Annotated in this window: 108 protein-coding genes, 2 tRNA genes, 1 other RNA gene and 1 pseudogene (2 of these 112 only partly in view); 48 read left to right on the top strand and 64 right to left on the bottom strand. The window is 65.8% G+C overall.

Translation table 11 applies throughout. The features are described 5' to 3' along the window. From EBMC1_RS10195 to EBMC1_RS10180, 3 genes are all read left to right on the top strand, one after another. On the top strand, window positions 1–212 hold the 3' end of the coding sequence (locus EBMC1_RS10195) for a gamma-glutamyl-gamma-aminobutyrate hydrolase family protein (RefSeq protein WP_003044627.1). 529 nt of this gene lie to the left of the window's left edge; the window shows 212 of its 741 coding nt (coding positions 530–741); the start codon falls outside the window, past its left edge; it ends in the stop codon at window positions 210–212. Between the two features lie 181 nt (window positions 213–393). After that, on the top strand, window positions 394–1,767 hold the full coding sequence (locus EBMC1_RS10185; RefSeq protein WP_003044626.1) for an aspartate aminotransferase family protein: 1,374 nt from the start codon (window positions 394–396) through the stop codon (window positions 1,765–1,767). A gap of 138 nt (window positions 1,768–1,905) precedes the next feature. Next, on the top strand, window positions 1,906–2,841 hold the full coding sequence (locus EBMC1_RS10180) for a DUF808 domain-containing protein (protein WP_003044625.1): 936 nt from the start codon (window positions 1,906–1,908) through the stop codon (window positions 2,839–2,841). Between the two features lie 95 nt (window positions 2,842–2,936). Here EBMC1_RS10180 and EBMC1_RS10175 read toward each other — a convergent pair whose 3' ends face one another. The 8 genes from EBMC1_RS10175 to EBMC1_RS10140 form a co-directional block, all read right to left on the bottom strand. Further along, entirely contained in the window at window positions 2,937–4,067 is a 1,131-nt protein-coding gene (locus EBMC1_RS10175; RefSeq protein WP_003044622.1) for an ABC transporter ATP-binding protein, read from the bottom strand. A 2-nt stretch (window positions 4,068–4,069) separates the two neighbouring features. Further along, window positions 4,070–4,915, bottom strand: a complete 846-nt coding sequence (locus tag EBMC1_RS10170) for an ABC transporter permease (protein WP_003044619.1) — start codon at window positions 4,913–4,915, stop codon at window positions 4,070–4,072. Beyond that, window positions 4,915–5,820, bottom strand: coding sequence for an ABC transporter permease (locus EBMC1_RS10165; protein ID WP_003044616.1), 906 nt, complete (start codon window positions 5,818–5,820; stop codon window positions 4,915–4,917). The genes EBMC1_RS10170 and EBMC1_RS10165 overlap by 1 nt, the downstream gene beginning before the upstream one ends. Window positions 5,821–5,844: 24 nt before the next feature. Continuing rightward, window positions 5,845–6,951, bottom strand: coding sequence for an ABC transporter substrate-binding protein (locus tag EBMC1_RS10160; RefSeq protein WP_003044614.1), 1,107 nt, complete (start codon window positions 6,949–6,951; stop codon window positions 5,845–5,847). Window positions 6,952–7,069: 118 nt separating this feature from the next. Then, complete coding sequence (locus EBMC1_RS10155) at window positions 7,070–8,461, bottom strand: glutamine synthetase family protein (protein ID WP_003044612.1); 1,392 nt, start codon at window positions 8,459–8,461, stop codon at window positions 7,070–7,072. Window positions 8,462–8,468: 7 nt separating this feature from the next. Then, window positions 8,469–9,812 (bottom strand): aspartate aminotransferase family protein, encoded by a 1,344-nt coding sequence (locus EBMC1_RS10150; protein WP_003044610.1) that lies wholly within the window; start codon window positions 9,810–9,812, stop codon window positions 8,469–8,471. Then, window positions 9,809–11,074: an NAD(P)/FAD-dependent oxidoreductase gene (locus EBMC1_RS10145; RefSeq protein ID WP_003044607.1), complete on the bottom strand. Its 1,266-nt coding sequence runs from the start codon at window positions 11,072–11,074 to the stop codon at window positions 9,809–9,811. The genes EBMC1_RS10150 and EBMC1_RS10145 overlap by 4 nt, the downstream gene beginning before the upstream one ends. A gap of 13 nt (window positions 11,075–11,087) precedes the next feature. Beyond that, window positions 11,088–12,434 (bottom strand): glutamine synthetase family protein, encoded by a 1,347-nt coding sequence (locus tag EBMC1_RS10140; RefSeq protein ID WP_003044604.1) that lies wholly within the window; start codon window positions 12,432–12,434, stop codon window positions 11,088–11,090. A gap of 215 nt (window positions 12,435–12,649) precedes the next feature. Here EBMC1_RS10140 and EBMC1_RS10135 point away from each other — a divergent pair, with 215 nt between their 5' ends. Then, window positions 12,650–13,969 carry an aspartate aminotransferase family protein gene (locus tag EBMC1_RS10135; RefSeq protein ID WP_003044601.1) on the top strand — a complete coding sequence of 440 codons (1,320 nt, stop codon included), beginning with the start codon at window positions 12,650–12,652 and terminating at the stop codon, window positions 13,967–13,969. Window positions 13,970–14,062: 93 nt separating this feature from the next. Here EBMC1_RS10135 and EBMC1_RS10130 read toward each other — a convergent pair whose 3' ends face one another. After that, window positions 14,063–15,349, bottom strand: coding sequence for a citrate synthase (locus EBMC1_RS10130; protein WP_003044597.1), 1,287 nt, complete (start codon window positions 15,347–15,349; stop codon window positions 14,063–14,065). Window positions 15,350–15,386: 37 nt separating this feature from the next. Further along, the gene (gene gltX / locus EBMC1_RS10125) at window positions 15,387–16,853 is read right to left on the bottom strand and encodes a glutamate--tRNA ligase (RefSeq protein WP_003044594.1); all 1,467 of its coding nucleotides are present in this window, start codon (window positions 16,851–16,853) and stop codon (window positions 15,387–15,389) included. A 70-nt stretch (window positions 16,854–16,923) separates the two neighbouring features. Between gltX and EBMC1_RS10120 the strand changes: the two genes are divergently transcribed. After that, entirely contained in the window at window positions 16,924–19,083 is a 2,160-nt protein-coding gene (locus EBMC1_RS10120; RefSeq protein ID WP_003044591.1) for a ComEC/Rec2 family competence protein, read from the top strand. Here the strand turns inward: EBMC1_RS10120 and lexA are convergent. The 4 genes from lexA to EBMC1_RS10100 form a co-directional block, all read right to left on the bottom strand. Beyond that, window positions 19,037–19,720 (bottom strand): transcriptional repressor LexA, encoded by a 684-nt coding sequence (lexA, locus tag EBMC1_RS10115; protein WP_003044588.1) that lies wholly within the window; start codon window positions 19,718–19,720, stop codon window positions 19,037–19,039. The genes EBMC1_RS10120 and lexA overlap by 47 nt on opposite strands. Before the next feature lie 65 nt (window positions 19,721–19,785). After that, window positions 19,786–20,976, bottom strand: coding sequence for a molybdopterin molybdotransferase MoeA (locus EBMC1_RS10110; protein WP_003044584.1), 1,191 nt, complete (start codon window positions 20,974–20,976; stop codon window positions 19,786–19,788). Further along, the gene (moaC, locus tag EBMC1_RS10105; RefSeq protein WP_003044581.1) at window positions 20,973–21,446 is read right to left on the bottom strand and encodes a cyclic pyranopterin monophosphate synthase MoaC; all 474 of its coding nucleotides are present in this window, start codon (window positions 21,444–21,446) and stop codon (window positions 20,973–20,975) included. Before moaC ends, EBMC1_RS10110 begins: the two co-directional genes overlap by 4 nt. A gap of 16 nt (window positions 21,447–21,462) precedes the next feature. After that, window positions 21,463–22,692: a sensor histidine kinase gene (locus EBMC1_RS10100; RefSeq protein WP_003044578.1), complete on the bottom strand. Its 1,230-nt coding sequence runs from the start codon at window positions 22,690–22,692 to the stop codon at window positions 21,463–21,465. Between the two features lie 160 nt (window positions 22,693–22,852). On the opposite strand from EBMC1_RS10100, the gene EBMC1_RS10095 reads away from it, so the two are divergent. Both EBMC1_RS10095 and EBMC1_RS10090 read left to right on the top strand, forming a co-directional pair. Further along, window positions 22,853–23,266 (top strand): hypothetical protein, encoded by a 414-nt coding sequence (locus tag EBMC1_RS10095; RefSeq protein WP_003044574.1) that lies wholly within the window; start codon window positions 22,853–22,855, stop codon window positions 23,264–23,266. Window positions 23,267–23,323: 57 nt separating this feature from the next. Next, a complete protein-coding gene (locus EBMC1_RS10090; protein WP_003044572.1) occupies window positions 23,324–24,325 on the top strand; it encodes a fumarylacetoacetate hydrolase family protein in 1,002 nt (333 codons plus the stop codon). A 73-nt stretch (window positions 24,326–24,398) separates the two neighbouring features. Here EBMC1_RS10090 and EBMC1_RS10085 read toward each other — a convergent pair whose 3' ends face one another. The 7 genes from EBMC1_RS10085 to EBMC1_RS10055 form a co-directional block, all read right to left on the bottom strand. Then, the gene (locus EBMC1_RS10085) at window positions 24,399–25,445 is read right to left on the bottom strand and encodes a type II secretion system F family protein (protein WP_003044570.1); all 1,047 of its coding nucleotides are present in this window, start codon (window positions 25,443–25,445) and stop codon (window positions 24,399–24,401) included. Between the two features lie 13 nt (window positions 25,446–25,458). Then, complete coding sequence (locus EBMC1_RS10080; protein WP_003044568.1) at window positions 25,459–26,430, bottom strand: type II secretion system F family protein; 972 nt, start codon at window positions 26,428–26,430, stop codon at window positions 25,459–25,461. Between the two features lie 69 nt (window positions 26,431–26,499). Next, complete coding sequence (locus EBMC1_RS10075) at window positions 26,500–27,771, bottom strand: hypothetical protein (protein WP_003044564.1); 1,272 nt, start codon at window positions 27,769–27,771, stop codon at window positions 26,500–26,502. After that, window positions 27,768–28,415 carry a CpaD family pilus assembly protein gene (locus tag EBMC1_RS10070; protein ID WP_040590037.1) on the bottom strand — a complete coding sequence of 216 codons (648 nt, stop codon included), beginning with the start codon at window positions 28,413–28,415 and terminating at the stop codon, window positions 27,768–27,770. Before EBMC1_RS10070 ends, EBMC1_RS10075 begins: the two co-directional genes overlap by 4 nt. Before the next feature lie 23 nt (window positions 28,416–28,438). Next, the gene (locus tag EBMC1_RS10065; protein WP_003044558.1) at window positions 28,439–29,944 is read right to left on the bottom strand and encodes a type II and III secretion system protein family protein; all 1,506 of its coding nucleotides are present in this window, start codon (window positions 29,942–29,944) and stop codon (window positions 28,439–28,441) included. 1 nt (window position 29,945) lies between these two features. After that, window positions 29,946–30,968 (bottom strand): Flp pilus assembly protein CpaB, encoded by a 1,023-nt coding sequence (gene cpaB / locus EBMC1_RS10060; RefSeq protein WP_003044555.1) that lies wholly within the window; start codon window positions 30,966–30,968, stop codon window positions 29,946–29,948. A gap of 47 nt (window positions 30,969–31,015) precedes the next feature. Continuing rightward, entirely contained in the window at window positions 31,016–31,474 is a 459-nt protein-coding gene (locus EBMC1_RS10055; protein ID WP_231292891.1) for an A24 family peptidase, read from the bottom strand. Between the two features lie 124 nt (window positions 31,475–31,598). Between EBMC1_RS10055 and EBMC1_RS10050 the strand changes: the two genes are divergently transcribed. Then, the gene (locus EBMC1_RS10050; protein WP_003044550.1) at window positions 31,599–32,738 is read left to right on the top strand and encodes an NAD(P)/FAD-dependent oxidoreductase; all 1,140 of its coding nucleotides are present in this window, start codon (window positions 31,599–31,601) and stop codon (window positions 32,736–32,738) included. Window positions 32,739–32,822: 84 nt separating this feature from the next. Then, a complete protein-coding gene (locus EBMC1_RS18110; protein ID WP_003044547.1) occupies window positions 32,823–32,999 on the top strand; it encodes a YegP family protein in 177 nt (58 codons plus the stop codon). 54 nt (window positions 33,000–33,053) lie between these two features. Here EBMC1_RS18110 and dcd read toward each other — a convergent pair whose 3' ends face one another. Next, window positions 33,054–33,608, bottom strand: coding sequence for a dCTP deaminase (gene dcd / locus EBMC1_RS10045; protein WP_003044544.1), 555 nt, complete (start codon window positions 33,606–33,608; stop codon window positions 33,054–33,056). 38 nt (window positions 33,609–33,646) lie between these two features. On the opposite strand from dcd, the gene EBMC1_RS10040 reads away from it, so the two are divergent. Further along, entirely contained in the window at window positions 33,647–34,018 is a 372-nt protein-coding gene (locus EBMC1_RS10040; protein ID WP_156001127.1) for a hypothetical protein, read from the top strand. Here EBMC1_RS10040 and EBMC1_RS10035 read toward each other — a convergent pair. The 3 genes from EBMC1_RS10035 to EBMC1_RS10025 are packed head-to-tail and all read right to left on the bottom strand — an operon-like array spanning window position 34,011 to window position 35,712. Further along, on the bottom strand, window positions 34,011–34,457 hold the full coding sequence (locus EBMC1_RS10035; protein ID WP_003044538.1) for a cytidine deaminase: 447 nt from the start codon (window positions 34,455–34,457) through the stop codon (window positions 34,011–34,013). The genes EBMC1_RS10040 and EBMC1_RS10035 overlap by 8 nt on opposite strands. Next, window positions 34,457–35,194, bottom strand: coding sequence for a glycoside hydrolase family 25 protein (locus tag EBMC1_RS10030; protein WP_231292890.1), 738 nt, complete (start codon window positions 35,192–35,194; stop codon window positions 34,457–34,459). Before EBMC1_RS10030 ends, EBMC1_RS10035 begins: the two co-directional genes overlap by 1 nt. 20 nt (window positions 35,195–35,214) lie before the next feature. Then, window positions 35,215–35,712 carry a UPF0262 family protein gene (locus EBMC1_RS10025; RefSeq protein WP_003044535.1) on the bottom strand — a complete coding sequence of 166 codons (498 nt, stop codon included), beginning with the start codon at window positions 35,710–35,712 and terminating at the stop codon, window positions 35,215–35,217. A 128-nt stretch (window positions 35,713–35,840) separates the two neighbouring features. Here EBMC1_RS10025 and EBMC1_RS10020 point away from each other — a divergent pair, with 128 nt between their 5' ends. Beyond that, window positions 35,841–37,352, top strand: coding sequence for a replicative DNA helicase (locus EBMC1_RS10020; protein ID WP_003044533.1), 1,512 nt, complete (start codon window positions 35,841–35,843; stop codon window positions 37,350–37,352). Between the two features lie 124 nt (window positions 37,353–37,476). Here EBMC1_RS10020 and EBMC1_RS10015 read toward each other — a convergent pair whose 3' ends face one another. From EBMC1_RS10015 to astD, 6 genes are all read right to left on the bottom strand, one after another. Further along, complete coding sequence (locus EBMC1_RS10015; protein WP_003044531.1) at window positions 37,477–38,265, bottom strand: phosphoadenylyl-sulfate reductase; 789 nt, start codon at window positions 38,263–38,265, stop codon at window positions 37,477–37,479. Beyond that, window positions 38,258–38,683, bottom strand: a complete 426-nt coding sequence (locus EBMC1_RS10010) for a DUF934 domain-containing protein (RefSeq protein WP_003044529.1) — start codon at window positions 38,681–38,683, stop codon at window positions 38,258–38,260. Before EBMC1_RS10010 ends, EBMC1_RS10015 begins: the two co-directional genes overlap by 8 nt. Further along, on the bottom strand, window positions 38,676–40,310 hold the full coding sequence (locus EBMC1_RS10005) for a nitrite/sulfite reductase (protein ID WP_003044528.1): 1,635 nt from the start codon (window positions 40,308–40,310) through the stop codon (window positions 38,676–38,678). Before EBMC1_RS10005 ends, EBMC1_RS10010 begins: the two co-directional genes overlap by 8 nt. Before the next feature lies 1 nt (window position 40,311). Beyond that, a complete protein-coding gene (locus tag EBMC1_RS10000) occupies window positions 40,312–40,608 on the bottom strand; it encodes a DUF2849 domain-containing protein (RefSeq protein WP_003044526.1) in 297 nt (98 codons plus the stop codon). Next, on the bottom strand, window positions 40,596–41,393 hold the full coding sequence (gene cobA / locus EBMC1_RS09995) for a uroporphyrinogen-III C-methyltransferase (protein ID WP_040590035.1): 798 nt from the start codon (window positions 41,391–41,393) through the stop codon (window positions 40,596–40,598). Before cobA ends, EBMC1_RS10000 begins: the two co-directional genes overlap by 13 nt. Window positions 41,394–41,479: 86 nt before the next feature. Next, a complete protein-coding gene (gene astD, locus EBMC1_RS09990) occupies window positions 41,480–42,925 on the bottom strand; it encodes a succinylglutamate-semialdehyde dehydrogenase (RefSeq protein ID WP_003044522.1) in 1,446 nt (481 codons plus the stop codon). Between the two features lie 229 nt (window positions 42,926–43,154). On the opposite strand from astD, the gene EBMC1_RS09985 reads away from it, so the two are divergent. The 3 genes from EBMC1_RS09985 (at window position 43,155) to EBMC1_RS09975 (ending at window position 46,733) form a co-directional block, all read left to right on the top strand. After that, window positions 43,155–44,045: an alpha/beta fold hydrolase gene (locus tag EBMC1_RS09985; protein ID WP_003044520.1), complete on the top strand. Its 891-nt coding sequence runs from the start codon at window positions 43,155–43,157 to the stop codon at window positions 44,043–44,045. After that, window positions 44,042–45,244 (top strand): glycosyltransferase, encoded by a 1,203-nt coding sequence (locus EBMC1_RS09980; RefSeq protein WP_003044518.1) that lies wholly within the window; start codon window positions 44,042–44,044, stop codon window positions 45,242–45,244. Before EBMC1_RS09985 ends, EBMC1_RS09980 begins: the two co-directional genes overlap by 4 nt. A gap of 85 nt (window positions 45,245–45,329) precedes the next feature. After that, window positions 45,330–46,733, top strand: coding sequence for an NAD(P)H-dependent flavin oxidoreductase (locus EBMC1_RS09975; protein ID WP_003044516.1), 1,404 nt, complete (start codon window positions 45,330–45,332; stop codon window positions 46,731–46,733). Between the two features lie 75 nt (window positions 46,734–46,808). On the opposite strand, the gene EBMC1_RS09970 is transcribed toward EBMC1_RS09975, so the two are convergent. After that, window positions 46,809–47,807, bottom strand: coding sequence for a 2-hydroxyacid dehydrogenase (locus EBMC1_RS09970; protein ID WP_003044514.1), 999 nt, complete (start codon window positions 47,805–47,807; stop codon window positions 46,809–46,811). Window positions 47,808–47,943: 136 nt separating this feature from the next. Between EBMC1_RS09970 and EBMC1_RS09965 the strand changes: the two genes are divergently transcribed. Then, a complete protein-coding gene (locus EBMC1_RS09965; RefSeq protein WP_003044512.1) occupies window positions 47,944–48,402 on the top strand; it encodes an SH3 domain-containing protein in 459 nt (152 codons plus the stop codon). A gap of 84 nt (window positions 48,403–48,486) precedes the next feature. Here the strand turns inward: EBMC1_RS09965 and EBMC1_RS09960 are convergent, their stop codons facing one another. Further along, complete coding sequence (locus EBMC1_RS09960) at window positions 48,487–48,951, bottom strand: RcnB family protein (RefSeq protein ID WP_003044510.1); 465 nt, start codon at window positions 48,949–48,951, stop codon at window positions 48,487–48,489. 278 nt (window positions 48,952–49,229) lie between these two features. Next, a complete protein-coding gene (locus EBMC1_RS09955) occupies window positions 49,230–50,417 on the bottom strand; it encodes a thiolase family protein (protein ID WP_003044507.1) in 1,188 nt (395 codons plus the stop codon). 166 nt (window positions 50,418–50,583) lie between these two features. Here EBMC1_RS09955 and EBMC1_RS09950 point away from each other — a divergent pair, with 166 nt between their 5' ends. From EBMC1_RS09950 to EBMC1_RS09930, 5 genes are all read left to right on the top strand, one after another. Then, window positions 50,584–52,038, top strand: coding sequence for a coniferyl aldehyde dehydrogenase (locus tag EBMC1_RS09950; RefSeq protein WP_003044505.1), 1,455 nt, complete (start codon window positions 50,584–50,586; stop codon window positions 52,036–52,038). A 66-nt stretch (window positions 52,039–52,104) separates the two neighbouring features. Next, window positions 52,105–52,189, top strand: a tRNA-Leu gene (locus tag EBMC1_RS09945). A gap of 95 nt (window positions 52,190–52,284) precedes the next feature. Next, entirely contained in the window at window positions 52,285–53,145 is an 861-nt protein-coding gene (gene ku, locus EBMC1_RS09940) for a non-homologous end joining protein Ku (RefSeq protein WP_003044503.1), read from the top strand. 156 nt (window positions 53,146–53,301) lie between these two features. Next, the gene (gene ligD / locus EBMC1_RS09935; RefSeq protein WP_003044501.1) at window positions 53,302–55,809 is read left to right on the top strand and encodes a DNA ligase D; all 2,508 of its coding nucleotides are present in this window, start codon (window positions 53,302–53,304) and stop codon (window positions 55,807–55,809) included. Between the two features lie 297 nt (window positions 55,810–56,106). After that, entirely contained in the window at window positions 56,107–56,727 is a 621-nt protein-coding gene (locus EBMC1_RS09930; RefSeq protein WP_003044499.1) for a PilZ domain-containing protein, read from the top strand. 5 nt (window positions 56,728–56,732) lie between these two features. Here the strand turns inward: EBMC1_RS09930 and EBMC1_RS09925 are convergent, their stop codons facing one another. From EBMC1_RS09925 to rpsD, 5 genes are all read right to left on the bottom strand, one after another. Beyond that, complete coding sequence (locus EBMC1_RS09925) at window positions 56,733–57,392, bottom strand: FABP family protein (protein WP_003044497.1); 660 nt, start codon at window positions 57,390–57,392, stop codon at window positions 56,733–56,735. Between the two features lie 23 nt (window positions 57,393–57,415). Next, complete coding sequence (aguB, locus tag EBMC1_RS09920) at window positions 57,416–58,267, bottom strand: N-carbamoylputrescine amidase (RefSeq protein ID WP_040590111.1); 852 nt, start codon at window positions 58,265–58,267, stop codon at window positions 57,416–57,418. Window positions 58,268–58,645: 378 nt separating this feature from the next. Further along, window positions 58,646–59,629: an agmatine deiminase family protein gene (locus EBMC1_RS09915; RefSeq protein WP_003044494.1), complete on the bottom strand. Its 984-nt coding sequence runs from the start codon at window positions 59,627–59,629 to the stop codon at window positions 58,646–58,648. Between the two features lie 14 nt (window positions 59,630–59,643). Further along, complete coding sequence (locus EBMC1_RS09910) at window positions 59,644–61,341, bottom strand: M28 family metallopeptidase (protein ID WP_003044492.1); 1,698 nt, start codon at window positions 61,339–61,341, stop codon at window positions 59,644–59,646. Window positions 61,342–61,457: 116 nt separating this feature from the next. Continuing rightward, window positions 61,458–62,069, bottom strand: coding sequence for a 30S ribosomal protein S4 (gene rpsD, locus EBMC1_RS09905; RefSeq protein WP_003044490.1), 612 nt, complete (start codon window positions 62,067–62,069; stop codon window positions 61,458–61,460). A gap of 198 nt (window positions 62,070–62,267) precedes the next feature. Between rpsD and EBMC1_RS09900 the strand changes: the two genes are divergently transcribed. Then, a complete protein-coding gene (locus tag EBMC1_RS09900) occupies window positions 62,268–62,576 on the top strand; it encodes a chorismate mutase (RefSeq protein WP_003044487.1) in 309 nt (102 codons plus the stop codon). A 150-nt stretch (window positions 62,577–62,726) separates the two neighbouring features. On the opposite strand, the gene EBMC1_RS18795 is transcribed toward EBMC1_RS09900, so the two are convergent. The 6 genes and pseudogenes from EBMC1_RS18795 to rpiB all read right to left on the bottom strand — a co-directional run bounded on the left by EBMC1_RS18795 (window position 62,727) and on the right by rpiB (window position 66,437). Beyond that, window positions 62,727–63,437, bottom strand: coding sequence for an RNA methyltransferase (locus tag EBMC1_RS18795; protein WP_231292895.1), 711 nt, complete (start codon window positions 63,435–63,437; stop codon window positions 62,727–62,729). 270 nt (window positions 63,438–63,707) lie between these two features. After that, window positions 63,708–63,851: pseudogene (locus tag EBMC1_RS18790) on the bottom strand (GIY-YIG nuclease family protein); the annotation flags it as partial. A 137-nt stretch (window positions 63,852–63,988) separates the two neighbouring features. Then, window positions 63,989–64,453, bottom strand: a complete 465-nt coding sequence (gene nrdR / locus EBMC1_RS09890; protein ID WP_003044482.1) for a transcriptional regulator NrdR — start codon at window positions 64,451–64,453, stop codon at window positions 63,989–63,991. A gap of 3 nt (window positions 64,454–64,456) precedes the next feature. Next, window positions 64,457–64,675, bottom strand: coding sequence for a hypothetical protein (locus EBMC1_RS09885; RefSeq protein WP_003044479.1), 219 nt, complete (start codon window positions 64,673–64,675; stop codon window positions 64,457–64,459). A 5-nt stretch (window positions 64,676–64,680) separates the two neighbouring features. Further along, window positions 64,681–65,988 carry a serine hydroxymethyltransferase gene (gene glyA / locus EBMC1_RS09880; protein ID WP_003044476.1) on the bottom strand — a complete coding sequence of 436 codons (1,308 nt, stop codon included), beginning with the start codon at window positions 65,986–65,988 and terminating at the stop codon, window positions 64,681–64,683. Beyond that, entirely contained in the window at window positions 65,985–66,437 is a 453-nt protein-coding gene (rpiB, locus tag EBMC1_RS09875; protein WP_003044473.1) for a ribose 5-phosphate isomerase B, read from the bottom strand. The genes glyA and rpiB overlap by 4 nt, the downstream gene beginning before the upstream one ends. 152 nt (window positions 66,438–66,589) lie before the next feature. Between rpiB and EBMC1_RS18650 the strand changes: the two genes are divergently transcribed. Further along, on the top strand, window positions 66,590–66,754 hold the full coding sequence (locus EBMC1_RS18650; RefSeq protein WP_003044469.1) for a hypothetical protein: 165 nt from the start codon (window positions 66,590–66,592) through the stop codon (window positions 66,752–66,754). Window positions 66,755–66,902: 148 nt separating this feature from the next. Here the strand turns inward: EBMC1_RS18650 and EBMC1_RS09870 are convergent, their stop codons facing one another. Further along, complete coding sequence (locus EBMC1_RS09870; RefSeq protein ID WP_003044467.1) at window positions 66,903–67,559, bottom strand: alpha/beta hydrolase; 657 nt, start codon at window positions 67,557–67,559, stop codon at window positions 66,903–66,905. Between the two features lie 211 nt (window positions 67,560–67,770). On the opposite strand from EBMC1_RS09870, the gene EBMC1_RS09865 reads away from it, so the two are divergent. The 13 genes from EBMC1_RS09865 (at window position 67,771) to EBMC1_RS09810 (ending at window position 79,416) form a co-directional block, all read left to right on the top strand. Beyond that, on the top strand, window positions 67,771–68,856 hold the full coding sequence (locus tag EBMC1_RS09865) for a cysteine desulfurase family protein (RefSeq protein WP_040590034.1): 1,086 nt from the start codon (window positions 67,771–67,773) through the stop codon (window positions 68,854–68,856). Continuing rightward, entirely contained in the window at window positions 68,853–69,191 is a 339-nt protein-coding gene (locus EBMC1_RS09860; RefSeq protein WP_156001119.1) for a 2Fe-2S iron-sulfur cluster-binding protein, read from the top strand. The genes EBMC1_RS09865 and EBMC1_RS09860 overlap by 4 nt, the downstream gene beginning before the upstream one ends. Further along, window positions 69,191–70,099 carry a class A beta-lactamase gene (bla, locus tag EBMC1_RS09855; RefSeq protein ID WP_003044459.1) on the top strand — a complete coding sequence of 303 codons (909 nt, stop codon included), beginning with the start codon at window positions 69,191–69,193 and terminating at the stop codon, window positions 70,097–70,099. Before EBMC1_RS09860 ends, bla begins: the two co-directional genes overlap by 1 nt. A 41-nt stretch (window positions 70,100–70,140) precedes the next feature. Then, window positions 70,141–70,238: signal recognition particle sRNA small type (gene ffs / locus EBMC1_RS18105), an RNA gene on the top strand. Between the two features lie 82 nt (window positions 70,239–70,320). Beyond that, on the top strand, window positions 70,321–71,367 hold the full coding sequence (locus EBMC1_RS09850; RefSeq protein WP_156001117.1) for a hypothetical protein: 1,047 nt from the start codon (window positions 70,321–70,323) through the stop codon (window positions 71,365–71,367). A 59-nt stretch (window positions 71,368–71,426) separates the two neighbouring features. After that, the gene (locus tag EBMC1_RS09845) at window positions 71,427–73,160 is read left to right on the top strand and encodes a DNA polymerase III subunit gamma/tau (protein WP_003044453.1); all 1,734 of its coding nucleotides are present in this window, start codon (window positions 71,427–71,429) and stop codon (window positions 73,158–73,160) included. After that, entirely contained in the window at window positions 73,157–73,492 is a 336-nt protein-coding gene (locus EBMC1_RS09840) for a YbaB/EbfC family nucleoid-associated protein (RefSeq protein ID WP_003044450.1), read from the top strand. Before EBMC1_RS09845 ends, EBMC1_RS09840 begins: the two co-directional genes overlap by 4 nt. 258 nt (window positions 73,493–73,750) lie before the next feature. Then, on the top strand, window positions 73,751–76,147 hold the full coding sequence (lon, locus tag EBMC1_RS09835; RefSeq protein ID WP_003044448.1) for an endopeptidase La: 2,397 nt from the start codon (window positions 73,751–73,753) through the stop codon (window positions 76,145–76,147). A 171-nt stretch (window positions 76,148–76,318) separates the two neighbouring features. Continuing rightward, window positions 76,319–76,591, top strand: coding sequence for an HU family DNA-binding protein (locus EBMC1_RS09830; RefSeq protein ID WP_003044445.1), 273 nt, complete (start codon window positions 76,319–76,321; stop codon window positions 76,589–76,591). 163 nt (window positions 76,592–76,754) lie between these two features. Then, window positions 76,755–76,829, top strand: a tRNA-Val gene (locus EBMC1_RS09825). Between the two features lie 97 nt (window positions 76,830–76,926). Beyond that, window positions 76,927–77,241, top strand: a complete 315-nt coding sequence (locus tag EBMC1_RS09820) for a PepSY domain-containing protein (protein ID WP_003044443.1) — start codon at window positions 76,927–76,929, stop codon at window positions 77,239–77,241. Window positions 77,242–77,341: 100 nt separating this feature from the next. Continuing rightward, window positions 77,342–78,007 (top strand): response regulator transcription factor, encoded by a 666-nt coding sequence (locus tag EBMC1_RS09815; protein ID WP_003044440.1) that lies wholly within the window; start codon window positions 77,342–77,344, stop codon window positions 78,005–78,007. A gap of 104 nt (window positions 78,008–78,111) precedes the next feature. Next, entirely contained in the window at window positions 78,112–79,416 is a 1,305-nt protein-coding gene (locus tag EBMC1_RS09810) for a sensor histidine kinase (RefSeq protein WP_040590107.1), read from the top strand. Window positions 79,417–79,524: 108 nt separating this feature from the next. Here EBMC1_RS09810 and EBMC1_RS09805 read toward each other — a convergent pair whose 3' ends face one another. Together EBMC1_RS09805 and EBMC1_RS18935 are read right to left on the bottom strand one after the other, a co-directional pair. Beyond that, window positions 79,525–79,704 (bottom strand): PspC domain-containing protein, encoded by a 180-nt coding sequence (locus EBMC1_RS09805; RefSeq protein ID WP_003044434.1) that lies wholly within the window; start codon window positions 79,702–79,704, stop codon window positions 79,525–79,527. A 61-nt stretch (window positions 79,705–79,765) separates the two neighbouring features. Then, window positions 79,766–79,894, bottom strand: coding sequence for a hypothetical protein (locus EBMC1_RS18935; protein WP_255265911.1), 129 nt, complete (start codon window positions 79,892–79,894; stop codon window positions 79,766–79,768). 250 nt (window positions 79,895–80,144) lie between these two features. On the opposite strand from EBMC1_RS18935, the gene recF reads away from it, so the two are divergent. The 3 genes from recF to EBMC1_RS09790 all read left to right on the top strand — a co-directional run bounded on the left by recF (window position 80,145) and on the right by EBMC1_RS09790 (window position 83,937). Continuing rightward, window positions 80,145–81,254 (top strand): DNA replication/repair protein RecF, encoded by a 1,110-nt coding sequence (recF, locus tag EBMC1_RS09800; RefSeq protein WP_003044430.1) that lies wholly within the window; start codon window positions 80,145–80,147, stop codon window positions 81,252–81,254. Between the two features lie 120 nt (window positions 81,255–81,374). Then, a complete protein-coding gene (locus EBMC1_RS09795; RefSeq protein ID WP_003044427.1) occupies window positions 81,375–83,129 on the top strand; it encodes a class I adenylate-forming enzyme family protein in 1,755 nt (584 codons plus the stop codon). A gap of 124 nt (window positions 83,130–83,253) precedes the next feature. Beyond that, window positions 83,254–83,937 (top strand): hypothetical protein, encoded by a 684-nt coding sequence (locus tag EBMC1_RS09790; protein ID WP_156001115.1) that lies wholly within the window; start codon window positions 83,254–83,256, stop codon window positions 83,935–83,937. Here EBMC1_RS09790 and EBMC1_RS09785 read toward each other — a convergent pair. After that, window positions 83,919–84,983, bottom strand: coding sequence for an endonuclease/exonuclease/phosphatase family protein (locus tag EBMC1_RS09785; RefSeq protein ID WP_003044420.1), 1,065 nt, complete (start codon window positions 84,981–84,983; stop codon window positions 83,919–83,921). The genes EBMC1_RS09790 and EBMC1_RS09785 overlap by 19 nt on opposite strands. Before the next feature lie 156 nt (window positions 84,984–85,139). Between EBMC1_RS09785 and EBMC1_RS09780 the strand changes: the two genes are divergently transcribed. The 3 genes from EBMC1_RS09780 to EBMC1_RS09770 are packed head-to-tail and all read left to right on the top strand — an operon-like array spanning window position 85,140 to window position 89,005. After that, window positions 85,140–85,661 (top strand): RNA polymerase sigma factor, encoded by a 522-nt coding sequence (locus EBMC1_RS09780; protein WP_156001113.1) that lies wholly within the window; start codon window positions 85,140–85,142, stop codon window positions 85,659–85,661. Window positions 85,662–85,709: 48 nt separating this feature from the next. Further along, a complete protein-coding gene (locus tag EBMC1_RS09775) occupies window positions 85,710–86,633 on the top strand; it encodes a FecR family protein (protein ID WP_040590033.1) in 924 nt (307 codons plus the stop codon). Then, entirely contained in the window at window positions 86,612–89,005 is a 2,394-nt protein-coding gene (locus EBMC1_RS09770; protein WP_051066395.1) for a TonB-dependent receptor domain-containing protein, read from the top strand. Before EBMC1_RS09775 ends, EBMC1_RS09770 begins: the two co-directional genes overlap by 22 nt. Here the strand turns inward: EBMC1_RS09770 and EBMC1_RS18395 are convergent. Next, window positions 88,977–89,135 carry a hypothetical protein gene (locus EBMC1_RS18395; RefSeq protein WP_156001111.1) on the bottom strand — a complete coding sequence of 53 codons (159 nt, stop codon included), beginning with the start codon at window positions 89,133–89,135 and terminating at the stop codon, window positions 88,977–88,979. The genes EBMC1_RS09770 and EBMC1_RS18395 overlap by 29 nt on opposite strands. Between EBMC1_RS18395 and EBMC1_RS09765 the strand changes: the two genes are divergently transcribed. Further along, on the top strand, window positions 89,134–89,934 hold the full coding sequence (locus EBMC1_RS09765) for a DUF2334 domain-containing protein (protein ID WP_003044410.1): 801 nt from the start codon (window positions 89,134–89,136) through the stop codon (window positions 89,932–89,934). The genes EBMC1_RS18395 and EBMC1_RS09765 overlap by 2 nt on opposite strands. Here the strand turns inward: EBMC1_RS09765 and EBMC1_RS09760 are convergent. Genes EBMC1_RS09760 through EBMC1_RS09750 form a run of 3 tightly spaced genes read right to left on the bottom strand, consistent with a single transcriptional unit; the run spans window position 89,889 to window position 92,525 of the window. Continuing rightward, a complete protein-coding gene (locus tag EBMC1_RS09760; RefSeq protein WP_003044406.1) occupies window positions 89,889–91,070 on the bottom strand; it encodes a glycosyltransferase in 1,182 nt (393 codons plus the stop codon). The two genes, EBMC1_RS09765 and EBMC1_RS09760, sit on opposite strands and share 46 nt — an antisense overlap. A 4-nt stretch (window positions 91,071–91,074) precedes the next feature. Then, complete coding sequence (locus tag EBMC1_RS09755) at window positions 91,075–91,605, bottom strand: DUF2141 domain-containing protein (protein ID WP_003044403.1); 531 nt, start codon at window positions 91,603–91,605, stop codon at window positions 91,075–91,077. Next, window positions 91,602–92,525: a hypothetical protein gene (locus EBMC1_RS09750; protein WP_156001109.1), complete on the bottom strand. Its 924-nt coding sequence runs from the start codon at window positions 92,523–92,525 to the stop codon at window positions 91,602–91,604. The genes EBMC1_RS09755 and EBMC1_RS09750 overlap by 4 nt, the downstream gene beginning before the upstream one ends. A 170-nt stretch (window positions 92,526–92,695) precedes the next feature. On the opposite strand from EBMC1_RS09750, the gene EBMC1_RS09745 reads away from it, so the two are divergent. Continuing rightward, complete coding sequence (locus EBMC1_RS09745; protein WP_003044396.1) at window positions 92,696–93,910, top strand: glycosyltransferase; 1,215 nt, start codon at window positions 92,696–92,698, stop codon at window positions 93,908–93,910. Here the strand turns inward: EBMC1_RS09745 and EBMC1_RS09740 are convergent. Further along, complete coding sequence (locus tag EBMC1_RS09740; protein ID WP_003044394.1) at window positions 93,816–94,400, bottom strand: TetR/AcrR family transcriptional regulator; 585 nt, start codon at window positions 94,398–94,400, stop codon at window positions 93,816–93,818. The two genes, EBMC1_RS09745 and EBMC1_RS09740, sit on opposite strands and share 95 nt — an antisense overlap. A gap of 146 nt (window positions 94,401–94,546) precedes the next feature. Here EBMC1_RS09740 and EBMC1_RS09735 point away from each other — a divergent pair, with 146 nt between their 5' ends. The 3 genes from EBMC1_RS09735 to EBMC1_RS09725 are packed head-to-tail and all read left to right on the top strand — an operon-like array spanning window position 94,547 to window position 100,343. Continuing rightward, on the top strand, window positions 94,547–95,737 hold the full coding sequence (locus tag EBMC1_RS09735; RefSeq protein ID WP_196795407.1) for an efflux RND transporter periplasmic adaptor subunit: 1,191 nt from the start codon (window positions 94,547–94,549) through the stop codon (window positions 95,735–95,737). Beyond that, window positions 95,734–98,931, top strand: coding sequence for an efflux RND transporter permease subunit (locus EBMC1_RS09730; RefSeq protein WP_003044389.1), 3,198 nt, complete (start codon window positions 95,734–95,736; stop codon window positions 98,929–98,931). The genes EBMC1_RS09735 and EBMC1_RS09730 overlap by 4 nt, the downstream gene beginning before the upstream one ends. Then, window positions 98,928–100,343 (top strand): efflux transporter outer membrane subunit, encoded by a 1,416-nt coding sequence (locus EBMC1_RS09725; protein ID WP_156001107.1) that lies wholly within the window; start codon window positions 98,928–98,930, stop codon window positions 100,341–100,343. The genes EBMC1_RS09730 and EBMC1_RS09725 overlap by 4 nt, the downstream gene beginning before the upstream one ends. Before the next feature lie 75 nt (window positions 100,344–100,418). Here the strand turns inward: EBMC1_RS09725 and cydX are convergent, their stop codons facing one another. Genes cydX through EBMC1_RS09710 form a run of 3 tightly spaced genes read right to left on the bottom strand, consistent with a single transcriptional unit; the run spans window position 100,419 to window position 103,287 of the window. After that, window positions 100,419–100,529 carry a cytochrome bd-I oxidase subunit CydX gene (gene cydX, locus EBMC1_RS18100; protein ID WP_003044383.1) on the bottom strand — a complete coding sequence of 37 codons (111 nt, stop codon included), beginning with the start codon at window positions 100,527–100,529 and terminating at the stop codon, window positions 100,419–100,421. Window positions 100,530–100,544: 15 nt separating this feature from the next. Next, window positions 100,545–101,693, bottom strand: coding sequence for a cytochrome d ubiquinol oxidase subunit II (cydB, locus tag EBMC1_RS09715; RefSeq protein ID WP_003044379.1), 1,149 nt, complete (start codon window positions 101,691–101,693; stop codon window positions 100,545–100,547). Between the two features lie 13 nt (window positions 101,694–101,706). Next, complete coding sequence (locus tag EBMC1_RS09710) at window positions 101,707–103,287, bottom strand: cytochrome ubiquinol oxidase subunit I (protein WP_003044376.1); 1,581 nt, start codon at window positions 103,285–103,287, stop codon at window positions 101,707–101,709. A gap of 91 nt (window positions 103,288–103,378) precedes the next feature. Between EBMC1_RS09710 and EBMC1_RS09705 the strand changes: the two genes are divergently transcribed. After that, window positions 103,379–105,025 (top strand): ATP-binding cassette domain-containing protein, encoded by a 1,647-nt coding sequence (locus EBMC1_RS09705; protein WP_040590032.1) that lies wholly within the window; start codon window positions 103,379–103,381, stop codon window positions 105,023–105,025. After that, entirely contained in the window at window positions 105,022–106,617 is a 1,596-nt protein-coding gene (locus tag EBMC1_RS09700) for an ATP-binding cassette domain-containing protein (protein WP_003044371.1), read from the top strand. The genes EBMC1_RS09705 and EBMC1_RS09700 overlap by 4 nt, the downstream gene beginning before the upstream one ends. Here EBMC1_RS09700 and EBMC1_RS09695 read toward each other — a convergent pair. The 7 genes from EBMC1_RS09695 to EBMC1_RS09665 all read right to left on the bottom strand — a co-directional run. After that, on the bottom strand, window positions 106,614–106,967 hold the full coding sequence (locus EBMC1_RS09695) for an ArsR/SmtB family transcription factor (RefSeq protein WP_003044368.1): 354 nt from the start codon (window positions 106,965–106,967) through the stop codon (window positions 106,614–106,616). The genes EBMC1_RS09700 and EBMC1_RS09695 overlap by 4 nt on opposite strands. Next, entirely contained in the window at window positions 106,964–107,620 is a 657-nt protein-coding gene (locus tag EBMC1_RS09690) for a peroxiredoxin (RefSeq protein ID WP_003044365.1), read from the bottom strand. Before EBMC1_RS09690 ends, EBMC1_RS09695 begins: the two co-directional genes overlap by 4 nt. A gap of 78 nt (window positions 107,621–107,698) precedes the next feature. Continuing rightward, window positions 107,699–108,499: a sulfite exporter TauE/SafE family protein gene (locus EBMC1_RS09685; protein ID WP_003044361.1), complete on the bottom strand. Its 801-nt coding sequence runs from the start codon at window positions 108,497–108,499 to the stop codon at window positions 107,699–107,701. 13 nt (window positions 108,500–108,512) lie between these two features. Further along, a complete protein-coding gene (locus EBMC1_RS09680; protein ID WP_003044358.1) occupies window positions 108,513–109,436 on the bottom strand; it encodes an MBL fold metallo-hydrolase in 924 nt (307 codons plus the stop codon). Window positions 109,437–109,514: 78 nt separating this feature from the next. After that, on the bottom strand, window positions 109,515–110,780 hold the full coding sequence (locus EBMC1_RS09675) for a TolC family protein (RefSeq protein ID WP_003044355.1): 1,266 nt from the start codon (window positions 110,778–110,780) through the stop codon (window positions 109,515–109,517). Next, window positions 110,777–110,980 carry a YgaP family membrane protein gene (locus EBMC1_RS09670; RefSeq protein ID WP_003044352.1) on the bottom strand — a complete coding sequence of 68 codons (204 nt, stop codon included), beginning with the start codon at window positions 110,978–110,980 and terminating at the stop codon, window positions 110,777–110,779. Before EBMC1_RS09670 ends, EBMC1_RS09675 begins: the two co-directional genes overlap by 4 nt. A gap of 14 nt (window positions 110,981–110,994) precedes the next feature. Then, window positions 110,995–111,755: the 3' portion of an NAD(P)/FAD-dependent oxidoreductase gene (locus tag EBMC1_RS09665; protein WP_003044349.1), read on the bottom strand. It continues 517 nt past the right edge of the window; the window shows 761 of its 1,278 coding nt (coding positions 518–1,278); the start codon falls outside the window, past its right edge — the gene reads right to left on this strand; it ends in the stop codon at window positions 110,995–110,997.

Genomic DNA, 111,755 nt, shown 5'->3' with positions numbered 1-111,755 from the left:
ATTCGGTTCATTATCAAGGCATCGGCGCGCTTGCCGACAGCCTGGCGGTCGAAGCGCGTGCACCCGACGGGCTGGTCGAGGCCTATAGCGCGCGGCCGAACGGAGCGCCGCTGCTTGCGGTGCAATGGCACCCCGAATGGGCGACCGACGTCAATGATCAGAGCCAGACCTATTTCCACCTTCTCGGCCGCGCGCTAAGAGGCGAACTATGAACCGCCGCGTCACCCGATATGATCGCTATCTCGCGCGGATCAGCTTTTCGCCCTGATTGAACCCGAATCCCTCGTCTCCGCTCGTGTCGAGCGAAGTCGAGACACCTATCGTCGCAGCGCAAGGCAGAGAGGCATCTCGACTTCGCTCGATGCGAACGGACTTCTGGATCAGGATGATATTATGCCCCGTAATCACGACATCGCCGAACTGCGCCGCCTCGACGTCGCGCATCATCTTCCCGCGCAGGCCGACTGGGCCGAAATCGAAAAACTCGGCGGCAGCCGCATCATCACCCATGCCGAAGGCTGCACGATCGTCGACGGCGACGGCCACCGTATCCTCGATGGCATGGCGGGCCTCTGGTGCGTCAATGTCGGCTATGGCCGCGAGGAACTGGTCGAGGCCGCGGCTGCGCAGATGCGCGAACTGCCCTTCTATAATACTTTCTTCAAGACCGCGACGCCGCCGACGGTGACGCTCGCGGCCAAGATCGCCGAGCTCACCGGCGGGCGCCTGCCGCATATCTTTTTCAATGCCTCGGGCAGCGAGGCGAACGACACGGTGTTCCGTATGGTGCGCCATTATTGGAAACTGAAGGGCGAGCCCAAACGGACCGTCTTCATCAGCCGCTGGAATGCCTATCACGGTTCGACCGTGGCGGGCGTATCGCTCGGCGGGATGAAGGCCATGCATGCGCAGGGCGACCTGCCTATTCCCGGCGTCGAACATGTCCGCCAGCCCTATTTCTACGGCGAAGGGCAGGGGATGACCGAGGAAGAATTCTGCGATGCCTGCGTGGCTGCGATCGAGGACAAGATCCTGGAAGTCGGTCCCGAAAATTGCGCCGCCTTCATCGGCGAGCCGGTTCAGGGCGCCGGTGGGGTCATCATCCCGCCCAAGGGCTATTGGCCGAAGGTCGAGGCGGTGGTGCGCAAATATGGCCTGCTGCTCGTGGCCGACGAAGTCATCTGCGGCTTCGGGCGCACCGGCAAGATGTGGGGGCATGAAACCATGGGTTTCACCCCCGACCTGATGCCGATGGCGAAGGGGCTTTCGTCGGGCTACCTTCCGATCTCGGCGACGGCGGTGGCGAGCCATGTCGTCGATGTGCTCAAGACCGGCGGCGATTTCGTCCACGGCTTTACCTATTCGGGCCATCCGGTCGCTGCGGCAGTCGCGCTCAAGAATATCGAGATCATCGAACGCGAAGGGCTGGTCGAACGCACCGGCAGCGTTACGGGGCCGCATCTGGCGAAAGCGCTTGCAACGCTGGACGATCATCCGCTCGTCGGTGAAACGCGCTCGATCGGCCTGCTCGGCGCGGTCGAGATCGTCGCCGACAAGGAAACGCGCGCGCGGTTTGGCGGTGCCGAAGGGACCGCCGGCCCGATGGCGCGCGACGCGTGCATTGCAAACGGACTGATGGTCCGCGGTATCCGCGACAGCCTCGTCATGTGCCCGCCGCTGGTCATCACCACCGAACAGATCGACGAGATGGTGGCGATCATCCGCAAATCGCTCGACAAGGTGATGCCGAAGCTGCGGGCGCTCTAGCGATTTCTTGCCATTCCCGTTCGTGCTGAGCTTGTCGAAGCACTGTTTTCTTCTTTAGACGTGAAGAGAAGAACGGTCCTTCGACACGCTCAGGACGAGCGGGTTGAGGGCCTATATCCAGTAAAAGGATCGACCTCCATGCCATCCGGCCTTTTTGCGCTGCTCGATGACGTTGCCACTATCGCCAAGGTTGCGGCGGCGAGCATAGACGACGTCGGCGCCGCGGCGTCGAAGGCCGGCGCCAAGGCCGCAGGGGTAGTGGTCGACGATACCGCGGTGACGCCGCGCTACGTCACCGGCTTCACGCCCGATCGCGAATTGCCGATCATCTGGCGGATCACCAAGGGGTCGCTGTTCAACAAGCTGGTGCTGATCCTGCCGGCGCTGCTGCTGCTGTCGACGTTCCTGCCCTGGGCGATCACGCCGCTGTTGATGATGGGCGGCGCCTATCTCAGCTTCGAGGGTGCGGAGAAGGTCATCCACGCACTGCAGAAGGACAAGACGAACCTTGCCGAGGACGCCGAGATCGTGGCCGACAAGGATCATGAAGAGACGATGGTGAAGGGGGCGGTGCGCACCGACCTCATCCTGTCGGCCGAAATCATGGTGATCGCGCTCAACGAAGTGCTGGACGAACATCTCCTGATGCGCGGCGCCACGCTTGCGCTGGTTGCGGTGCTGATTACCATCGCGGTCTATGGCGTGGTCGGGTTGATCGTGAAAATGGACGACATCGGCCTGCACATGGCCAAGCGCGGATCGGCGGCGCGGCAGGCGATCGGGCGCGCGCTGGTCAACCTCATGCCCAGTCTGCTGGCGGCGCTCGCGACCATCGGCACCGCAGCAATGCTGTGGGTCGGCGGGCAGATCGTGCTGCACGGCCTGCACGAATATCATATCGGCGGCATCGCCGAAGCGCTCGAGTCGCTGGCTCATTCGGTCGCGGGCGGACTGCCGCTCGAAGGGCTTTGGACGTGGCTCATCAAGGCGACCGGCGACGGCATCTTCGGATTGCTGCTCGGCAGCGTGATCGCCGGCGTGTTGCACTTTGTGCCGGGCAAGAAAGCCCATTGATTTCGTCATCCCGGACTTGATCCGGGATCCACCGCGGCGCCGGAAGTCATGAACCCCGGATCAAGTCCGGGGTGACGATGGTGCAAGGGTTGCCGTCAGCCCAGCAACACCACCGGGCTGTCGGCGCGCCAGTGCATGCTGACCTTGTCGTCCCAGGTGAAATCCTCCTGGTCGTGGCGCGATAGATTGGGGCGCGACACGCGTAGCCGCGCGCCCGATTCGAGTTCGATATCGTACAGGGTGATATCGCCGAGATAGCTCATGCCCTTGATCGTGCCGCGCGCAAAATTATGCCCCTCGGGGGCGTCCTGCGCCGCGGCGCGCACCGCTTTGCCTTCGCCCGGAACGTGCAGATAGATTTTCTCGGGCCGCAGCGCGACCCAGACGTCGGCGCCATGCGGGCCGGTCACGCCATGGTTCAGATAGACGCGCCCCAATCCGGGGCAATCGACCGCGGCGCGATCGGGTTCGTCGAGCGTCAGCTTGCCTTCGAAGATGTTCACCGAACCGACGAAATCGGCAACGAAGCGATTGGCGGGATATTCGTACAGGTCCGAAGGCCCGGCGAGCTGCGCCACGTCGCCCTTGTTGATCACCGCGATGCGGCTCGCCATCGACAGCGCCTCATCCTGGTCGTGCGTCACGGTGACGAAGGTGATGCCGACCTGGTCCTGCAGGTCGGCGAGCTCGAACTGCATCTGCGCGCGCAATTTGGCGTCGAGCGCCGACAGCGGTTCGTCGAGGAGCAGCACCTTCGGCCGCATGATGAGGCTGCGCGCCAGCGCGACGCGCTGCCGCTGGCCGCCCGACATCTGGTCGGGCATCCGGTCTTCGAAGCCGCCGAGCTTTACCAGCTCGAGCGCTTCGGCAACGCGGTCCTTGATTTCGCCGCCGCGCACGCCAGCGATCTTGAGGCCGTAGGCGACATTGTCGGTGACGCTCATGTGCGGAAAGACGGCATAGCTCTGGAACACCATGTTCACCGGCCGCTTGTTCGGCGGGATACCGGCCATGTCCTGCCCGTCGATCAGGATATGGCCTTCGGTCGGCAATTCGAAGCCGGCGATCATGCGCAGCAGCGTCGTCTTGCCGCAGCCCGACGGGCCGAGCAGCACGAAGAACTCGCCCGCCATGATGTCGAGGCTGACGTTATCGACCGCGGTCACCTTGCCGAAGCGTTTGGAGACATTCTGGATCTGGATGATCGGCCTGGGCGCGTCGGTCATGGTCAGTGGGTTTCCGCAATGGCTTTGACGCCCTGAAGTTTCAGCGCGACGGCGGTGAGCAGGATGGTGAGGAGGATGAGCAGCGTCGATGCCGCATTGACTTCGGGCGTCACCGAGAAGCGGACCATCGAATAGACCTTCACCGGGAAGGTGATCGTGTCGGGGCCGCTGGTGAAATAGGTGATGACGAAATCGTCGAGGCTGAGCGTGAAGGACAGCAGCGCGCCCGCGATCAGCGCCGGGCGCATGTGCGGGATCAGCACATCGCGGAACACCGCCCATTCGCCGGCGCCGAGATCCTTTGCCGCTTCCTCCTGCTCGCGGTTGAAGCTGGCGAGGCGCGATCGCACGACCATCGTCACGAACGGAAAGCAGAAGGTGATGTGGGCAATGATGATCGCGCCGAGATTGAAGGGCCAGATCAGGTCGGTCGGCCATTCGAGCCATTTGGCAAAGAAGATCAGGAAGGCGACGCCCATGCAGATTTCGGGAACGATGATCGGCAGCGAAATCGTTCCGTCGACCGCGCCCTTCAACGGGAAGCGGAAACGCCAGAGCATCACCGCCGCGACCGCGCCGAGGATCAGGCTGATAAGCGTCGCGAGCGCCGCGATGGTGAGCGAGTTGACGAGCGCTTCGACCAGCACGTCGTTGCCGAGCGCCTTGTCATAATATTTGAGCGTGAAGCCGCGCCAGACGACGTTGCGCTTGCTGTCGTTGAAGCTGAAGATCATCAGCACGACCAGCGGAGCGTAGAGAAAGACCATGACTGCGCCGACCCACAGCCGCATCCACAGGGTGCGGCTATATTCCAGCGGCGCGCGCGGGGTGCGGGAAAAGATCGCCATCAGCGCGCCTCCGGCACCTTGCGCCGCATCGATTGCAGCGCGATCAGGATGAACATGGCATAGATGAGGATGAAAGAGAGCGCCGCGCCGAATGGCCAGTCGTTCGCCTTCTTGAACTGGCGTTCGATGACGTTCGCGATCATCTGGCTGTCGGTCCCGCCCATCAGGTCCGGCGTGAGATAGGCGCCGAGCGCGGGGATCAGCGTGATCATTACGCCGGCGACGATGCCCGGCGCGGCCAGCGGCACGACGATGCGCATGATCGTGCGGAAATGCCCCGCGCCAAGGTCGAGGCTCGCCTCAATCAGGCTGCGGTCGAGCCGGTCAAGCGCCGCATAGAGCGGCAGCACCATGAAGGGCAGGTGGACGTAGACGAGTCCGAAGACGACCGCGAAATTGTTGAAGAGCAGTTGCACCGGCTCCCATGTCGGAAGCGGCTGCATCCCGACGAGCGTCTTGAGCCAGCTCGCGCCGTCCCACAGCGCGCCCAGCCCTTTGTTGGCAAAGCCCTGGGTGCCGAGCAGCATCATCAGCGCATAGGTGCGGATCAGCAAATTGGTCCAGAAGGGCAGCATGATGCCGAGCAGCAGCCACGGCCGCCATTTCTCGCTCGCGAAGGTGATCGCCATCGCCACGGGAAAGCCCACGATCAGGCAGATCAGCGTAACGAGTGCTGCAACCGCGAAGCTTTTGCCGAAGATCGACAGATAGAGAATTTCGGTCGCGCGCTTGTAATTTTCGAGCGTTCCCGAAAATTCGATCTCGGTCAGGCCGCGGTTCTCGCCGAAGCTGTAGAACCAGACGATCGCCATCGGGATGACGAAGAACAGGAGGGTCCATAGCAGGGTCGGAACCGACACCGCCGCGAAGACCCGCTTGTTCGCTTTCCAGTCCTGCTCGGCCATCCCCCCGATGCCCCTTTCAGACCGTTACGACGCCCGCACCTTCGTAAAGGCTTCCTCGTAGAGCGGCTGAAGCTTTTCGTTGAACTTCGCATATTCGCACTTGGCGAGCACGTCCGCGGGCGGGAAGATGACCGGATTGTTCTTGTAGCTGTCGGGCATCAGCGCCTTCGCGGCGGCATTTGGGGTCGGGTAGAGGATCGTTTCGGTGATCTTCTTGTCGACCTCGGCATCGAGCATATAGTTGATGAAGGCGTGGGCGTTCTTCGGGTGCGGCGCGCCCTTCGGAATGCACAGCGTATCCGAATTGAGCTGGCTGCCTTCCTTCGGCACGACGAAATCGAGATCGGGATCCTCGGTCATCGCCTGCGCGATGTCGCCATTATATTCGAGCACGACATCGACGTCGCCCTTGAGCAGCAGATCCTGCCCGTCATCCTCGTGGAATTTCTTCACATAGGGCTTTTGTTTGATCATCATCGCCGAAATGGTCTGAATATCCTCCGGCGTCAGCGAATTGACCGATTTGCCGAGATATTTGCCATAGAGGCGGAACATGTCGCCGGCCTCCGACAGCCAGGCCATGCGGCCCTTATATTCGTCGCTGTCGAACAGGACCTTCCAGCTGTCGGGCGCGGTCTTCACCTTCGACTTGCGATAGCCGATACCCAGAACCAGCCAGGTGTAAGGCATCGAGAATTTGCGGCCCGGATCATAATCGACGTTCAGGAAGCTGGGGTCGATATTCTTCATGTTCGGGATCTGCGCATGATCGAGCGGCATCAGCATGTCGGCGCGCGCCATGCGTTCGACAAAGTCGTTCGACGGCACGATGACGTCATAGCCGGGATTGCCCGCCTTGAACTTCGCGAACAGCGTGTCGTTGCTGTCGAACAGGTCCATCGTGACATCGACGCCGGTCGACGCCTTGAAATCGTCGAGCGTCGTTTCGCCGATATAGGTGTCCCAGTTGTAGAAGTTGAGCTTGGCCTCTTCGCCGTTGGCAAGCTTCTTGTCGCTGCCCTTGCTGCACGCGGCGAGGCCGCCGAAGCTGATCCCGATTGCGGCGACGCCCATCGCCTGAAGCAGCGAGCGGCGATTGCGGCCCTGCGCGAGCAGTTCGTTCAAATCCATGGCTGGCCTCCCTGATTGTGACCGCAAGCTGACTCATTAATGTCGGCTTGAAAAGAGGCTTTTTTGCACCGCAACACGAATCCGTGACATTTTCGTGCGTCGTGGCCCAGGCAGGTCGCTATGCGTTGCGCAGATACCAGTCGTAGTCGATCGTCGGCACCGTCCCGAAATAGCGATCCTGTTCGACCCGCTTCACGATGCTGAACATGTCGACGAAGCGGTCGCCGAGATAATCGCGCATCAGCGCCGAGGCGTGGAAGCGGTCGACCGCCGCGAACCAGTTCGACGGCGGCTTGTCGTCGCCCGAGGCGTCGCGATCATAGCCGTTGCCGACGACCGCCGGACCCGGGTCGGTCCGGCTTGTCATTCCGTGATGCATGCCGGCGAGCACGGCGGCTACCGCGAGATAGGGATTGGCATCGGCGCCGCAAGCGCGATGCTCGACATGCCGGCTTGGCGGCGGCCCGGCCGGGATGCGGAAGGACACGGTGCGATTGTTGACCCCCCACGTCGGCGCTACGGGGGCGTAGCTGTTCGCCTTGAACCGGCGATAGCTGTTGGCGTGCGGGGCAAAGAGCGCAAAGCCGTCGCCGACGCTGCCGATCATGCCGCCGATCGCGTGGCGCAGCGCATCGGTGCCCTCGGGATCGTCGCTCGCAAAGATATTGCCGCCCGCGCCATCGTTGACCGAGACGTGGATGTGCATCCCGCTCCCCGCCTGTTCGGCGAAAGGCTTGGCCATGAAGGTCGCCTCGAGCCCATGTTGCTGGGCGATCGCCTTGACCAGCCTTTTGTACATGATCGCGTCGTCGCAGGCGCGCAGCGCGTCGGGCTTGTGGCGCAGCGTCAGCTCGAACTGGCCGGGCGCAAATTCGCTGATCGCACTTTCGAGCGGCAGGCCCTGGACGTCGGTCGCCGCATAGAGGGCGTCGAAGAAGGGACGAAAGTCGTCGAGTTCACGCAGGCCATAGACTTCGACATTGCGCGGCGTGTCGCGGCTGTAGCCGGGGCGGGCGGGGCGCACCGACCCGTCGCGCGCGCGGCGCGGGTCGAGCAGGTAGAATTCCAGCTCGACTGCAAGCACCGGGGTCAGGCCGTCGGCGGTGTAGCGGTCGATCACGCTGCCGAGCACATGGCGGGGATCGAGGTCGTGCGGCGTGCCGTCGAGTTCATAAAAATCGACGAGGAACTGCGCGGCCCGATCGCCGCCCCACGGCGTGCGGACGAGGGTGCCGGGGATCGGCTTCATCGATCGGTCGGCGTCGCCATCTTCCCAGACCAAGCCCGTTTCGACGGTGTCCTGCCCAGTGATGTCGACGACAGTGATCGAGCCGGGGAACATGCGTCCGCTTTCATAGACAGCGAGCACTTCATGTTGGCGCAGCCGCTTGCCGCGCGGGACGCCGCCCATGTCGGTATAGATCATCTCGATCGAATCGACGTCGGGATTGGCCCGGAAGAATTCCTCGGCCTCCGACCGCGGCGCGATCACGCCCGACGACTTCGCCATTGCCCCACTACTCCTTCAGCGCCTTGATGCAGTCGGCGAAGCCGCCGACCAGCCGGTCGATCTGGTCGTCGCCGGTCACCGGGCTCACCAACATCATATTGTGAAATGGCGCCAGCAAAATTCCCCGATTGGCGAGGAAAATGTGGATCGCGGCCTCCAGCGCGGGATGCATCGCCGCCTTCGCCTCGCCGCCGCTGCGGGGCGGGACGGGGCAGGTGAGGAATTCGACCCGCGCGCCGACCTGCGTGACGTGCCAGTCGAGCGACGCAGCGGCGATTTCGCGCTCCAGCCCCGTGACGAGCCGCGCGGCGCCGCGCAGCATGGCGTCATAGGCGGTGGGGGTGATGACCTCGCCGAGCATGACGTCCATCGCAGTGATCGCAAGCGCGTTGGCGGAGAGCGTCGTGCCGATGCCGCTATGCCCCGGCGGGCGCCTCCTGTTGAGCGCCGCCATGCGCTCCGCGACCGCGGCGCTGAAACCATAGACGGCGCACGGCACGCCGCCGCCGATCGACTTTCCGACGACCATCAGATCGGCCATCGGGCCGTGGGTGCGGGCATGGCCGCCATAGCCCGACGAGATGCTGTGCGTTTCGTCGAAAACCAGCAGCGTGCCCGTCTCGTCGCACAGGCTGCGCAGCGTTTCGAGGAAGCCCGGCGCGTCCTGCACCATGCCGACATTGGTCATGACGGGTTCGGCGAGGACGCAGGCGATATCGCCGCCGCGCAGCGCGGCGGCAAGCGTGCCTGCGTCGTTGAATTCGATCACCGTCGTCGTGCCGCGAAGATCGTGGATCTGGCCGATCAGGCTGGCGCGCATCACCGGCGCGCCGTCTTTCAGATCGACGAACGCATCGTCGACCGCGCCATGATAGGCGCCGTTGAAGATAAGGATTTTCGGCCGGCCGCTGATCCCGCGACACCAGCGGATGACGGCGCGATTGGCTTCGCTTGCCGTCGTCGTCACCTGCCATTGCGGAAAGCCGAACATGACCGACAGCTTCGCCGACAGCGCGGCGCCGCGGTTCGTGGGCAGCATATAGCTCAGCCCCTCGGCCGCCTGCCGTGCGAGCGCGGCGGCGAGCGCGGGCGGCGAATGTCCGAAAAGGCTGGCCGTGTCGCCAAGGCAGAAATCGTCATAGGTCCGCCCGTCGATACTCGTCAGCGTCGCATCCTTGGCCGACGCGGCGACGATCGGCACCGGGCTGGGCCAATCTTTCATCCAGTGGAAGGGCACCGACTGGAACCAGCCGGTCGCCGCGGCCTGATGCGCGAAAGCGCGCGGGTTGTCGGCGCGGAAGCGTTCGGCCTCGCGCGCGGCGACGCGGGCGATGGAGGCGTCGGCGATCATCCCAGCCTGTCTTTCAGTGCGTAATAGAGAAGGCCCAGCGTCGCGAGCGGGCGGCGCAGCCATTTGCCGCCGGGAAAGGGGTGCGAGGGCAGGCTCGCGAGCACGTCGAAGCGTTCGGCGGTCCCCGCCAGCGCCTCGGCGATCAACTCGCCGGCGGTCGTCGTGATCAGCGCGCCATGCCCCGAAAATCCGTGCGCGAAAAAGACATTTCCGCGCCGGCCGATATGCGGCAGCCGGTTCATCGTCACCGCGACCGTACCGCCCCAGCCATAGTCGATTTCGGCATTGGCGACCTGCGGAAACACCTCGGCCATGAACGGACGCACGAACGCTGCGATGTCGCGCGGCGGCGTCTGCGAATAACGCTCGCCGCCGCCGAAGATCAGGCGCTTGTCGGCCGACAGGCGAAAATAGTTGAGCACGAAACGGCTGTCGGCGACTGCGGCGTCGGTAGGGAGCAGGTCATCGGCGTTCGGCAGCGGCGCCGTCGCGATGTTGTAGTTCATGATCGGCACCGTGTAACGCCCGAGATCGGGCTCGACCTCGCCGATCCAGCTATCGGTGGCGTCGATGAAATAGCGCGCCTCTATCGTCGATCGGTCGAGAAACAGTTCGCCGCCGTTGCCGTCGAGAATCCAGTTTGCACGCTGTCCCTGAAGTATCCGGACGCCGGCCGCTTCGGCGGCTTTCGCCAAACCGATCGCGTAATTGAGTGGATGGAAATGCCCGCCCTGCGGATCGTAGACACCGCCATGATAGAGCGGGCTTGCTATATGGGCGTCCATGTCGGCCTTGGCGACCACATCGGTTTCATAGCCGTGGCGTTGGCCCAGATAGTCGGCCTCGCGCCGCATCGCATCGAAATCTTTCGGTGTCCACGCGGCCTCGACATGCCCTGCCTTGAGATCGCAGTCGATGCCATGTGTCGCGATCCGGTGCTTTACGCGGTTGTCGCGCCAGCAAAGATCGAACAAGGCATCGGCGCGTTCGCGGCCGAATTCGGCTTCGAGTTCGGACGCCGACCAGCGAAGACCGGGGATCAACTGCCCGCCATTGCGTCCCGATGCGCCGAAGCCAACCCGTTCCGCTTCGACGAGAATGACCGAAAAGCCTCTCTCGGCGCAGGCAAGGGCGGCCGACAAGCCGGTAAAGCCGCCGCCGATTACGGCAACGTCGCAGGCGTATGCGCCCGCGATGTCCGCATCCACGAGGCAATCGTGCGCGGTCGCCGAATAATAGCTGTTGTTCAGCGGGTCGGTCATGGCGTCGCGCGCGTCAAACGCGCATCAGCAGATGTTCGCGCTCCCAGCTCGACACCACCGACTGATAGTTGAACAGCTCATAATCCTTCACGGCGTAGAAGATTTCGAAAAAATCGTCGCCGAGCAGGTTGCGGACCTTCTTGCACGAGCTGAACCGGTCGAGCGCGGCTTCCAGCGTGCGCGGCAGGGTGCGGGCGCGGTTATAGGCGCTGCCGGTGATCGGCTTGGGCGGAACCATGCGGTCGATCATGCCGATATAGCCGCAGACGAGCGAGGCCGCGATCGCAAGATAGGGATTGCTGTCGGCGCCGGGCAGACGGTTTTCGACGCGGCGGTTGTTCTTGTCCGACACCGGGATGCGAAAACCGCATGACCGGTTGTCGACGCCCCACTGGACGTTGATCGGCGCTGCGCTGTCGGGACGCATCCGGCGAAAGCTGTTCACATTGGGCGCCCACATGGGCGAGATTTGCGGCATGAAGCGGATCAGCCCCGCGACATAGGATCGAAAGGCCGCGCTGTCGCGGCCGTTGGCGGTCGCGAACAGGTTGCGCCCCGTCTCGGCATCGACGACCGATTGGTGAATGTGCATCGCGCTTCCCGGCTGACCGGCCATCGGGTTCGCCATGAAGGTCGCATAGACGCTGTGCTGTTTCGCGACGTTGCGGACGACGCGCTTGAAGAGAAACACCTCGTCGGCGAGCCGCAGCGGATCGCCGTGCATGAAATTCACCTCGAGCTGTGCGGCGCCCATTTCGTGGATCATCGTGTCGATATCGAGCCCCATCAGCTCGCAATCGTCATAGATATGATCGATGATATCCTCATATTCGTTCATGGCTTCAAGGCCATAGGGCTGGCTCGCGGTTTCCGCCCGGCCCGACTGGCCGGTCGGCGGCGTCAACGGAAAGTCGGGGTCGGTGTTCTGCGAGACGAGATAGAATTCGACCTCGGGTGCGATGATCGGCTTCCAACCCTTGTCCTGGTAAAGGCCCAGCACCTTTTTCAGGATCGTCCGCGGCGCGATGTCGACCTCGGTGCCGTCGCCATTATAGGCATCGGCAATCACGAAGGCCGTCGGCGAGGTGAAGCCCGGCGCGACGCAGATGGTATCGGGGTCGGCAAGCAGGATCTTATCGGGATCCTTGTCCCAGACATCGTCGATATCCTCGGGATAATGGCCGTCGATCGTGCAGATGAAGACGCTGCCGGGGATCCGCAGCGACTTGTCCTTGACCGAAGCGAGGAATTTCTTGGCGGGCAGAACCTTGCCGCGCTGCACCCCGTTGATGTCGGGAACGATACATTCGACTTCGTCGATATTATGGTCGCTGATCCATTGTTCCAGATTGACTGACATGCGCCCCCGATTGGGCCGAGGAGCCGGCCCGTTTGTGGAACATGCAGCGTATAGCGAAGTCCGCCGGAGCGCCAGAGGGGCCGTTGTCGGTCATTTCGGGCATTGCCAGTCGCATGGTAGCTCGCCAGATTGCGCCCAGATTACGCATCGTCATTGCGAACGGATTGCCGCGTCGCCTTCGGCTCCTCGCGATGACGATTCTTGGGAAGAGGAACATGACGATGCAGGGTGACAACGACCAGCTGGTAAGTTTCTGGATGCCCTTCACCGCGAACCGTTCCTACAAGGCCCATCCGCGTCAGCTCGTCGCGGCGAGCGGGATGTATTATCAGTCGGGCGACGGACGCCGGATCCTCGACGGCACCTCGGGCCTGTGGTGCAGCAATGCCGGCCACTGCCGCCCCGAAATTGCAGAAGCCATCGCCAAGGCGGCGACAACGCTCGATTTCGCGCCGACGTTTCAGCTTGGCCATCCGCTGCCCTTCGAGCTGGCGCAGCGTCTCGCGGCGCTGATGCCCGAAGGGCTCGACCGGATATTCTTTACCAACAGCGGCTCTGAATCGGTCGATACCGCGCTCAAAATCGCACTGGCGGTGCAGCGCGCGAAGGGGCAGGGGACGCGCACCCGGCTGATCGGGCGCGAGCGCGGCTATCATGGCGTCGGTTTCGGCGGAATCAGCGTCGGCGGGATCGTCAGCAATCGCCGCACCTGGCCGGGGCTGCCCGGAACCGATCATCTGCGGCACACGCACGATCTGGCCCGCAACGCCTTCACGCGCGGTTTCCCGGCGCACGGCGCCGAACTCGCCGACGACCTTCAGCGGCTCGTCGACCTGCATGGCGCCGAAACGATCGCGGCGGTGATCGTCGAGCCGATGGCGGGCTCGACCGGCGTGCTGATTCCCCCGGCCGGTTATCTCCAGCGGCTGCGCGAAATTTGTGACCGGCATGGCATCATCCTGATCTTCGACGAGGTGATTACCGCCTTCGGCCGCGTCGGCGCGGCGACCGCTGCCGAGGCCTGGGGGGTGACCCCCGACATCATCACCATGGCGAAAGGGCTGACCAACGCGGCGGTGCCGATGGGCGCGGTCGCGGTGAAGCGCGACCTCCACGACGCCGTGATCGAAAGCGTGCCGGGCGGGATCGAGCTGTTCCACGGTTATACCTATTCGGGCCACCCGCTCGCGAGCGCGGCGGGGCTGGCGACGCTCGATATTTATGCGCGCGAAGCGCTGTTCGACCGGGCGAACGAACTCGCCGGCTATTGGGAGGATGCGGCGCACAGCCTGAAGGGGCGGCGCCACATCATCGATATTCGCACGATCGGGCTTGTCGCCGGCATCGAACTCGAACCACGACCTGGCGCTCCGACGGCGCGGGCGATGGAGTTGTTCCATGCTGCCTTCGACAGCGGCCTGCTGGTGCGCGCAACGGGCGACATCATCGCGCTGTCGCCGCCGCTGATCGTTGAAAAGACAGAGATAGACGCGATGTTCGGCAAGCTTGCCGAGCTTCTGGACCGCATCGATTGACGGCTCCGCTCGGGTGGGCGCACAAAAAAGGGGCCGCATATGCGGCCCCTTTCTGCAAGCGGTTCTGAACCGGGATAGATTCCCGGTACCGCCTCAGCGCTTGTCGACGGGGACGTAGGCGCGCTGCGTCGGGCCGGTGTAGAGCTGGCGCGGGCGGCCGATCTTCTGCGCGGGGTCCGAGATCATCTCGTTCCACTGCGCGACCCAGCCGACGGTACGGGCGAGCGCGAAGAGGGCGGTGAACATCGTGGTCGGGAAGCCGATCGCCGACAGGATGACGCCCGAATAGAAGTCGACATTGGGGAAGAGCTTCTTTTCGACGAAATAATCGTCGTTGAGCGCCATTTCCTCAAGCTGCAGCGCGACGTCGAAGACCGGGTCGTTGACCTTGAGCGCGGTGAACACCTCGCGCACGGTTTTCTGCATCACCGTCGCACGCGGGTCGTAATTCTTGTAAACGCGGTGGCCGAAGCCCATCAGGCGGAACGGATCATCCTTGTCCTTCGCGCGCGCGATATATTCGGGGATGCGTTCGGGACGGCCGATTTCGCGCAGCATGTTGAGCGCGGCTTCGTTGGCCCCGCCATGCGCCGGACCCCACAGGCAGGCGATGCCCGCCGCAATGCACGCGAAGGGATTGGCGCCCGACGAACCCGCAAGGCGAACGGTCGAGGTCGATGCATTCTGCTCATGGTCGGCATGCAGGATGAAGATGCGGTCGAGCGCGCGGACGACCGCCGGATCAACCTCATATTCCTCGGCCGGAACGCCGAAGGTCATGCGCAGGAAATTATGCGTGTAGCTGAGGTCGTTCTGCGGATAGATGAAGGGCTGACCCACCGAATATTTATACGCCATCGCCGCGATCGTCGGCATCTTGGCGATCAGGCGGTGGCTCGCGATCATGCGCTGGTGCGGATCGTGGATTTCGGTCGAATCATGATAAAAGGCGGACAGCGCGCCAACCACGCCGCACATGATCGCCATCGGGTGCGCGTCACGGCGGAAGCCGCGATAGAAGGTCGCAAGCTGTTCATGCAGCATCGTGTGGCGCGTGATCGTGGTATCGAACTTCGCCAGCTCGTCGCCGCTCGGCAATTCGCCGTTCAGGAGCAGATAGGCGACCTCCATGAAGGTCGAATGTTCGGCAAGATCGCCGATCGCATAACCGCGGTGGAGCAGGACGCCTTCGTCGCCGTCGATATAGGTCAGCTTCGACTCGCAGCTCGCGGTCGAGGTGAAGCCCGGATCATAGGTGAAGGCGCCGGTCTGGCCGTAGAATTTGCGGATGTCGACGACGTCGGGGCCGACGGTGCCCTTCAGCACCGGACTCTCGACAGTCTTGTCGCCCAGGGTGATTTTCGCGGTCTGGTCGGTCATATTTTTTCCCCTGATCTACGGGCGGGAGAGTGAGTGGCTACGCCCCTGCCGGATAATTGTGCGCTGCGTCAAGTCGCGCCAGGCTCTCGTCGCGTCCCAATAGCAGCAAGACGTCGAAAATGCCCGGAGAAACGGTGCGGCCGGTCAAGGCGGCGCGCAGCGGCTGAGCGAGCTTGCCGAGGCCGACACCGGCCGACTCGCTCGTTTCGCGCACCGACGTCTCGATGGCATCGTGCGACCAGTCGTCCAGCGCGCGCAGGCGGTCGGTAACATTCGCCAGCAAGCCTTCCGGCGCTTCGGCGATCAGCGCGGCGGCTTTCTCTTCGATCGTCAGCGGACGCACCGCAAACAGGAAGACGGCGCCCTCGGCAATCTCGTCCAATGTCTTCGCGCGCGGCTTGAGCACGTCCATCGCGCGCGCGAGCAAGGCGCGGTCGTCGCTGTCGAGTGCGCGCCCGACGAGCGTCTCGACCCGCGGCGCCACCAGGCCGGCGAGCCGGGCATCGTCGGCCTCGCGGATATAATGGCCGTTCAGATTTTCGAGCTTCTTGAAATCGAAGCGCGACGGCGAGCGGCCGACGTTGGCGAGATCGAACCATTCGACCGCCTGCTCGCGGCTGATGATTTCGGCATCGCCATGCCCCCAGCCAAGGCGAAGCAGATAATTGTTCACCGCCTCGGGCAGATAGCCAAGCTCGTCGCGATAGGCATCGACGCCGAGCGCGCCGTGCCGTTTCGACAGCTTTGCGCCATCGGCGCCGTGGATCAGCGGGACGTGCGCATAAACCGGCTCGCGCCACGCCATCGCGCGGATCAGCGCGAGCTGGCGGAAGGCGTTGTTCAGGTGATCGTCACCACGGATGACATGGGTGATCCCCATGTCGTTATCGTCGACGACGACGCTGAGCATATAGGTCGGGGTGCCGTCGCTGCGCAGCAGGATGAAATCGTCGAGCTCGGCATTCTGGACCGTCACCTCGCCCTGCACGCGATCGTGGATCGTCACCGCGCCATCTTGCGGCGCGCGCAAGCGGATGACGTGCGGGGCGGCGGGATCGCCGTCGTCACGGTCGCGCCACGGGCTGCGGACGCGGAAGGGGATGCGCTTTTCCTGTGCTTCGGCACGCATAGCGGCCAGTTCATCCTGCGTCAGATAGCAGCGATAGGCCGCGCCCTTGGCGAGCAGTTCGTGCGCAACCTCGGCATGGCGCGCCGCGCGCGCGAACTGATAGACGGTCTCGCCGTCCCAATCGAGGTCGAGCCACTGCATCCCGTCGAGGATCGCGTCGATGGCGGCGTCGGTTGAGCGTGCGCGGTCGGTATCCTCGATCCGCAGCAGGAACTTGCCGCCGTGATGGCGCGCGAAAAGCCAGTTGAACAGCGCGGTCCGCGCGCCGCCGATGTGCAGATATCCCGTGGGGGAGGGGGCGAAGCGGGTGACGACGGCGGCGCCCGTCGCTTCGGGGGTCGCTTCTGCCAATTCGGTTTTGTTTTCGGTTGCCACTCTGGCCTCTTTCACTCAGGCTGCCGGCCGCGGAACAGGGACCGCGGCGGATTTCGGGGCTGCCCCTAGCATGGCGACAAGCACGCTTCAAACGCCCATTGCCGCGCGGACGCTTTCATGGTTCGGCGCCTTGCCGGCGGCGATCGAGAGTCGGCTGGAGACCGAGCGCGAGCGGCTGCCGCTCTGGTTTCCTGTGGCCTTCGGCGCGGGGATCGCGCTGTGGTTCGCCTTGCCGACCGCGGCGCAATGGATCGGGCTTCTTTGCGCCTTGACGGGGGGCATGGCCTTCGGCCTGGCAATCGGCTGGCAGACCCGCGTTGGCCGCGCCCTGACGATCGGTTGCGGGGTTGCCGCGGCAGGGCTGCTGCTGATCTGGGGCCGCGCGCTGTGGGTCGAGGCGCCGGTGCTCGCGCGGCCGGTGACGACCGAATTTTCGGCGCGGGTCGAAGCGGCCGAGCCTTTGCCGGCGCGCGCGCAATTGCGGCTTGTCGTGCGGCCGCTCGCGCGCCCCGATCTGCCGCCGCGCCTGCGGCTCACGCTGCGCGGCGACCAGCGGCGCCCAATTGTGCCGGGGACGATGATCGGCGTGCGCGCGCGGCTGATGCCGCCGCCAACCGCGAGCCTGCCCGGCGGCTATGATTTTGCGCAGCGCGCCTGGTTCGACCGCATCGGCGCGGTCGGAACAGTGCTTGGCGATGTCATACTGCCGCCGGGCGCCGAGCACGCACGCCAGCCGCTGCGCACGCGGCTGAGCGAGCATATCCATCGCCAGGTTGCGGGATCGCCGGGCGGTGTCGCGTCGGCGCTGGTAACGGGCGATCGCGGCGCGATCACGCCCGAGGATGAGGAGGCGATGCGGCGCAGCGGACTGGCGCACCTCCTGTCGATCAGCGGGCTGCACGTCACCGCCGTGGTCGGCTTCGCGATGCTGCTCGCCATGCGATTGCTGGCGCTCAGCCCAAGGCTCGCGCTTGCGGGCTATGTGTTGCCGCTCGCCGCTGCCGCCGGGGCGCTCGCGGGCGGCGGCTATACGTGGTTGGCTGGCGCCGAGGTGCCGACGCTGCGGTCGTTGATCGCGGCGTTGTTGGTGCTGGCGGCGATCCTGCTGGGGCGCGAGGCGATTACCCTGCGGCTCGTCGCCGCCGGCGCGCTGCTCGTGCTACTGTGGCGGCCCGAGGCGCTGGTCGGGCCGAGTTTCCAGCTGAGCTTCGCGGCGGTAACCGCGATCGTCGCGCTCCACGAAAGCCGCGCGATGCAGCGCTTCGTCGCGCGGCGCGAGGAGCCATTTGCCTTCCGCTTCGGGCGCGGCGTCGCCGGCCTGCTGATCACCGGCATCGTCGTAGAGGTCGCCTTGTCGCCGATCGCGCTGTTCCATTTCCACAAGGCGGGGCTTTATGGCGCGCTCGCCAATGTCGTCGCGATCCCGCTGACGACCTTCGTCATCATGCCGGCGGAGGCTTTGGCGCTGCTGTTCGACGCGGTGGGGGCGGGGGCGCCCTTCTGGTGGGCGGCCGATCATGCGCTGCGCCTGCTCATCGGGCTCGCGCATCATGTCGCCGCGGCGCCCGGCGCCGTCACCACCTTGCCCGTTTTTCCGCCATGGGCTTTCGGGGTCGCGATGGCGGGCGGGTTGTGGATCTTGCTGTGGCGCAGCGGGTGGCGCTGGGCAGGCGCCGTGCCGCTAGTAGCGGGAATGGCGGTGCTGCTCGCACAGCCGCGCCCCGACCTGCTCGTGACCGGCGACGGGCGGCATATCGCAGCCGCCGTGCCGGGCGGCGGCTATGCCATGCTGCGCGATCGTGCCGGCGATTTCGTACGCGACGCGATGGCCGAAGCGGCGGGGATCGACACGCCGCTCGTCGCGCTCGGCGATCTCGACCATGTCGACTGCAATCGCGATTTCTGCCGTTGGACACAGGGCGAGGGCGATGCGCCGCGCGTCATCCTCGCCGCGCATGGGCGCGACCGGATCGCGGGTGAGGAGATGGCGGCCGCCTGCGCCGCCGCCGATGTGGTCATCAGCGAACGCTGGCTACCGCGCGAATGCGTCGCGCGCTGGCTGACGATCGACCGCGACACGCTGGAACAAAGCGGCGGCCTTGCGTTCTATCTGGGCGCGAAGCCGCGGCTCGTTTCGGCGCTGCGCGCGGGCGATGCGCATCCTTGGCGCCGCCCGCACCAGCTTAGTGGTAACGACGAAGCAGTCCCGACAGCCGACCTTGCACCATGACGCGATCGGCTTCGTAGCGCTGGGGTTCATAGGCGCTGTTGGCGGGATCGAGGCGCACCATCCGGCCTTCGCGATGGAAATATTTGAGCGTTGCGTCCTGTCCGTCGACGAGCGCGACGACGATATCACCCTCGCGCGCGGTACTCGCCTTCTGGATCAGCGCGTAGTCGCCGTCGAAAATCCCCGCCTCGACCATCGAGTCGCCCGATACTTCGAGCGCATAATGTTCGCCCGCGCCGAGCAACGCGGCGGGAACGGCGAGCCGGTTATAATCCTCGAACGCCTCGATCGGGACGCCCGCGGCAATCTTGCCGTGCAGCGGCACTTCGATAATGTCGTTCGCGGCGATGGGCTTCAGCGCCGGTGCGGGCTTGCGCAGCGGTACCACATTGTCACTGTCGATCCGCGTTTTGGGTTTGGCCGCATCGGGCAGCTTCAACACTTCGAGCGCGCGCGCACGATTCGGCAGGCGGCGCAGGAAGCCGCGTTCTTCGAGCGCGCTGATCAGCCGGTGGATGCCCGATTTCGACTTGAGGCCCAGCGCCTCCTTCATTTCCTCGAACGACGGCGAGATGCCGCTGGCGTCGAGCCGTTCCTGGATGAAGTGGAGCAGTTCATGCTGCTTCGCGGTCAACATCGGTCGTTCTCCATGATGGCATTGCCGGACATAAGGAGAACGATAGTGGAACAGAGCGGAACTTGTCAAGCGATCGCGATATAGTTTGCAAGCTCCCCCGCTGCGCAGGGTGCCGCGCCGACATCGCGGACGATCAGCGCGTTGGCGGAGATCAGGGGTTGCGTCTGGCCACTGTCCTGTCCGTCGCAGGGGGTGAGCAGCCCCTTGTCGAGGCGCGCGCGCAAATAATCGCGCCGCGTCCCGCCGGGACCGAGTGGAACCGCGAGCGGCGCCTTTTCCAACACCGGCAACGGCGCGGCCGCTCCGGCAAGGTGGCGGACAAGCGGTAGCAGAAAGAGCGTCGCCGTGACGAAGGCCGACGACGGATTGCCCGGCAGGCCGAGCAGGATCGCGTCGCCGATCCGGCCGGCGATCAGCGGCTTGCCAGGGCGCATCGCGATCTTCCAGAAATCGAGCTGCCCGCCCGCATCTTCGAGCGCGCCGCGGACATGGTCGTGATCGCCCACCGACGCGCCGCCAACGGTGACGATGACATCGTGCCGCCGCGCCATATCGCCCAGGATATTGGCGAGAACGCCGCGGTCGTCGCGCACGCGTAGCGGCAGTGTGACATCGGCGGGTTCGGCGGCGAGCATTGCGGCGAGCATCGTGCCGTTGCTGTCGGGTATCTGGCCGGGCGCGAGCGCACGCCCGGGCGCCACCAGTTCGTCGCCTGTCGTCAGGATCGCGACGCGCGGGCGCCCCCCGACGATCAGATCGCCCGCACCGCCCATGATGGCCGCGGCGAGCGCCCCGGGGGCGAGGCGGCATCCTGCCTTGAGCAAAGGCGCGCCCGCGGCAAAGTCGCTTGCCCGGGCGCGGACATGGCGTCCCCGCGATGCGGGTCCATCGCCGGTGAGCGTCAGGCGCGCGCCGTCGGCGATGACATCTTCCTGCACCACCACCGTATCGGCATTGTCGGGCAGCATCGCGCCGGTGAAGATGCGGATCGCTTCGCCGGGGCCGAGCGCGCGGCTAGGGGCAGTGCCGGCGGCGACTTCGCCGGCAATCGTCCACGGGCCGGGCAGATCGGCAAAGCGGATCGCATAGCCGTCCATCGCCGACAGGGGCGCCGCTGGCTGGTCGCGTCCGGCGACGACGTCCTGCGCAAGATAGCGTCCGGCGCATTGCGCCACGCCAATATTGTCGGCACCGAGCGGCGGCTTCAGCGCGAGCAGCCGCGCCTGGGCCTCTTCGACCGCGAGCAGCGCGCTCATGCGGCGCGCCAGTCGCCCGACCGGCCACCGCTCTTTTCGAGCAGGCGGATATCGCCGAGGACCATCGCGCGGTCGAGCGCCTTCGCCATGTCGTAAAGCGTCAGTAGCGCGACCGACGCGGCGGTCAGCGCTTCCATCTCGACCCCCGTCGGCCCGGTCGTCGCGGCGGTCGCGCGGACCGCAATGCCATCGGCCTCCCAGTCGAATTCCACGGCGACGCTGGTCAGCGCCAGTGGGTGGCAAAGCGGGATCAACTCGGCGGTGCGCTTGGCCGCCATGATGCCGGCGATGCGCGCAGTCGACAGCACATCGCCCTTGGGCGCGTTGCCGGCGCGGATCGCGGCGAGCGCTTCGGGCGCCATCGCGATGCGACCGCCGGCGACGGCGCGCCGCCCGGTCGCGGCCTTCGCGCCGACATCGACCATATGCGCTGCGCCGCTTTCGTCGAGATGCGTTGGCCGGTTCGTCATCGGTGCAGTCCCTTCGTCAATGCGCTTCGGACAGCGGAAAGGACACGGATACGCGCGTGCCCTTGCCGACTTCGCTTTGAATATCGAGTTGGCCGTTATGGCGTTCGCTGATGTGCTTGACGATCGCGAGCCCCAGGCCGGTGCCGCCGACCGAGCGGCTGCGCGCTTCGTCGACGCGGTAGAAGCGTTCGGTGAGGCGCGGAAGATGATCGGGCGCGATGCCTTCGCCTTCGTCCTGGACCGACAAACGGACGCGGCGGCCCTCGCGCGTCAGTTCGACCGTCACCGGCGTGCCGGGGCGGCCGTATTTCATCGCGTTGGAGACGATATTGTGGACGAGCTGGCCGAGCTGCGCCGCGTCGCCCAGCACCGGCTGCGCTGCATCGCCGAGGCGATCGGCAATGTCCTGCGGCCGCGCCTCTGCACTGTCCTTCATCTGCGCGAGCGTATGGCGGACGATGGCGGCGAAATCGACCGGGGTGGTCGGGCGGCGGAAGCGATCGGCTTCGACGCGCGAGATCGACAGCAGGTCGATGACAAGCTGCTGCATCCGCCGCGCCTCGCGCTCGATGATCGCGAGGAAACGGTTGCGCGTCGGCGCATCGGCCTCGTCGTTCATGTCTTGCAATGTCTCGACATAGCCGAGGATCGCGGCAAGCGGCGTGCGCAGTTCGTGACTGGCGTTGGCGACGAAATCGGACCGCATGCGGTCGGCGGCATCGATCGCCGAGCGGTCGGACAAAAAGATGATGCGGCCGCCGTGCGACAGCGTCGCGATCCGCATCGTCCAGCGCTGGCCGGGCCGCGGATAGTCGGCAAGATCGACCGTCATCGCGCCCGTGTCGACGTCGCCAGCCGACAGCCATTCGGCCGCCACCGGATGGCGGATCGCGGTGCGGATGTCGGCGCCGACGATGTGGCGCCCGAGCAGGCGGACCGCGGCATCGTTGGCGATGGCGACGACATTGTCGATTACCCCCAGCACCGGTTCGCGCTCCTGATCGGCCCAGCGGGTGAAATCGGGATGGCGCAGCAGCAGCGGCGGTTCGACGGGGACGGGAGAGGCGACGGCAGGCGGCGCGGCGGCAGGCGGCGGCTGCGCGCCATAGACGATGACCGCGCCGAGCGCTCCGGCGAGCGCCAGGATCGCGATCGAGGCGAGGTCGCCGCCGACAAGCGCCGCGAAAATCGCCGCGACGGCGACAAGCGTCAGCGCCGCAACCAGGCTGGACAGGCGGTCGAACATCGACGCTGCGCCTCGCACGAAGCGGCGCGGCGCGCAAGGCGCTTCGCGGGGCGGTGCATCGGGTTACCATCGCGGCGCAGCCTGTCCCAAAGCGGGAAGGGCGCGGGAGGCGGCCGGTCTTTTGCTTTTCCTAAAGGCTTCACTGGTTTAATGCGCGGCCATGGAAGACAGCGACATCCCGACCGAAGTGCCCGCGACCGGCGACGAAGCCGTTCCCTCGCGGCGCAAGATGCTCGCGCTCGGCGCGGTCGGCGTGTCGGCGGCGCTGACCATCCGCCCCGCCTTTGCACAGACCGCGGTATCGGTGATGAACTGCCAGATTCCGGTCCCCGACGCGTCGGCCGCCGGCCGCTACATCGACGCCGCCGGCAAGCTTGTCCCGCCGGGGACGCAGGGGGCGTTTCCGGGCGCACCGCGGCCGTTCACCGGCGAGGAAGTGAAGCGCGCCTTTCGCGGCCAGACGCTGCCAGGCACCAGCTACAACCAGTCGCAGGCCTATCTGCAATATATCCGGCGCTTGCAGGCGGGGCAGAGCGGCTTTACCTGTTTCGCATCCATCCAGATGCCGCGCTGATCGTCGCTCCCCCCTTTGCGATGATGGTTCGCCGGCATCGCAGACAAAGGGACAGATGTGAAACTAGCTTCGCTGAAAGCCGGGCGCGACGGCCGACTCGTCGTCGTTTCGGACGACCTCGCCTGGTATGCCGATGCGACCCATATCGCGCCGACGCTGCAGGCGGCGCTTGACGACTGGGCGGAAACGGCGCCGCGGCTGAAGGCGCTTGCCGAAGATATCAATCACGAGGCGATCCCGCGCGAGCGCTTTCACGAGCGCGACGCTGCATCGCCGCTGCCGCGCGCCTATCAATGGGCCGATGGCAGCGCCTATGTGAACCATGTCGCGCTGGTGCGGCAGGCGCGCGGCGCCGAAATGCCCGAAAGTTTCTGGCACGATCCGCTGATGTATCAGGGCGGCAGCGATGCCTTTCTGGCGCCGCGCGATCCGATCCCGCTCGGCGATCCGGCGTGGGGCTGCGACATGGAGGCCGAGGTGGTGGTCGTCACCGGCGACGTGCCGATGGGCGTCGGTGCCGAAACGGCGCGGAGCCACATTCTGCTCGTCGGCCTGACCAACGACGTGTCGCTGCGCGGGCTGATCCCTGGCGAACTGGCCAAGGGCTTCGGCTTTTTCCAGTCGAAGCCGTCGAGTGCGATGTCGCCGGTGTTCGTTACACCCGACGCGCTCGGCGACCGGTGGCAGGACGGCAAGCTGCACGGCACGCTGTGCGTCGACCTCAACGGCCAGCCGCTCGGCCGCGCCGATGCCGGCGTCGACATGACCTTCGACTTCGGCCAGCTGATCGCCCATGCCGCGAAAACGCGCGACCTGCGCGCGGGGACGATCATCGGATCGGGGACGGTGTCGAACCGCGACGCCGATGGCGGACCCGGCAAACCGATCGGCGAGGGCGGACTCGGCTACAGCTGCCTTGCGGAAGTGCGGACGGTCGAGACGATCCGCGACGGCGAGGCGAAAACCCCCTTCATGCAGACGGGCGATACGGTGCGGATCTGGATGGACGACGAGCGCCACCACAGCATCTTCGGCGCGATCGAACAGACGGTCGCCTGACGCGCCGGCGGCAAAAAAGAAGGGGCGGGAATGATCCCGCCCCTTTTTTGTTGGGTTTGCGATGCGGCGTCCGTCAGGGCTTGCCGCCGCCGAGGCTGCCGCCCGACATCGCATCGCTGAGCGAGCAGGCCGCCGGGCCCAGGATGACGATGAACAGCACCGGCAGGATGAACAGGATCAGCGGTACCGTCATGATCGCGGGCAGGCGCGCGGCCTTTTCTTCGGCGCGCATCATGCGTTCGTTGCGGAATTCCGCCGACAGGACACGCAGCGCGCTGGCCAGCGGCGTCCCGTATTTTTCGGTCTGGATCATGGTCGTGACCACGCCCTTCACCGATTCGAGGTTCACGCGATACGCCAGATTTTCAAACGCTTGCCGCCGCTCGGTCAAAAAGCCGAGTTCGATCGAGGTCAGCGCGAATTCCTCGCCCAGTTCGGGATAGGCACGGCCGAGCTCCTTCGACACGCGGGAAAAGGCCGAGTCGACGGTCAGACCCGCTTCGGCGCAGATGACCAGCAGGTCGAGCGCGTCGGGAAGGCCTTTGCGGATCGCGTCGGTGCGCTTTTGCCGCTTGTTCTGGATGAACAGGTCGGGCGCCTTGTAACCGAGGATGAGCATGGCCATCGTCGCGCCCGAACGCTTGAACGGCGTCAGGTCGGGCCACATGTCGACCCAATAGATGAGCAGTGCCGCGATGCCGCCGAAGACGATCGGCAGGACGAGGCGGCCGAAAATGACCGCGACGGCCAGATCCTTCGACCGGATGCCGGCCTGCGCCAGCTTTTGCTGCACTTCCTTGATCTGGCTGTCCTGCAGCACCTGCAGCTTGCCGAGGAAGGTGCGCATCTTGTCGGCGGTATGGTTCTTGCGGACGAGGCGCGCGCGGCGCTTGGCGGTCGAGGCGGTGATGCCGGCCTTCAGCTGTTCGCGGCGATCGTTGAGCGCCTTCACGCGCTTCGCCATCGGGTCGCGAACGGTCAGCGCGCCGTAAATGGCCACCATGACCGCGAAGATGCCGACCGCAACGAGCATGGTCGAGGCCCAGACGACGTCGACGCCCAATAGGGTCGGGCCGGGCTGCGCTCCGGAGAAGGCGGTGAGGAGGAGGGTGCTGTTCATGCTGCGTCCTTCCTCAGATTTCGAACGAGATCATGCGCGACATGATGAAGGCGCCGATGCTCATCCACACCAGACCGCCCAGGCCAGCGACGATCAGCCGCTGTTCGAAGAAGAAGCCCTGAAGATAGCCGGGGTTCATCGACCAGACGACGCCGAAGACGAAGAACGGCAGGGCGCCGACGATATAGGCCGAAGCCTTGGCTTCCGACGACATCGCCTTGATCTTCAGCTTCATCTGCGCGCGCTTGCGCAGCACGTCCGACAGATTGGCCAGCGTTTCGGCAAGATTGCCGCCCGTTTCGCGCTGGATCGCGATGGTGATGCAGAAGAACTGGAATTCGGGCGTGCCCAGCATTTCTGCCGATTCCTGCAACGCCTGTTCCATCGTATTGCCGATGCGGATGCGTTCGACGATCCCGCGAAACTCCTCGCCGACCGGGCCGGGGAGTTCCTGGCTCACCACCTGAAAGGTTTCGGTCACGGGAAGACCAGATTTCAGACCGCGGACGAGCAGGTCGATCGCGTCGGGAAAGCGGGCGTTGAATTGGAGGACGCGCTTCTTGATGATCCGCCCGACCACCATATGCGGAAGCCCAACCCCGGCGAGCAGCCCGAACATCAGCGCCAGCATGAAAGGCGCACGCACGGACAGCATGCCGCCCGCCACGACGACGAACAATGCCATCGACGCGAACATATATTTGCTGAGCGTCCAGCCCTTGCCGGTCCGGCGAAGGCGCAGTTCCATCAATTCGCGCCGCGGCATCAGGCTGCTGATGCTGGTGTTGCCGCTATTGCCAGCGGCAGCGATCGTCTTGCGCATCTGGGCCGCGACGACCGCCTCGGTCGAGGCCGCGTGGCGATCCTTCACCGACGACAGGCGGCGGGCCTTGGCCTTGCCGGCAGAAGGTCCGGCAAAAGCCAGCGCCAGCATGCCGACCGCCAGCAACGCGGCGCCGAATGTTAGGATGATTGGCAGGTTCATGATCGCCCTTTGCCCCGTTCCCGCTGTGGCCGCGGCGGCGGCCGGCCTGCGCCGGCCCCCGTCACGTGCTTATTTCGCGCCTTTTTTGACGAGCGTACCCAGGCCGCCCAGCTTGCCGAGCAGCGAACCGCCCGACTTGCCTTTCGCCGGTGCCGCCGCCTCTTCGGCTTCGGCATCGGCTCCGTCGAGGACGACGCGCGTCAAATTGGTCCAGACCTGGCTCGCCTTCGTTCCCTTGCACGCTTCGGCATAGGATTTGCCGAGCTTGGCCGCCTGCGCGACAAGCTTGGGGTCGAAGGGGACGACGACGTCGATTGCGCGTTCGATCGACGATTCGAACTCCTTGCGCGACAATTCGCCGATCGTGGTCTGGAACTTGTTCGCGACGAGCACGACGCGCGCGCCCGGCACATTCTGCTTGAACCACGACAGGAGACGGATCGTATCGCGCGCCGAAGCCAGCGTGACGTCGGTGACGAGCAGGATCGTTCCGCATTCCGACACGAGGTGCGGGAAGGGGATCAGAACCTGACGCGGAATATCGACGATCGTCATCTCGAACGCGTTCCGCAGCTCTTCCTCGAGCTGATAGAAGGCCGAACCGTCGGTCATCACCGGCTGGTGGATCGGCGCTTCGGCCGACAGCAGGCTGAGCTTGTCCGAAGCGCGCACCATGGCGCGTTCGATGAACAGCCCGTCGATACGGCTCGGATTGTCGATCGCGTCGATCAGCCCGCGACCGGGCTCGAGATCGAGCGTCAGCGCACCGGTGCCGAAATGCACGTCGAGGTCGAGCAGCGCGGTCTGGCGGTCGGCCTGTTCGCTGATCGCCCAGGCGAGCGAGGTCGACACCATCGAGGCGCCGACGCCGCCGCGCACGCCGACGACCGCCATCATGTGGTGCGGTTTGTCGTCATGCATGTCGGCATGCTTGGGGGCCGAAAGGATCGCCTGCGCATTGGTCAGCGCGTCGCGGACCTGATCGAGCGACAGCGGTTTCAGGAGGTAATCCTGAATGCCGCTCGACAAGAGATCGCGATAGAGGCGAACGTCGTTGACCTGGCCCGCCGCGATGACGACGGTGCCGGGTTCGCAGACTTCGGCCAGCGCGTTGATGTCGTTGATCGGATCGCCCGATTCGGACATGTCGACGAACAGGATGTTCGGGCTCGCCGAGACCGACAGCGACTGCACCGCGTTGCGCAGGCCGCCCTTGTTGCACTTCTCGATAGGCCAGCCCATGTCGGCGGCGGCGACGCGGATCAGCTCCAGCGTATCGTCGTCGCACACAAAGGCGTTGAACGGGTCACGCAGCCCGGCTGCTTTGAAAGGCGCGTTCACTGGCTTCCTCCGCTGTTGCTGGTCGCCTGTCCGCGCAGATCGCCTGCGCCCGTCGGCGGTTTGTCGCGATAGGTCTTGATCGCGCGGGTCGCGGTCGTCGGATCATTGTCGCGCTCGCTGGTGCCCTTGATCAGATCGTTGGGATCGGCGACCATCGCGGCCAGATTGCTGTTCGTCGCGCAGCCATAGTTGGCCGAGGTCGCGTTATTGACGTTGATCGCCGAACGGCTCGACCAATTGGGGCAGCTCGGCACCGAAGCCGACGCCCGCGTCACGATCACGCGAACATAGCCCGGCGCGACCGCGCCCGTCGTCACCGGCACATCGCCGCTGAGAAGCAGGCCGCGGCGTTCGACCATTTCGCGGATCGTTTCCTTCGCGCCGCTGCTGCCATAGGCCGACGGGTCTTCGATCGCGATGCGATCGCCGTAACGGACGTTCATGGCATCGAGCCAGCCCTGCAGACGGCCTTGCTCGCTGGGGGCAAGGTCACCGCCCGCCGCCGCGACGTCGAACTGATAGATATCGTTGCGCACCACCGGCTGATGCACCGATTCAAGGCTGCGATTGCTGTTCGCGGCACCCGCGCAGCCGGCGAGAGTGGTTGCCAGCGCCAGGACGGTCCAAGTTGCGATTTTCTTCATCACGTTGCTCCTGATTGCCAGCATCACTTCTTGAGGTTGAAGCCGGGCGCCGCATCGGGCGAACCCGCGCGCGGCCGGTCGGCATCGTTCACCGACGTTTCAAGGCGCGGTTTGGGACGATCGCCGCCCGTCACGCCATCGGTCTGCTGGTTGAGCAGCAGGCGCTGAAGTTCGTTTGCGTCCTGATAGCCATCGGTCGGCAGCTTGATCTCGTTCGCCGACACCGGCTTGACGAGATAGGGCGTCACCACGATCACCAGTTCGGTTTCACCGCGGCGGAAGCTGTCCGATTTGAACAGCATGCCCAAGATCGGCACGTCGCCGAGGCCCGGCACCTTGTCGATGGCGCCGATCGAACGGTTGTTCATCAGGCCGGCGATCATGAAGCTTTCGCCCGACCCGAGCTCAACCGTCGTTTCGGCGCGGCGGATCGTCAGCGCGGGGATCTGGAACCCGTCCATTTCGATCGCGCCTTCGGTCGACAGTTCCGACACTTCGGGACGGACGCGCAGGCTGATGCGGCCATTCGACAGCACCGTCGGCGTATAGGCCAGGCTGACGCCATATTTGCGATATTCGATCGTCGTGCCGGCGAAGTTGCCGGGGATCGGGATCGGAAATTCGCCGCCCGCCAGGAAGTCGGCGGTTTCGCCCGAAATCGCGGTCAGGTTCGGCTGTGCCAGCGTGACGACCATGCCCGACCGTTCGCCGAGATCGAGCGAGGCCATCAGGTCCATGCCGAACAGGCGGCCGGCGGCGCCAAAGCTGTTGGTGCCGGCGGGAACGGTGAAATTATAGGCCGTCGTACCGGGCGCAACCGGCGGATCGCCTTCGCCCGGATAGAGGATCGAGCCCGGCGAGCGGCCGCGCACGATGCTGCCGAGGAAGCCGTTGCCCATCGCCCCGTCGCGATCGCGCGACAGCACGTTGCCGTTGATTTCCTTGACGAGCGTGCGGTTCACTTCGGCGATGCGGACCTGCAGATTGACCTGCAGCGGCGTCGCGGTGCGCAGGCGCGACAGCACCTTCGTCTGTTCGCCGACAAACGCCTGGACGAGGCGTTCGGCCTCGGCCGCATCGTCGGGCGACTGGACCGTGCCGGTCAGCAGGACGAAGCCGTTCATCGTGTTCGACTGGATCTTCGCGTCGGGCATGGCGAGCGACAGCATCTGGTCGATCGTTTCGATATTGTTGCCGACACGGGCGACCGTCGAATAGACGACGCGGCCGTTGCCGTCGGTCGCATAGATGCTCGTTTCACCCGGCGCCTTGCCGAAGATGTAGAGCTGGCGCGACGAGCGGACCTGAACGTCGGCAACCTGGTCGTTGGCGACGAAAACGTCCGACATTGCTGCCGGCAAGCTGACCAGGCGGCCGCGGCCGACCGACAGGTCGATGCTGCTGCTGGCGTTCTGAATGGCCTGCGCAACGGCTTGCTGCGCCGGGGCGGAGATCAGCGTCGCTGCAACCAGGCCGACGGCCAGGGTGCGGGCGAGGGCCGCCGCCTTGAAATTGGCTTTGCTGTGCATCTTACTTACCCCCAACCGGAACTGCGGTCACTTTGTCGCCACGGGTCACGCGGACCACCGGGCCGATCGGCACGGCGGCGGCCTGCGGGCTGCCGGCTGCGATCGGCATGCCGGCGGGCGGGCGTGGCGCCGAGACGCGGCCGCTGACTGGCACCCAGAAGCGCGAAACGTCGCCGCCCGTGGTCGCGGTGCGCGACGCGGTCGGACGACCGGCCGCATCGGCCATCATCCGGCGCTCGGCGGCGCTGCCGCCCTTGGTCGGCACATTGACGTCTCCCGACGCGATTGCCGCTTCGAGTTCGCCGGTGTTTTCGGCGAGCGGACGCAGCGCGAGCGAGAGCTTGCCCATATTTTCGGCGACCGCGATGCGTTCGGCGATGTCGGGCGTTGCTTCCAGCGTCACCGAGCCGAAGGTGCGCACCGGCGTCTTGCCGGTTTCGTCTTCGGCGTCGTAGCGCTGGTCGGTGGCAAGGACGCGGACGTTCCGCACGATGGTTTCAGCCGTGTAGAGCTGGTCGTCGGGATAGGAGCTTCCCTCCTTGACCGCGATCGTCTGCGCGAGCAGCACGTCGACGCGGTCGCCCGGGAAGACGAAACCGGCAACGCCCTGTTCCTGCGAAACCTTGACCGTGACGGCGCGCATGCCCGGTGCGAGAGCGGCGGCGAGGAAGCCGCGGTCATCTGGATGGACGAGCGAGCCCTGGGTCAGCGGCTGACCGGCGGTGATCGGGTAGCGCACGACGGTGCCCACCAGCGTATTCACGTCGGTCTTGTCCTTCAGGAAGTAAGCCTTCTCGACCAACTCCTTCGGCCACGGCTGATAGCGGAAGCTGTCGGGGCCGATGATCGTGCCCGTCGGCAGCTGCCGCGTCGCGACGAGGATCATGGGGCCGTTGATTTCGGGCGCCGCAGCTGCGCGCGCCGTCGGTGCGGAGGAACCCCGCATCATCTGGTTGACCCCGAACGCCGCGCCGATCGCAATGATCAGCGCGCCGACGATCAGCATAATCTTTCGCGTATCCATGACGGTTTTTCGCCTCCTACACCCACCGGACGCGGGGATGCTTGCCCTCAGGTCGATCCGATAAACTGAAACTGGTTAAGATAGTGTTGGTGAAGCGCCCAAAGGCCCCCGGCGGCGATCGCGAGCCCGTAGGGAACCTCTATCGCTTTGTCCGAAGGACGAATTTTGGACTGAATCAGCATCACAGCCGACAGGATTCCGCCCCCGATCGCCATGATGGTCAGCATGGGAAAGTACAAATAAAGCGGAATCCAGAGCATCACGGCGCCGATCATCTTCACATCGCCGCCGCCCATCGCTCCCAGAGCGAAGAGACCGGCGAACACCGCGAAGACCGCAAAGGCGGCGCCGAACTGCATCGGCATGTCGGGCCAGAATGCCATGCCCGACACGATCCAGAAGGGGATAGCGAAGAGGGCGATGGTCGCATTGAGGCCGTTCGAGATGGTGCGCGAGCGCAGGTCGCTGACCGCCGCGGCGATCATCAACAAGGCGAGCAGCCCCATCAGGCCCAACGCGATGATTTTCTGGTCCATGCCGCCGCTGTAGCGACTATGGCTTATCAAATAGTAACCATGAGTGTGCGCCCGCCGGGTTGCATTCCGCGGGCCAGCGGATATGCGGCGTCGCATGTCCGACCCGCGCCCTTCCTCGACCGACGTGCTGATCGTCGGCGCGGGCATCGCCGGTGCAAGCGTGGCCGCCGCGCTGGCGCCGCACCGCCGCGTGCTGATGGTCGAGGCCGAGGAGGCGCCCGGCTATCATGCGACGGGCCGGTCGGCGGCCTTCTGGCACGAAAGCTATGGCGGGCCCGGCGTACAGCCCTTGTCCGCCGCGTCGTTCGATGCGCTGGCCCGGCCCGCACCCGATTTTTCCGACAAGCCCTTCCTCACGCCGCGCACCGCGCTGACCATCGGTCGTGGCGGCGCGGAGGCCGCGGTGGTCGACGTCTTCGTTGCTGAATTTCGCGCCAAGGGAGTCGCGGTCGACCGCTTGGGGTTCGATGCGATGGCGGCGCTGATACCCGATCTGCGCCCCGAATGGACCGCTGCCGCTTATGAAGCGGCATGCAGCGACATCGATGTCGGCGCGCTGCACGCGGCCTATCTGCGCGCGGCGAAGCGCGGTGGGGCGGCGCTTGCAACGCGCGCGCGTTTCGACGGTGCGCGCCGGGTCACCGGCGGCTGGGAGGTCAGCGTCGGGGGCGAAACACTGCACGCCGAGCTGATCGTCGATGCCGCGGGCGCATGGGCCGATATGATTGCCGCACGCTGCGGGATCGCGCCGGTCGGCATCCAGCCCTATCGCCGGACCGTGGCGCAGCTTCGCCTCGACGTGCCCATCACCGCTGACTTGCCACTGATCGTCCATGTCGGCGGCGACTTTTATTTCAAGGGCGCCGGAGAGGGGCGCGTCTGGCTGAGCCCGCACGACGAGACGCCGTCCGAGCCGTGCGATGCCGCGCCCGAGGAGTGGGACGTGGCGGTCGCGATCGAACGGATGCAGTCGGTGGTCGACTGGCCCGTCGCCGCGGTCGAGCGCAAATGGGCCGGGCTGCGCAGCTTCGCCCCCGATCGCCTGCCGGTCTTCGGCGCCGACCCGGCCGAGCCCGCTTTCATCTGGTGCGCGGGGCAGGGCGGTTTCGGCATCCAGACGTCGCCCGCGATCGGCGCACTGCTCGCCGCACAGCTTGGCGCGCCGGCGCCGGGCGGGGCGATCGGCGCGGTCGATGCCTTCGCCTATGCGCCGGGCCGGTTCGGCGCGCGCTGATACTCGGCGCTTGCGCGCGCAAATCAGGGGTTTAGGATGCGGGAGCCGCGTCGCCCGTGGCGCGGCTGACCAGTGGAGGTACCCGTGGCCCATTATTTCGAGATCAAGAAGAACAAGGCCGGCGAGTTCGTCGCCTATTTCAAATATAACAGCGAAACGATCTTCTGGACCGAAGGCTATAGCAGCAAGGTATCGGCGAAGAACGCCATCGAGTCGATCAAGAAGAACGGCCCTGCCGCGGAAACCCGCGAAGCCGAATGATCCCGGCGGCGCGGGCGCACGCAGCGCCCGCGCCAGCTGGTACGCGCGAGCGATCTACAGCTTGGGCAGCGTCACGCCCTGTTGCCCCATATATTTGCCGGCGCGGTCGGCGTAGCTCGTCTCGCACGGTTCGTTCCCCTGCAGGAACAGGAACTGGCACGCGCCTTCGTTGGCATAGATTTTGGCGGGCAGCGGAGTGGTGTTCGAAAACTCCAGCGTCACATGCCCCTCCCAACCCGGTTCGAGCGGGGTGACGTTGACGATGATACCGCAGCGCGCATAGGTCGATTTGCCGAGGCAGATGACAAGGACGTCGCGGGGGATGCGGAAATATTCGACCGTCCGGGCGAGCGCGAAGCTGTTCGGCGGGATGATGCAAACATCGGTTTCGCGGTCGACGAAGCTGTTCGCGGCGAAATCCTTGGGATCGACGACCGCGCTGTCGACATTGGTGAAAATCTTGAATTCGGGCGCGACGCGCGCGTCATAGCCGTAGGAGGAGAGGCCGTAGCTGATGCAGCCGTCGCGCCGCTGCGCCTCCACGAAGGGTTCGATCATGCCCTGCGTCCGGGCGGCTTCGCGAATCCATTTGTCGGAAAGAATTGCCATGGCTAAGCCTCTAATCATTTCCTGCATGCATTGGGAAGATGGCTATGCCGATCCAATCCAAAGGTATTCCTGCATTGAGTGCAATGGTCCGTCAAAATGGGGCCGATCGGACTCAGGCCATTCTGCATTTGACGTTGTTTCTGTCCAGCGCGGGCTTTGAGATGGAATTTGTCGAAAACGACACAGGAAAGACCGAGGCAAAGTTTAAGCGAGATGGTGCTTGGCCATATGCTTTCATTGTCAACAGGGATAATCTCTTGTTTTATCTGAGAGATGTGACGGCGGGTGTTGTACCCGATCCGCCGTCTGTTCCTGTGGAGCAAGGCAAAAGTAAGGAGAGGTTGGTCAGGATCGCAACACTCCATGAAGCCGAACAGCTTACCGGTTTTCTTGCTCCGTTTATCAAATGAGCCCCAGATCCTTCGGCCCGAAGGCGGCGGGGAGCAGTTCGCTGAGGCGATAGGTGGTGACCGCGCTGCCGTCGCCCGAAGCGCAGTGGACCAGGATATCGGTTTTCGACCGTTCGGCGGCCTCGTTCAATATCTGGCGGCAGCGGCCGCAGGGGTTGACCGGATCGCTGCCGATCAGTGCATCGCCCTCGGGGCGCCCGCCGATGATGGCGACTTCGGCGAGTTCGCCGATCCAGCCTTCGTTGGCGATCTTGGCGACTGCGGTGGTCTCCGCGCAGAGCGTCAGACCGTAGCTCGCGTTTTCGACATTGGCACCGGTCACGACATCGCCGTTTTTCAACAGCAGCGCGGCGCCGACATGAAAGCCCGAATAGGGGGCATAGGCGCGGCTCGCGGCGTCGCGCGCGGCATCGATCAGGGCATCGCGGGTGTCGGTCATTATTCCTGTCCTTCGGGTCGCAGCACGTTCCAGCCCACCGTTCCGCCGGCGCCGGTCAGCCGGACATAGTCGTTCGCCTGCCACATCGCCCAGGGGTGGGCGCCATAATCGGGTTCGAAAAAGTCGCGGCGCAGCCAGGTCGTGCGGGCAATTCCGGCGGTGACGCGATAATCGGCCTCGAAGGCGGGGCCGGGCGCGATCACGCTGCGCTTGCCCGTATGCGCCTCGATCTGCGCGAGGAAGGTCGCAAGTTCGCTGAGCAGCAGCGCGCGCGTCGGCCGGTCGGGGCAGCGGTCGTCATAGTCGAGCCATACCACCGGCGGCAGCGCATCGGCGCGGCGCGCGACGTGGCGGATGAAATTGGCCGCCTGGTCGGTTGCCAGCTTGCACAGGCTGTAGCGATGGATCGCGCCCACCTGCACGCCGACGACGCGCGCCTGCGCGGCGTTGCGGGCATATTGCGGATCGATGCCGTCGGCGCCGTCGGTCGCCATGACATAGGCGAAATCGGCGCCCGCCGCCTTGATCGAGCCCCAATGGACCTTGCCATTGTCGGCGGAGATGGTGACGCCCTGAATCGGATAGAGCGCGCGGTCGGGCGTCCAGCGCGCCGCCCACCACAGCGCAAGACCCGCGAGCAGCAGGATCAGGACGAGTCCGCCGCCGATCCGGCGCGCCAGCCGCGCGGCGCGTGTCCGCCAGTCGGACAGGCCTTTCGCTGCGGTTCTGCCCTTCATTTTTGCCCCGGCGCGCATCGTCATCCCTTGATGTGGAGGACGCAGATCAGCGTGAAGAGACGGCGCGCGGTGTCGAAATCGACCGCGATCTTGCCATCGAGCCGGTCCATCAGCATTTCGGCGGCCTCGTTGTGCAGCGCGCGGCGCGCCATGTCGACGGTCTCGATCTGCTGCGCGGTAGAGGTCTTGATTGCCTGATAATAGCTGTCGCAGATCGCGAAATAGTCGCGGATCGGACGGCGGAAGCGCCCGAGGCCCAGGATTACCGCTTCGAGCGGCGAGCCGTCCTCGCGGCTGATCTCGAAGATCAGGCGGCCGTCCTCGACGCGGAGCATCAGGCGATAGGGGCCGGCATAGCCATCGGGGTGGCCGCGCTGCGGCACGAACTTGTTGTCCTCGATCAGATCGAAGATTGCGACGCGCCGCTCCTGTTCGACATCGGGGTTGCGCCAGACGATCGAACCCTCGTCGAGCTCTACCGAGATGATGCGCTGTTTCGATGGGTCGGCGTCGGTCATGCTGTCCGTGCTTCTACTTGGCCGGGCGCGAAGGGCAAGGGCGACTTATTCACAGCATTCCACAGTTATGATAGGTTGATCGATATCGTCGATTGCGCCCGCCGCGCCTTCGACGCATGAAAGCTGCCATGCCCGAGCTTGCCCTTTTTCCTGCCCCGGTTCCCGCCGGGGACGAACGCCAATTGCCCCGCAATATCGAGGCCGAGGCCGCCTTTCTGGGCGCGATCCTGATCGATAACCGAGTCGTCGAGGATTTGCCCGTGCAATTGACTGCGGCGCATTTCTTCGAACCGCTGCATGGCCGCATCTTTGGGCAGGCGATGGCGCTGATCGAGCGCAACAGCATCGCGACGCCGGTTACGCTGAAGCCCTTTTTCGAAAATGACGAGGCGATGAAGGCGGTCGGCGGGGTGGGCTATCTGGCGCAACTGACCGGCAGCGGCGCGGGCCTGATCGGCGCGCGCGACTTCGCCCGGCAGATTTTCGACCTCGCGCTGCTGCGCGAACTGGTTGGCGTCGGGCGCGGACTGGTCGAGGGCGCGCTCGACACGAGCGAAAGCGTCGATCCGCACGCGCAGATCGAGGAAGCCGAAACCGCGCTCTACCGCGTCGCGGGCGGCGAGGCCGAAATGGGGTCGGTCAAGAGCTTCAGCACCGCGAGCCTGACCGCGCTGCAAGCCGCCGAGCGCGCGCTCAATTCGGGCGGCCATCTGTCGGGGATCACGACAGGCATCGGCAGCATGAACGCCAAGATCGGCGGCATGCACAATTCGGATTTGATGATCCTCGCGGGCCGTCCGGGGATGGGCAAGACCTCGCTTGCGACCAATATCGCCTATAATGCCGCCGAACGCTGGCGGCGCGACGAGGAGGACGGGATTCCGCCCGAAAAGAATATGGGCGCCAAGGTTGCCTTCTTCAGCCTCGAAATGTCCGCCGACCAGCTCGCGACGCGCGTGCTGGCCGAACAGTCGGGGGTGTCGGGCGAGGCGCTGCGCATGGGCAAGATCAGCAAGGAGCAGTTCCAGCAATTGTCGCGCGCCGCGCAGGCGCTGCAGACGCTGCCGCTGTTCATCGACGATACCCCCGGCCTGACGATCGCGAGCCTGCGCACCCGCGCGCGCCGCCTGCAGCGCCGCCACGGCATCGGCTTCATCATCGTCGACTATCTGCAACTGCTGCAGGGGTCCTCGAAGAGCGGCGACAATCGCGTGCAGGAAATTTCGGAAATTTCACGCGGATTGAAAACGCTGGCGAAAGAGCTTCACGTTCCGGTGATGGCGCTGTCGCAGCTCAGCCGTCAGGTCGAAAGCCGCGAGGACAAACGGCCGCAGCTCTCCGACCTTCGCGAATCGGGCTCGATCGAGCAGGACGCCGACATGGTGCTCTTTGTGTTCCGCGAGGATTATTATGTCGCGGCGCGCGAGCCCAAGCGCCCGGTCGAGGGCGACGATATCAAGATCCACGCGGCGCATGAGGAATGGGCCGCCGAGATGGAGCGTGTTTTCGGCCTCGCCGAGGTGATCGTCGCCAAATCGCGTCACGGCTCGACCGGCAAGATTCGCCTGCACTTCGAGGCGAAGACGACGAAGTTCAGCGATCTGGCGGACGACAGCCAGGCCTATGCGGATTATGAGTAGATAGCCGTGCCCAGTGCCCCTGCGAAGGCAGGGGCCCATCACGAGGTTTTGCAATCAAAAGCCTGCGTCTGGCGAAGGGGCAGGAGATGGGCCCCTGCCTTCGCAGGGGCACGCGGGTCTGTTCTCAGAACGCGGGATCGTTCGCCGGATTGTCGTCGATCGGCGTCACCGCTTCGTGGATACCGCATTCGGTCTTGTCCCAGCCGCGCCAGCGGCCTGCGCGCGGGTCTTCGCCCGGTTTGACCTTCGAGGTGCAGGGCGAGCAGCCGATCGAGGGATAGCCCTCTGCCTCAAGCGGATGGCGCGGCAGGTCGTGCTCGGCGAAATAATCGTCGAGCATTTCGCGCGTCCAGTTGGCGAGCGGGTTGAATTTCAGGCGGCCGGTGTTGCCGTCGAGCTCGAAGCGCGGCAGGCCGGTGCGCGTCGACGACTGGAAGCCCTTGCGGCCGGTGATCGACGTGTCGAAATCGGCGAGCGCCTTTTCGAGCGGTTTGACCTTGCGGATTTCGCAGCAGCCGTCGGGATCATACGACCAGCGCAGTTCGGTCGCGTCCTTTTCGGCGAGTTCGGCGGCATCGGGCGTGAGATTGACGAGATTGAGGCCGAGCCGCGCGGCAAGTTCGTCGCGATAGGCCAGCGTTTCGGGGAAATGCTTGCCCGTGTCGAGGAACAGCACCGGCATGTCGGGCGCGACGCGCGTCACGAGATGGAGCAGCACCGCGCTTTCGGCGCCGAAGCTCGACACGATCGCGGTGTCGCCGATCAGCCCCGCGCCGATCACGCTCGCAACCGCCTCGCCCGCGTCCTGGCCGCGGAAGAGGTTGTTGAGGCGGATGACGTCGGCCTGCGTAAAGCGCGGCGCCACGTCGATCCGGTCGCGCGTGCGGTCTTCCGGCGCGGATTTGCTAGCCATGCCGCAGCTTCCAGATCGGCACCGCGCCGTCCGCGGCGTGCTGATAGACATTCGGGTAGCGGCTGAGCGTCGCATCGACGTCGGCGCGGTTGAGCCCCGCCTGCGGCGCGAAGCTGTCGAAGCCGCAGCGGCGCATGAAGGCGACGAGGTCGACGAGCACGTCGCCTTCGGCGCGCAGTTCGCCTTCATAGCCCGCTTCGCGCAGCACGCGCGCGGTCGAGAAGCCGCGCCCGTCGCGAAAGCGCGGGAAGGAGACTTCGACGAGCTTCACGCGCGCGAGATGCGGGATCAGGCGGCGTGGGTCGTCGCCCGCCTCGATCCGCACCGCGCTCGCGGCCGGCTGTTCGAGGAAGGCGTCGAGCGAAACCGCGGGTTCCTCGACCAGGTCGTCGTTCCGGAAACGCAGGGCGTCAGCCATAAATAGCCTCCTTGAAGGGGTCGAGACCGACACGGCGATAGGTGTCGAGGAAACGCTCGCCGGGTTCGCGCAGCTCGCGATAGCGTTCGACCGCGCGCTCGACCGCATCAACGACGCCGTCTTCGTCGAAGCCGGGGCCTGTGATCTTCGCCTGCGTCGTGTCCTCCGCGCCCGATCCGCCGAGCAGCAGCTGGTAATTTTCGGTGCCCTTGCGATCGACGCCGAGGATGCCGATGTGGCCGGCATGATGGTGGCCGCAGGCGTTGATGCAGCCCGAAATCTTGATCTTGAGCTCGCCGAGGTCGAGCTGGCGGTCCATGTCGGCGAAACGCTGCTGGATCTTCTGCGCGACCGGGATCGAGCGCGCGTTGGCGAGGGTGCAATAGTCGAGACCGGGGCAGGCGATGACGTCGGTGACGAGATCGAGGTTCGCATCGGCGAGCCCCGCTTCGTGCAGCGCTTGCCACACCGCGTAGAGATCCGCCTTGCGGACGTGCGGCAGGACGAGGTTCTGCGCGTGCGTCACGCGCACATCGTCGAAGCTGTAGCGTTCGGCGAGGTCGGCGACGACCTCCATCTGCTCGGCGGTGACGTCGCCGCCGATGCCCGCGATCGGTTTCAGGCTGATGTTGGCGATCGCATAGCCCGGCGCCTTGTGCTGGATGACCTGCTGGTCCACCCACAAAGCGAAATCGGGGTCCGTGCGGTCGATCTCTTCGGACAGCCCCGTCTCGAACGGCGGCGGAGTGAAATAGGCCGCGATGCGGTCATATTCAGCCTGCGGGAAGTCGGTGCCCAGCGTCAGGAAATGCTCGAACGCTTCCTCGACCTGGCGGCGGAATTCCTCTTCGCCCAGATCGTGGACCAGGATCTTCATCCGCTGCTTGTGGATATTGTCGCGCCGCGCGTGCATGTTCCACACGCGCAGGATCGCCTGGATATATGAGAATATCTGCGCCGCGGGGCAGAAGTCGCGGATCTTGTAAGCGATGAAGGGGGTGCGCCCCATGCCGCCGCCGGCATAGACTTCGAAGCCTTCCTCGCCCGCTTCGTTGCGGACGATGCGCAGCGCGCAGTCGTGCCAGCGCAGCGCCGCGCGATCTTCCTGCGACGAAATGACCGCGATCTTGAACTTGCGCGGCAGATAGCTGAATTCGGGGTGAAAGGTCGTCGCCTGACGCAGCAGTTCGGCCCACGGGCGCGGGTCGCAAATCTCGTCGGCGGCGGCGCCCGCATATTGGTCGGCCGAGATGTTGCGGATGCTCTCGCCGCTCGTCTGGATCGCGTGCATCTCGACCGTCGCCAGTTCGGCGAGGATGTCGGGCGCTTCCTCCAGCTTGATCCAGTGGTACTGCAGATTCTGCCGCGTCGTGAAATGGCCGTAGCCGCGGTCATATTTGCGCGCGATCTCGGCGAGCTTGCGCAGCTGGCGCGAATTGAGCGTGCCATAGGGAATGGCGACGCGCAGCATATAGGCGTGAAGCTGGAGATAGAGGCCGTTCTTCAGCCGCAGCGGCTTGAACTGGTCGTCGTTCATCTCGCCCGCGATGCGGCGGCGCGTCTGGTCGCGGAATTCCTCGACGCGCGCGTCGACCATCGCCTGGTCGTACTGGTCATATTTATACATGTCAGATCACCCAATCGCCGGACGCGGGGTCAGCCGGTTTCAGTGTCAGGTCGGGGCGCACGGTCGGGCCCAATGCGCGGATGCGGTCCTTGATGTGCGCGGGGCGCGGCCCCTTGCCGGTTTCGACCGCGTCGATGATGTAGCCGCCGTTGACCCGGCGCGCGCCATCCTCGGCGGTCAGGATCGCCTCGCCCTGCTCGCCGACGTCGGCGGCGTCCTCGACATGGAGCGACCAGTCGCGCCCCGTCCACCAGATGACGGCGCCTGTTTTCAGGTCGTTGCCGGTTATGATTCGCATGAAATATCCTTCAGTGAGGCGGAAATTCCGGGGGCGCCGAGGCAGTCGAGCGCGTCGGCGCGCGCCGCGACCTTGCCGACGATGATCAGCGCCGGGCTTTGCACCTTCTCGCGCGCGACGAGGTCGCCGAGATCGGTAAGCAAAGTGCGGAGCACGCGCGCGTCGGCCGTCGTGCCGCGCTCGACGACCGCGACCGGAAGGCCCGGCGAGACGCCGTCGGCGATCAGCTTGTCGGCGATGGCGCTCGCGGTCGCGAGCCCCATGTAGATGACGAGCGTGCGGCCGTGGCCGGCAAGGCCCGACCAGTCCTGATCGGATAGGTCCTTGCACTGGCCCGCAACGAAGCTGACCGCGCTTGCATCCTCGCGGTGGGTGAGCGGGAGGCCCGCCTGCGCGGCGCAGCCCGCAGCCGCGGTGATGCCGGGAACGACCTCGACCGCGATTCCCGCTGCGCGCGCGGCATCGAGTTCTTCGCCGCCGCGGCCGAAAATGAAGGGATCGCCGCCCTTCAGCCGAACGACCTGCTTGCCGCTCTGCGTCTCGCGGACGATCAGCGCGTTGATCAGGTCCTGCTTCATCGTGTGGCGGCTGCGCTGCTTGGCGACGCTGATCCGTTCGACATGCGGCGGGATCAGCGCGAGCACGCCCGCGCCAACCAGCCCGTCATGAACGACAAGATCGGCGCTTGCCAGCAGGCGCGCGGCGCGCAGCGTCAGCAGGTCGGGATCGCCCGGCCCGGCACCGACGAGCCACAGCTTGCCCGCCAAAGAAGGTTGCTTTTCCATGCGACCCTAAATGGTCGGCGGGCGCCGGAATCGCAAAACAGGCTTTGTTGGCGAGGGTGAAGCTAAAATTGCCCCGGATCTGGCGGTCAGAGATATTTCTTCGTCACCAGCTTCGGCGTGTCGTCGTCGCGCAGGCCGACCCCGATCGAAGCGCGCAGCGCGTCGCTTTCGGAACTGGCGACCGGATAGGCGCAATAGTCGGCGGCATAAAAAGCGCTCGGCCGGTGATTGCCCGACAGGCCGACGCCGCCAAAGGGCGCGGCCGAGGAGGCGCCGTTGGTCGGGCGGTTCCAGTTGATGACGCCGGCGCGGGCATTCGCCCAGAATTGGTCGTAAAGCTGCGGTGTCCCACCGATTAGCGCCGCGGACAGGCCGAAGGCGGTGTTGTTTGCTTCGGCAATCGCGGCTTCGAAACTGTCGACGCGGATCACCTGGAGCAGCGGTCCGAACAGTTCGATATCGGGGCGTTCGGGCATCGCGGTGACGTCGATGATACCGGGGGTAAGGAAGGGGCGGTTCGCATCGGGCCGCGTCATGTGGCGGATCACCTGGCCGCCGTTCGACATCAGGATCAGAAAGCTTTCGGTCAGTCCGTCGGCCGCCTCGTTGTCGATTACCGGCCCCATATAGGGGGCAGGGTCGGCGTGGGGATGACCGACGATCAGCCGTCCCGCGAGCGTCTTGACCTCGGCGAGCAGTTGGTCGGCCAGATCCTGTTTGACGATCAGCCGCCGGGCATTGCTGCACCGCTGGCCCGCGCTCAGGAAGGCGGACTGGACGACGATCGTTGCCGCGGTCGCGATGTCGGCGGTGTCCCAGACGACGATCGGATTGTTGCCGCCCATTTCGAGCGCGACGATCTTGCCCGGCTGATCGGCGAACTGGCGGTTGATCGCGACCCCGGTGCGCGCCGACCCGGTGAACAGCAATCCGTCGATGCCGGGATGCGCGGCCAGCGCCTTGCCCGCGTCGGGTCCGCCGATGACGAGCCGCACGACCTCTTCGGGAACACCGGCGCCGTGGAGCAGTTCGACAAGTCGCGCGCCAACCGCAGGGGTTTTTTCCGACGGTTTGAACAGCACCGAATTGCCGGCGATCAACGCCGGCACGATATGGCCGTTCGGCAGATGCGCAGGGAAATTATAGGGGCCAAGGACGGCAAGCGCGCCGTGCGGCTTGTGGCGCACCGCGTTGCGCAGCCCCATCGCGCCTTCGATCCGGCGGTTGGGGGTGCGTTCGGCATAGGCCTTGATCGAGATATCGACCTTGTTCGCGACCGATTCGACCTCGGTCCGCGCTTCCCACAAAGGTTTGCCGGTCTCGCGCGCGATCAGATCGGCGAGCTGTTCGCCATCGGCCTTCACCCGGTCGGCAAAGCGGCGCAGCGTTTCGGTGCGGAAGGTGACGGGCTTCGCGGCCCAGGCGGGCCAGGCGGCGCGCGCGGTTGCAACTTCAGCGTCGATGTCACTGATACGGCCGCGCCATAATTCGGCGCCGGTTGCCGGCTCGAAGGACAGAAGGTCTTCGCTCATCCCCGTTCCCCCGTCGATTTGGGCGCGCAAAGGCGCCAGTGCGCTCGATCATTGGGGGGCGGCAAAAGCATTGTCGCCCTCTTATCTGCGAAAGCGTACGGCGGCAACCGCGATAGGCCCGGCAACAGCGAAAGCGGGCCGATTGACACGGGCGCGACAGGGTGGCTTGCACCGGCGCGCGCGGTTCGCGATAGAGGCGGATAGTATCGGCTTAAGGGGACGGGCGATTTTGGCGCGACAGGATGCACGGCGCGAATGGAGCGATCACTATTGGTGGTCGGCCGATGGCGTTCGCCTGCACGCGCGCATCTATGACGGACCCCCGACCGCGGCGGAGGCGCCGCCAATCCTGTGCATGCCCGGCTTGGCGCGCAACGCCCGCGATTTCGAGGCGCTCGCACCGCATATGGCGGCGCAGCGGCGCGTGATCGTGATCGAATTCCGCGGGCGGGGCGAGAGCGCCTATGCCAAGGATCCGATGACCTATGTCCCGCTGACCTATGTCCAGGATGTCGTCGCGCTGCTCGACGAGCTGGCGATCGCGCGTTTCGCGACGGTCGGCACGTCGCTCGGCGGGCTGGTGTCGATGTTCCTTGCCGCCAGCCTGCCGGGGCGGCTTGTCGGCGCCGTACTCAACGACGTCGGACCCGAACTCGAGGCGGCAGGGCTCGATCGCATCCGCGACTATATCGGAGCCGGCGGCAGCCAGCCGACGTGGATGCACGCGGCGCGCGCTTATGCCGAGCTCAACGCCGCGGTTTATCCGGACTATGACATTCACGACTGGCTGCGCATCACCAAGCGGACCCACCGGCTGACTCCCGAAGGACGCATCGTCACCGATTACGACAAGCAGATTGCGGCGCCGCTGCGCCTTGCCGGCGATCAGGAGGGTATCGACCTGTGGCCCGCCTATCGCGCGCTTGGCGATGCACCGGTGCTGATCCTGCGCGGCGCGCTGTCGGACATTCTGGCCAAGCAGCCCGCCGCAAAGATGCAGACGGCGCTGGCCCATGCGACGCTGGTCGAGGTTCCGGGCGTCGGTCATGCGCCGACGATGGACGAGCCCGCGGCGCGGGCGGCGATCGACGCCTGGATCGCGGCGCTTCCCGCCGCGTGACCGAAGTCGGCGCGATCGAGGAGCGGGAGCATCCCGTCCGCATCCTTCACCTTCATTCGAGCTTTTCGCTCGGCGGCAAGGAGGCGCGCGCGGTTCGCCTGATGAACCTGATGGGCGACCGGGCGCAGCACACGATCCTCTCCGCGGTCCCCGATGCGCTCGGCGCGCGCGATGCGATCGATCCGGGGATTGACGTCAGCTTTCCGACCGATGCGCCGCCGCTGGCCGGGCGGCCGTCGCTGGCGCGTTTCCGCGATCTTGCGACCTATATCTACCGCTTCGACCTGGCGCTCAGCTATAATTGGGGCGCGATGGACGGGGTGATGGCGCACCGGCTCTACTGGCATCGCTGGTGGTATCAGATGCCGCCATGCCTGATTCATCATGAGGACGGGTTCAACGAGGACGAAAGCGTCCGGCGCAACTGGAAGCGCAACCTCTATCGCCGCTATGCGCTGCGAAACGCCGCGGGGGTCGTCGTGCCTTCAACGCTGCTCGCCGGGATTGCGGTGGACGAGTGGAAACTGCCGCCCGATCGCATCCATCTGATTCGCAACGGAATCAACGTCGCGGCCTATGCCGCCGCGCCATCGGTGCCCATCCCGGGCTTCGTCCGCCGGCCGGGCGAGGTGGTGATCGGGACGGTAGCGGGGCTACGCAAGGTCAAGGATCTGCCGCGCCTCGTGCGCGCCGTTGCGGCGCTGCCGCCGCATGTGCGGCTGGTAATCGTGGGGGAGGGGCCTGAGCGCGCGGCGATCGCCGCCGAGGCGGCGGCGTGCGGCATGGCCGACCGGCTGGTGCTTGCGGGATTCATGCCCGAACCGGCGCAATGGATCGGTCATTTCGACCTGCTCGCGCTCTCGTCGCGGAGCGAACAGGCGCCGATTGCGGTGATCGAGGCGATGGCGGCGGGCCTGCCCGTCGTCAGTCCGGCGGTCGGCGATGTGACGGCGATGGTGGGCGAAGCTAACCGCCCGTTCATCGCGGCGGACGAGACGAATTTTCGCGCCGCGCTGGCGCGCCTTGCGGACGATGCGGCGTTGCGCGCAGCGGTGGGTGCGGAGAATCGGCGCGTTGCCGCCGAGCGCTTCACCGAATCCGGGATGGTCGCGGGCTATCAAAGCCTCTATGCTCGCGCGCTGGAAGGATATGACGTTTTTACGGGGCGTTTCCTGGGGTCGGACCCCGCCTTCGATTGACAAAGGCGGTCCGGTTCCGCTTACGGAAGAGGCAAATGGGGGCTGGCGCGCGGCTGCGCAGCCGGCGGAGAGAAAGAGGTTTATAGTGTTCAAAGGTTTGAAGCCCATCCTTTACGGCGGACGCGAAGTCTGGCCGCTGGTCGAGGGCGGGAAGGGCGTGTCGGCGACCAACCATATGTCGAGCGGCGCCTGGGCCGCGGCCGGCGGGATCGGCACCGTTTCGGCGGTCAACGCCGACAGCTACGACGCCGAAGGCAAGATCGTACCGCAGGTCTATCGCGCTGCGACGCGCCGCGAACGGCACGAGGAACTGGTCCGCTACGCCATCGACGGCGCGGTCGAACAGGTGAAGCGCGCCTATGACCTCGCCAGCGGAAAGGGCGCGATCAACATCAACGTCCTGTGGGAAATGGGCGGAGCGCAGCAGGTATTGGAAGGCGTGCTCGAACGCACCAAGGGGCTGATCACCGGCGTCACCTGCGGCGCGGGGATGCCGTACAAGCTCAGCGAAATCGCCGCGCGGCACAATGTCCATTATCTGCCGATCATCTCGTCGGCGCGCGCGTTTCGCGCGCTCTGGAAGCGCGCCTATCACAAGGTCGCGCATCTGATGGCGGCGGTCGTCTATGAAGATCCGTGGCTCGCCGGCGGGCACAACGGCCTGTCGAACGCCGAAGATCCGCTGAAGCCCGAAGATCCCTATCCGCGCGTCAAGGCGCTGCGCGACACGATGCGCGCCGAGGGGATTTCGGACGAAGTGCCGATCGTGATGGCGGGCGGCGTCTGGTATCTGCGCGACTGGAACGACTGGATCGACAATCCCGAATTGGGCTCGATCGCCTTTCAATATGGCACGCGGCCGCTGCTGACGCAGGAAAGCCCGATCCCGCAGGAGTGGAAGGACCGGCTGCGCACGCTCGACGAGGGCGATGTGTTGCTCCACCGCTTCTCGCCCACAGGCTTTTATTCGAGCGCGGTGCGCAATCCTTTCCTGCGCGATCTCGAAGCGCGGTCGGAGCGGCAGATTCCCTATTCGAAGCAGGAAGCGGGCGACCATGTCGCGCAGCTCGACGTCGGCGTGAAGGGGCGCAATTTCTGGGTGACCCCGCACGACCGCGACCGCGCGCGCGACTGGGTGGCCGAAGGCTATACCACCGCGCTCAAGACGCCCGACAATACGGTCGTCTTCGTCACCGAAGAGGATAGGACGGTGATCCGCAAGGATCAGGCCGATTGCATGGGCTGCCTGTCGCACTGCGGCTTTTCGGCGTGGAAGGACCATGACGATTATTCGACCGGCTATCTTGCCGATCCGCGCAGCTTCTGCATCCAGAAAACGCTGCAGGACATCGCGCACGGCGGCGACGTCGAACAGAATCTGATGTTCGCGGGCCACGCCGCGTTCAACTTCAAGACCGATCCCTTTTATTCCAACAACTTCACCCCGACGGTGAAGGAACTGGTCGACCGGATTCTGACGGGGGATTGATAGATCCTGTCATTGCGAGGAGCGCAGCGACGAAGCAATCCAGAGCGGTATGGCGAACCGTTATCGTAGCTCAGGCTAAGCCCACCCCTCCAGCACCTGATCGGGCGGCCGGTGCCCGTCGCACCAGGCACGGATATTGGCGATGACCTTTTCGCCCGACGCCTCGCGGCCCTCGATCGTCGCCGAGCCGAGGTGGGGTAGCAGCACGACATTGTCGAGCGCGAGCAGGTCCGGATCGACCGCAGGTTCGTGCGTATAGACGTCGAGCCCCGCGCCCGCGATGCGGCCGGTCTTGAGCGCCGCAATCAGCGCCTTTTCGTCGACGATCTCGCCGCGCGCGGTGTTGATCAGATAGGCGGTCGGCTTCATCGCACCGATACGCGCCGCGCTGACCATCTCATGGGTTTCGGCGGTGTGCGGACAGTGGATCGTGACCACGTCGCTGATCCGCAGCAGCGTGTCGACGCTCGCATGATAGCTCGCGCCCAGTTCCTCTTCGATCGTTTCGGGCAGGCGGCGGCGGTTGTGATAGTGGATCGACAGGCCGAAGGCGCGGGCGCGCCGCGCGACGGCGAGGCCGATGCGACCCATGCCGACGATGCCGAGCAATTTGCCGCCGACGCGGTGGCCCAGCATCGCGCTCGGCGCCCAGCCCTGCCATTTGCCCGAGCGCATCAGCTTTTCGCCCTCGGCCAGCCGGCGCGGGACCGACAGGATCAGCGCCATGGTCATGTCGGCGGTGTCCTCGGTAAAGACGCCGGGGGTGTTGGCGACCATGATGCCCTTCGCGCGCGCCGCGGCGAGGTCGATATGATCGACCCCGGCCCCGAAATTGGCGATCAGCTTGAGCCGGTCGCCCGCGGCGCCGATGATCTCGGCGTCGATCTCGTCGGTCACGGTCGGCACCAGCACGTCGCAGTCGGCGACTGCGGCCTTGAGCTCGTCCTTGGTAAAGGCGTGATCGTGCGCCGACAGGGCGACATCGAACAATTCGGCCATGCGCGCCTCGACCGCCGGCATCAACTGGCGGGTGACGATGACGCGCGGGCGTTTGGGGCGGGATGAATCGGGCATGGCGCCGATAGAGCGCGGCGGCGCGTGGGGGTCAAGAGGGCCAAGCGTGCGCCGACGCGAAAGCCGCTGTGGACGAACGGGGCGAAGGCTGCGGCGAACGGTTGAAAAGCGCCCCCGATTTTGACAAGGCAGGCGAATGACCAGCCGCACGATATTCGCCCTCCTGACGCTGGCCGTGGCGACCGGACCCGCCGCGGCGCAAAGCGACCCCGAACTGCCCTATTGGGCGTCGATCAGCGTCGACGAGGCGCGGATGCGCAAGGGGCCGTCGCCCGATGTGCCCGTCGTGTGGGAATATCGGCGCAAGGATCTGCCCGTCAAAGTGGTCGCGCGCCACGATATCTGGCGCAAGATCGAGGATCCCGACGGGACGCAGGGGTGGATGGCGGCGCGGCTGCTCAGCCGCACGCGCACCGCGATCGTCACCGGCGGCATCCGTCCGATGCGCGAAAAGCCCGACGCCGCCGCGGCGATCGCCTTTCGCGCCGAGGCCGGTGTGGTCGGCCGCATCACCGACTGCAAGGACGGCTGGTGCCTGTTCAACGTGAAGGGCCGCAAGGGCTGGATCGAAACCGACCATATCTGGGGCGATTGATCGCCCGCAACGCATGACCCCGCAACGCATGACAAAAGGGGCCGGCAGTCGCCCGCCGGCCCCTTCTCTCGTCACCGTTGGCGTTTAGCGCCAGCGGAAGTGGTTATAATAGACGCGAACCACCTTGCCCGTGCGCACATTGACCAGCAACAGGTCGTTATAGTGGCGGACATAGGCCAGGTTGCGGCCCGCCTTCGGGACGCCCCAGCGCGCATCATAGTTCAGGCGATAGGTCGGGGCGTAATAGGTCGAACGCAGCGAATTGCCGACCGCGAAGCGGTGATAGCTGAACGGCGCACGCCAGTTCTGGTAGCGATTGTCGCGGCGCCAGTCGCGCTTGTCCTCGCGATATTCGCGCTTCGCGTCGCGCACGTCGCGGTGAGCATCGCGCACATCATGGCGATCGCCATAGCGCTTCGCATGGTTGAGGTCGCGCTGTTCCTGGCGAATATCCTGCCGATCGCGGGCGAGCTCGCGGGTCTGGGCCTGCGCCATGGCGGGTACCATCATCGCGGCGATCAGGCCGGCGGTGAGAATTTTGCTCTTCATAATGCCATTCCTTGTCTTGCCGTCAGGGGGAGGGGATCTGCCCGATGACAGGAAAAGGATTAGGCGAGTCGATTTGAACGGAGCCGGAATGCCGCGTTTATTTTGAGGACATTAGTGTCGCAAAGTGTCGCGCGGGTTGAAAATGGCCGCGGCGCGATCGTCGCCATGCTTCGTTATTGCGAACGGCGGAGCCGCGCGGCAATCCAGAGCCGGCATAAACCGCTCTGGATTGCTTCACCCGGCTTTCGCCGGGTTCGCAATGACAGCATCGAGCTGGCTTAAACCAGCTCGACCGCGACCGCGGTGGCTTCGCCGCCGCCGATGCACAGGCTTGCGATGCCGCGCTTCTTGCCGTGGCGCTGAAGCGCGGCGATCAGCGTGGTGATGATGCGCGTGCCGCTGGCGCCGATCGGATGGCCGAGCGCGGTCGCGCCGCCGTGGACGTTGATCTTGTCGTGCGAAATGCCAAGGTCGTGCATCGCGAACATCGCGACGCAGGCGAAGGCTTCGTTGACTTCGAACAGGTCGACGTCGCCGATCGACCAGCCGGCCTTCGCCAGCACCTTGTTGATCGCGCCGACGGGAGCGACCGTGAAATCCTTGGGTTCCTGCGCGTGCGCGGCATGCGCGACGAGCTTGGCGACCGGCTTCTTGCCCTTCGCTTCGGCGACCGACTGGCGCGTCAGTACGACCGCGGCAGCGCCGTCGGAGATCGACGAGCTGGTCGCTGCGGTGATCGTGCCGTCCTTGGCGAAGGCAGGACGCAGCGTCGGGATCTTGTCGGGGTTGCCCTTGCCGGGCTGTTCGTCGGTGTCGACGACAACCTCGCCCTTGCGGGTGGTCAGCGTGACGGGCGTGATTTCGGCGGCGAAGGCGCCGTCGGTGATCGCCGCCTGGGCGCGCTTCAGCGATTCGATCGAATAATCGTCCTGCGCCTGGCGGCTGAGCTGATAGGCGTCGGCGGTGTCCTGCGCGAAAGTGCCCATGGCGCGGCCGGCGTCATACGCGTCCTCCAGCCCGTCGAGGAACATATGGTCATAGGCGGTGTCATGGCCGATGCGCGCGCCCGAACGATGCTTCTTGAGCAGATAGGGGGCGTTCGTCATCGACTCCATGCCGCCTGCAACGACGAGATCGATGCTGCCTGCGGCGAGCGCCTCGGCACCCATGATGACGGTCTGCATGCCCGAACCGCACACCTTGTTGACGGTCGTCGCCTGCACCGACTTGGGCAGGCCCGCCTTGATCGCCGCCTGACGTGCCGGCGCCTGGCCGAGCCCGGCGGGCAGCACGCAGCCCATATAGATGCGTTCGACATCGTCGCCGGCAACGCCCGCGCGCTCGACCGCCGCCTTCACCGCGGTCGCGCCGAGATCGGTCGCGCTCGCGTCCGACAACACGCCCTGCATGCCGCCCATCGGGGTGCGGGCATAGGAGAGGAAAACGACGGGATCGGTGGCGGTCATGGCAAAAGACTCCGTAGGGGAAAGGTCATCGGTGGCCCGATTAGCGCCTTTGCTGCACTTGCGAAAGGGGGTGGGGTAGGGGGATCGCCCTAAACGATGCGCGTTTCAACTTGAAACCCGCTGCAGAGCGTGGTCAAACAGGCGCAATCATATGGGGAGACGGGTCATGGCCACCGCCATCAAGGAAGATATCGCCAGCGAAACCGCGCGGATGCAGCGCGTGCTCGAAACGCAGCGCGCCAGCTTTACCGCCGCGATGCCCGAAAGCCTGTCGGTCCGCACCGACCGCATCGACCGCGCGATCGCGCTGCTGGTCGATCATGCCGAGGATTTCGCCAAGGCGGTGAGCGAGGATTTCGGCCATCGCAGCCGCGAACAGACGTTGATGACCGACATCATGCCCTCGGTCAGCGCCCTCAAGCATGCCAAGAAGCATATGGCGGCTTGGTCGCGCGGCGAAAAGCGCAAGCCCACCTTTCCGCTCGGCCTGCTCGGCGCGAAAGCCGAAGTCGTCTATCAGCCGAAGGGCGTCGTCGGTGTGGTCGCTCCGTGGAATTTCCCGGTCGGCATGGTCTTCGTGCCGATGGCGGGGATATTGGCGGCGGGCAACCGCGCGATGATCAAGCCGAGCGAGTTTACCGAGAATGTCTCCGACCTAATGGCGCGCCTTGTCCCCGACTATTTTGACGAGAGCGAAATGGCGGTATTCACGGGCGGGGCCGATGTCGGCGTCGCTTTCTCGAAGCTGGCGTTCGACCATCTGATCTTCACCGGGGCGACGAGCGTCGGCAAGCATATCATGCGTGCTGCGGCGGATAATCTGGTTCCCGTGACGCTCGAGCTGGGTGGCAAGTCGCCGACCTTCATCGGGCGCAGCGCGAACAAGGACCTCGTCGGCCAGCGCGTCGCGCTCGGCAAGATGATGAACGCGGGGCAGATCTGCCTGGCGCCCGACTATCTGCTCGTCGCCGAGGATCAGGAGGGCGAGGTGATCGACAGCGTGAGCAAGGGCGTTGCGTCGCTCTATCCCACGCTGCTCAAGAATGACGACTATACCTCGGTCGTCAACGGCCGCAATTTCGACCGCCTGCAGGGCTATCTGGCCGATGCGCGCGAAAAGGGCGCCGAGGTGATCGAGGTCAATCCGGCGAACGAGGATTTCGCGAGCGCCAACGGCCACAAGATGCCGCTTCATATCGTGCGCGGCGCGACGGACGATATGAAGGTGATGCAGGAGGAAATTTTCGGCCCGATCCTGCCGGTCAAGACCTACAAGACGATCGACGAGGCGATCGATTATGTGAATGCGCGCGACCGTCCGCTCGGCCTTTATTATTTCGGGCAGGACAAGAGCGAGGAGGACCGCGTGCTGACGCGGACGATTTCGGGCGGCGTTACGGTCAACGACGTGCTGTTTCATAATGCGATGGAAGACCTGCCCTTCGGCGGGGTCGGACCGTCGGGAATGGGCAATTATCACGGGCTGGACGGCTTCCGCACCTTCAGTCACGCGCGCGCCGTCTATCGCCAGCCCAAGCTCGACGTCGCCGGGCTCGCCGGCTTCAAGCCGCCCTATGGCAAGGCGACCGCCAAGACGCTGGCGAAGGAATTGAAGAAATAGCTTGGCAAGCGGCGGCGCTTCGCCCTAGGGGGAGCGCCGCGCTTTCGGGCGATGCGCCCGTGGCAGGCCCCTGTGGTGAAATTGGTAGACGCGCTCGACTCAAAATCGAGTTCCGCAAGGAGTGCTGGTTCGAGTCCGGCCAGGGGCACCATAACCGATCATCGACCTTCAGACGCGTAACGGCCCCGGCGGAACCCGCATGGCGGGCCGCGCATTGCATTCGCATTCCGCTATGGAGGTTTGCAGATGGTGCAACGCGCCTATTGGAAGGGACAGATCCGCCTCGCTTTGGTGTCGATCCCGGTCGAAATCTATCCGGCGACCAAATCGGGGGCGAGCGTCAGCTTTCGCCAGATCCACGAACCGAGCGGCAAACCGGTCAAATATGAAAAGGTCGTGCCCGGCATCGGCGCCATCGATACCGACGACATCGTCAAGGGCTATGAGGTGTCGAAGGGCAACTATGTCCTGCTCGACGAAGAAGAGATCGAGGCGGTCAAGCTGGAGAGCAAGCGGACGCTCGAGCTGGTCCAATTCGTCGACGCGAGCGACATCGACATCCTCTATTATGAAAAGCCCTATTATGTCGTCCCCGCCGACGATCTGGCCGAGGAAGCCTATATCGTGCTGCGCGAAGCGCTGCGACGGACGAAAAAGGTAGGACTAGGGCAGCTTGCGCTGCGCGGTCAGGAACAACTCGTCGGGCTGCGCCCTTGCGGCAAGGGGCTGGTGCTCGAAGTGCTGCGCTATGCCGAGGAAGTGAACAAGGCGGCCAGCTATTTCCGCGACGTGCCCGCGAGCAAGCCCGACGCCGACCTGCTCGATCTCGCCGAAACGCTGATCGACAAGAAGAGCGGCAAGTTCGACGCCGCCGACTATCACAATCACTATGTCGATGCGCTGAAGCGCGTCATCGCCAAGAAAGCGAAAGCCAAGGGCAAGCGCGTGCTCGAGGATGTCGGGGAGCCCGCCGATGTGCGCGAAGGATCGAATGTCATTGATCTGATGGCAGCGCTCAAGGCGTCGGTCGACGGCAAGAAAACGGCCGCCGCTGCGACGAAGAAGAAGGCGCTCGCCAAAAAGGCGCCGACGAAAAAGCGGGCATAGTCTCGTGAACGCCGGATTGCCCTCGGCTATTGTGTGCCCCCGCGAAGGCAGGGGTCCATCATCCGGCCTCGTGCCATTTTCCTACGGTTCGGCTCGCATCGCCCGCTTCGGTGATGGGCCCCTGCCTTCGCAGGGGCGCAGACAAGGTGGAACGCGATGACCCGTGCCGACCCTCTCGCCCAATATAACAAGAAGCGCGATTTCAAGCTGACCCCCGAACCCGCGGGCAAGGTTGCGAAGGGGGGCGGCAATCGCTTCATCGTCCAGAAACACGACGCGACGCGCCTCCATTACGACTTCCGGCTCGAAGTCGATGGCGTGCTCAAGAGCTGGGCGGTCACCAAGGGGCCGAGCGCGAACCCCGACGACAAGCGGCTCGCGGTGCGCACCGAAGATCATCCGATGGCCTACGCCGATTTCGAGGGGGTGATCCCCAAGGGCGAATATGGCGGCGGTTCGGTGATGCTGTGGGATCGCGGCACCTGGGCGCCGGTCGCGGGGAAGAGCGCGAAGGATCTGGAAAAGGGCCATCTTCACTTCACCCTCGACGGCGAGCGGATGAAGGGCGAATGGCTGCTCGTCCGCATGAAGCCCCGCGCCAGCGAAAAGCGCGAAAACTGGCTGCTCCGCAAGATCGACGATGCCTATGCGGGGGGCAGCGACGACTTGACCGGCCGCTACCTCACCAGCGTCCTCACCGATCGCGCGATGGCCGAGATCGCGGGCGACGAAGGCGGCGAGCAATCGCTGAAGGGCGCAAAGGGCGAAGCGTTCGCGAAGAAGATGGCGGCCGCGGCGGCGCATAACCGCAAGGTCGCCAAAAGCTCGAAGCGCGGCACCAAGCCGCCGAAGTTCCGCAAACTCCAGCTGGCGACGCTCGTCGACAGCGTGCCGGCCGGCAACAACTGGTTCTACGAGATCAAGTTCGACGGTTATCGCGCGCTCGTCGCCGCGGCGGGGGATCAGGTCGTCGTCTACACGCGCAGCGGGCTCGACTGGACCGACAAGTTCGCCCCGCTCGCCCGCCATATCGCCGCGCTCGACCTGCCGCCGTGTCTGATCGACGGTGAGATCGTCGCCTATGGCAAGGACGGCAACCCCGACTTCTCGGCGCTCCAGGCAGTTCTCAAGCGAGGCCATGGCGCGCAGGACGAGGCGACCGATCTGCACCTCTTCGCCTTCGACCTGCTCGAAGAGAACGGAAAATCGCTGACCGCACTCGGCAATCTAGAACGCAAGGAACGCCTCGAGGCGCTGTTCCGCTATGCAGCGCCGCCGATTGCGGTCGCCGATCATGTCATCGGCGCGGGCGAAACGCTCTATGAGGCGATGTGCGGCGCGGGGCAGGAGGGCATCATCGCCAAGCGCGCCGATGCGCCCTATGCCGGCCGCCGGTCGAAAAACTGGGTGAAGGTCAAATGCACCCGCCGCCAGGAATTCATCATCGTCGGCTGGAAGGAGAGTTCGGCGAAGGCGCGTCCCTTCGCCTCGCTGCTTCTCGCGCAGCGCGAAAAGGGCGAGCTTGTCTACAAGGGCAATGTCGGCACCGGCTTCGATGCCGATACGATGGCGATGCTCGCGGCGAAGTTCGCGGGCCGCGCGCGCAAGACGGCGCCGGTCGATGTCGACAAGGCGGCGGCGCGCAAGGTCCATTGGGTAAGGCCCGACCTTGTCGCCGAGATCGCTTTCGCCGAATATACCGCCAGCGGCTCGGTCCGCCACGCAAGCTTCGTCGGGCTGCGCGCCGACAAGGAGGCGAAGGACGTGAAACCCGAAACCAAGGCCAAGGCTCCCAGCCCGGTCAGCGACGTGAAGATCAGCAGCCGCGACCGCGTCATCTTCCCGGAAGCAAAGGCGACGAAGGGCGACCTCGCCGACTATTATGCCGCGGTGGCGCCGGTCATGCTCCCCCACCTCGCGCGCCGCCCGGCCAGCCTGGTCCGCTGTCCGCAGGGGCGCGCGAAGCAATGCTTCTTCCAGAAGCATGATTCAGGCTCTTTCGGCCCGCACGTCCACCACGTTCCGATCGAAGAGAAGGACGGCGGCGTTGAGGATTATCTCTATGTCGAGGATGCGGACGGCATCCTCGCCTGCGTCCAGATGGGGACGATCGAATTTCACGGCTGGGGCAGCCACGTCGATACGCTCGAACAGCCGGACCGCATGGTCTTCGACCTCGACCCCGACGAAGGGCTCGACTTCGCCGACGTCAAAAAGGCCGCGGCGGATTTGAAGCGCCAACTCGCCGACATCGGCCTCGTCAGCTTCGCGATGCTCTCGGGCGGCAAGGGCGTCCATGTCGTCGTGCCGCTCGATCCGGGGCACAGCTGGGACGCGCACAAGGATTTTGCGAAGCGCTTTGCCGAGGCGATGAGCCTTGCCGAACCCGATCGTTTCGTCGCGACGATGAGCAAGGCAAAGCGCAAGGGAAAGATCTTCATCGACTGGCTGCGCAACCAGCGCGGCAGCACCGCAATCATGCCCTATTCGGCGCGCGCGCGGGCGGGGGCGCCGGTGGCGGTTCCCATCGACTGGGACGGGCTGGCCGCCATCGACAGCGCGCGCCACTGGACGATCGCAGACGCCCGCGCCTTGCTCGATCGCGCCGCGAGCCCGACGCTGAAGGGATGGGGATTTGCGCGGCAGGCGCTGCCCGCGATCTGACCCCGCATCGGCGCTGCGATCCTCCCGCTTTCGAGGCCCGAAAAATACGATGCTTAGCCATTTAATGTTGCAATTCTGGCACCGTTAAAATGGGGAAAATGTGCAAATTATTCATAATCGGGTTGCATGCTTATCGGGTGGTTCGGTCAACTTGTTGAAAGCAGGTTAACCTTACTCGGGACATGATTGAATATTTTACAGAATTCGGATATTCTTGCCCGACCAGGCGTGAATATTCTCCATTAGTTCGATGCCATTTCCTTCCATCGGGATGGCATTGTGGATCAGGAGGATGGAATGATCGAACCCCGCTTTTCGGGCACGGCGCACGAACCCAGGGCCGCGACCGATGGCGATCGTCGTGGGGGGGACCGTTACCGGACGGTCTGGCGGATCGCAAAAGTCGTGCGCGACAATGATGTCGGGCTATGGCGCGTGCGCAATATTTCGGACCGCGGCATGCAGCTTGCGGCCGACGTTCCCGTTTATGTCGACGAAAATCTGGACATCTATCTGTCCGACAGTGTCGTGCTGAAGGGCAAGATCGTATGGGCCGACGGTGGCCGCTGCGGCGTGGCCTTTCACGAAGAGATCGACGGCGCCGGCGTGCTCAAACAGCTTGCTGCCGAACAGCGCGCTTATGGCTATCGCGCCCCCCGCATCCCGCTCCACTCGCGCGCCAAGGCGCAGGTCGATGGGGTCGAAAGCATCATCGAGCTTGTCGACATGTCGCAAAGCGGCGCGGGCTTCGTCCATGGCGGACATCTCGAGGTCGGGCGCCATCTGCACCTGACGCTGGCCGACGGGCTGGAGCGCAAGGCGATCGTGCGCTGGGCGCGCGGCGGCCGCGGGGGATTGTGGTTTACCGAACCGCTGAACCGCGTCGATCTGGAAAGCATTCGCCGTTTCGAGGGCTGAGCCGTTCAGGCGATCGCCTTTGCCTTACCATCGCGGACGATCTTTGCCCAAGGGTTGAGATCAGCTTCGGCGACCTTGACCAGCCGGTTGTGGTCGCGGTGGCGGAAAGGCGCGTCGCGGCCATGCACCATCAGCATCGTGTCGGAGACATAGCTCCACGATCCGTCGGCATGGAATTCGACGTCGAGCTGATAGCTGTCGGTGCGGAACGCCGCTTCCAGAAACGCGGTCGAACAGATGCCATATTCGGTCTGGCCACGCTCGGCGCGCACCGACAGCTTGCGTGCATCGGGCGCCGCGTGTCCCGCCGCAATCGCTATCTGGCCGCGCGGAATCGCCAGCGTTTGCAGGATCAGCCCGGTCGCCGGTTCGTAGAGCCAGTAACCGACCTGGTCATGGAAGGTGATATCCTCTTCGGGCGTGTTGATGTGCAGATGGTAGCGCAGGCCATAGAATAGCTGCGGCCCGTTCGCCTGCGGGTCGATCGGCTGCATTTCGACCCGCTCGTAATAGTTGCGGGTTTCGGGGCCGTCGGCCTTCGGATTGACATCGATGCCGCGCTTTCCTTCCCAGATGCCGGCGAAATGGCGCAGTGGGCCGAGATTGGCGAGCGTGTCGGGGTCGACATTCTCGGGCTCGGTGAAGATGTCGTTCGGCACGTCCATGTGTTATCCCCCAATCCGCGCGGTCAGATGTCCTCGGCCAGTCGTCCGTAAAGCTGGGGCCGGCGGTCACGGAAAAAACCCATCCCCGCGCGATGCTTCGCCGCGCGGTCGAGATCGATCGTTTCGACCAGCACCCCCGTTTCGGCGGCGCCGAACGCCTGCGTCAGATCGCCCCATTCGTCGGTGATGAAGCTGTGGCCGTAGAAATTCGCGTCACCTTCTGCGCCGATGCGGTTGGCGGCGATCACCGGCATGCAGTTCGACACCGCATGACCCTGCATCGCGCGGCGCCACATGCGGCTGGTGTCGAGGTCGGCGTCATAGGGCTCGCTGCCGATCGCGGTCGGATAAAAGAGCAGTTCGGCACCCATCAGCGCCATCGCGCGCGCGCATTCGGGATACCATTGGTCCCAGCACACCCCGACGCCGATCCGCGTTCCGAAGACGTCCCAGACCTTGAAGCCCGTGTTGCCGGGGCGGAAATAATATTTCTCTTCATAGCCCGGCCCGTCGGGGATGTGGCTTTTGCGATAGATACCCATGATCGCGCCATCGGGGCCGATCATCGCGAGCGTATTGTAGTAATGCGGCCCGTCCTTCTCGAAGAAGCTGGTCGGGATCGCAACTTTGAGCTTCGCGGCGAGCGCCTGCATCGCCTTGACGCTGGGATGGTCGGCGGTCGGGTGGGCGCTAGCGAACAGCGCCTCTTCTTCGACCTGGCAGAAATAGGGGCCTTCAAACAGCTCGGGCGGCAGGATGACCTGCGCGCCCTTGGCCGCCGCTTCCTCGACGAGCGCCGTGACCGCGTCGATATTGGGTTGCACGGGGCCGGGAAGGGGGAGCTGGAGCGCAGCGACGGTGATGGTACGGGTCATGAGGCGGATATAAGCAAGCCGGCGCATCTTGCCACCGCAAAAGCGGACGAGCGGTGGGCGTTGTTATGGCAGGGGGCGTCCGCAAGCGACCGATTGCGGACTTATTTTCCTTCGTCATCCCGGACTTGANCCGGGATCCATTCACGCAGCGTCGGAATAATGGATCCCGGATCAAGTCCGGGATGACGAAGGTATGAAAGTCTCGCGTTGATATTGTGTGCCCCGGCGAAGGCCGGGGTCCAGGGCTTCACAGCACCAACACCGACATTTTAACGCTCTGGACCTCGGCCTTCGCCGGGGTGACGAGAGTGATTAGACAACGTCCGCATCCCAACCCAAAACCGGCGCTTGCACCACCATCTGTGCCTACGCGTCGCCTCAGGCCGGCACCTGCTGGCTCGAGCAATGGAAGCTGCCGCCGCCGGCTATGATTCCGCGCGCTGGAACGCCGACGGAGCGGCGATCGGGGAACAGCGCCGCGAGCGCCTCGACCGCCGCAGCATCGTTGGCGACGCCATAGGTCGGGACGACAACAACCGTGTTGCCGATGTAGAAGTTCATATAGCTCGCCGCGACGATCTCGCCGTCCATCTCGATCCGGCCGGGCGAGGGGAGGTCAACGATCTCGATGCCGCCGAACGCCGCGGCGCGCACGCGGGCATCCTCGTAAATATCGGCGTTGGGGTCGTCGCTGCCCGCCGCCACGGGCAAGGCCAGCCGCCCTTCGCCCACGAAGCGCGCCAGATTGTCGACATGGCCGTCGGTATGGTCGCCGACCAGCCCCTTGCCGAGCCACAGCAGGCGGTCGATGCCGAGCGACTGGTGCAGTCGCACCTCGATATCCGCGCGCGTCAGCGACGGGTTGCGGTTGATGTTGAGCAGGCATTCCTCGGTCGTGACACAAAGTCCGGTGCCGTCGACGTCGATCCCCCCACCTTCGAGCACCCAATCCTGCTCATCGACGGGCAGGCCGCTTTCGGTCGCCAGCGCCGCGCCGACTTCCTGATCGCCCGGCATGACGAATTTCTCGCCCCACCAGTTGAAACGAAAGTTGCGCGCGCGCCTTTTTGGGCCCGTTCCCACAATAATCGGCCCCGTGTCGCGCAGCCAGATGTCGCCGAGCGGCTGAACCAGGATGCGGACCCTGGGGTCGACGAGAGCCGCAGCAATCTGCGCCTGTCGCTCGTCATTGACGACCAGCCGCACTTCCTCGCCGCGGCCGCCGTCGTGGACAACGTTGGCAAAAGCAGCGACATCGGCACGCGCCGCATCGATTTGCCCCGCCCACTCGTCATCGAGGTGCGGAAAGCCGATCCACACTGCGGCGTGCGGCGCCCATTCGGCGGGCATGGGGAGCGTCATGGGCGCCGCCTCGCTTATTTGCCTTCGCGCGATTTGTCGCGCGCGGCGCGGAACTCGTCGCCTTCGTTCCAGTTGGGCCAGCTATCGGTCGATGCGAGCATCCGGCCCGCGGCATAATAGAGGCGGAGATCGGCGAGCATACCGTCCCAATTCTTTATCGCCGCATATTCGTCGCCGGGCGCGTGGTAGCGGTTCTTCTCATAGTCCTCGGCAGCTTTCTTGCCGGCGTCCTTGCCGCCCGCGACCAGATCTTCGCCGGCGCCGAAGTTGAAGAAGGGCACGCCGCGCTTGGCGAAGCTGAAGTGATCCGAGCGATAGTAGAAGCCCTTTTCGGGGGTCGGTTCATCGACAATCGTCACCTTCGCCGCCTTGGCGATCTTTTCCAGATAGGCGTCGAGCTGCGACTTGCCGCGGCCGACGACGACGATGTCCTTCGCGGGCCCATTGGGGTTGAGCGCGTCCATATTCACGCCGCCCACCGTCTGCGCGAGCGGGAACACCGGGTTCGCGGCATAATATTCCGATCCGAGCAGACCCGATTCCTCCGCCGTCACGGCCAGGAAAACGATGCTGCGATCGGGCGCGCCCGCCTTCTGATAGGCCTGCGCCAGCGTCACCAAGGCGGCGGTGCCGGTCGCATTATCGACGGCGCCGTTGCAGATGTCGTCGCCGTTCACCGGCGTGCAGCGGCCAAGATGGTCCCAATGCGCGGTATAGAGCACATATTCGTCGGGCCGCTTCTTGCCCGGCAGAATGCCGATGATGTTATGCGACAGCTTCTTGGAAATCTGATTGTCGAAGCTGAGCGACGCCTTGACGCCGGTGAGCGGAACGGCCTTGAAACCCTTCTTGCCCGCGGCCTCGCGCAGCGCGTCGAAATCCTGCCCGGCGCTCGCGAACAATTCCTTCGCCTTGTCGAGCTGGATCCAGCCGTTGGCGGCAGTCTGATCGGCGCCGCCATGCTTCTTTTCGGCGAGATATTGGGTGCCGGTGTTGCTGCTTTCCACGACGTTCCAGCCATAGGCGGCGGGTTCGGTGTCGTGGACGATCAGCGCGGCGGCGGCGCCCTGACGCGCCGCTTCTTCATATTTGTAGGTCCAGCGGCCGTAATAGGTCATCGCGCGGCCGTTGAATTCGCCTTTGGCTTCAGGGGTTTGCCAGTCGGGGTCGTTGACGAGGATGACCACCGTCTTGCCCTTCACATCGAGCCCGGCATAATCGTTCCAGCCCTTTTCAGGCGCGTTGATGCCATAGCCGACGAAGACGACGTCGCTGTCCTTGATTTCGGTTTTCGGCTGCACACGATAGCTGAACGCGACATAATCCTTCGCATATTGCAGCGTGACCGGCGCCTTGCCGCCGGTGAAGCGCAGCGGCGTCGCATTCTTTGCGGTGATCTCGACCAGCGGGACTTCCTGCGTCCACTGGCCGTTGTTGCCGGGCTTCAGCCCCGCCGCCGCGAACTGGCTCGTCAGATAGGCGATCGTTTTTTCCTCGCCCTTCGTTCCGGGCGCGCGGCCTTCATAGGCATCCGACGACAATTCCTTGGTCACATCCTGCAAAGTCTGGAGCGACAGCTCGGGGAACTGGACATCGGGCAAGACGGCAACCGCGTCGGCCGCCGTGGCGCCGGTCGTCGGCGCATCGGCGTTGCACCCGGCAACGCCGAGCAGAACCGCAAGAGCTGCGGTGGTTCGGGGGAAGCGAAGCATGGAATTTCCTTGGGTTTTCGTGTTCGACGGGAGGCTTTTGCCAGCCGGGCCGCCCCGATGCAAGAAGGGCGGCCCTTTCGGACCGCCCCCTTGATGTCGCTTCGGTGGAAACCGGATCAGCGCGAATAGAATTCGACGACCAGATTGGGTTCCATCTTCACCGGATAGGGCACTTCGTCGAGCGTCGGGACGCGCACGAAGGTCGCCTTGGTGCCGTCGAGCGCCAGATATTCGGGCAGATCGCGCTCGGGCAGGCTCTGCGCTTCGGCGACCAGCGCCATTTCCTGCGCCTTCTTGCCGAGGGTGACTTCGTCGCCCGGCTTCACGAGGCGGCTCGCGATGTTGCACTTCACGCCGTTCACATAGACGTGACCGTGGCTGACGAGCTGACGCGCCGAGAAGATCGTCGGCGCGAACTTGGCGCGATAGACGAGCGCGTCGAGGCGGCGTTCGAGCAGGCCGATCAGATTCTGGCCGGTGTCGCCCTTCATACGCGCGGCTTCGATATAGTTCTTCTTGAACTGCTTTTCGGTGATGTCGCCGTAATAGCCCTTGAGCTTCTGCTTCGCGCGGAGCTGGATGCCGAAGTCCGACATCTTGCCCTTGCGGCGCTGACCGTGCTGGCCGGGGCCATATTCGCGGCGGTTGACCGGGCTCTTCGGGCGACCCCAGATGTTTTCGCCCATCCGGCGGTCGAGTTTATACTTGGCGCTCTGGCGCTTCGACATTTGCGTCTCCAATTTGCTGTGTGCCGAAGGATTTCGGCGGGTCCCGGATCGCACCACAGGAACGATGTCCTGTGCGACCGCCGCTTCACCGGGGTGCGGGGTCAATTTGCGAAGGCGCGCGGTTAGACGGTAGGCGCGGCCGAGTCAAGTCGTGCCGGACGCTGGACGGCGCGCAAAAAGGCGCTAAAGGCAGCGCGCATGACCTCTGCCAAACTTCCCGATCAATGCGAAACCATGGCCGACGTGCGCGCCGGCGTTGATCAGGTCGACCGCGAGCTTGTCGCGCTGCTGGTACGCCGGTTCGGCTATATGGACGCAGCGGCGCGGATCAAGGCCGAGCGCAGCGCCGTTCGCGACGAGCCGCGCAAGGCGCAGGTGCTCGACAATGTTGCGCGCGAGGCCGAAAGCGCGGGCCTCGACCCGCAGCGTATCCGCGCGGTGTGGAACGAACTGGTCGAACAGTCGATCGCGCACGAACTGGTGCGCTGGGACGGGATTCGCCGCTAGGGTAACGTGGATTGATATGATCCGCGTCCCCGAGCGAAGCCGAGGGGCTTATTCGAGCGAAGCCGAGAATCCGCACCATCGCCGCCTCGCTTTCGCTTGGCGTGGCCCCTCGGCTTCGCTCGGGGAAACGGACTATCTCGACGGTCCGGTTTAACTTTCGTCGCTGTCGCGTGCCGTTCTGGGCTTTCGGCCCAGCATCGTGATGATCCCGTGCATCATCCTGATATCGTTATAGGACCAGCCGGTCTTGGTGATCGCGGTGCGGATAGTGCGCAGTGTGGCCTCGGTGCGTTCGGGCGGAAAGAAATAGCCCGCCGCGTCGAGGTCGCGGTTCAGATGCTCGATCAGCTGTTCGAACTCGGCATGGTCGGCCGGCGGATCGAGCGGGACTTCGGGCGGGCTGGCGAGCGCGACCCCCTTCGACCATTCATAGGCGAGCAGGATCACCGCTTGCGCAAGGTTCAGCGATCCGAATTCGGGGTTGATCGGCACGGTGACGATGCTGTGGGCGAGCGCGACATCGTCAGTTTCGAGCCCCGACCGTTCGGGACCGAAGACATAGGCCGAGCGGCCAGCGGTCGCGTGAACCGCCTTCGCAGCGGCTTCGGGGGTCAGGACCGGCTTGGTGACGCCGCGCTTGCGCACTGTCGTCGCATAGATGTGGGTGCAGTCGGCCACCGCCTCTGCCAGCGTATCGAACACCGCGGCCTCGGCCAGCACTACGTCGGCCCCCGATGCGGCAGGCCCAGCATCGGGGTTCGGCCAGCCGTCGCGCGGCGCGACGAGGCGCAGTTCGGTCAACCCGAAATTGAGCATCGCGCGCGCAGCCTTGCCGATATTCTCGCCAAGTTGGGGGCGCACGAGGACGATGACGGGGGGAGGGGCTGTCCCTCGAGGCGTGCCTTCGTCCGGGCTCAGTCGCTCCTCAGGGCAAACTGATGCTGAAAAGTCCCGTTCGTCCTGAGGAGGGGCAGAGACTGAGCTTGTCGAAGGCTCTGCTCCGTCTCGAAGGATTTTCGCCCGGCTCGCCAGCCTGCGAATGGCTGGCCAATCTTCGCGGATCAACGCTTCCTTCTTCGCTCGCGACCAGCCCTTTATTTGCTGTTCCGCTTCGAGTGCCTCGATCCGGGTCGGAAATTCCGCGCTCCATACCAGCTTTACCGGAAGCCGTGTTTGCGTATAGCCCGGCACCTTACCCGACTGACGTTGTCCGATGCGATGTTCGAGTTGATCGGTATGTCCAACATAGTAGCTGCCGTCGCGGCAGCGCAGCATATAGGCCCAGAAAGTCACGAGAGAGGCCTGTCGATTGGGCCTTTTGAACGGCTGCACCGGGCAGGCCCTTCGAGACGGGACTTCGACAGGCTCAGCCCCTCCTCAGGACGAACGGATGTTGTAAGCCAGCCCAATCTTCAGCCCTTCTTCGCCGCCTCGGTGATCGACGAGGCGAATTCCTCGAAATCCCGGGCTTCGGTGAAGTCGCGATAGACGCTGGCGAAGCGGATATAGGCGACATTGTCGAAGCCCTTGAGCGCTTCCATCACCATCGCGCCGATCTGCGTCGCCTGAACCTCGTTATCGCCCGAGGTTTCGAGCTGGCGCTGGATGCCCGACACCAGCCGTTCAATCCGCGCGCCGTCGATCGGGCGTTTGCGGCATGCGATCTGGACGCTGCGCATCAGCTTTTCGCGGTCGAAGGGTTCGCGCCGGCCGTCGGCCTTGAGGACGGCAACTTCGCGCAGCTGAATCCGCTCGAAGGTGGTGAAGCGCGCGCCGCAATCCTCGCACTGGCGGCGGCGGCGGATGGCGGCGCCGTCCTCGGTCGGACGGCTGTCCTTCACCTGGCTGTCTTCATGTCCGCAATAGGGGCAGCGCATGGGTTAGCGCTTCACCCGCGTATAGAGCGCGATCGCCGCGCCCGCGAACAGGCCGACCGGCCAGGTCACGACGGGCAGCACCGCACCCGCGATCGCGCCGACGACCCCGCCGGTGATGACCGGCCGCGTCGAGGGATGATCGATCCCCTGCTTGCCCATCGCCTTGACCTCTTCGATCGTCAGCTCGAACAGCGTCGGTTCTTCGGGATGCTGCCGCGCCATCGCCCTTATCCCTGATAGATAGGGAAGCGTTCACACAACGCGCGGACGCGGCCGCGGACATTCGCTTCGACATCGGCGTCGCCATGCTCGCCCTTGTCGCGCAGTGCTTCGAGCACGTCGGCGACCATGTCGCCGATTTCCTCGAACTCGGCGATCCCGAAGCCGCGCGTCGTGCCCGCGGGCGATCCGACGCGGATGCCGCTGGTCTTGACCGGCGGCAGCGGATCGAAGGGCACGCCATTCTTGTTGCAGGTGATCGCCGAGCGTTCGAGCGCCTCGTCAGCGTCGCGGCCCGTGATGCCGAGCGGACGCAGGTCGATGAGCGCCAGATGCGTGTCGGTGCCGCCCGCGACGACGTCGGCGCCGCGCGCCTTCAACCGGTTGGCGAGCGCCTGCGCATTGGCGATCGTCGCCTTGGCATAGTCCTTGAACTCGGGGCGCAGCGCCTCGCCGAAGGCGACGGCCTTGGCCGCGATGACGTGCATCAGCGGGCCGCCCTGGAGGCCGGGGAACACCGCCGAGTTGATGCGCTTCGCAATCGCCTCGTCATTGGTCAGGATCATGCCGCCGCGCGGGCCGCGCAGCGTCTTGTGCGTCGTCGTGGTGACGACATGGGCATGTTCCATCGGCGAGGGGTGGGCGCCGCCGGCGACGAGGCCCGCGAAATGCGCCATATCGACCATCAGCAGCGCGCCGACATCGTCGGCGATCGCCCGGAAACGCGCGAAGTCGAGCGTGCGCGGATAGGCCGAGCCGCCCGCGATGATGAGCGCGGGGCGATGTTCCTTCGCCAAGGCCTCGACCTGGTCGAAATCGACCAGATGGTCGTCGGCGCGCACGCCATATTGGACGGCGTTGAACCATTTGCCCGACATGGCAGGCGCCGCACCGTGGGTGAGGTGACCGCCGGCGTCGAGGCTCATGCCGAGGATCGTGGCGCCGGGTTTGGTCAGCGCCAGCATCACCGCCCCGTTCGCCTGCGCGCCCGAGTGCGGCTGGACGTTCGCGAAGTTGCAGTCGAAAAGCTGCTTCGCGCGATCGATCGCGAGCTGTTCGACTTCATCCGACGGCGCGCAGCCCTGATAATAGCGACGCCCCGGATAGCCTTCGGCATATTTGTTGGTGAAGACCGACCCCTGCGCCTCGAGCACCGCCTTGGAGACGATGTTTTCCGAAGCGATCAGTTCGATCTGATATTGTTCGCGTTCCAGCTCATGCTTCATCGCCGCGGCGACCGCAGGATCGGTGGCGGCGACGCCGTCGGTGAAATAGCCGGCCGATTTGATGGGCTTGTCGAGCGTGTCGGTGGTCATTGGCTGTTCTCCAGGACGGGCGGATGGGAAAGCTTGTCGACGCGGCGCGCGTGGCGGTCGCCGGCGAAGTCGGTGGTCAGGAAGGCGGTGACGCAGGCCTTGGCCATGTCGATGCCGGTCAGGCGCGCGCCCATCGCGATGACGTTCGCGTCATTATGTTCGCGGGCGAGCTTCGCCGAAAGCGGCTCGGACACCAGAGCGCAGCGGCACGCGGGGTTGCGGTTGACCGAGATCGAAATGCCGATGCCCGATCCGCACAGTGCGACGCCCTTGTCGGCGCTGCCATTGGCGACGGCATCGGCGAGGCGGTAGCCATAATCGGGGTAATCGACGCTCTCGGGGCCGTGGGTGCCGAGGTCGGCAACCTCATGCCCTTCGCCGCGCAGCCAGTCGGCGAGCAGCGCCTTCAGGTCGGTGGCGGCATGGTCGGATGCAATGGCGATGCGCACGGCGCGTCTCCCGCTGGGGCGTTGAGGGAATCGGATGAGCGCGCTTTAGGCGAAGCGCTGCGGATTGGCCATAAGCGGCAGCGGCTTTTTCGCCGCTATTTTGTCACAAAGCGGGTTTGACCGGCCGGCCTGCCGCCCGTAGAGCGCCGGGCATGGGCGACACGCTGCTTTCGATCGTCATGCTGGGTGCAATTGCGCTGTTGGTCGGCGCGGTCATGGTGTTTCGCAGCGGCGACCGCCGCCGCGCGCTGCTGATGATCGTCGCGGCGCTGATCATGTTCGCCAATGTCGCGATCTGGCTGGTTCCGGTGAAATGATGTCGGTCCTCCCTGTCGCGCAGCGATGGGGAGGGGGACCGCTCGCGAAGCGAGTGGTGGAGGGGCGGCGGAGTCGCGCTATTTGCCCCTCCGTCAGCCCTTCAGGCTGCCACCTCCCCATGGCTTCGCCACAGGGAGGATTTGAAGCTCAGCGGATCGGTGAATCGGGCGCAAGCCGCATGTCGAGATAATTGTCGAGCGACTTCATCAGCTGATCGAGTTCATGCTCGAAGAAATGGTTGGCGCGTGGAATCTCGTCGTGGTGGATGGTGATTCCCTTTTGGGTGCGCAGCTTGTCGACGAGCTTCTGGATCGCGCCCGGCGGGACGATTTCGTCCTGGCCGCCAGCAACGATGATACCCGACGACGGGCAGGGCGCGAGGAAGCTGAAGTCGTACATGTTCGCCGGCGGCGCGACCGACAGGAAGCCGCGGATTTCAGGGCGCCGCATCAGAAGCTGCATACCGATCCAGGCGCCGAAGCTGAAGCCGGCGACCCAGGTCGTCTGCGCCTCGGGGTGGATCGACTGGACCCAGTCGAGCGCCGCCGCGGCATCGGACAATTCGCCGATGCCATTGTCGAACGTGCCCTGGCTGCGGCCGACGCCGCGGAAGTTGAAGCGGAGCACGGCGAAGCCGCGCGCGACGAAGCTCTTGTACATCGCCTGGGTGATCCGGTCGTTCATCGTGCCGCCGCCCTGCGGATGCGGGTGAAGGATCAGCGCAACCGGCGCGCGCGGACGCGGCGGGGGCGAGAAACGACCTTCGATGCGGCCCTCGGGGCCGGGGAAAATGACGTCGGGCATGGAAGCACCTCTTATCTTTTTTGAGCTCGCGGCCGAATCGCCGGTTGGCGGGGTGGCGGAGCGGAGGTGGCGCCTATATAGAAAATAGGTCTCAACTTGCAACTTTTGCGAATCGTTCGCAATAGAAGGCGATTCTTGCTCTCGTTGGTCATCCGACGAGAAAGAGAGAGCGTCGCTCGACACCAACGCGATTAGCGGGCAAATGCCGCAAATGATCTACCTCGATTATCAGGCCACGACCCCGCTCGCTCCCGAAGCGCGCGAGGCGATGCTGCGATGGCTGGGCGATGACGGCGACAGCTTTGCGAACCCCGCGAGCACGCACAAGGCCGGGCGCGCGGCGGCGGCGGCGGTCGAGGTTGCGCGCGATCAGGTGGCGGCGCTGTTGCCGCGCGGGGGGCGCGTCATCTTCACGTCGGGCGCAACCGAGGCGCTGAACTGGGCGCTCTTCTGCGGTGCCCGCGCGATGCCCGGCGGGGTTGCGGGGCTCAGCATCGAACATGCCGCATCGCTCCAGTGCCTCGAGCGGCTGGACGCGGCGATCCTGCCGGTCGATGCGGCGGGGCTGGCGCTGCCGCCCGACGCGGCGCTGATCCCCCAAGGGGGCATCGTCGCGACAATGCTGGTCAATAACGAGGTCGGGACGATCCAGCCGGTCGCCGATTTCGCCGCGGCGGCGCATGCGAAGAACAGCCTGCTGCTGTGCGATGCGGTGCAGGGGTTCGGCCGCATCGCGATTCCCGAAGGGCCCGACCTGATTGCCGTATCGGCGCACAAGATTCACGGGCCCAAGGGGATCGGCGCGCTGTGGATTCGCGACGGCGTCGATCTGCCCCCGCTGATGCTGGGCGGCGCGCAGGAACAGGGGCTGCGATCGGGGACCGTCTCGCCCGCGCTCTGTGCCGGGTTCGGTGCGGCGGCGGCGCTGGCGGCCGACCGCCTGGAGGTCGACGCTGCGCATGTCGAGCGCCTGTGGTCGCTCGCGATGGACATGCTGCCCGAGTGGACGATCAACGGCGCCGAAAGCCAGCGCTATCACGGCAATCTCAATATCCGGCGCGAAGGGGTCAACGGGCTGCGGCTGATGTCCGATGCGCGCGGCGTCGCCTTTTCGTTGGGCAGCGCCTGTGGCAGCGGATCGGGCAAGGTCAGCCATGTGCTACGCGCGATGGGCATGAGCGAAGCCGACGCGCGCGCCTCCATCCGTCTCGGTTGGGGGCGCTATACGTCCGAACAGGCGTTGCGCGACGGGCTGAATGCCATCAAGGATGCGGTCCGCTTGCAGGGAGGGAATTGATGCGCGTCACCTTCATCCATGCCGATGGCAAGGGGCGCACCGAAGTCGTCGCGGAACCAGGTTCGGTCCTGCTCGACGTGGCGCAGGCGCATATGATGCCGCTGGAAGGCACGTGCGAGGGGCAGATGGCCTGTTCGACCTGCCACGTCATCGTCGCGAAGGAGGATTTCGGCCGCCTGCCGCCCGCCAGCGAGATGGAGGAGGATATGCTCGATCTTGCCGCCGGGGTGCGCCGGACCAGCCGCCTGTCGTGCCAGATCGTACTGACCGAGGATCTCGACGGTCTGACCGTTCATATCCCGTCCGAAAGCCGCAACATGCAGGGACCGCGCTGATGTGTCGCCGGCGCGCCGTGGGCCTTGCCCTGACGCTCGCCGCCGTCGTCACGCTGGCCGGGTGCGCATCGTCGCCCGCAGCGACCAACGGCGCCCGCGACAGCGCGCAGGCGAGCGCCGCGAACCGGATCGCGGCACTGGAAAAGATAAGCGGCGGTCGGCTGGGCGTTGCCGTTACCGACCAGTTCGGGAAGCTGATCGTCGGCCACCGCGCCGACGAGCGTTTTGCGATGTGTTCGACCTTCAAGCTGCTGCTCGCCGCGCAGACGCTGACCGCGGCGAAGAACGGTGTGTCGCTGCGCACGCCGCTGCCCTTCACGCGCGCCGATCTGCTGCCGTACTCGCCGGGCGCCGAGCGCCTGCTCGATGCGGAGGGGAAGGGCGAATATCGCATCGGCTTCGCTGCCGAGGACGCCGTCGTGCTGAGCGACAATCTCGCCGCCAATCTGCTGCTCGATCATTTCGGCGGGCCGACCGCCTTCACCGATCATGTGCAGGCGACCGGCGACTTGGTGACGCGGCTCGACCGGGTGGAGCCCGACCTCAACGCCAATATTCCGGGCGATCCGCGCGATACCACCAGCCCCGCGGCGATGGCGAAGAGCGCCGCCGCCTATATCTTCGGCGACAAGCTCGACCCCGCCTATCGCACGATGCTGCGCGACTGGCTGGTCAAGAGCGAGACCGGGCTTGCGCGCATCCGCGCCGGCCTGCCCCGAACCTGGCACGTCGGCGACAAGACCGGGACGTGCGGCACCGCCTATAATGACGTGGCGTTCGTCGAGGAGCCGGGCGGCGACAAATATATGATCGCCGTCTATCTCGACCGCCCCGCGCTGAAGGGCGATGCCGCCAATGCGATCATCGCCGATGTTGCGCGCGCGGTGGCGGGCGACCGCACCGAATAGCCGCGCCGCTTGCAATTCGCGCCCGCCGCCGCCATATGCGCGCCGGGAGTCGGGCGGACGCAGTCTTCGCCAACCCGGTCAGGTCCGGAAGGAAGCAGCCGCAACGAATTCGCTGCGGGTCGTTCCGGCTCCCACCCATTTCCACCATTTTCGACCGAGCGGCGGCTTGACCGCCCGCAATTGCTCGCACACCCTGCGCACCGCAGCAGGGGAGGATGGGCATGAAATATGGTGTTCCGGCCGGACTGGGCGCGGCGGTCTTGCTCGTCATGGGGGCGGCGCAGAGCTCGACAGCGTATGAAATCAAGCCGAAACAGCCCAATCACGAGCGGCTGACCGCGCTGGCCGAGCGGTGCCTTACCGCCGCCGCCGGTGCCTTGCCCAGCCATTGCCCGCTGCCCCGCACCGCGGCCGAGTTTGCCGCGACCGACATGGGCGGGTCGGTCTATGCCGATGCCGTCCGCTGGCCGGACGATCCGACGCGCCAGATCAGCGCGACGGGCCTGGGCAAGATTGCGGTCAACCTGGGCGCCGAACGCTGCAAGAAGCATGTCGGGCCGGGCAAGCCCTTTGGCGGCCTGATGTGCAACAGCCATTATGGCGCGCTGCAATTCCTGCACGCCATGCGCCCGGTGGCGGGCGAGGCGCCATCCGAAACCCGCGCCAAGATTCTCGGCTGGACGCGCGCCGCCTTTTCCATCGCAACAGGGCAGGGCGTCGATGCGACGACGGGCTATTGCGCCTATTTCCGAAGCCAATCTCCGGCGCTTGCGGAGGCATTTGCGCCGCCCGGCTTTCCCTATTGCGACGACCGGACCAAAGGCGGGAAAAGCTATAAGGCGTGGCGCGTGCATACGCTGTTCACGCTCGAATGCCGCAATCCCGTCGCGTCGACCAAATGCAGCGAATTGACCGGCGATGCCGCAGCCGATCTCGCACGCAAGCGCGCGGCCGGCGCTTTGCTGCATCTGATCCAGGACAGTTTCTCGCAAAGCCATACGGCGCGGGGCGGCGCTTTTCCCGCCGGCCCCTACAGTGCTCGCGTCGTGTGCCTGCCGGTGCGCGAATATTATGATTATGCCCAGAATAGCCGCGTCCATTCGGCGGCCGACAAGGCGCCGACCTTCGACCTCGCCGGCTGCGCCGACGGGCCGGTAGCCGATCCGATCACCGCGTCGGCGCAGATGCTCTGGTTGATCGAGCAGCGCGCGAATCCCGATGCGGCGGTAAAGCTGATGGCGGAGGCGGTTCTGGGCGCGGCGACCTGACGCGTAGCGGCGCGCGCATACCCTTCGACAATCGGCGCGGCGCATCCTAAAGACCGGCTATGGACGATTCCGCCGACGACACTCCGATGCTGGGCATGGACTTGCCAGAGGCGGCGCCCGCGCCTCCCTCGAACGGGCCTTACCGCGTCCTTGCCCGCAAATATCGGCCGCAGACCTTTGCCGAGCTGATCGGGCAGGATGCGATGGTGCGGACGCTCGGCAATGCGATCGCGCGCGACCGGCTGGCGCATGCCTTTCTGATGACCGGGGTGCGCGGGGTCGGCAAGACGTCGACCGCGCGGCTGATCGCCAAGGCCCTGAACTGCATCGGACCCGACGGGCAGGGCGGGCCCACGATCGATCCGTGCGGGGTGTGCGAGCCGTGCCGCGCGATCACCGAGGGGCGCCATATCGACGTGATCGAGATGGACGCTGCATCGAACACTGGCGTCGACGATGTGCGCGAGATTATCGAGGCGGTGCGCTATGCCGCGGTGTCGGCGCGCTACAAGATCTATATCATCGACGAAGTGCATATGTTGTCGCGTAACGCGTTCAATGCGCTGCTGAAAACGCTCGAAGAACCGCCGCCGCACGTCAAATTCCTTTTCGCGACGACCGAGGTGAACAAGGTGCCGGTGACGGTGCTGTCGCGCTGTCAGCGGTTCGATCTGCGGCGCATCACGCCCGACATGCTGTTCGCGCATTTCAGTTCGATCCTGCAGAAAGAGGGTGTCGAGGCCGAGGCGCCCGCCATCTGGCTGATCGCCAATGCCGCCGAAGGATCGGTGCGCGACGGGCTTTCGATCCTCGACCAGGCGATTGCCCACGCCGATCTGGAAGCCGATGGCGCGGGCGGCGGGCGGATTTCGGCCGACCAGGTCCGCACGATGCTGGGCCTGTCGGACCGCACGGCGATCGCGCAGTTGATGGCGACCGTGCTCGGCGGCGATGCGGGTGCCGCGATCGACCTTGCGCGCGCACAATATGCGCTGGGGATCGAACCGGTCGCGATGGTGCGCGGGTTGATGGACCTGACGCACGCGGTGACGCTGGCCAAGGTGGCGCGCCACGACGATCCGGCGCTGGCCGCCGCCGACTGCGAACGCATCGGCGATTGGGCCCAGAAGCTGGGCTTCGCACCGCTCAACCGCCTGTGGCAATTGCTGCTCAAGGGGCATGACGAGGTGCTGCGCGCGACCAATCCGCTCGAGCATCTGGAAATGCTGTTGCTGCGCGTGATCTATGCCGCATCGCTGCCCGATCCGGGCGAACTGGCGAAGCTGCTCGAATCGGGCGGCGTTCCGGCGATGCCGCTTGTAGCGCCGCAGGCAGTGCCCGCGGGCGATACGCCCGGCGCGTCGGTTGCGGCCGACACGCCGCCGCCAGCGGTCGAGGCGGCAGAGGCGCCGCCGCCCGCGGCGCTGACGATCGCGCAGATTCACCAGCTGCTCGAATCGACGGGCAATCACCGGCTAGCGGTCGATGTCTATGACCATATGCGGCTGATCGCGCTCGAACCGGGGACGCTGACGTTCGCGCCCGTTCCGGCGCTCGGCGAAGGCTTTGCCCGCGATCTGGCCGACGCGCTGCTCGCTGCGACGGGCAATCGCTGGTCGGTGCGCGCGGGCGAGGGCGAAGGCCGGCCCAGCCTGGCGCAAATGCGCGCCGCGAAGCTGGCCGACAATGATGCGCGAATCCGCGAACTGCCGGTGGTAAAGGCCGTTTTGGCGGCATTTCCCGACGCAAGACTTGTCGAGGATGGCGACAATCGCCATAAGTCCGCCCCATGAAATCGATCGAAGAAATGATGAAGGCGGCGCAGGAAGCGGCTGCCACGGTGCAGGCCCAGATGCAGGAGGCGCAGGCGAAGCTCGACAATGTCGAGGTCGAGGGCGTTTCGGGTGGCGGCCTCGTCAGGATCACCGCGACCGCAAAGGGCCGGATCAAGGCGATTGCGATCGACGACAGCCTGATGGTTCCCGCCGAAAAGCAGATGCTCGAAGATCTGCTCGCCGCCGCGTTCAACGACGCGCGCGAAAAGGCCGATCAGGCGAGCAACGAGGAAATGGGCAAGATGACCAGCGGCCTGCCGCTGCCGCCCGGGTTCAAGCTGCCGTTTTGACGAATTGATCCTCCCTGTGGCGAAGCCATGGGGAAGGGGGACCGCCGCCGCAGGCGGTGGTAGAGGGGGGGGGGCGACATCGCGTCATTGGCCCCTCCGTCAGCCCTTCGGGCTGCCACCTCCCCATGGCTTTGCCACAGGGAAGAGAGATGCCCATTCACCGCACCGTCATTGAATGCGCGCCAAGTTACGCCATATTAGCGATAACCACCCTATTAAAAGGGCGGCGCGCGGTCTTGCGCCCGCTCAGGAGCCCTGATGAACCAGTCTTTTCCCCTTCTGCCCCTGCGGGACATTGTCGTCTTTCCGCACATGATCGTGCCGCTGTTCGTCGGGCGCGATCGCTCGGTCGCCGCGCTCGAAGCGGCGATGGAAGCCGATAAGGAAATTTTCCTCGTCGCCCAGCTCGATCCGGGCGAGGACGATCCCGTCCGCGACGATTTGTACGATACCGGCGTGATCGCGACGGTTCTGCAATTGCTCAAGCTGCCCGACGGCACCGTCCGCGTGCTGGTCGAAGGCAAGCAGCGCGCCAAGCTTCAGTCGCTCGACGATGACGGCAAGGCCGTGATGGCAACGGTCGAGCCGATCGCTGATGCCGTCGACGACAGTGTCGATACCGCGGCGCTGATGCGTTCGGTCGTCGACCAGTTCGAAAGCTATGCCAAGCTCAACAAGAAGATGCCGGCCGAAACCGCGGTGCAACTGTCGCAGATCGACGATTCGTCGCGCCTCGCCGACTCGGTTGCCGGCAACCTCAACATCAAGGTCGCCGACAAGCAGGCGCTGCTCGTCGAGAATGCGCCTGCGAAGCGGCTCGAAATGGTGTTCGCCTTCATGGAAGGCGAGCTCGGCGTGCTGCAGGTCGAAAAAAAGATCCGCGGCCGCGTGAAGCGCCAGATGGAAAAGAGCCAGCGCGAATATTATCTCAACGAACAGTTGAAGGCGATCCAGCGCGAACTCGGCAACGACAATGGCGAGGGCGGCGACGATCTCGCGGAACTGCAGGCCAAGATCGACAGCCTGAAGATGTCGAAGGAAGCCAAGGCCAAGGCGAACGCCGAGCTCAAGAAGCTGCGCGCGATGGCGCCGATGTCGGCCGAGGCGACCGTCGTTCGCAACTATCTCGACACGCTGATCGGCCTGCCTTGGGGCAAGAAGTCGAAGCTGAAAAAGGACATCGCGAAGGCGCAGGACGTTCTGGATGCCGACCATTTCGCGCTCGAAAAGGTCAAGGACCGGATCGTCGAATATCTGGCAGTGCAGGCACGCACCAACAAGCTGAAGGGGCCGATCCTGTGCCTCGTCGGTCCTCCGGGCGTCGGCAAGACCTCGCTCGGCCGCAGCATCGCGAAGGCGACGGGCCGCGAGTTCGTGCGCCAGTCGCTCGGCGGCGTGCGCGACGAGGCCGAAATCCGCGGCCACCGCCGTACCTATATCGGCTCGCTGCCGGGCAAGATCGTGACCAACCTCAAAAAGGCCGGCACGATGAACCCGCTGTTCCTGCTCGACGAAATCGACAAGCTGGGCCAGGATTTCCGCGGCGATCCGGCATCGGCGCTGCTCGAGGTGCTCGACCCCGAACAGAATGCGAAGTTCCAGGATCATTATCTGGAGGTCGACGTCGACCTTTCGGACATCATGTTCGTGACCACCGCCAACTCGCTCAACCTGCCGCAGCCGCTGCTCGATCGCATGGAGATCATCCGGCTCGAAGGCTATACCGAGGATGAGAAGGTCGAGATCGCCAAGCGCCATCTGATCGCCAAGCAGGTCGAGGCGCACGGGCTGAAGGCCGGCGAGTTCGAGCTGACCGACGAAGGCCTGCGCGACCTGATCCGCTATTATACCCGCGAAGCCGGCGTCCGGACGCTCGAGCGCGAGATTGCGCGTCTGGCGCGCAAGGCGCTGCGCAAGATCCTCGAAGGGAAGGCGGAAAGCGTCGTGGTGACGCCCGAAAACCTCTCCGAATTTGCGGGCGTGCGCAAATTTCGCCACGGCGTTTCGGACCGCGAGGATCAGGTGGGCGCGGTTACCGGCCTTGCCTGGACCGAGGTCGGCGGCGAACTGTTGACGATCGAAGCCGTCACTGCGGCGGGCAAGGGGCAAGTACGTACCACCGGCAAGCTGGGCGAGGTGATGACCGAGTCGGTGCAGGCCGCGCTGTCCTTCGTCAAGGCGCGGGCGCCCGCCTATGGCATCAAGCCCAGCCTGTTCGCGCGCAAGGACATCCACATCCACCTGCCCGAAGGCGCGGTGCCCAAGGACGGGCCCTCGGCCGGCGTGGGCATGGTCACGGCGATGGTGTCGACGCTGACCGGCATCGCGGTGCGCAAGGACGTTGCGATGACCGGCGAGGTTACGCTGCGTGGCCGCGTGCTGGCGATCGGGGGCCTCAAGGAAAAGCTGCTTGCGGCTCTGCGGGGCGGCATCACGACCGTTTTCATTCCCGAAGAGAATGAAAAGGACCTGGTCGAGATTCCGGCGAACATTACCGCGGCGCTGAAGATCATTCCGGTGAGTCATGTCGATCAGGTGCTCGCCGAGGCGCTGGTCAGCCCTGTCGAGCCGATCGAATGGACCGAAGCCGACGAATTGGCCGCTTCGCCGCCGATTTCGGCGGGTGGAGACCCCGAATCGGCGATTCGGCACTGACCGGACCGCCGACGGGGCTTCCGCAAGGGCCTTTTCATCGCAAAATCGGCATTTTGGCCGGTTTCGCGCCGCTTTTTGCTTTGACAAGGCGGGGCGAAACATCGTTAGTGGCGCGCCATGGCTTCGGGCCATGAGAATCATTCAACAACCACACACAGGGGTTCCTTAGGCATGAACAAACAAGACCTGATCGCCGCCGTCGCTGATTCGAGCGGCCTCACCAAGGGCGATGCGAGCAAGGCTGTCGAAGCTGTGTTCGATTCGATCACCGGCGCGCTGAAGAAAGGCGGCGAAGTCCGTCTCGTCGGCTTCGGCACCTTCGCGGTCAGCAAGCGCAAGGCGTCGACCGGCCGCAACCCGCGCACCGGCGAAACGATGACCATCGCGGCGTCGAACCAGCCGAAGTTCAAGGCCGGCAAGGCCCTCAAGGACGCCGTCAACTAATCTCTGACGCTTCTTGACGAAGAAACATCTCGGGCCGTGGCGCAAGCTGCGGCCCGATTTGCATTTGCCGGGGCGCCAAGTCGCAAATCGGCGTTGCAATCGCGGCGCGAGCGGTTATGGACGACCCGCTTTCGGACGCGGCGCAGCCGCTTCGGTCCGGGACGGGCGCGTAGCTCAGCGGTAGAGCACACCCTTCACACGGGTGGGGTCACAGGTTCAATCCCTGTCGCGCCCACCATCGCCGGTTTGACCGGTCGGTGGCCGTCGGATTGCAAAACATCGGCTGACGGGGCCATTCATCGCCTATTCAATGCATAGGGGCTAAATCTCCCGGCATGATCCGCACCCTGACCTTCTCGATCGCCTCGGCGCTGCTGCTTGCTGCAGCCGGTCCCGCGGCTGCGCGCGGCGATCGCGACCGCGATCAGGACAATTTGCGCGAAGCGGCGGCGCAGGGGCAGGTAATCCCGCTCAACCGCCTGATCGCCGATGTCCGTTCGCGCGCGCCCTACAGCAATATGACCTATCTCGGCGGCCCGCAGTTCGATGCGCGCCAGATGGTCTATGCCCTCAAGTTCATGGACGGCAGCCAGGTGGTGATCGTCTATGTCGACGCGCGCACCGGCCGGATCGTCGGCCGCAGACCCTGACATTTTTCGCTGCAACGACATTTTGCGATGATCGTTGCGTCTTGGTAGAGAGGCGTTCGGCCCGCCCTGTCCGGTGGGTTCGCAGACGAAAGGTGCCTGAATGCGGATTTTGATTGTCGAAGACGAACCCACGCTGGGTCCGCAGCTCAAGGCGACGCTGGAGGGGAACGGCTATGCCGTCGACCTTGCCACCGATGGCGAAGACGGGCACTTCCTGGGCTCGACCGAAGATTATGACGCCGCGATCCTCGACCTCGGCCTGCCCGAAGTCGACGGGCTGACCGTGCTCGATCGCTGGCGCCGCGAAAAGCGCAACTTTCCCGTTCTCGTGCTGACCGCGCGCGACAGCTGGTCGGACAAGGTGGCCGGGCTCGACGCGGGCGCCGACGATTATCTCGCCAAGCCGTTCCAGACCGAGGAATTGATCGCTCGTCTGCGCGCGTTGATCCGCCGCGCCTCTGGCAATGCGTCGAGCGAGTTGATCGCGGGCAAGGTGCGGCTCGACACGCGCTCGGGCCGCGTCACGCTCGATGGCGAGCCGGTCAAGCTGACCGCGCAGGAATATAAACTCCTGTCCTATCTGCTGCACCACAAGGGCAAGGTCGTGTCGCGCACCGAACTGATCGAGCATATCTACGATCAGGATTTCGATCGCGATTCGAACACGATCGAGGTGTTCGTCACCCGCATCCGCAAGAAACTGGGCGCCGACATCATCACGACAATCCGCGGCCTCGGATATCAGCTCGACGATCCGCAGGGCTGATCATGGCCGAGGCCGACGCCGCCTCGCCGATCGCGCCCGGCACCGAAACCCGCACGGAGCCGGCTGCGCTGGCGAGCCTGACGACCGGCTCGCTCGCGCGGCGCATGATTGCGATTGCGGCGCTGTGGATTTCGGTGCTGCTGATCGGCGGCGGCTTCGCGCTCGACCGGGTGCTGACCGGCGCGATCACGCGCAACTTCGATTCGAGCCTCGAATATGTGCTGATCGCGATGATCCGCTCGTCGGAGATCGGCCCCGATGGCGAGGTGCGGCTGATCGAGCCACTCGGCGACCAGCGCTTCCTCGAACCCTATAGCGGCCTTTATTGGCAGATCAGCGGCGGCGGGCAGGAGCCCTATCGCTCGCGCTCGCTGTGGGAACGGACGCTCAAATCGCCCAAGCCGCACGTCGATACCGGGCTTCATACCTATGACAGCACGCAGTTTCCCGACGAACAGCTGCGCATATTGGAGCGCAACGTCATCCTTCCGGGCAGCAAGACCAACTGGCGTTTCCAGATCGCACAGTCGCGTCAGGCACTCGACGAGCAAATCCGCGCGGTGCGCGCGACGCTGATTCCCAGCCTGGGGCTGCTCGGCGTCGGGCTGATCGTCCTCGCCGCGCTGCAGACCTTTTACGGCCTCTGGCCGCTGCGCCACATCCGGCGTGCGATCGCGGCGATGCGCGGCGGTGAAAACCGCCGCGTCATCGCGCCGCTGCCGCTGGAGGTGCAGCCGATGGTCGAGGAATTGAACGCGCTGCTCGCGCATAACGAAAAGCAGGCCGAGGAGGCGCGGCTGCACGCCGGCAATCTGGCGCATGCGCTCAAGACGCCGCTGACCGTGCTGCTCAACAGCGCCGCGGGGTCGGACAGCGAACTTGCCGAAACGATCCGGCGCGAGGCGGCGACGATGCGGCGGCAGGTCGATCATCATCTGGCGCGCGCGCGGGCGGTCGGGCGCCGCGGGGCGGCGCAGGCGCGCGCCGTTGTCTGGGACAGCGTCGACAGCGTGCTGCGCGCGCTGACCCGCCTCCATCCCGACGTGCGTTTCGACGAGGCGGGCGACAAGACGCTGGTGGCACGGGTCGAGCGGCAGGATCTGGACGAATTGATCGGAAACCTGCTCGAAAATGCGGCCAAATATGGCGGCGGGAGCGTTTTCGTGACCGTGCAGCGCGCGGGCGGCATGGCCGAGATATTGATCGAGGACGACGGCCCCGGCATTTCGCCCGCCGACCGTCAGCGTATCTTCGACCGCGGCGTCCGGCTCGACAGCGGCAAGCCGGGGACGGGGCTTGGCCTCGCGATCGTCCGCGACGTCGCCGAAATCTATGGCGGCAGCGTCGCGCTCGAAGAGAGCGAGGATCTCGGCGGGACGCTCGTGCGGCTCAAACTGCCCGCCGGCTAGGTGCGCCGCGCAAAAGAAAAGGCCCACCGGCGGACCGGCGGGCCTTCGATTGTGGAAATATGCGGGGCCGGTGCGACGTGCCTGAAAGGCGGCCGGCCCGTGGCTGCGTTACGGCGCGAGGATCGCGACGGTCAGATAGACCAGCAGCGGCAGGCCGAAGCCCAGCAAAGTCAGTGCCACAAAGGCGACGCGCGTCCACAAGACGTCGAAGCCGAAGTGGTCCGCCATGCCGGCGCAGACGCCGAAGACCATGCCATCGCGACGATTCTTGCGAAAACCCTGTTTCATTTCTTTCCTTTCCGTCCCGGTCCCTCCGGGACCGGCGTTGTTCATGGGTGGGGGCGGCTGGTCAGATGACCAGCCGGCCGAGTTCCGCACCGTTCGGGCCAGCAGCGGCCAGGAACATGATCGAGCAGTAGAGCGTGGCAACCGCCGCGATGGCGTAGCTCTTGAGCGATTCGGTGTTGAAATGAGCCATGATATAATCCTTTCGTTCCTCCCACCCGGACCATCCGGTGGATGCCAGTAGTAATGCAGGAGGCGTGCCAATTTCATTCATTGGCGGTTAACCGCGGTTTTTTCGACATTGAAACTATATTTCAGCGGGAAAAAATCAATGATGTGGTGAAAATTCCCTCAAATTAGAATTTTTTGCGTTCCGCCTTTGGCGTGCAGCGATGATGCGCGGGACTCGCATCGCACACAGGGCTGGGGTAGGCGCAACGCAGATGACGCTGATCCGCCTTTCGTTGACCGATTTCCGCAATCACGCGGGGGCCGATCTGGCGGCCGGGCCCGGCCTTGTCGCGCTTCACGGCGACAATGGCGCGGGCAAGACGAATATATTGGAAGCGATATCGCTGCTTGCACCGGGGCGCGGGCTGCGGCGCGCGGCGCTGCCCGATATGGTGCGCGACGGCGCGACCGGCGGCTTTGCCGTGTTCGGCGAGGTGCAGGGCGATCCGGCGCTCGCGCCTGTGGCGCTTGGCACCGGCGTCGAACCGTCGGCCCCGGGGCGCCGGATCGTCCGGATCAACGGCAGCGCCGCGGCGGCGACGGCGCTCGGCGACTGGCTCGCCATCCTCTGGCTCACCCCGGCAATGGACCGCTTGTTCGTCGAAACGGCGGGCAATCGGCGGCGCTTCCTCGACCGCCTCGTCCTCGCCCTTGACCCGCGCCATGCCCAGCATGGCAATCGTTATGAAGCGGCGATGCGCGCGCGGGGAAAATTGCTCGCGGACCTTCCCGCCGCCGATCCGCAATGGCTCGCGAGCCTCGAGGCGCAGCTGGCCGAGCATGGCGCGGCGATCGATGCGGCGCGCCAGCGGACGCTCGCGGCGTTATCCGCCGAACTGGCGGAGCAGCCTGACGCGCCCTTCGCGCGCCCGCTGCTGACCCTTGTCGATGCCGAGGGCGCCCCGCGCGGCGCGGCGCAGGACGCCGCGGCGCTGCGCGATCTGTTTGCGGCGCGGCGCCGGATCGACGCCGCCGCCGGGCGCGCGACCGCCGGCCCGCACCGCGACGATCTTGCCGCCGTCCACGCGGCGAGCGGCCGCGCCGCGGCGCGCTGCTCGACCGGCGAGCAAAAGGCGATGCTGCTCTCGCTCGTTCTTGCGCACAGCGATTGCGTGGCGCGCGACCGTGGACAGCGGCCGATATTGCTGCTCGACGAAGTCGCCGCACATCTCGATCCGCTGCGCCGCGCCGCGCTTTATGGGCGCCTAGCCGGCCAGGGCGGGCAGGCGTGGCTTACCGGCACCGAGGCGGCGCTGTTCGATGCCATGCCCGGCCCGGTAACGCGCTTTCGGGTTGCGGGCGGGCGGATCGCGCCGGGCTAGGGCGTCGCCGCGCCGCGACGAACGCTGCGCCTTTCCATGCTTCGCCCGCTTGTGCGGCCCGTCGTTCGTCCGTAACGCTGAGGCGAATCTCCGGCGCCCGACCGGACGGATATGGGAGCAATGCGCGTGACGAGTGACGTGATGACAGAGCCGCTGGTGGCGCTCGATCCGACCTGGCCGAAAATGTCGATGGCCGATGCAACCGCGGTGCTGACCGCGCCCGGCGCGCGCTTCGAGATGGAGACGGTGACGATCCGCGGCGTGCCGACGCGCGTCTGGAAAAATGCCCCCAACGATCTTGGCGTCCTCTTCGACTTGTCGCGCACCCATGGCGCACGGCCGTTCACCATCCTCGACGACGACCGCGTCAGCTTCGAGGCGAATTGGCGCGCCACCGCGGCGCTGGCGCATGCGCTGCAGGACATGGGCGTCGGCAAGGGTGACCGCGTCGCCTTTGCGATGCGCAACCTGCCCGAATGGCCGATGGTTTTTTTCGCGATCACGACGATCGGCGCGATCGCAGTGCCGCTCAATGCATGGTGGACCGGTGCCGAACTGGCCTATGGCATCCGCGATTCGGGCGCAAAGGTCGTGATCGTCGATGGCGAGCGGCTCGCGCGGCTGCGCGATCATCGCGAAGAGCTGGGCGGCGTATCGCGCTGGATCGTCGCACGCGGCGGCGCTGATGACGATACGACGGCGCTCGAGGATATCGTCGGCGCGCCCGCGAGCTGGGCGGCGCTTCCCGATATCGCGCGGCCCGTCGTTGCGATCGATCCCGATGACGAGGCGACGATCTTTTACACCAGCGGCACCACGGGCAATCCCAAGGGCGCGCTCGGCACCCATCGCAATCTGATGAGCAACATCCTCTCGGGCGGCTTTTCGGCGGCGCGCAGCTTTCTGCGCCGCGGCGAAGCGATCCCCGATCCGCAGCCGCGCACGACGCTGACCGTCATTCCGATGTTTCACGTCACCGCCTGTTCGGCCAGCCTGATGGGCAGCATGGCGGCGGGCAACACGACGATTTTCATGCGCAAATGGGACGCGGTGCAGGCGATGGAGATCATCGCGCGCGAAAAGGTCAATGTGACCGGCGGCGTGCCGACGATCGCCTGGCAGCTGATCGAGCATCCCGACCGCGCCAACTACGACCTCTCGTCGATCGAGGCGATCGCCTATGGCGGCGCGCCGTCGGCGCCCGAACTGGTCAAGCGCATCTACGAAGAATTCGGCGCGCTGCCGGGCAACGGCTGGGGGATGACCGAAACGATGGCGACAGTGACGTCGCATTCGTCGGAAGATTATCTCAATCGTCCGACCAGCGCCGGGCCGGCGGTTGCGGTCGCCGACCTTGAAATCCGCGACGATGATGGCGTGACGGTGCTGCCGACGGGAACGGTCGGCGAGCTGTGGGCGCGCGGCCCGATGATCGTCAAAGGCTATTGGAACAAGCCCGAGGCGACGGCCGAAACCTTTGTCGACGGCTGGGTACGCACCGGCGACCTTGCCCGCCTCGACGACGAGGGCTTCGTCTATATCGTCGACCGGGCGAAGGACATGGTGCTGCGCGGCGGCGAGAATATCTATTCGTCTGAAGTCGAAAACGCGCTCTACGAACATCCGGCGGTCACCGATTGCGCGATCATCGGCATCCCGCATCGCACGCTGGGCGAAGAACCCGCGGCGGTCGTCCATCTGGCGCCGGGGATGTCGGCAAGCGAGAGCGAATTGCAGGATTGGGTGCGCGCGCGGCTCGCGGCGTTCAAGGTGCCGGTTGCGGTGCATTTCGTCGCCGACACGCTGCCGCGCAACGCCAATGGCAAGATATTGAAGAAGGATCTGAAGGCGCTGTTTGCCGACCGCGCAAGCTGACCCGCTTTTTGGGGCAACGGGGGTGCGGCTTTGCCACCCCCGCGACGTCTTCCGGGCAAAGGATAGGCCTTTGCCAAATTTTCTACATGATTCTCGGTTCGACGTTCGCCGGCTGCGCGGCGCGATGATCCTGTCCCTCCTGACGCTGGGCGCCTGCGGGGCGCCGCATTCGCCTTCTGATCAGGCGATTGCGACCTTCTCGCTGACGACGCGCGCGGGGATTACCGATTATGCGGTCGATCCCGATCCGCTCAAACATGCCGCTGCCGGCTATTTTCGCGATGTGGCGGTGGCGGCGCCGGACGAATCGGTCGGGCAGTTTCGCGCTCGCGTCGCCACCGCCATCTATTCCGAAAAAGGCGTCCACGCGTCGCTCGGGGCCGCAGCGCAGCAGGGGATCGTGCCGCGGCTCGCCGCGCTCGATGCCGCCGCGCGGAAGGACGACCGGCAGGGTGCGGGACTCGCGGCGCTCGAAATCTATCGCGCGCTGATTGAGGATATGGCGACCGTGTCGAAGGCGACAACGGCGATGGCGCTGATCGATTATGCGCAATTGGCCGGGGCCGCGCGTCTTGCGGCGGCGCGGCCGGACTGGTCCGGGGTCGATGCGGCGATGACAATGGCGGGCCAGCATTGGGATGACATTGCGGGCGACGTCGGCGACACGGCGCTGGCGGGCCAGATGGGTGCGGCGCTGAAGGCGGCACGGGAGGGCGCGGCGCGGCGCGACGATGCCGCAACCGAACAGGCGCTGCAGGCCGCACGGCCGTCGATCGATCGCCTGATCGCCTATTTCAAACGGACATAGCCGAGCGGGCCGCGTGCGGCGGTCGGCGTGAGCGGCGCAAGGCGGTAACGCGCGACATAGCCGATATGGTCGGACAACATGCGGCCGTCGGCGCTGCGTCCGAACGGCACCGATATGGCCTCGGCAGTGAGCGCGGCGATGCGGGTCGAGGCGAATAACTGCCAGTCCTTGGCGCGGCGAAAGCTTTCGAGCGCGGCGCGGGGCAGGCCGCTTGTGCTGCGCGAACAGGCGTGCATCGCATCGTCGAGCCCACCGGTGCGCGCTGCACCCCACCAGCCGCCCGTCGCCGATGCGAAGGCGCGGGCGCGCGGCGCGATCTTGCCGACGTTGAAGTCGCCGGCAAAGATGATCGGATAGCGATGCCACGGGCTTTGCGCCATGAACCGTCCGGCAGCGTCGAGCTGGCGGCGATAGGCATAGTCGGCGCGCTCATCCGAAACCCCCGACGCGCCGCGCGAATTGAAATGTGCGGTGGTGACGACGATCGGCGTCGCCGCGCCCGGCACCGCGACGAGCGCCATCAATATGCCCTTGTTGGCAAGGCAGTCATAACCGGCACAGGCATAGGCCGGGAACGGCGCGCGGCGTACCGCGAGGATCGGATAGTCCGACAGCAGTTGCAGCCCGCTGCCGAGCAGCTTGCCCGACCGCTCGCCCTTGAACCACGACGCGGCGGCGGCGAAGCGGCGGTCGGCGGCGGTGGCGGGCAGGCTGCTGCGATCGGCGGCGGCTGGGCCGTCCACGACATAGCGATAGCCGCTTTCCGCGCCGATCCGCTGCGCGGCGCGGGTGAAGGCTTCCTGCAGTACGACGATGTGTGGCTGGATTCCCGCCTGCCGCATCGCGCGCAGCCGCGCCGCGATCTGCCCGAAGTCATCGCTGCGCCCCCAGGCGAGCGGCCAGGGTAGGCCATGGATATTGTAGGTGAGGACGCTGATCGGGGTCGCGGGGGCTGGGGGAGGCGCCGCGGTGGCGGTGCAACTTACGGCAAACGCCCCGGCCAGCGCAGCGATCCGGAGCAGGCTGCGGGACAGGATTTGGGACATGGGGCAAGGCTCTCGCTACGCAATTCGACCATCGCCCCTGTCACATGGACGGCGCCGCGCGCGCTTTTCCGCATCCGCACGAAAAAAGCGTCGCATTGCCGATCGATGGGCGCGATCCGATTGCGGCTTGGGCGCGGCATTGGTATGGGGCGGCGCATGATCGCCGACGGTCTGGAAGGGGCGTTCCTGGCCCACCGCGCAGCGCTGGAACGTTTCGTGCGGGCCCGCTGCGGCGACGCGTCGGATGCCGAGGATATTCTGCAGGATCTGTGGATCAAGATCGGCAGTATCGCGGCGGTTCCCGATGACCCGCTGTCCTATCTCTATCGGGTGGCCGACAATCTGGTGATCGACCGCCGCCGCTCGGCACAGCGCCGCGAGCGGCGCGACGATGCGTGGAACGCGCTGGCAACGGACGATGCGGGCGAGGCATCGCCAGCGCCCTCGGCCGAGCGCGCGGCGATCGCGAAGAGCGAGCTGGCGTGCGTCGCGGCGCTGTTCGACGAACTGGGCGAGCCGACCACCGGCATCTTCCGCAGCTACCGCATCGACGGCACGCCGCAGCGCGACATAGCCGCGCATTTCGGCCTCAGCCTGAGCGCTGTCGAAAAACATCTACAAAAGGCCTACAAGGCCGTATTGCAATTACGTGACAAACTCGATGCGGAAAATGACTGACCAGACCGTCCTAGCTGCGAAGGGACGGTTTTAGGCATGGCACACGGCATGACAGAGCAGGAGGCGGTGGGCTGGTTCGTCCGGCAGCGCGACCCTGCGCATGCCGATTGGCCTGCCTTCACCGCGTGGCTGGAGGCCGATCCTGCGCACGCCGCCGCCTATGACCGGGTGGCGATCGCCGATGCGGCGATGACCGAGGCCCTCGCCGCGCGCCCCTTGGTCGCGGATCGCCCGGACGCCGCGCCCGCCAACGACAATGCCCCCGGATTCTTCCGCCGCTATGGTGCCGTTGCCGCCGCGCTGCTCGTCGCGGTGAGTGCGTGGCCGGTCTATCGCGTCGCGGTGCCGACCTATGCGGTCGAGACCGCGCTCGGCGAGCAGCGCAGCGTGACGCTGGACGATGGAACGGTGATCGACCTCAACGGCGGAACGCGCGTGACGCTCGACCGCCGCAATCCGCGCATCGCGACGCTCGAAAGCGGCGAGGCGGTGTTCCGCGTCACCCACGATCCCACCGATCCCTTCACCGTCGTGTCGGGCGACATGCGACTGCGCGATGTCGGCACGGTCTTCAACGTCGCGCGCGAGGACGGACGTGCCGAAGTGAGTGTCGCCGAAGGCGCGGTGATGTTCGATCCCGATCGCGCGGCCCTGCTGCTGCGCGCCGGGCAGCGGCTGCACATCGCGCATAGCGGCGCCGCACCGGTTGTCACCCGCGTCGATCCCGCGACAGTGGCCGGGTGGAAGACGGGCCGCCTCGATTTCACCGCGACACCGCTGTCGGACATCGCGCCCGACCTGTCGCGCGCGCTTGGCGCCCCGATCGCCGTCGACCCCGCCATCGCCGATCGCACCTTTACGGGCACGATCCTGATCGACGGCAAGGATAAGGCCGCTATAGAAAAGATCGCGATCCTGATGGGCGTTTCGGCCCGCAAGGTCGGCGAGGAGTGGCGACTGACCGCGAACTGATGGTGCAGCGTTACAGGCAATGGGCGGCGGCCAGCCTCGTGGTGGCTCTGGCCCCCGCGTCGGTCCATGCCGCCGAGACGCATCGCTTTGCCATCGCTGCCGGCCGGCTCGACCAGGCGATTCTTGAACTCGGGCGCCAGGGCGGCGTCAGTGTCGCGCTTGCCGATCCCGCGATGGGCGAGATCCGCGTGCGCCGCGTCGCCGGCACGATGGACGCCGAAACCGCGCTTGCGCGGCTGCTGCGCGGCACCGGGCTGGGCGTGACCATCATCGACGCGCGCAGCTTTCGCATCGTGCGCGTCCCTGTTCGGGCGCGCCCGGCACCGCCGCCGCGCCGCCCGGCGCCGCCCCCCGCGATCCCGCGCCCGGCCGACCCCGCGCCGCCCGAAGAGATTATCGTCACCGCCAGCAAGCGCGACACCGCGCTCGCCGACTATCCCGCTGCGGTTACGGTGATGCGCCTCGATGACAGTTTCGCGGGCGCGCCCGGGCAGCATGGTTCGGACGTCATCGTGCGCCAGCTTCCTTCGGTCAATTCGACCAACCTCGGTCCCGGCCGCAACAAACTGTTCATTCGCGGCGTCGCCGATTCCAGCTTCACCGGCCCGACACAGGCGACGGTGGGGCAATATTTCGGCTATGCGCGGCTCAACTATAATGCGCCCGATCCCGACATCGCGCTCTATGACATCGACAAGATCGAGGTGCTGGAAGGACCGCAGGGAACGCTTTACGGCGCCGGATCGCTCGGCGGCATCATCCGCATCGATCCGGCAAAGCCCGACAGCGGCGGTTTCGCGGCGCGGATGCAAGCGGGCTATGCGCTGACCCAGCACGGCGCCGACAGCCACGATGCGGCGGCGACGCTCAACCTGCCGCTCCTGACCGATCGTGCTGCGCTGCGCGTCGTCGGCTATCACCGCATCGACGGCGGCTATATCGACGACAGCGCCCGCGGACTCAGCGACGTCAACCGCAGCCGCATCTTCGGCGGACGCGCGGCGCTGCGCGTGACACCCGGCGACGGCTGGACGATCGATGCGGGCTGGGTGCGGCAGGACATCCAGACGCGCGACGGCCAATATTCGGAGGCCGGGCTGCCCGACCTGACGCGGCAGAGCCTGATCGCGCAGCCCTTCGACAATGATTATTCGCTGCTCTACGCCACGGTCGAAAAAAGCTGGGGTCCGCTGGTGCTGCGATCGACCGGCGCGATCGTGTCGCACGATCTGGCGAACCGCTTCGATGCGTCGGCACTCGGCGGCGGGAGCCCCTTGGCCTTTACGCAGGATATTGCGATCCGCCAGCACGCCAATGAAACGACACTGTCGCGGCAGGGTGCGCACGGGCATGGCTGGATCGCGGGGATCAGCATCACCGACGGGAAGGACCGGACCCGGCGCGCGCTCGGCGACCCCGCGGCGCCCGCTCCGATCGCCGATATACTGAACGAACGCAGCGAGGTTGCGCTGTTCGGCGAATGGACCTTCGGCCTTGCGCCACGGCTCAGCGCGAGCCTTGGCGGCCGCTATGCCCATACGCGCTTTTCGGGCGAACTGATCGATCCTGCAAACCCGAACCCGCCCGAACCGCGCCGCGCCGTAGACTATTTCGTGCCCGCCGTGGCGCTGCGCTGGAAACCGGGGGGCGGCTGGCTGATCTACGGACGCTATCAGGAGGGATTCCGGCCCGGCGGCTTGACCGTGAGCAGCCCGGGAAGCGCGGTCGCCTTCCAGTCGGACACCATCGCGACGTTCGAACTCGGCGCGCGGCGGGGGGCGCCCGATCATGATCCGCTCAGCGTGGCGCTTTCGGCCTCCTACGCGCGCTGGGAATCGATTCAGGCCGATCTCGTCGATGTGCAGGGTTTTCCCTACACGGACAATATCGGCAATGGTTCGATTCTCGGATTCAGCGCGTCTGCGACGTGGAACGCCACCCCGTCGCTGCGCCTCGACGGCAGCGCCTTTCTCAACCACAGCAGCCTGACCCAAGCCGCACCGGCCTATGCGCGGGCGGAGGACAATGATCTGCCCAATATCGCGCAGTGGGGCGCGCGGGTGGGCGCGCGCTGGGTGCAGAGCGTCGGCGCCGATGCCCGCCTGTCGATTGCCGCCGATGCGCGCTATGTCGGCAAATCCTATCTCGGCGTCGGCAATCTGCTCGACATCAGCCAGGGCCGCTATGTCGACACGGCTCTGAACCTGCGTCTCGAGCGCGGGCGTTTCGGCTTTGCGCTAGGTGTCACGAACCTGTTCAACGCCGATCGTAACCGCTTTTCCTATGGGAACCCCTTCACCGTGGTCGCCGGTCGGCAGGAAACGCCGCTGCGGCCCCGCACCGTCAGGATTGGCCTGGATGCAGCCTTTTGAACGGAGCTTCAGCCGCGCGCGGCGGCGGCGCCTTTGCGGGCGCGGCGCGGGTGCGGGGCGCCTTGTCCGCGTTGCGGCTGCCCCAGACGAGCAAGCGATAGACCATCGCCATCAAGGACATGTCAGTCATGCGGCCCTCCGATAAATCCTCGCGCAAATTCCTCGCCTCGATCCACGACGTCAGTCCGCGCTTCGCCGACGAGGTCGATCGCCTGCTCGATCAACTCGTCCGCCACCTTGGTGGGCCGAAGGTCGCGATGCTGGTCGTTCCCGACCATTGGGACAGCGCGCCGATCGCCGAAGACCGCGGCTTTCAGAGCCGCCTGCGCGGCTGGGCCGACGCGGGCGTTGAAATGTTCGTCCATGGCTGGGCGCATCGCGACGACAGCCGGCACAGCGGAGCGCTCGACGGCTTCCGCGCGCGCCACATGACGGCGGGCGAGGGCGAGTTCCTCGGCCTTGACCATGCCACCGCGCTGGCGCGGATGACGGCGGCCAAGAAACTGGTTGAGGACGTGACAGGGGTTGCCGCAACCGGTTTCATCGCGCCCGCGTGGCTCTACGGAGCTGGGGCTCTGTCCGCTTTGCCACAGGCCGGATTTGCGATGGCCGAGGATCATATGAAGGTGTGGAATCCGCAAACCGGCGCGGTGCTCGCGCGCGGTCCGGTCATCACCTGGGCAAGCCGCAGCAGGGCGCGGATTGCCAGTTCCTTGTTGTTTTCTGCGCTCGCGCGGCATGCGCTGAAGCCGATGCGCGACGTGCGCGTCGCGGTGCATCCGGGCGATGCGCATGTGCCCAGCCTTGTGACCAGCATCGACAAATGCTGTGCCGCGCTGCTCGCCGGACGCCGGGTCGCCCGCTATGCGGATCTCGCGGCCGATCATGCCGCCACCCGCGACGAACGCGCGGTGATCAGCGCGTCATAATGGCGGAGCAGGTCCGCGACATGGTCGCGGTCCGACCGGACGGCGATGGCGGCACGGCGCGCCGCCTGACGGATCGCCGCGCGATCGCGCGCGCAGAAACGGGCGATGGCCTGCGTCGCCGCCGCGGCATCGCGTGCGGCATAGGTTTCCGCAAATTCCGGGCGCGCGATCTCGGCACAGCCGCCTTCGTCGGGGACGATCAGCGGCAGGCCCGACGCCAGCGCCTCCGACGCCACCAGGCCGAAGGTTTCGCCTTCGCACCCGTGGATCAGCGCATCGCAGCTCGCCATCAATGTCGCCAGTTGCGGCCGGTCGTAGATTGGCTGGAACATGCGGATATGCGGATTGCCGCCGACCTGCTTGCGCAGCGCGGCGCTCGCCGGTCCCTTGCCGATCAGGATCAGACCGACGGGTTCGCGGGCGGCGGCGGCCTGCACCGCGTCGATCACCATGTCCCACCGTTTTTCGCCATGGTGCCGCCCGATGCCGAGCAGCAGGGTGGCGCTTTCGGGAAGGTCGCATTGCGCCAGCAAGTCGGCGCGCAGGGTGGCATCGCGCAGGGTCGGTGAAAAGGCGGCGCGGTCGATGCCCAGCGCGACGCAATGCGCCGGACCGATGTGGCGGTCGCTCAGCCGCTTGCCCAGCGAATCGCCGCAGACCACCAGACTGTCGAACAGCGGCATCGCGCGGCGCAGGTAGCGATTGAACCATTCGAAGGCGGCGTCGATCTTTTCGCGCGAGGCGATCCGCCCGAACCAGCGCTGCGGATAGGATACGACCGGGTCGCTGTGCAGGAAAAAGACCTTCGCGGCGGCGCCGGCCCATTTTCCGACGATCCACGCGGGGCGCCAGGGCGAAGAGGCTTCGACGACGTCGGGGTGCAACCGGTCGAGCCAGGCATGGATCGGCGCCGCATCCCAGAACATGCGGTAATTAGCGTCGAACGGCAGCGGCGGCGCCTTGACCCAGATGATCCGGCCGCCGGTCGCGCGCACTTCCTCGCGATCCTCGGCGCCGGGCGCGAGGACGATCAGTTCTTGGCCGGCTTCGGCAAGCAACTGCATCTTGCGGTCGACATAGGAGCGGATGCCGCCGCCGGTGGGGGAATAGAATTCGCAGACGTCGACGATCCGCATCGCCTCAATCCTTCTTGACCGGGGAAAAGCCCAGGCCGTGGAAATAATTCATCATCACGTGCATTTCCGTGACACCGCTACCCAGCGTCACCGCGGCCTTCGCCGATTTGGGTTTGCTCCACCCCAATTTGGGATTGCCGGGAAAGCCGACGCCGTCGGAGGAAAAGCTGAACTTGTGCTTGCCGTCGCGGTCGTGGATCATCGCGAAGCTGTAGCGGCCAGGCCGCGGCGCCCGGATGCACACCGCGACCGGACCGGCGGCGGGGGCCGCAAATTCGATGCGGCGGAAGTCCTTGCCCGCTTTCTGAAGGACGAAATCATCCTCCAGAAAATCCTTGTCGTTGCTCGGGAACAGCTCGACCCGGATCCGTCCCTTGCGGTCCTTCAGCCCGTCGAGCCAGACGAGCAGCGCCGGCGTTGTCGAACCCGCGGCGCAGGCGGGCGCGTCGCCAAAGACCGCGGCGCGTGCGGACGGCACCATTGCGGCTGAAGCCAGCATGGCGGCGGCGAGGGCAGGGAAGCGGAAGCGGGTCATGCGGCCACTCCCTTGCGCAGCGGCAGCCAGGTCAGTGCAAAGACGATGACGTGGCAGAGCAGGGTCAGCGCGACTGTCAGTGCCACGAGCCGCGTCACCGCGGCGTCGTTGCCGACCAGAAAGACCGCCAGATTGGCAAAGACGATGTCCTTGTTGGGGACGAGCGGCAGGCGCGCGACGAGTTGGCGTCCCGTCACGAGCAGCATCCAGAGCGCGAGCGGCACGAGCGGCAGCGCAAGATGCCAGCACAGCGCGAGCAGCCCGGTGTAGGCGATGGTGCGGACGAGGTGGACCAGGAACACCCAGCGCAGTTCACTCGCAGGAAGCGAGAACAGGCGGCCGCGGAAGAGCAGGATGGCGAGCGACAGGGCGAGCATGACCCCTACCGACCCCAGGATCGGGCGGATATGCTCGGCGGGCAGCAGCGAATAGGCGAAGGGCGTGGCGATGGCGAGCAGTGCCAGCGTGAAGATGTTGCCGACGACCGCCGACAGGATGCTGACATCCTTGATCGCCGCGAAAGGCGCCGCGACCATGTTGAGCCGCGTCCGGGCCCAGGCGTAGAAATAGGCTTCCCCCGAATAGCCGAGCAAAATCTCGTTCGCGACCAGCTTGCGCAGGATCGGCACGATGCCCGACAGCGGCAGGCCCCACAGCCGCCGGAAAATCACCAGATCGGACAGCGGCTGCACCGCATAGATCGCAAGGAAGACCAGATAGAAAAGCGGGTTGGTGGGTAGCGCCTCGTGCAGCGCGGCCAGTCCGCCGCCCAGAAGCTCGCGCATCAGTCCGGCGAGCAGCGCCAGGCTGAGCAGGCCACTGAGCAGCGCCGGCCAGCGACTGCGGATCGGTGTCAGCGGCTCGAGCGCGGCAAGAGGCGGCGTCGATGTGGGGGCTGCGGCAACCGTCAATCCGTTCACGCTTTTATCCCGTTAGTATCGTTTCCAGCGATTTTTCGCTTCTTCAGTTTCAGACGCCGCGGCGCGTCCGATCCCGCATCGGCGCGTGCGGAAAATCGGCGCGCGCGGCGTCTTGTCGATAGAAGGGTGTCCGATGCGGGCGCCGGTATGGCATCGGGAAGGCCAGCGGCGTGGCGCGAGCGCAGCACATCGTCATCATTTTCCATGATTTTTCGTTCGGAGGGACCGAGGTGATCGCGCTGCGGCTGGCGCGCGAATGGGTGGCGCAGGGGCGCCGCGTCACATTGCTTTGCGGCACATTCGATGGTCCGCTGCGCTCCGCCGTGCCGCGCGGGGTACACACCGAACGCCTCGAACCCGAAATTCCCAGAACGCCGCTTTCGCGCCTGCGCCTGCGGCGTGCGCTGTCGGCGGCGATCGCTCGCCTGCGGCCTGACGTCGTCTTTCTGCCGGGCAATTTTCATCATGTGCTGGCGGGCGCCGTGCGCGATTTGCCGCGGCGACCGAAGGTCGTGGCGAAGATCAGCAATCCGTTGGCGCCCTCGGCGATCCCGGCGCTACGCGCGCTGCTCGCGCGGGCCTTTCGGTGGGCGGCGCGCGATGTCGACTGGTTCGCCGCCATGTCCACCGGGCTTGCCGACGACGTGCGTGCGCTGACGGGACGCGCGGACGTCAGCGTGATCTTCGATCCCAATATCGACACGATCATCAATTTGCCGGACGCGAGGAAGGTGCCGGGTACCGGGCCGCTTCATCTGCTGGCGGCGGGGCGACTCGTCGAGCAGAAGGATTTCGGCCTCGCGGTTCGAATCGTCGCCGAACTGGCCAAGCACCGCGACGTGCGGCTGACGATTGCGGGCGATGGGCCCGACGCGCCGCGGCTGGCGCGGCTGGCGCGGCGCTTGGGCGTTGCGGACCGGATCGCGCTTCCGGGGCGCCTCGCATCAATCGGGCCGGCGCTCGACCACGCCGACCTGCTTCTGATTACCTCGCGCTACGAAGGTGGGCCTGCGGTTGCGGTCGAAGCGCTCGAGCGCGGCGTTCCGGTTGTCGCCACCGATTGTTCACATTTTCTGCGCGATCTGCTTGCGGACGGTGATTGCGGCGCGATCGTCGCTAGCCGCGACCCGGCGGTGATCGCCAAGGCCATGCTCGAATGGATCGACCGGCAGGATCGCCGGCCCTTTTCTCCGGCGGTGGTTACCGAGCCTTTCGGGACGGCCTTTGCGGCGCGCCGCTATCTCGATCTCTTCGACCGTCTGGCCGGGGAGGGCGGTTGCGCTAGGTCGATCAGCAGGTCAACGCCGCCGCAAACAGGCAGCGAAAACGCTCGACGCACTCGGCCCCTTCTTCGGCATCGAGTTCGAAATTATCGACCTTCATGATCGTCCGCAGGACGCCGACGCCCATCAGGATCGCCAGCAGCATATTGGCGCGCATCTCGCCCTGATCGCCGCCGATCGTTCCGGCGAGCGGCTCCAGAACGTCGCGGTTGACCAGTTCGCGGATGATATCGCCCGCCTTGGGAGACGAGGCTGAGCGCAGCATTATGACGAACATCTCCATGCGATGATGGCGATCGGCGTCATCGTCTTCCGCCACGAGTTGCGCCAGAAAACCGGGCAATTCGTCGATGCTTTTGGGTTCGCGGAACAGATGCGGCTTTGCCTCATCGCTGACGACTTCGCGAAACAGCCCTTCCTTGCCGCCGAAATAGCGGCTGATCAGCGCGACATCGACCCCGGCGTCGTCCGCAATGTCGCGCAGTCCGACATTTTCATACGCCTCGCGCAGAAAGCGTTGGTGCGCGGCCGCCAATATCGACGCGCGGGTTGCAACGGCATCGCGCCGCTTGATGGTTGAGCTTCTCTCCATTTTTGCGTCCATAATGGTGAATGAGAATAAATCAACAACTGTTGACTTACGATGAACGGCCGACTAGTTGACAGCGACCGTCATCGCGCAACTTCCCCCCTCCCTGTGGCGCGATGGCGGAACGCTTCAACAGAAAAGACAAGATCATGCAAAAGCGCTTTCTCCTCGCGCCCGTCCTGTGCCTTTCGTTCGCGCTGGCTGCCTGTTCGGGCGGCGGCGACCAAGGACAGGGCGGTCCGCCGTCGCTTCCCGTCACCGTGTCCCAGCCGCTCGTTCGCGACGTGACGGAGTGGGATGATTTTGTCGGGCGCTTCGAGGCGATCGACAGTGTCGAAGTGCGGCCGCGCGCGTCGGGATATTTGCAGCGCGTGCATTTTGCCGACGGCCAATATGTGCGGGCCGGGCAGCTTCTTTTCTCGATCGATGCGCGCCCGAACCAGGCGGCGCTCGATCAGGCGCGCGCGCAGTTGGCGCGCGCCAACGCGACCTTGGCGAACGCAAAAACCGAATTCGCGCGCTCGGCGACATTGGCCGCATCGCAAGCGGCGAGTACCGAGGAGGTTGAGCAGCGCCGTGCCGCCGTGCGCGCCGGTGAAGCTGATGTGGCGGCGGCGCAGGCCGCGGTGCGATCGGCGCAGCTCAACGTCGGCTTCACGCGCGTCACCGCGCCGATTTCGGGGCGTATTTCGCAGCGGTTGGTCGATCCGGGCAATGCGGTCAGCGCCGACCAGACGGTGCTGACGACGATCGTGTCGACTAGCCCCATTCATTTCAGCTTCCAGGGGTCCGAGGCGAGCCTGCTCGGCTATGAACGCCGCGGCGACAAGCTCGACGGCGCGCCGGTGCGTATCCGCCTGCAAGGACAGCAGGATTATGCGATTTCGGGCCGGATCGACTTTGTCGACAACGCGCTGTCCAACGGATCGGGGACGATCACCGTCCGCGCCGTCGTGCCCAACCCCGATGGCAAGCTGCGCCCGGGCATGTTCGGCCAGCTTCAGCTTGCGGCTTCGGCGCCGCACGCCGCCATCATGGTCCCCGACACCGCCATCGTTACTGATGCGGCGCGGCGCCTGGTCTATGTGATCGGCGATAAGGATGTGGTGCAGGCGCGCCCGGTCGAGCTTGGACCCGTCATCGACGGGCTGCGCGTGATCCGCTCGGGCATCACCGCCAAGGATCGCGTCGTCGTCGGCGGCATCCAGCGTGCGATGCCGGGCAAGCCTGCGAAGGTCGAGGCGGGCCGGATCGGTGCCGATGGCAAGGTCGTGCCCGCGAAGGCGGCCGCGAAGCCTGCCGCAGCTGGCGCTGCAGCGGGCAAGGGCGGCGCACAGTGAATTTCAGCCGATTTTTCGTCGACCGCCCGATCTTCGCGGCGGTCATCGCGATCTTCATCACGCTGATCGGCGCCTTTGCCTATCCCCAGCTTCCGCTCGCCCAATATCCGGAGATCGCGCCGCCGACGATCAGCATCACCGCATCCTATCCCGGCGCCTCGCCCGACACGATCGCCGAAACGGTGTCGTCGACCATCGAGCAGGAGGTCAACGGCGTCGAGAATATGCTCTATATCCAGTCGTCCTCGACGCAGGGTCTGGCGCAGATAACGGTGACATTCCAGCCGGGCACCGACCTCGATGCGGCGCAGGTGCTCGTCCAGAACCGCGTTGCGCTCGCCGAGCCGCGCCTGCCCGAACAGGTGCGCCAGATCGGCGTGCAGGTGAACAAGCAGGAAACCGGCTTCCTGATGATCGTCGCGCTGACGACGACCGATCCGGCGATCGACCTCGATTATGTCGGCAACTATGCCAATTCGACGCTGCGCGACCGGCTGCTGCGCCTGAAGGGCGTTGGCGGGGTGCAGATTTTCGGCGGCGGCTATTATTCGATGCGCGTGTGGATCGACCCCGACAAGGCCGCCGCGCGCAACCTGACCGCGACCGAGATCGTCGCGGCGCTGCAGAGCCAGAATGTCCAGGTTGCCGGCGGCTCGGTCGGCGCGCCGCCCTATGGCAAGGGCAATCCGGCGTTCGAGCTTCCGGTCGAAGTGCCCGGACGCCTCGTGACGCCCGAACAATTCGCCAATGTCGTGATCAAGACCGATACGCAGAATGGTGCGATCACGCGGCTGAAGGACGTCGCGCGGGTCGAGCTGGGCAGCCAGGATTATGGCGTGCGCGGCGTGTTCAACGGTCAGCCCGGCGTCGGCATGGCGGTGATTCAGCAGCCGGGCGCCAACGCGCTCGATGCCGCGAAGCTGGTGCTCGACGAGGTCAAGGCGGCGTCGAAGGACTTCCCGCCGGGGCTGGAATATCAGATCCCCTTCAACCCGACCGAATATGTGCAGGCGTCGGTGAGCGCGGTGCAGGAAACGCTGATCGAGGCGATCATCCTCGTCGTCATCGTCGTGCTCGTCTTTCTGCAAACCTGGCGCGCGGCGATCATCCCGATCATCGCGATTCCGGTGGCGCTCATCGGCACCTTTGCGGTGCAGCTGGCGCTCGGCTTTTCGATCAACTCGCTGTCGCTGTTCGCGCTGGTGCTCGCGGTCGGGATCGTCGTCGATGACGCGATCGTGGTCGTCGAGGCGGTCGAGAAGCATATTCGTCAGGGCCTCACCCCGCGCGAAGCCGCGCACCGGACGATGAGCGAAGTGTCGGGCGCGCTGATCGCGATCGGTCTCGTCCTTGTCGCGGTGTTCGTGCCGACCGCCTTCATCCCCGGCATCCCCGGCATCTTCTATCAGCAATTCGCGGTGACGATCGCGGCGGCGACGGTCTTTTCGCTGCTGACGTCGCTCACCCTGTCGCCCGCGATGGCGGCGCTGCTGCTGAAGCCGCACGAGGAGCATCACGCAGAACCGAAGAACCGGGTCATGCGCGTTGTCCGCCGCGCCGCGGACAGGTTCAACGACGGGTTCGACCGGCTGTCGGAACGCTATGGCACCACCACCGCGTCGCTGATCCGCAAGACGGCGCTGATGCTGGGCATCTATGCGGTACTGCTCGCCGCGACCGGCTGGCGCCTCGCAGATACGCCGACGGGCTTCATCCCCGATCAGGATCAGGGCGTGCTGATCGGCGTGGTTCAGCTTCCGCCCGGCGCGTCGCTCGACCGCACGAGCGAGGTGCTGGCGCGCGCGCAGAAGACGGTGTCGCAGATCGACGGCGTCGAGAGCATCGCGACCTTTTCGGGGCTCGACGGCGCGAGCTTTTCGACCGCATCGAACGCGGGCACGATGTTCATCCGTCTGAAGGACTGGAGTGAGCGCGGCAGCGATCTGAGCGCCAGCGCATTGTCGGGCAAGCTGTCGGGCGTCCTCGCGATGGCGCTCCCTGAAGCAAACGCCTTCGTCATCGCGCCGCCCGCGGTGCAGGGCCTTGGCAACGGCAACGGCTTCACCATGATGCTGCAGGCGCGCGAGGGGCAAAGCTATCGCGACCTTGAAAAGGTGACGCAGGCGATGATGGGCGGGGCGCAGCAGGTGCCCGACGTCACGCAGGTCTTTTCGCTGTTCAACACCGGAAGCCCGCGCATCTTCGCCGATGTCGATCGTGACAAGGCGCAGATATTGGGCGTCGACCCGAGCCAGGTCTACGCCGCGCTCGGCACCTATCTTGCCTCGACCTATGTCAACGACTTCAACTTCCTTGGCCGCACCTTCCGCGTCACGGCTCAGGCCGAACCAAGCGCGCGCAGCCGGATCGAGGATGTGGGCCGATTGCAGGTGCGGTCCTCGTCGGGCGAGATGGTTCCGCTCTCGTCGGTCGCGACCTTCCGCGACGACAGCGGTCCGACCCGCGTCGTGCGTTACAATCTGTTCCCCGCGGTCGAACTGCAGGGACAGGCGGCGCCGGGCGTCTCGTCGGGTGCGGCGTTGACCGCGATGGAGGGACTGGCCGCGAAGACGATGCCGCAGGGCTTTTCCTATGAATGGACGGGCCTTGCCTATCAGGAAAAGCAGGCGGGGAGCAGCGCGGTGCTGATCTTCCTGCTCGCGGTGGTCTTCGTCTTCCTGGTGCTGGCGGCGCAATATGAATCGCTGCCGCTGCCGCTCGCGGTGATCCTGATCGTGCCGATGTGCATATTGGCGGCGATGCTGGGCGTGAACCTGCGCGGGATGGACAATAATATCCTGACGCAAGTCGGGCTGGTCGTGCTGATTGCGCTCGCGGCGAAGAACGCGATCCTGATCGTCGAATTCGCCAAGCAGGCGGAAGAAGAGGAGGGGATGGCCCCGCTCGACGCCGCGGTTCACGCCGCGCAGTCGCGCCTGCGTCCGATCCTGATGACCAGCTTTGCGTTCATCTTCGGCGTCATCCCGCTCGCGGTGGCAAGCGGGCCGGGGCAGGAAATGCGCCAGGCACTCGGCACGGCGGTGACGTTCGGCATGCTCGGCGTCACCATATTCGGGCTGATCTTCACGCCGATCTTCTACGTCGTGTCGCGCAAGCTGGGCTATCGCGTCCAGCAATGGTTCGCGCGCGGCCGCACCAACAAGGGCGGCGATGCGCCGCTGGAGATGCCATGATGAGCCGTAATGTCCTGCTGGCCGGTGCCGCCGCGCTTGCACTGTCGGGCTGTGCCGTCGGTCCGGCCTATGTGTCGCCGACCCCCGCCGCTCCCGGACAGACGCCTTTCCTCGAGGCAGGCAAATCGCCCGCCTTCACCGGCGAGCAGCCGGCGGGGCATTGGTGGAGCCTGTTCGGCGACCCGACGCTCGACGCGCTCGTCGAAGAGGCGCTCGCCGCCAATACCGATCTGCGCGTCGCCGCCGCCAATCTGGCACAGGCGCGCGCGGTGTTGAAGGAATCGCGAGCGGGGCGCCTGCCGACCACCGGAATAAGCGCCAGCGGCACCTACGCCCGCCAGCCGGGCAGTGTCACCGGCATCGGCCCGGTCGAGGGCGAAAGCTATGATGTCGGGCTCGACATCGGTTATCAGGTCGATCTGTTCGGGCGCGTCGAAAGTGCGATCCGCGCGAGCCGCGCAGATGCCGACGCGGTGCAGGCGGCCTTCGACCTGACGCGCATCACGGTCGCGGCGGAAACGACGCGCGCCTATGCCGACGTCTGCGCCTACAACCGCCAGCTTGCGGTGGCGGAGGAAACGCTGCGCATTCAGGAACAGACCTTCGACCTGGCGCGTCGGCTGTTCGAAGGCGGACGCGCGACGCGGCTCGACACCGGGCAGGCGGGGGCGCTGCTGGAACAGACGCGCGCGACTTTGCCCACCTTGAAGGCGCAGCGCGCCGGGGCGCTCTATCGCCTTGCGCTGCTGACTGGCAAGCCGCCCGCCGAAGCGCCGCAGGTCGCGTTGCAATGCCAGGCGCCGCCCGAACTCGACCGTCCGATTCCGGTCGGCGACGGCGCCGCGCTGCTCGCCCGCCGCCCGGACATTCGCCGGGCCGAGCGCCAGCTCGCCGCCGCCGCGGCGCGCGTCAATGTTGCGACCGCCGACCTTTATCCCAGCATCAGCATCGGCGGGTCTGTGGGATCGACCGCCGACGCGGTGTCGGGGCTGGGCAAGTCCGACAGCTTCCGCTTTTCGATCGGGCCGCTGATTTCGTGGAGCTTTCCGAACATCGCGGTCGCGCGTTCGCGGCTGAAGCAGGCGGAGGCCGGCGCCGACGCGGCGCTCGCGACCTTCGACGGCACTTGGCTCGGCGCGTTGCAGGAAACCGAAAGCGCGCTCGCCAACTATGCCGGCGAACTCGACCGGCTTGCGGCGCTACGCCGTGCGGCGGACGAAGCGGGCGAAGCGGCGCGTATCGCGCGGCTTCGCTATCAGGCGGGGCGCGAGAATTTTCAGGTCGTACTCGATGCCGAGCGCTCGCTGGCGCAGATTCAGGCGAGCATCGCCCAGTCCGAACAGCAGCGCGCGACCTATCTGGTCGCGCTGTTCCTGGCGCTGGGCGGCGGCTGGCAGGACGGCGCCGCGTAAGGCGTCGATCTGGCTAAACAAAAAGGGCCGGCGCAGCATGGGCTGCACCGGCCTTTTTCATAGCTGTGCCGCGGATCAGAGCGTCGCGTCGTCGTCGGCGGGCGAGTGGAATTCGTGCCACAAGCCGTTCAATATGCCGAAGCCGACCGCGAGGCCGAGGCCGAGTACCCAGGTAAAATACCACATGGCGTGTTCCTCCGGTCAGTAGAAATCGGGGTTGGTGCGAACGTCGTCGAGCGTGACGCGTCCGAACAATATCTTGAGCACCCACGCCGTGTAGGCGAGGACGATGGGCAGGAAGATCAGGGTCACGACGAGCATGATCCACAAGGTGAGGTGGCTCGACGAGGCGTTCCAGACCATCAGGCTCGAATGCGGGTCGATCGAGCTCGGCAGGATGAAGGGGAACATCGACAGGCCGACCGTTGAAATGATGCCGACCACCGCGAGCGCCGAGCCGATGAAGAGCAGGCTCTGCTTGCGCCCGGCGATCGCGACATAGGCGAGGATAGGGCCAAGGAAGCCGAGGATGGGCGCGAGCAGCATCCACGGGTGGCGGCCATAATTGTCGAGCCATGCGCCCGCCGCCGGGACCGACGTTGCCCACAGCGGGTTCGAGGGGCCGGCGGGATCGAGTTCGCCCTCCAGCCGGTAGCCAATGTTCATCGTCGCGACCATCGCGCCGCCGATTGCGAACAGCGCGATGACGAGCAGCGCGGCGATCTTGCCCCAGCGGCGCGCCCGGTCCATCACGACGCCGTCCTCGGCCTTAAGCGCGAGCCAGCCGGCGCCGTGCAGCACGACCATCGCCACCGACAGCAGGCCGGTGAGCAAGGTGAAGGGCGAGAAGAGGCCGAGCAGCGAGCCTTCGTAAAAGGCGCGTAGGTCGCTATCGAGGCGGAACGGCGCGCCCAGAAGGACATTGCCGACCGCAACCCCGAACACCAGTGCGGGGACGAAACCGCCGACGAACAGCGCCCAGTCCCAGCGGCTGCGCCAGGTGGGGTCGTCGTGCTTCGAGCGATATTTGAACGCCACGGGGCGCAGGATCAGCGCCGCGAGGACAAGGAATATCGCGAGATAGAAGCCCGAAAAGCTGATCGCATAGACAAAGGGCCATGCGGCAAAGATCGCGCCGCCGCCGAGGATCAGCCAAACCTGATGCCCCTCCCACGTCGGGGCGATGCTGTTGATCGCCAGCCGTCGTTCCTCGTCGGTCCGCGCGATGAAGGGCAGCAGTGTGGCGACGCCGAGATCGTAGCCGTCGGTGAGCGTGAAGCCGATCAGCAGCACGCCGAGAAGCAGCCACCAGATCAGGCGGAGCGTTTCATAGTCGAAGGGAATCGCCATCGTCTGATCCTCCTTATTCGGCCGGCAGCGGGGCATAGCCCGCGTCGGTGGGTTCGATGCCCGAGGCAAGGTCGCGGCCGCGCTTGGACTCGGGGCCCTTGCGGATCGCCGCGAGCATCAGCCGCACCTCGATGAAAGCGAGCGCGCTATAGAGCAGGGTGAACGCCGCGATGGTCGTCCAGACCTGCGCCACCGTCAGGCTCGATGCGCCGAGGAAGGTCGGCAGCACGCCCTCGATGGCCCATGGCTGGCGGCCATATTCGGCGAGCACCCAGCCCATTTCGGCGGCCAGCCACGGCAGCGGCATGATGATCACCGCGGCGCGCAGGAACCACTTCACATCGAAGCGTCGCACCGTCGCATAATAGAAGGCGAGGGCGAAGAAGCCGATGAAGAAGAAGCCGAGCCCCGCCATGAGGCGGAACAGCCAGAAGGTGACCGGGACGTTGGGCACCGTGTCCCACGCCGCCTGCATGACCTGGTCGGCGGTCGCGTTGCGCGGATCGGGGACATAACGCTTGAGCAGCATCGCATAGCCAAGGTTGCTGCGGTTCGCCTCGAAGGTCGCGCGCGCGGCGGCGTTGGTGCGATCGGCCTTCAGATCCTCGAGCGCACCATAGGCGAGCTTGCCGCTTTCGATGCGTTCCTGCGCGTGGAGGACCAGTTCGTTGATCCCCTGAACCTGCCCGGTCAGGCTGCGCGTCGAAATCAGGCCGAGGACATAGGGTATCTTGATTTCATAGCGCGTCTCGCGGTCCTTGACCGACGGCAGGCCGAAGAGGGTGAGCCCGGCGGGCGCCTTTTCGGTGTGCCACATGGCCTCGATCGCGGCGAGTTTCATCTTCTGATGATCGGTGAGCGCATAGCCCGATTCGTCGCCGAGGACGACCACCGACAGCGAGGAGGCGAGGCCGAAGGCCGCGGCAACGGTCAGCGAGCGCTTCGCGAGTGCGGTGTAGCGGCCGCGGAGCAGATACCAAGCCGAAATGCCGAGAACGAAGACCGAGGCGGTAACATAGCCGGCGCTGACCGTGTGGACGAACTTCGCCTGCGCGACGGGGTTGAACAGCACCGAATAAAAGTCGACGACTTCCATGCGCATCGTGTCGGGATTGAAGCGCGACCCGACCGGATTCTGCATCCAGCCGTTGGCGATCAGGATCCACAGCGCCGAAAGATTGGAACCCAGCGCGACGAGGAAGGTGACGAGGAGATGGAGCTGCTTGGACAATTTGTCCCAGCCGAAGAACATCAGCCCGACGAAGGTCGCCTCGAGGAAAAAGGCCATGAGCCCCTCGATCGCGAGCGGCGCGCCGAAGATGTCGCCGACATAGTGCGAATAATAGGACCAGTTCATCCCGAATTCGAACTCCATCGTCAGGCCGGTCGCGACCCCGAGGACGAAGTTGATCCCGAACAGGCGGGCCCAGAAACGCGTGATGGTACGCCAGATTTCCCTTTCGGTGATGACATAGATGCTCTCCATGATCACCAGCATGAAGGAAAGCCCCAGCGTCAGCGGAACGAAGAGGAAATGGTACATCGCCGTAAGGGCGAATTGCAGGCGGGATAATTCGACTACGGCCAGGTCCATGGCGCCACTCCTGAACAGCGACTCGGCGGGGTACCGCACGGCTTGCGGCATCGTCATTTAATGAATATGGGAATGTGTGAATATTAGAAAAATGTCAAGTAGAGATAACGCCACATCTGCAGCTCCCGCCGCCAGCCGCGGTGCCCTGGCCGCTTGGCTTGGCGATGCCGTGGCCGCGGTGCTCTTCGCGCTCGCGCTCGCGCAATTGCTGGCGCTCCACGTCGCGCGTGACCTTCGCGGCGGCGGAGGGGGCGACGCGGGCTTCGGCATTGCGGGCTGGGCGTGGATGCTGCTGCTGGTTGGCGCGGCGCTGGCACGCGGCGCTTTGCAGGGCGGCGCCTTTGCGATCGGCCTGCGCCACGCCGCGCGCTTTGCCGCCGAGCTGCGCGCGCGCGTCGCGCCCGCGCTGATGGTGAGCGCGGCGGGGCGCGGACGCCTGATTGGTGAAGATGCCGAACTGGCGGTAACCGCGATCGACCGCATCGAGCCCTATGTTGCGCGTTTCCTGCCGCTGCGCCGTGCCGCGATGCTTTCCCCGCTGCTGATCGCGCTGGCGGCGCTGCCTGCGAGCGGCGTCGCCGCGGCGATCCTGTTCGGCACGCTGCTGCCCTTCGCGATCGGCATGGCGCTCGCCGGCAGCGCCGCGGCGCGGGCGAGCGAGGCGCAGCTGGGCGCGCTGTCGCGGCTCGGCGGCTTGTTCGTCGACCGGGTGCGCGCGCTGCCGCTGATCCTCTCCTATGGCGCCGAGGATCGTGTCACGCGTCAGATCGGCGGGGCGGCGCGCGATCTGGCGGAACGGACGCTGGGCGTGCTGCGCATCGCCTTTGCATCGAGCGCGATCCTCGAATTTTTCAGCGCGCTCGCGGTCGCGCTCGTCGCGGTCTATTGCGGCTTTTCGCTGCTCGGCCTGCTGCCCTTTCGCGCGCCCGAAAGCCTCGACTTCGCCGAAGCCTTTTACGTTCTTGCGCTCGCGCCCGAATTTTATCTCGGCATGCGCCGTTTGGCCGCCGCCTATCACGACAAGCAGCAAGGCGAAGCGGCGCTGGCGGCGCTTGCCGCCGCGGAGGCGCCGACGGGGGTTCCCACGGTTGCTTCGCCGGCGAAAAGCGCGCCGGAGGTTCTGGTGGTCGACGCGCTGGTCGTCCGGCACCCCGAAGGCGCGGCGATCGGACCGATCAGCGCGCGCTGGACCGGCCCCGGCCTTCACCTGATCGTCGGGCCGAGCGGATCGGGCAAGACCAGCCTCCTCCGCGCGTTGATCGGGCAGGTGCCCGTGGAGTCGGGCCGCCTTTACGCCGACGATGCCGCGATCGACCCGCGCGCGCTTGCTCCGCTGTGTGGCTGGGCAGGGCAGCGGCCCTTGCTGTTGCCCGGGAGTCTCCGCGCCAATCTGCTCGCCGGAGAGGCTGATGCGCGCGATGCTGCGATCATTGCCGAACTCGACGCGCTCGGTCTTTCGGCGCTGATTGCCGCGCGCGGCGGCGGGATCGACTGGGTTGTCGATGACCGCGGCAGCGGGTTGTCGGGCGGCGAACGGCGGCGGATCGGGCTGGCGCGCGCGCTGCTGTGGCCCCGCCCGCTGCTGCTGCTCGACGAGCCGACTGCCGACCTCGACGCCGCGAGTGCCGCGCGCGTCGTCGCGGTGTTGCAGGCCGCTGCGACGACCCGGACGATCGTCGCGGCGACGCACGATCCGGCGCTGATCGGTGCGGCGGACAGCTTGGTAGAAATCGGATGATCGCGGCATTGCTCCGATCCGCGCGCGCGGGGCAGCGCCGCGCGGTGTTGCTCGGCATGGCGGCAGCCGCGGCCGCTGCGCTGTCGGCGATCGGCCTGCTCGCGGTGTCGGGCTGGTTCCTGACCGGCGCGGCGATTGCCGGCCTGACCGGCGCGGCGGCGGTCAAGGCGTTCAATTATCTGGTGCCCAGCGCCGCCATCCGCGGGCTGGCGATCCTGCGGACGCTGTCGCGCTATGGCGAGCGGCTGTTCAGTCATCAGGCGATGCTGTTCACCCTCGCCGAGGTGCGCGCCGCCCTGTTCGCGCGGCTGATCGCGGCGCCGCCGGCGACGGCGCTGCTCCATAATCGCGGCGATGTTGCGGCGCGGCTGGGCGGCGATGTCGAAACGCTGGAGGAGGCGCTGCTGCGCACGACGCTGGTGCCGTCGGGCATTGCGACGCTGGCGGGGACGATGCTGCTGATGGCGCTCGCGGGCTGGGCGGCCGCGACGGCGTTGCTGTTCGCCGCCGGGGCGAGTTTTGCGGTGGCGCGCCGGATCGGGCGCGATCGGATCGCCCCTGCGCTCGACGCCGAAAGCGCAGCGCTCGGTGCGCTCAAGCGATGCTATGTCGAACTGGCGGCCGGGGGCGACGATATTGCGGTCTATGGGCTTGCCGCCGACGTGCGGGCGGCAATCGCGGCGGCCGAAGCGCCGCTCCACCGCGCCCGTGCGGCGATGGCCGGCGCCGACACGCTGGTGTCGATCGTGCATTGGGGGCTGACCGGTGCGGCGGTGGCCGCGATCGTCGCGCTGTCGCCCGCTAGCGCCCCGGTTGTCGCGCTCGCAGCGCTTGCTGCGACCGCCGCGATGGAGATCGTCGGCGGTCTCGCCCGGCTCGACATTCAACGCTGGAAGAGCCGCGGTGCGCGCGCACGGCTCGATGCGATGTTTCCGGACGCCGCCGCCCCGGCGAGCGACGGCGCGCCGGCGCAGCCGATCGTCGAACTGGCGGTCGCGGGCGCCCTGCACCGCATTGTTCCGGGCGACCGCGTTCTGCTCGCCGGGCGGTCGGGGAGCGGCAAGACGCGGCTGCTCGAAACGCTGACGGGGCTGCGCGACGATGCGCCCGAAGATGTGCGGATCGGCGGATTGCATGCGGCAGGCTTGCCGCTCGCGGCGCGGCGGTCGCTGTTCGCGCTCGCGGCGCAGGATGCGGCGATGATTGCGGGCAGTGTGGCCGACAATCTGTCGCTCGCACGGCCGGGCATCACGCGCGACGAGATGCAGGCGGCGCTGGTCGTCGCCTGCCTCGACGATGTCGTCGCGCAATTGCCCGGCGGGCTCGACTGCTGGTTGGGGGACGATGGCGCGCGGCTGTCAGGGGGGCAGCGCAAACGCCTGTCGCTGGCGCGGGCGTTGCTGGCGCGGCGGCCGTTCCTGCTGCTCGACGAACCGAGCGAAGGGCTCGACGGCGCGACCGAAGCACGGCTGATCGCGCGGCTGGGGGGCTGGTTTGCGGAGACGGGAAGCGGGTTGATCCTCGTCAGCCATCGGCCCGCGATGCGGGCGCTTGCCACGGGGCAGATCGAGATCGACGGGGATCGGGGCTAGCGCAAAATTCTCGCGAAATGGGCGGCGCTGGCGGAGGCGTCGCGGGTGCTCGTCGTCGCGGTGGGACTGGCGCCGAACTGGTCGGCGAGCGCGCGGACGGGCGCGAGTGCTTCGGGTTTCAGGCGGTAGAAAATCTGCTTCGCCTCGCGCCGCGTTTCGACGATCCGCGCGTTGCGCAGCACGCCGAGTTGCTGGCTGAGCAGCGGCTGGCCGATGCCGGTCGCGCTTTCGATCTGCCCCACGGCAAGCTCCTGATCGCGCACGGCGAAGATCAGCTTGAGCCGCACCGGATGCGCGAGGACGCGCAGCAGTTCGACCAGATCGTCGTCGATGAGCGCCTCGCCGGTCATCGCGCCCTGGCATCCTTCGCGAGCGTGTAGAACCAGCCGGTCGGGTTGTCGGCCGCGAGCACGCCTTCGGCGGCGAGTTCGGGGGGAGCGAGGAGGTCGTCGCCGGGCTGCCAACCTTCGGGCGTCATCGCCGACCCGTCGCTCGTGCGCTGGAGCGCCGCGACGGTGCGCAGCATCTCGTCGACCGAGCGGCCGACGGTCAGCGGATAGATGGTCAGCGCGCGAACGACGCCGTCGGGATCGATGACAAAGGCCGCGCGCACCGTCGCGGCGCTGAAGGACTGGGCGTCGACCATGCCGAAGGCGTGCGCGATTTCGAGCGAGGGATCCTCGACGATCGGGAAGGGGATGGCAACGCCCAAGTCGTCGCGCAGCGCGCGGATCCATGCAAGGTGCGAAAAAAGGCTGTCGATCGAATGGGCGAGTAGCGCGCAATCGAGTTCGGCAAAGCGATCGGCTGCGCGTGCGATGGCCAGAAATTCGCTGGTGCAGACAGGGGTGAAATCGCCGGGGTGCGAAAAGAAGAGCAGCCATCGGCCGCGATAATCGCTGAGCCGCACCGGTCCGGCGGTGCTGCGCGCGATGAAATCGGGCGCGGTGTCGCCGATGCGGATCGGGCGCGCAGCGGGCCGGTTGTCGCTGTTGTCGGGCATCGGGATTCCTCTGGGAGCTTCCTCTCGCTCAACAGTGATCATATATAATTCATAATATCGTGTAAATGTGATATGCGCTCAGCCGAACATGGCCCCTGCGCTGTGGTAGAGCATATAGGCCGCGACGACGAGGACGAGCAGCGCGAACAGCGTGTTGAGCCGTCCGGTTCGGGCCGACAGGCGCTGCGCGCCCTTCAGCCCCAGCCAGCTTCCCAGCGCGCCGCCCGCGATGAACAGCCCCGCAAGCTGCCAGTCGACGAGGCCCGACCAGGCGTAGTTGGCGGCGGTGGTGAGCCCGAAGGCGGTTACCGCGACGAGCGAGGTGCCGACCGCGTTGATCATCGGCATTCCGGTCGCAGCGACGATGCCGGGGACGATCAGAAAGCCGCCGCCGATGCCGAAAAAGCCGCTGAACGCTCCGCTGCCGAGGCCGTAGCCGAGCAGGCGCGGCGCATTTTCCCGGCTGATCCGCACCGCGGGATCGCCGACTTGGCCGCGTTTGCGCAGCATGATGACCGCGATGAGGACCATCAGCAGCGCGAAGAGAAAGAGCAGCTTGGCGCCGTCGAAACTCTTGCCGAGGGTCGATCCGACGAAGGCGCCGACGATCCCGGCGCCGGCGAAGGTCAGCCCGCACGGCCAGCGCACATTGCCAGCGCGCGCATGGTTGGTCAGCCCAACCGCCGCATTGGCGGCGACGGCGAGTGCTGCGGTCCCGATCGCGACATGCGGCTGCGGCACTCCGACGAGATAGACCATCAGAGGCACCGCCAGGATCGACCCGCCGCCGCCGACCAGCCCGAGCGTGAAGCCGACAAGCACCCCGGAGAGGGCGCCGAGGATCATCTGCGCAAGGCTGAGCGTCATGGGGTCGGTCATTGCGTGCGCGATCCTAGAGTGTGTCGAGCGGCAGCTTCAGATAGCGGGTGCCGTTCGCTTCGGGTTCGGGGAAATGACCGGCGCGCATATTGACCTGGATCGACGGGAGGATCAGCCGCGGCATCGACAGCGTCTTGTCGCGCGCCTCGCGCATCGCGACGAACTGATCTTCGTCCACGCCTTCGTGGACATGGACATTCGCGGTGCGCTCGGCCGCGATCGTCGTTTCCCAGGCAAAACTGTCGCGACCCGGCGCCTTGTAGTCGTGGCAGAGGAACAGCCGCGTTTCGCCGGGAAGCGACAGCAAGCGCTGGATCGAGCGATAGAGGGTGCGCGCATCGCCGCCGGGAAAGTCGGCGCGCGCGGTGCCATAGTCGGGCATGAACAAGGTATCGCCGGTGAACAGCGCATCGCCGATGATCCACACCATGCACGCCGGCGTGTGGCCGGGGGTGTGGAGCACCATTCCCTCGATCTCGCCAAGCATGAAGCGCTCGCCGTCGGCCATCAGCCGGTCGAACTGCGAGCCGTCGCGCGCGAAGCGCTCATCTTCGTTGAAAATGGCGCCGAACACCGTCTGCACCGTTTCGATATGCCGACCGATGACGATCTGGCCGCCGAGCTTCGCCTGCAGATAGGGGGCAGCGGAGAGGTGGTCGGCGTGGGCGTGGGTTTCGATCTGCCATTCGACGGTCAGCGCTTCGCGGCGGACATAATCGACGATCGCGTCGGCCGAGGCGTGGCTGGTGCGGCCCGAAGGCTGGTCGAAATCGAGCACCGAATCGATGATTGCCGCCTTGCGCGTCGCGGGGTCGTGGACGACGTGCGTCGCGGTGAAGGTCGGTTCGTCGAAGAAGCTTTTGACGACGGGGATACGGCCGGTTGCGCGCGCCTTGGCGATCAGCGCGGCGGCGGAATCGCGGTGAAGGTCGTCCATGCGATCATTCCTTCGTTTAAAATATTAGATAAAACTAATATAGTGAGGCGGCGCCGTTTGTCCAGTGGAGGAGGAGGCCTATTCGATACCGCAGAGCAGGCGGAGGCGCCACGCCGCGGTCTGCACCGATGCCTGCGCTTCGGCGAGCCGTGCGGTCGCGGTGATCGCTTCGCGTTCGGCATCGAGCTCGGCGAGCGGGGGGCGGGCGCCCGAACGCACTTCGAGGCGGGTACCGCGTAGCGCCTCGCGCGCCGCGGCGTCGCCATCGCGCGCGGCATCGAGCGCGCGTTCGGCGCTGTCGAGCCCGCTCCACGCCTCGATCACCGCCTGGGTGACGTCGTCGCGCGCCTGACGCAGCCGCGCTTCGCTGGCCGAGAGTTTCGATTGCGCCTCGCGGACGCGCGCGCTGCCCGCGCCGCTGTCGAAGAAGGTCCAGCGCCCGCGCAGCCCGACGGTGACGCTGTCGGCGCGATAGTCGGGGAAAAACTGGTCGCGGATCCGCGCGCCCTCGGCAAAGACGCCGAGCTGCGGGCGGTTGGTCGCCTTGGCGGCGCGTACCCCCGCGGCAGCGCCGTCGACGCCAGCGTCGGCCTGCGCGAGCAGGACGTTTGCGGCGACCGCCGCCTCGACCGCTTCGCCGAGCGTCGCGGGAACCTCGGGGCGCGGGGGCAGGGGGGCGAGATCGCCGACAGGCTTGCCGGTCAGCCGCTCGAGGCGGGCGAGCGCGGCGGTGAGGCGGCCCTGGGCCTGGACGAGACCGGCCTGTCCCTCGGCGCGGCGTGCTTTCGCCTGCGCGACCTCGCTGCTCGTCGCATCGCCGACGTCGTAGCGCAGGCCGGTATGACGAACGATCTCGCCCAGCGCATCGACGAGCTTGCCATAGCTCGCGACAAGATCGCGCGCGGTGAGCACTTCGGCATAGGCGCCAACGGTCGCAAGGGTCAGATTCTGGCGCGCCATATCCTTGCCAAGCGTCGCGGCGCGGCTGCCCGCTGCGGCTTGATCGATCGCGGCGCTGATCCGTCCACCGGCGTAGAGCGGGTATTCGCCGACCAGTTGCACGGCGCTGGGGGTTACGCTCTGCGCGGTCAGGCCGAAATAGCCGCCGGGGTCGAGCCGGCCGGTGCCGACGCTGCCCTCGACACTGGCGGTGGGACCGGCGGCGGCGCGCGCCTGCGCGAGCCGCGCGGCGGCGGCATCGGCATCGGCGGCCGCCGCTTCGAGCGCAGGCGAGTGCGTGCGCGCGTCGGCGATGGCGGTCGCCAGATCCTGCGCCGCCGCGGGTTGCGGCAGCGCGAGCGCGGCAAGGCATGCCGCCGTCAGCAGGGTCGCGGCGCGTTTCACTTAAAGGCGGCTCCCTGCCGCACGCCGAGCCGCTTGAAAATCGCCGCGGCGGGACAGAAGCCGGTGAAGCTTGCCTGGATCATGTTGAGCCCGGCAAAGGCGGCGAGTCCGATCCACCAGGGATGGACAAACCAGGCGAGCAGCACGCTTGTCAGCACGACGACGCCCGCGAAGCGCAAAACGGCACGATCGAGGTTCATGGGTCTTCCTTTCGTCAGAAGCGGAGTTTCTTGATCCCGAGCGCATGCATCGCGAGCTTTTCGTAAAAGGGCTCGCTCTCGCCCTTGCGGACCTTGCGCAGGAAATATTTTTCGAAGCCGATCTTCGCGAGATGGACCCATTTGCCCGACGACGACCAGTTGAGGTTGCGCGGCGGGATCTGCGGCTGCGCGACAAAGGCAACGCCGCCGTCGCCGAAGTCGGCCAGACAGACGGCGTTCCACGTCGCCTCATGCTTCGGCGGCTGACCGGCGAGCTCCAGCTTCAGATTCTGCGCGATCGCGGTGACCATCGATTCGATCATGAAGCCGGTCTTGGGGACGCCAACCGGGACCGGGGTCGGGCCGACCGGCGGGATGGCAACGCAGACGCCGAGCGAATAGATGTTGGCGAAGGTCGGATTGCGCTGATGCTTGTCGGCGATGATGAAGCCGCGCGGATTGGTCAGTCCTTCGATGCCGAAGACGGCATCGACGCCGCGAAAGGCGGGCAACAACATCGAATAGCCGAAGGGCAGGTCGTGCTTGGCCTTGACGCTGCCATCCTCGGCGACTTCCTCGACATGCGCCATGCCGGCTTCGAAGCTGGTGACGCGCGCATTGGTGATCCATTTGATGTGACGGTTGCGCAGCTCGCTTTCGAGCAGGCTCTTGGTATCGCCGACGCCATCGAGGCCGAGATGGCCGATATAGGGTTCGGCGGTGACGAAGGTCATCGGCACCCGGTCGCGCAGCTTGCGGCGCTTGAGTTCGGTGT

Source organism: Sphingopyxis sp. MC1, assembly GCF_000371385.1.
Taxonomy (GTDB): Bacteria; Pseudomonadota; Alphaproteobacteria; order Sphingomonadales; family Sphingomonadaceae; genus Sphingopyxis; species Sphingopyxis terrae.
This window is presented reverse-complemented; position numbering and strand designations above follow the sequence as displayed.

Excerpts from the sequence above, each read along its gene's own strand:
- EBMC1_RS10185 (WP_003044626.1), top strand. The coding sequence starts at position 394 with ATGCCCCGTAATCACGACATCGCCGAACTGCGCCGCCTCGACGTCGCG.
- EBMC1_RS10180 (WP_003044625.1), top strand. The coding sequence starts at position 1,906 with ATGCCATCCGGCCTTTTTGCGCTGCTCGATGACGTTGCCACTATCGCC.
- EBMC1_RS10175 (WP_003044622.1), bottom strand. The coding sequence starts at position 4,067 with ATGACCGACGCGCCCAGGCCGATCATCCAGATCCAGAATGTCTCCAAA.
- EBMC1_RS10170 (WP_003044619.1), bottom strand. The coding sequence starts at position 4,915 with ATGGCGATCTTTTCCCGCACCCCGCGCGCGCCGCTGGAATATAGCCGC.
- EBMC1_RS10165 (WP_003044616.1), bottom strand. The coding sequence starts at position 5,820 with ATGGCCGAGCAGGACTGGAAAGCGAACAAGCGGGTCTTCGCGGCGGTG.
- EBMC1_RS10160 (WP_003044614.1), bottom strand. The coding sequence starts at position 6,951 with ATGGATTTGAACGAACTGCTCGCGCAGGGCCGCAATCGCCGCTCGCTG.
- EBMC1_RS10155 (WP_003044612.1), bottom strand. The coding sequence starts at position 8,461 with ATGGCGAAGTCGTCGGGCGTGATCGCGCCGCGGTCGGAGGCCGAGGAA.
- EBMC1_RS10150 (WP_003044610.1), bottom strand. The coding sequence starts at position 9,812 with ATGATCGCCGACGCCTCCATCGCCCGCGTCGCCGCGCGCGAGGCCGAA.
- EBMC1_RS10145 (WP_003044607.1), bottom strand. The coding sequence starts at position 11,074 with ATGACCGACCCGCTGAACAACAGCTATTATTCGGCGACCGCGCACGAT.
- EBMC1_RS10140 (WP_003044604.1), bottom strand. The coding sequence starts at position 12,434 with ATGTCAGTCAATCTGGAACAATGGATCAGCGACCATAATATCGACGAA.
- EBMC1_RS10135 (WP_003044601.1), top strand. The coding sequence starts at position 12,650 with ATGACGATGCAGGGTGACAACGACCAGCTGGTAAGTTTCTGGATGCCC.
- EBMC1_RS10130 (WP_003044597.1), bottom strand. The coding sequence starts at position 15,349 with ATGACCGACCAGACCGCGAAAATCACCCTGGGCGACAAGACTGTCGAG.
- EBMC1_RS10120 (WP_003044591.1), top strand. The coding sequence starts at position 16,924 with ATGGCGACAAGCACGCTTCAAACGCCCATTGCCGCGCGGACGCTTTCA.
- lexA (WP_003044588.1), bottom strand. The coding sequence starts at position 19,720 with ATGTTGACCGCGAAGCAGCATGAACTGCTCCACTTCATCCAGGAACGG.
- EBMC1_RS10110 (WP_003044584.1), bottom strand. The coding sequence starts at position 20,976 with ATGAGCGCGCTGCTCGCGGTCGAAGAGGCCCAGGCGCGGCTGCTCGCG.
- moaC (WP_003044581.1), bottom strand. The coding sequence starts at position 21,446 with ATGACGAACCGGCCAACGCATCTCGACGAAAGCGGCGCAGCGCATATG.
- EBMC1_RS10100 (WP_003044578.1), bottom strand. The coding sequence starts at position 22,692 with ATGTTCGACCGCCTGTCCAGCCTGGTTGCGGCGCTGACGCTTGTCGCC.
- EBMC1_RS10095 (WP_003044574.1), top strand. The coding sequence starts at position 22,853 with ATGGAAGACAGCGACATCCCGACCGAAGTGCCCGCGACCGGCGACGAA.
- EBMC1_RS10085 (WP_003044570.1), bottom strand. The coding sequence starts at position 25,445 with ATGAACAGCACCCTCCTCCTCACCGCCTTCTCCGGAGCGCAGCCCGGC.
- EBMC1_RS10080 (WP_003044568.1), bottom strand. The coding sequence starts at position 26,430 with ATGAACCTGCCAATCATCCTAACATTCGGCGCCGCGTTGCTGGCGGTC.
- EBMC1_RS10070 (WP_040590037.1), bottom strand. The coding sequence starts at position 28,415 with ATGAAGAAAATCGCAACTTGGACCGTCCTGGCGCTGGCAACCACTCTC.
- EBMC1_RS10065 (WP_003044558.1), bottom strand. The coding sequence starts at position 29,944 with ATGCACAGCAAAGCCAATTTCAAGGCGGCGGCCCTCGCCCGCACCCTG.
- cpaB (WP_003044555.1), bottom strand. The coding sequence starts at position 30,968 with ATGGATACGCGAAAGATTATGCTGATCGTCGGCGCGCTGATCATTGCG.
- EBMC1_RS10055 (WP_231292891.1), bottom strand. The coding sequence starts at position 31,474 with ATGGGGCTGCTCGCCTTGTTGATGATCGCCGCGGCGGTCAGCGACCTG.
- EBMC1_RS10050 (WP_003044550.1), top strand. The coding sequence starts at position 31,599 with ATGTCCGACCCGCGCCCTTCCTCGACCGACGTGCTGATCGTCGGCGCG.
- dcd (WP_003044544.1), bottom strand. The coding sequence starts at position 33,608 with ATGGCAATTCTTTCCGACAAATGGATTCGCGAAGCCGCCCGGACGCAG.
- EBMC1_RS10040 (WP_156001127.1), top strand. The coding sequence starts at position 33,647 with ATGGCTATGCCGATCCAATCCAAAGGTATTCCTGCATTGAGTGCAATG.
- EBMC1_RS10035 (WP_003044538.1), bottom strand. The coding sequence starts at position 34,457 with ATGACCGACACCCGCGATGCCCTGATCGATGCCGCGCGCGACGCCGCG.
- EBMC1_RS10030 (WP_231292890.1), bottom strand. The coding sequence starts at position 35,194 with ATGAAGGGCAGAACCGCAGCGAAAGGCCTGTCCGACTGGCGGACACGC.
- EBMC1_RS10025 (WP_003044535.1), bottom strand. The coding sequence starts at position 35,712 with ATGACCGACGCCGACCCATCGAAACAGCGCATCATCTCGGTAGAGCTC.
- EBMC1_RS10020 (WP_003044533.1), top strand. The coding sequence starts at position 35,841 with ATGCCCGAGCTTGCCCTTTTTCCTGCCCCGGTTCCCGCCGGGGACGAA.
- EBMC1_RS10015 (WP_003044531.1), bottom strand. The coding sequence starts at position 38,265 with ATGGCTAGCAAATCCGCGCCGGAAGACCGCACGCGCGACCGGATCGAC.
- EBMC1_RS10010 (WP_003044529.1), bottom strand. The coding sequence starts at position 38,683 with ATGGCTGACGCCCTGCGTTTCCGGAACGACGACCTGGTCGAGGAACCC.
- EBMC1_RS10005 (WP_003044528.1), bottom strand. The coding sequence starts at position 40,310 with ATGTATAAATATGACCAGTACGACCAGGCGATGGTCGACGCGCGCGTC.
- EBMC1_RS10000 (WP_003044526.1), bottom strand. The coding sequence starts at position 40,608 with ATGCGAATCATAACCGGCAACGACCTGAAAACAGGCGCCGTCATCTGG.
- cobA (WP_040590035.1), bottom strand. The coding sequence starts at position 41,393 with ATGGAAAAGCAACCTTCTTTGGCGGGCAAGCTGTGGCTCGTCGGTGCC.
- astD (WP_003044522.1), bottom strand. The coding sequence starts at position 42,925 with ATGAGCGAAGACCTTCTGTCCTTCGAGCCGGCAACCGGCGCCGAATTA.
- EBMC1_RS09970 (WP_003044514.1), bottom strand. The coding sequence starts at position 47,807 with ATGCCCGATTCATCCCGCCCCAAACGCCCGCGCGTCATCGTCACCCGC.
- EBMC1_RS09965 (WP_003044512.1), top strand. The coding sequence starts at position 47,944 with ATGACCAGCCGCACGATATTCGCCCTCCTGACGCTGGCCGTGGCGACC.
- EBMC1_RS09960 (WP_003044510.1), bottom strand. The coding sequence starts at position 48,951 with ATGAAGAGCAAAATTCTCACCGCCGGCCTGATCGCCGCGATGATGGTA.
- EBMC1_RS09955 (WP_003044507.1), bottom strand. The coding sequence starts at position 50,417 with ATGACCGCCACCGATCCCGTCGTTTTCCTCTCCTATGCCCGCACCCCG.
- EBMC1_RS09950 (WP_003044505.1), top strand. The coding sequence starts at position 50,584 with ATGGCCACCGCCATCAAGGAAGATATCGCCAGCGAAACCGCGCGGATG.
- ku (WP_003044503.1), top strand. The coding sequence starts at position 52,285 with ATGGTGCAACGCGCCTATTGGAAGGGACAGATCCGCCTCGCTTTGGTG.
- ligD (WP_003044501.1), top strand. The coding sequence starts at position 53,302 with ATGACCCGTGCCGACCCTCTCGCCCAATATAACAAGAAGCGCGATTTC.
- EBMC1_RS09930 (WP_003044499.1), top strand. The coding sequence starts at position 56,107 with ATGATCGAACCCCGCTTTTCGGGCACGGCGCACGAACCCAGGGCCGCG.
- EBMC1_RS09925 (WP_003044497.1), bottom strand. The coding sequence starts at position 57,392 with ATGGACGTGCCGAACGACATCTTCACCGAGCCCGAGAATGTCGACCCC.
- aguB (WP_040590111.1), bottom strand. The coding sequence starts at position 58,267 with ATGACCCGTACCATCACCGTCGCTGCGCTCCAGCTCCCCCTTCCCGGC.
- EBMC1_RS09915 (WP_003044494.1), bottom strand. The coding sequence starts at position 59,629 with ATGACGCTCCCCATGCCCGCCGAATGGGCGCCGCACGCCGCAGTGTGG.
- EBMC1_RS09910 (WP_003044492.1), bottom strand. The coding sequence starts at position 61,341 with ATGCTTCGCTTCCCCCGAACCACCGCAGCTCTTGCGGTTCTGCTCGGC.
- rpsD (WP_003044490.1), bottom strand. The coding sequence starts at position 62,069 with ATGTCGAAGCGCCAGAGCGCCAAGTATAAACTCGACCGCCGGATGGGC.
- EBMC1_RS09900 (WP_003044487.1), top strand. The coding sequence starts at position 62,268 with ATGACCTCTGCCAAACTTCCCGATCAATGCGAAACCATGGCCGACGTG.
- nrdR (WP_003044482.1), bottom strand. The coding sequence starts at position 64,453 with ATGCGCTGCCCCTATTGCGGACATGAAGACAGCCAGGTGAAGGACAGC.
- EBMC1_RS09885 (WP_003044479.1), bottom strand. The coding sequence starts at position 64,675 with ATGGCGCGGCAGCATCCCGAAGAACCGACGCTGTTCGAGCTGACGATC.
- glyA (WP_003044476.1), bottom strand. The coding sequence starts at position 65,988 with ATGACCACCGACACGCTCGACAAGCCCATCAAATCGGCCGGCTATTTC.
- EBMC1_RS18650 (WP_003044469.1), top strand. The coding sequence starts at position 66,590 with ATGGGCGACACGCTGCTTTCGATCGTCATGCTGGGTGCAATTGCGCTG.
- EBMC1_RS09870 (WP_003044467.1), bottom strand. The coding sequence starts at position 67,559 with ATGCCCGACGTCATTTTCCCCGGCCCCGAGGGCCGCATCGAAGGTCGT.
- EBMC1_RS09865 (WP_040590034.1), top strand. The coding sequence starts at position 67,771 with ATGATCTACCTCGATTATCAGGCCACGACCCCGCTCGCTCCCGAAGCG.
- bla (WP_003044459.1), top strand. The coding sequence starts at position 69,191 with ATGTGTCGCCGGCGCGCCGTGGGCCTTGCCCTGACGCTCGCCGCCGTC.
- EBMC1_RS09850 (WP_156001117.1), top strand. The coding sequence starts at position 70,321 with ATGAAATATGGTGTTCCGGCCGGACTGGGCGCGGCGGTCTTGCTCGTC.
- EBMC1_RS09845 (WP_003044453.1), top strand. The coding sequence starts at position 71,427 with ATGGACGATTCCGCCGACGACACTCCGATGCTGGGCATGGACTTGCCA.
- EBMC1_RS09840 (WP_003044450.1), top strand. The coding sequence starts at position 73,157 with ATGAAATCGATCGAAGAAATGATGAAGGCGGCGCAGGAAGCGGCTGCC.
- lon (WP_003044448.1), top strand. The coding sequence starts at position 73,751 with ATGAACCAGTCTTTTCCCCTTCTGCCCCTGCGGGACATTGTCGTCTTT.
- EBMC1_RS09830 (WP_003044445.1), top strand. The coding sequence starts at position 76,319 with ATGAACAAACAAGACCTGATCGCCGCCGTCGCTGATTCGAGCGGCCTC.
- EBMC1_RS09820 (WP_003044443.1), top strand. The coding sequence starts at position 76,927 with ATGATCCGCACCCTGACCTTCTCGATCGCCTCGGCGCTGCTGCTTGCT.
- EBMC1_RS09815 (WP_003044440.1), top strand. The coding sequence starts at position 77,342 with ATGCGGATTTTGATTGTCGAAGACGAACCCACGCTGGGTCCGCAGCTC.
- EBMC1_RS09810 (WP_040590107.1), top strand. The coding sequence starts at position 78,112 with ATGATTGCGATTGCGGCGCTGTGGATTTCGGTGCTGCTGATCGGCGGC.
- EBMC1_RS09805 (WP_003044434.1), bottom strand. The coding sequence starts at position 79,704 with ATGAAACAGGGTTTTCGCAAGAATCGTCGCGATGGCATGGTCTTCGGC.
- EBMC1_RS18935 (WP_255265911.1), bottom strand. The coding sequence starts at position 79,894 with ATGGCTCATTTCAACACCGAATCGCTCAAGAGCTACGCCATCGCGGCG.
- recF (WP_003044430.1), top strand. The coding sequence starts at position 80,145 with ATGACGCTGATCCGCCTTTCGTTGACCGATTTCCGCAATCACGCGGGG.
- EBMC1_RS09795 (WP_003044427.1), top strand. The coding sequence starts at position 81,375 with ATGCGCGTGACGAGTGACGTGATGACAGAGCCGCTGGTGGCGCTCGAT.
- EBMC1_RS09790 (WP_156001115.1), top strand. The coding sequence starts at position 83,254 with ATGATCCTGTCCCTCCTGACGCTGGGCGCCTGCGGGGCGCCGCATTCG.
- EBMC1_RS09785 (WP_003044420.1), bottom strand. The coding sequence starts at position 84,983 with ATGTCCCAAATCCTGTCCCGCAGCCTGCTCCGGATCGCTGCGCTGGCC.
- EBMC1_RS09780 (WP_156001113.1), top strand. The coding sequence starts at position 85,140 with ATGATCGCCGACGGTCTGGAAGGGGCGTTCCTGGCCCACCGCGCAGCG.
- EBMC1_RS09775 (WP_040590033.1), top strand. The coding sequence starts at position 85,710 with ATGACAGAGCAGGAGGCGGTGGGCTGGTTCGTCCGGCAGCGCGACCCT.
- EBMC1_RS09765 (WP_003044410.1), top strand. The coding sequence starts at position 89,134 with ATGCGGCCCTCCGATAAATCCTCGCGCAAATTCCTCGCCTCGATCCAC.
- EBMC1_RS18395 (WP_156001111.1), bottom strand. The coding sequence starts at position 89,135 with ATGACTGACATGTCCTTGATGGCGATGGTCTATCGCTTGCTCGTCTGG.
- EBMC1_RS09760 (WP_003044406.1), bottom strand. The coding sequence starts at position 91,070 with ATGCGGATCGTCGACGTCTGCGAATTCTATTCCCCCACCGGCGGCGGC.
- EBMC1_RS09755 (WP_003044403.1), bottom strand. The coding sequence starts at position 91,605 with ATGACCCGCTTCCGCTTCCCTGCCCTCGCCGCCGCCATGCTGGCTTCA.
- EBMC1_RS09740 (WP_003044394.1), bottom strand. The coding sequence starts at position 94,400 with ATGGAGAGAAGCTCAACCATCAAGCGGCGCGATGCCGTTGCAACCCGC.
- EBMC1_RS09735 (WP_196795407.1), top strand. The coding sequence starts at position 94,547 with ATGCAAAAGCGCTTTCTCCTCGCGCCCGTCCTGTGCCTTTCGTTCGCG.
- EBMC1_RS09725 (WP_156001107.1), top strand. The coding sequence starts at position 98,928 with ATGATGAGCCGTAATGTCCTGCTGGCCGGTGCCGCCGCGCTTGCACTG.
- cydX (WP_003044383.1), bottom strand. The coding sequence starts at position 100,529 with ATGTGGTATTTTACCTGGGTACTCGGCCTCGGCCTCGCGGTCGGCTTC.
- cydB (WP_003044379.1), bottom strand. The coding sequence starts at position 101,693 with ATGGCGATTCCCTTCGACTATGAAACGCTCCGCCTGATCTGGTGGCTG.
- EBMC1_RS09710 (WP_003044376.1), bottom strand. The coding sequence starts at position 103,287 with ATGGACCTGGCCGTAGTCGAATTATCCCGCCTGCAATTCGCCCTTACG.
- EBMC1_RS09705 (WP_040590032.1), top strand. The coding sequence starts at position 103,379 with ATGTCAAGTAGAGATAACGCCACATCTGCAGCTCCCGCCGCCAGCCGC.
- EBMC1_RS09700 (WP_003044371.1), top strand. The coding sequence starts at position 105,022 with ATGATCGCGGCATTGCTCCGATCCGCGCGCGCGGGGCAGCGCCGCGCG.
- EBMC1_RS09695 (WP_003044368.1), bottom strand. The coding sequence starts at position 106,967 with ATGACCGGCGAGGCGCTCATCGACGACGATCTGGTCGAACTGCTGCGC.
- EBMC1_RS09690 (WP_003044365.1), bottom strand. The coding sequence starts at position 107,620 with ATGCCCGACAACAGCGACAACCGGCCCGCTGCGCGCCCGATCCGCATC.
- EBMC1_RS09685 (WP_003044361.1), bottom strand. The coding sequence starts at position 108,499 with ATGACCGACCCCATGACGCTCAGCCTTGCGCAGATGATCCTCGGCGCC.
- EBMC1_RS09680 (WP_003044358.1), bottom strand. The coding sequence starts at position 109,436 with ATGGACGACCTTCACCGCGATTCCGCCGCCGCGCTGATCGCCAAGGCG.
- EBMC1_RS09670 (WP_003044352.1), bottom strand. The coding sequence starts at position 110,980 with ATGAACCTCGATCGTGCCGTTTTGCGCTTCGCGGGCGTCGTCGTGCTG.